This is a genomic window from Reichenbachiella carrageenanivorans, assembly GCF_025639805.1.
In the GTDB taxonomy this organism is placed as follows: domain Bacteria; phylum Bacteroidota; class Bacteroidia; order Cytophagales; family Cyclobacteriaceae; genus Reichenbachiella; species Reichenbachiella carrageenanivorans.
The window spans coordinates 2,195,551-2,310,893 of the sequence record NZ_CP106735.1; the positions used below are offsets into that span (position 1 = coordinate 2,195,551).

The following is a 115,343-nucleotide window of genomic DNA, read 5'->3' on the forward strand; positions in this document are numbered from 1 at the left end:
CGACGATCGAGCAGGTCTAAATGGGCAATGCCTATATCTTTGATTTCTGGATAGTTCAATTTTTCCTTTCGGAAAAACTGTCCTTTTCGATTGCTAATTCTCACGTAGAGGCACTGACTGTCTTCCGACAAAGCCATGAAGTCGTGGATAAACAGCAGCTCAGTGTCAGACAACAACGGCTTGTATTTATCCAAAACAAATTGGAGGACGTATTTGAAGTTGTCGAGATAATATTTTTCAGGTAATATGATTTTGTCCTGATCGGCCATTGGAGGCAAAAATAGAAGCAAGTAGTACCTTTTATTGTTATCCTTCGTTTTATTTGATACTCAAATCCATGAAATGATCAATTATTATCACATCTTGGGCGTATCGCCGAATGCTACGGCTGTCGAGATCAAATCGGCATATAAGTCGAAGGCGCTGAGTTTTCATCCAGACAAGCACAATGGTGATAAAAATATGGAAGAGCTTTTTAAGCAAGTCAACGAAGCTTATCAAATCCTCTCTAATCCATATAAAAGATCTAATCATGACATGATGCTTCGCTATGGAGAGCTACCTCCAAGTAGCCCTTCGCCAACCTATCAGCAGTATAATAGACCACGGCGACCACCTCAAGCCCGGAAGTTTTATCGTCCCCAAGTGAGCAATTTCAGAGCAACTGCCTATGCTTTTCTCATCGCTTTTAGCATTGCCTTGATCATGAAAACGGCTATGTATATTTCTAATGAATATCAGGCGAAGGAAAGAGCGGAGTTGCTGGCTGCTCGCCGCTTATTGTTTGACCAAGTGAAGGCTGCTCATGATCAAGGAAACTTAGGAAAGAGTCTTCATCTTTTGGGAGATATGGGCTATTTTTTAGCAGAAGAGGGCGAAATGCAAGCTTATAAAGAGTCGTTGATTGTAGAGATCAAGGATAAGGCAGATCAATTGTTTGAAGCAGGGGCGTATGAGCAAGCTATTGCTCACTATGATTTGTTAAAAGACTTTGCTGTGAGTAACTCTATTACGTATCTAAAGAAAATGGCAGCGGCCTATCAAGGTATGGGAGAAGTAGGAAAGGCTTTAGAAGTTTTTCAGTTGATGCACCTATACGGCTATCGAACGACGAGTTTTTATTTGGAAATGGGGCAGCTGTACGAAGACGGGATCAAAGACTTAGAGATGGCACTCAACTATTATAAAATAGGGGCAGAGATGGCCTCGTCTGAATATGAAGTGACTATCGGTAAGGCTTACCCCATCGTGATCAGTGCCAGCATGGTGCCAGCGGTACATTATCATATCTACATGAAAGTAGCACAAGCCCATCTCAATTTAGAACAATATCAGGAGGCTGTGGATGCCGTATCTTGGACCAAAGATATATGGCCAGATAGCTTGATCCAATTTCAAGTTGAAGCCTTGGCCTATCATGGACTAGGACAAAAAACGGAGATGAAGCAGGCAGTTGCTCGGGCAAAACAAATAGATCCCAACTTCTCTATCGACCGTTGATCAAAACAATTTTTAGGAATCATCATTAAAGTCTATTTTTGGTGAAAAACCATACCATATGCCCAAATTTCAATTCAGTCGCTTATTATTTCTTCTGTTTTTCGCCTGTTCTACACTTAGTTATGGTCAACGTCGGTCGGCTGAGCCATTCGATGTCCTTCATTATCAATTTGATGTGCAACTCAATGATACCACCAATGCGGTGGCTGTGACTGCTCAGCTTACTATCCTGTATTTAGACAGCATCCCAGCCCAAACTATTTTAGATCTGGCTAGCCCTACTGATGCAACGGGTATGCTCGTGGATAAACTAAAGTTTAATGAACAAACGATTAATTATACACATGATGCAGATCAATTGAAATTGGCTACGCCAGCAACGGTGCAGATAGGCGATACCGTACGTGTGAGTATTTCTTATTCAGGCATACCTGATATGGGGCTGGTGTTCGGGCAAACAGCACAAGGCGACCGTACCATCTTTGCAGAACATTGGCCAAATAGAGCGCATCGCTGGCTGCCTGTGATAGACCACCCGTCTGAGAAAGCAACTTGCGAGTTTGTTGTGACGGCTCCTGGCCAATATCAGGTGGTCTCTAATGGTGATTTGCAAAACGAGCAGATATTAGCAGATGGATTGAAACAGACACATTGGAAAATGAGCCAGCCTATTCCCGCCAAGGTGATGGTTATTGGCGTAGCCGAGTTTGTAAAACGCTCTTTGGATAATGAAAAAAATATAACGGCATGGACCTACAAAAATGCAGGTAGTGCTCCTCAAGAGGACTTGGCAGATGCCCCAGCTATTTACGGCGTGCTTAGAGATTTTCTTGGCGAGTATCCGTTTACCAAATGTGATCAAGTAGAATCTACTACCAGATTTGGAGGAATGGAAAATGCAGGTAATATTTTCTATCCAGAAAAAAACATGACAGGAGAGCACCGAATGAACCCAGTGATTGCTCACGAGATTGCACATCAGTGGTTTGGTAACTCCGTAAGTGAGTCAGATTGGACAGACGTATGGGTTAGCGAAGGGTTCGCTACTTTCTTGGAGTATTACTGGATAAATGAGGCCTTGGGAAAGGATAGTTTGCAGGCCAAGCTAGATATAGACGAAATTAAAATCAGAGACTATCAGCGCTTAAATCCTGATCAAATCGTAGTACAGATGAATATCGATAATCTGGAAGATATACTGAACGCATTGACTTATGAAAAAGCGGGTTGGGTACTGCGTATGCTCTATCAGAAGGTAGGAAAAGAAACCTTTAGACAAATTGTACTTACGTTTTATGAAAAATATAAATTCAAAAATGCGAGTACTCAGGATTTTATAAAAGTAGCGGAAGAAATTTCAATGTTGGATTTGAAGCCCTTTTTTCAGCAATGGTTTTATACACCAGACATGCCTCGTGTAAATTATAAATGGAAGTATAAGAAGGATCGCTTGGTCATAGACTTCGAGCAGCTGACGAGCAAGGTGTTTCTACTAGACTTGGATGTACAAGTGAAGTTTCAAAATATGAATTTCGAAATTAAAAGAGTAGTTCTCAACCAGCGAGCGCAGACCATAGAAATACCATGTGAAAATCCCGACGATGTTGTACTCGATCCTCTGAATATCGTACTAGGTTATTTTTATGAAAAGTGATCTGGGTGGATACTGTAGCTTTGAGTCGCTCCAGTACTTCGATACCGTTCGTATAATTTTGGCTCGTGTTTTTTTACTAATCATATATTTTGAAATAAAAGTTATATAATGAATTTGAAAGTCAGTTTGTTAGTTGTGCTCATGGGCTTGTCTGCCTCAATCTTTGCACAAGAAAAGTATGAAATTTCTGTAGATCTGAACCAAGTAGTAGGCGACAGGGTGCAAGTGACTTGTCTAGTGCCAACTGTAGCTGTAGACGAAATTGAATTTAGAATGCCGAAGATCGTACCAGGGACTTATTCTATCTCTGATTTTGGAAGGTTTATACTAGACTTCAAGGCTTACGATACCGATGGCGGAGAACTAGAAACGGAAGTACTGTCTGACAATCGGAGGTTGATCAAAAACAGCGGAAAACTGCATACTATATCTTATTGGGTAGATGATACTTTCGATTCAGATCAAGAGCAGGTTATTTTCGAACCAGCGGGTACCAACATTCAGGAGGGGAAAAACTTTGTGATCAATACCTTTGGTTTTTTTGGATATCTCGAAGGTATGAAAGACTATTCGTATGAGCTCAAGGTGGACTACCCAGCGGGTATGTATGGGGCATCGGCGTTGGACAAAGTGATGGTCAATGATTCTTCTGATGTGTTTATGGCAGCGAATTATTTCGACCTTGCAGATGGACCTATCATGTATGCAGTACCAGACACGGCTACTTTTATAGTAGGAGGTGCAGAGATACTTATATCGATCTACTCGCCCAACAAAGTACTAGATCCGATTTTTGTAAAAGAGCAAATCGAACCCACACTAGAGGCACAGAGTCAATACCTTGGAGAACTACCAGTTGATAAATATGCTTTTATTATTTATTTGTTTGATACAAACCCCATGTCGGGAAAAATGGGAGCTTTGGAGCATTCATACTCCTCGTTTTACAGTTTGCCCGAAGTGGATCCCTTTCGACTGGCACAGGTCATAAGAGATGTGGCAGCACATGAGTTTTTTCATATTCTTACACCACTCAATATTCATTCTGAAGAAATCGGAGATTTTGATTTTATCAACCCCAAAATGTCTAAACATTTGTGGATGTATGAAGGTACTACTGAATATGCTGCTGGTTTGGCCCAAGTGAAATATGGTGAAATGTCATTGCCGGATTACCTAGAGGTGATTAGTGGTAAAATACATGATTCAAAAACACAGTATGACGATACGTTGTCTTTCACAGAACTGAGCTTACACTGCCTAGATCAAACGGCTGCTCAGTATGGAAATGTATATCAGAAAGGAGCTTTGATAGGAATGGCATTGGATATTCAACTCAGAGAGCTGTCTGGTGGCCAGTATGGCTTGCAAGAGCTGATGCATGATTTGGCTAAAAAATATGGTAAAACAGCATCGTTCAAAGATGATACACTTTTTGATACGATTACGGCGTTGACCTATCCAGAAGTCAGATCTTTCTTTGCTTCCTATGTAGAAGGCACTACCCCGATACCGTATGATAAGTTTCTTGCCAAAGTGGGCGTGGCACACGTTGCTGCTACGACTAGAAAAGAACTGTCGCTTGGACATATCAGCTTTTCAGTCAATGATGAAGACAATCGGCTGGTTATCCAGTCTATCGATCAGATGAACACTTTCGGGCAGGAGATGGGCTATGAAGAGGGAGACATCATTTACCAATTCGATAAAGTAGATATTGATATTGAAAATTATGAAGAAGAGTTTATGGCATTTACAGATCGTCATGAAGCAGGTGATAAAATTAGTGCCGTAGTACTTCGTACAGATGAGAATGGAAAGACTAAAAAAATAAAATTGAAAGCAAAAGCGGTTGCAATTGATCGCAAAGTGCCTGCTACACTTGAGTTGATGGAAGAGCCTACTCAGGCTCAATTGGCTTTGCGCAAAGCTTGGGTAAATAAATAGAAAATCACCCGCCAGAACATGGGGAAATGCCGGGTTCTGGCGGGTCAAAAAATGGTAAACATTTCTTCATATTAAATCAGGGATATTCGATCCTTTCACTTGTAGATTAAAGTAAAATTTTCCATTTTACTAAAGAACTAATTCTACATTGATATGGCGAAGAAAGGTAGTGAGAAAAAAATATTTGTACTTGACACATCTGTAATCCTCTTTTCACATGACTCGATCATGAACTTTGCAGAGCACGACATTGGTATCCCTATCACCGTGTTAGAAGAGTTGGATAATTTTAAAAAAGGAAACGATACAATCAACTTCGAAGCACGTGAGTTTGCGAGATTGCTGGATGGCTTAGCCAAGGATCATATGCTTCAAGATTGGATTCCACTCAACGGAAAAACCAAAGGCAAATTCAAAGTGCTGATGCACTCAGATGTAGAACCAAAGTATGATGCTGAAAAGGTATTCGGAGATAGGAAAAACGATCATAAAATCTTAAACGCTACACTCCGTCTCAAAAAGGAGGAAGAAGGTCGTAAGGTGATCTTGGTGTCCAAGGACATTAATCTTAGACTTAAAGCCAAGTCATTGGATATACTGGCCGAAGATTACGAAACGGGCAAGATCAAAGATGCTTCTGAGTTGGTCACTGGCAAGTATGAAGTATCCAAAGTGCCAGCTGCAACCATCGACGCGTTGTACAAAACGGGATGGGTAGAGCCTAAGAAGATATCTAAGACTTACGAGTTTCAAAACAATGGCTACTATATACTAAAGAGTCCTAAAAACTCTGCGTTGAGCTATTATAGTCCCGTCACAGAGAAGATCGTACATGTAGAAAAAAAGACAGTATATAATATCAAACCGAGAAATGCTGAGCAAGCTTTTGCGATACATTGTATGATGAATCCAGACGTACGCCTAGCAGCCATCACGGGTATGGCAGGCACAGGCAAGACACTACTCGCTCTGGCGTGTGCATTGGAGCAAAAACGGGAGTACAAGCAGATCTATTTGGCGCGCCCTATCGTGCCCTTGAGCAACAAAGATATTGGCTACTTGCCAGGTGATATCAAGTCTAAGCTCAATCCTTATATGGAGCCACTGTGGGACAATTTGAAGTTTATTCAAAACCACTATAAAGAAACCGATAAGGAATATAAGCGACTCACCGATATGGTGAATCAAGAAAAGCTTTTGATTACACCGTTGGCTTACATAAGAGGGAGGAGTTTGTCTAATATCTATTTTATTGTAGATGAAGCACAAAACCTGACTCCTCATGAAGTGAAGACAATTATTACACGTGCAGGAGAAAACACCAAAATTGTATTTACTGGAGATATTCATCAAATCGATACGCCGTATTTAGATTCTCAAAGTAACGGCTTGTCTTATCTCGTGGATCGCCTACAGGGTCAAGAGCTTTTTGCCAATATTAACTTGGAAAAAGGGGAACGCTCAGAGCTGGCCAACTTGGCTAATGAGTTGCTGTAAGTAAGAAATATACAAACAAGAAAAGGCCAGTGTTTACACTGGCCTTTTCTTGTTTGTATATTTCTATATTTTAACTTTTTACAGTCTGAGGGTTTTTCTTAGGAAACTTCAGTAAATCCAAAAATGCCTTGCCATTTAATCCTGACCCCTCTTTGCTCACCTTCATTATTTTTTTGAGGAATTGTTCTAGAGGAAATACGCATAGAGCAATAGATACGTCGATGGCAAAATCGATCACAGGCGTGCTTTCTATACCCAAGGTTTCTCCAGCTACGGTTTGCAAAAATTCGATGACCATTACGATCGTGAGAATGGTTAGTCCTTCTGTTACGATCACATATTTTTGTTGAGCCTTGCGGTTCATAATGATAGAGCCCATCACTAGCCCTGTCATAAAAATGATTTGTAAGCCATAAAACCACGGCGTCTGCCAGTAGGGGAGCTTGATGATAAAATCTACGGTCTGCGCATCCTGTATTTGCCCAAAGGAATCTCTAGAACGGATGGATAGTTTGTAGTGACTAGGAGGCAAATAGTTGAAACTAATCTGATTGTTGGGAGACCATTCAGACCAACTTTCGTTGAGTCCACTGAGTTTGTACTGATACTCCACTTGAAGCAGTCCTCTGTAGTCTGGCCTGGCCAATTCGAAGTAGAATGAGTTTTCGTCATGTTCGAATGTCACAGGGCCATGAATATTTAAGTTGACGTCGCCTTTGTTACTCCTGGCTTCTCTGAAATACATGTGGTTTCTCCAGATCAACGAATCGTCTTGGCTAGGGTAGTACTTCAGTAGTTCGTGAGACTTATCGATTAGCCAAATATTGTTGTGATAGTTGGTGATAAAAGACATGTCGGGAAAAAGTCCAAAAATCTCCCTTTTGATTACTTTTTTGTCGCGATTGATCTGAAACCAATTTTCTCCATTATTTACCCATACACGACCACCATGCTCTTGTAGATGTTTGATGGGGCGCCCGATCTCGTTCATAAGCGTGGTGTCTTCTAGTATGGTGTCTTTGCCACCATCGAGATAGAAATAACCAATGGAATTGATCAAGTATAGTTCGTTGGCTATAGCCGCTATCCTTACTTCGTCGATAAACTGATTTTGATATTTATAGGTTTTGAAATCTTGGTAGGTCGATGATAGCGAATCGTAGCGGTAGAGGTGGCTAGGTGTGGCAAACCACGTAATGCCGTTGTATTGATGAAGGGCACTGAGTACCAATTCTCCATGAAAATCAATTTGATCTTCTTCTACCCAAATGTCGTCTTCTTGGGCGTATAGCTTAATCTCATTGTAATGATTGGCAATAACTAGTCGGCCTTCATGATTTTCAATAAAAGTAAAACGAATGGGTTCATGCACTACGAGCTCGGCTTCATGGACTTGCTTCTTTTCTACTTTGTCATACTCTTTTTTGATTTCATATAGGCCGTTGGATGAGGCTACCAGTAGTTTGTTTTCATATTCTATAAACTTTTCACATTTCGCATCGATGCCCTCTACTTTGGTAAACTCATAGCCAGAGTTGACGAGTTCTTTTTTGACTTTTCGAACATATTTTACCGTTTTGTCAGTTTTCCCTTCTCCAGAAGTAGGGCCTTTGGTGTGGCTGCCGAATAGACTAAAACTTTTTTTCTTCTTAGAGTGGTTGTTATTCGTTTGGTTAGATCCGCTTCCTTTTACTGGCACATAGTGTACTGTGTTTTTGTAATTGTCTCGTTTTTCGAGGTAGAACACTCCCTTGCTGGTGGATACATATAAGTGATTGCCAAACCAGAATATGTCTTTGAGGTTGCCTTCTAGGCCGTGGTAATTGGTGAAGCTCCTAAAGGGCACTCCGATTTCTAACCTTGACAAGCCAAATTCATGAGAGATCCAAAGCCCCCCTTCATGATCTCTGCCGATGGTATATATTTCATTATCGGGCAGACCCTTGTCATGGTTGATCACGTCCACGATTTTTGAATACCGGTTGCTATAGAGAATAATCCCATCCTCTAAAGTGCTGAGAGCAAAATGATCCTTGTCTACCCACACACCATTGTTCACAAATGATTCCTCAGCGGTCAAAAAATTAGACATCTTGCATTCGAAAAACCTCTTGTTTCGATAGATATAGACTTTATTGTCTGTGGTGCCAGCTACATATTGCTTTCTAGTCGGGTGCTTGTCGAAGAACAAAAATTGCGCATTTTCAGGCAATTGCCAATCATAATCAGAGAGTAGTTTGTCATTTTCGTAGCGATAGATGGTTTTATTGGTTTGCACCATGATTTGATCATCTACTTCGAATAGGTTAGTGAAATATTCGTCTCGGTCTTCGAGATAGGATAGGTATGATTTCTTTTGAGAGACGTGATGTCGAATGAGACTACTCTCACTAATGAAAAATACACTGCTATCTTTTACTATGGTTTTAAAATAAAGGCTTTCATCAGATTTGTTTGGGTTGAGAGAGATAAACTGGTACTTGCCGTCCAGAAATCCAAATTTCCCAAAGTTGCCCACACAACCTACGAATAAGCTGCCGAGCGAGTCAAAGTCGACCGACAAGGCAGCACTAGGAGTAGATTTAAAATCCCAGTTATTGCCTTCGTATAAGAGTACACCAGAACGGTTGGCTATACAGAGCTGACCATCGTCATTTACCTTGAGTTGGAAGTTGAGATTATCGAGCCCCTCTACATCTAGGGAGTAGTGAGAAAGCAAGAAATCCCCTTTTTGCGCTTGAGTGATCAGACATAGAATTAGTAATAAAAAAAAGAGAGCGTTTTTTATGATGGACTTAGCCATTGAGTGAGAGTTTAGTATAGTGTGGTAGTTTGCAGTCAAATATAACAAGGATCAAGAATATTAACCTTCTGATAATTTTTATAATAATATGGATAGTGAGCATAAATGGCTTTTAATGGCTCTCAGTGAATTCTAATCAAATTCTAATCTAAAGAGTGTTACCTATTTGGGTGGTATCCTATATTTACCTAACTTTTTAAAAAAGATTGAATTAGAACTTGAAAATGGCCAATCACAGAGAAAAACTCGGAGCATTTCTGGAGAGTACAAAATTTCAGCATTTTATCGTCTCATTGATTGTTCTCAATAGCATCACTATTGGTATGGAAACCTCCAAGTCATGGATGAATAGCTATGGGGCTATATTCGAGCAGGTAGATGAGATCATTTTGGGCATATTTGTATTGGAGGTAGTGTTGAAAATTTATGCTTTTGGATTCCGATTTTTTAAGAGTGCTTGGAATATTTTCGATTTCTTAATTGTAGCTATAGCGGCGATACCAGCTGCAGGTGCCTTTTCAGTATTTCGTACGATACGGATCTTACGTACCTTACGCTTGATCAAGAATGTTCCCAAGCTGCGAGTCATCATCGAAGCACTTATCAAGTCTATCCCGAGTATTGGATGGATCATGGTTTTGCTCGTTACGGTTTTTTATATTTTTGCTGTACTGGCTACCAATTTATACGGCAATGACTTTCCTCAATGGTTCGGTAGTATGGGAGCTTCCATGTTTACGCTGTTTCAGATTATGACTTTGGAGAGTTGGTCGTCGGGTATCGCTCGACCTATGATGAAAGTGATTCCACATGCGTATCTCTTTTTTATTCCATTTATTCTTATAGCGACTTATACCACGCTCAATATTTTTATTGCTATCGTAGTCAATACCATGAACGAACTACACATGCAGGACGTGAAGGATGAAGAAGAAATAAAAGCGGAAATTATATTGGCTGAACATCGAAAGTCTCAAGTACAGATCGAAGCCCTAAGTCGCAAAGTAGATGAGCTGATTAAAAAGCTGAATAAATAAAAAAGGCTTTGTCGCCTCCATGTAACGAGCCTGCTAAACAGGGTCTAAAGATGCATGAATGTGTAGACCTAGGGCAAAAGCAGTGAAGTATCCCCATAGCTCAAAAAACGATAACTATTGCTGAGTGCCTCTTCGTAAATGCTGCGCCATTTATCCCCCACAAATGCTGCCACTAGCAAAACGAGCGTAGAGGCTGGCATGTGAAAGTTGGTGAACAAACCTGTAGCTACTCTGAATTTATATCCTGGATAGATGAAAATCTCCGTTTCTCCTTTTAGCTCAGTTATGTTTTCTCGGTCCATTTTTTCAATAATGGCTTTCATGGAGTGTGATAAGGGTATCTCTTGGAATTCGGCCTTGTATGGGTCATCTTTTTCTACAAAAAAGGGAGCCGTGCTGTCTTTCGTCAACTTGACCCCATACCAGTACAAACTTTCTAAAGTACGAAGAGCAGTAGTGCCCACAGGAATGATCAAACCTTGAGCGCCAAGTATATTTTCGATATTTGTCCGGCTCACAATGATCCGTTCATTGTGCATGTCGTGTTTTTTGAAGTCTGCATCTTTGATCGGACGAAAAGTTCCAGCGCTAACATGCAAGGTTACTCTGTCTTGTTTTACACCTTTGGTATTCAGTTGGGTCAATATATCATCCGTGAAATGCAGTCCAGCTGTAGGTGCAGCTACGGCACCTTCTAGTTCTGAAAATACCGTTTGGTACCGGTCTTTGTCGTCGGCTTCTTCTTCTCTGTTGAGATATGGGGGCAAAGGTACGTGGCCTGCCGCTTCTATGACGTCTAAAAATGGCTGGTCTCCAGCCCAGGAAAACGTTACATGTAGCTTTTCTCGATCGACCAGCCGAGCTTCTATTTCTATTTCATCATTGAGTCGGAGCGAAAGCACATTTTCATCTTTCCATTTTTTTAGATTGCCAACCATGCACTTCCATGTGCAAGTATTTTTTGCTTTTAGTGCTTGCTGAAATTCGGTATGTGGTAATATAGGTTCTGTAAGGAAAATTTCGATCTGTGCTCCTGTAGCTTTTTGAAAAAATAGTCTGGCAGCAATAACTTTGGTGTTGTTAAGAAAAAGTAGAGAGTTGGCGGGCACAAGATCCACCACTTGTTTAAAGGATTCATGATGAATCTGTCCTCCTTGATAGAGCAGAAGTTTTGAGTCGTCTCTATTGGCCAGCGGGTGTTTGGCTATGCGGTCTTCGGGGAGTTCGTATAGATATTTTTCCAGCGATGCGGAGTCTGATGCCATGTGATCTGTATTTTTAAAATTCAAAATTCTAATATTATCAGCATAATGTGGAGCGAATGGCTAATTTTATTCTAGTTAAACTAGGGATATGGGATTGATTTTAGAATACACCAAACACGAATTGAATTTTAAATTTGATGCAGGCACTTCGCGTGGCGTACTCAAAACGAAGGAGGCTTGGATACTCAAGATACACCAGCAGGGCAAACCAAAGACTTTTGGGTTAGGAGAAGTGAGTACCATAGAGCGGTTGAGCTTTGATTACAGTGTGGATTTTGAATCAGAATTGGACGAGTTGAAAGGAACATTATTGGGAGTAGAGTTGCCAGTTACTGTGCCTGAAATATATAAGTTGGTGAATAAGCAAGTGTCCAAATATCGGCCAGCTATTCGGTTTGGTTTGGAAACAGCCCTTTTGGATTTATTTCATGGAGGTCAGTTTCAGTTATTCGATAATGATTTTTACTATGGGCGTAGTGGTATTCCCATCAATGGTTTGATCTGGATGGGAGAGAAGGCTTTTATGAAATCACAGATAGACGAAAAATTGAGATTGGGATTCAAATGTATCAAGCTAAAAATAGGAGCGATAGACTTTGATGCAGAGTGTGAATTGCTCGACTATATCCGATCTCAATATCCTGCCGATCAGCTTATCCTTAGAGTAGATGCCAATGGTGCTTTTATTACCCAAGAGGTACTGAAGAAATTAGAAAGGCTAGCGGTTTTCGATTTGCACTCGATAGAGCAACCCATCATGCCTAGGCAACCAGAAGCCATGAGTCTGGTGTGTGAAAAATCCCAAGTACCGATAGCATTAGATGAGGAGCTGATTGGGGTGTTTGATAAATATGAAAAAATAGCTCTAGTAGAGGATATCAAACCTGATTATGTCATTCTTAAACCTTCTTTGCTCGGAGGGTTTGCAGCTACTGCCGAATGGATAGAAATAGCAAAGGCGCACCAAATAGGTTGGTGGATTACTTCGGCTTTAGAGTCAAATATTGGTTTGAATGCCATTTGTCAGTTTACCGCAGCGTATGATTATGTAGGGCACCAAGGATTGGGTACAGGCCAGCTGTTCGACAACAATATCCATTCGCCACTAGCCATACAAGGAGAAGAAGTAGTGTACAACCAGACCCTGAGTTGGGATTTGGGAACACTCAAGTTTAATTGATCCTTTAATATCAGGTGTTGATCGAAATTATTTGAAATCGGATAGATTAATCATCAACTTATATATACGCAAAAGGTTCGTTTATTAAACACAACAATCATCTAAAGGAAGATTCGCATTTATATTAGGGATTTGCTGGATGCTGCTGCTTCGGTAGTCAAGCGTTCAGCATTTTCTTTGCCTAGGTACTTATCTATGATATGGTGCCCCACGTATAGTAGTGGAGTCAAAATTATAGCCACAAAAAATTTGTAAATATAGTTGATCGTGCCCACTGCCATTATTTGTGCGAGAGGCCATTGGGTGTTGGGTGGTGATAGTAGATAAAAGGCAATAAATAAGACTACATAGCTATCGATCAGTTGGGATACTAGTGTGGAGCCAGTAGCGCGCAACCAAATCATCTTAGAGCCAGTCCATTTTCTTAGTTTTTGAAAAATAAAAACATCGAGTAGCTGACCGATCAAAAAAGCAATCAACGAACCCAAAATAATACCGAGCCCTTGTTGGAAAATCGCTTTGAAAGCATAGTCGATATTGAATGGTTTTCCTGAGGGATCGATCCCGTTAACGTCTAGCCAAAAGTCTGCAGGAGGGAGGATAGTGATGAGGTAGATCGCAATAAAGGCGACCGATATCAAGGCTGCTGTCAGATAGCTGATTTTTTTTACTCCAGCCTTGCCAAAGTACTCATTGATGATATCTGAAGTAAGAAAAACTATAGGCCACAGGATCACACCAGCGGTCAGGTTGAAATCCAGTATGAAGTCTCCAAATAGATGGATTTGAGCGGGGGATATACCTAAAGCTTTTTCTGCTGAAAATATCTTGACACCGACCAGCTCAGCTACTATTGCACTGGCGATAAATATACCAGCAAGCACTAAAAATAAGTTTGTTTTTTTTGTTTGTAGATCGAGGGAGGGGCTATTCATTTTATTCAACTTTTGTAGCGCAATATAAAATCATTTGAATTTAAGTGGGTTGGGTTGTAATGCAATTGCGATCAGAAGTAACTATGAGTGTAACTACTCCACATTAAAAACTTCTCCTTCGATAGCCAATTTTGTATTTTCAAATACGCTTTTGGTTTCTTCTAACATAGGGGCGAGTTCTTTGTATCGTGTAGAAAAATGCCCGATGAGTAGCTGACCTACATTGGCTTTTTTTGCAATTTCACCGGCTTGTTTGGTAGTGGTATGGTGGGTAGCTTCGGCTCGGTCTTTCATGTCTTCCATAAAAGTAGCTTCATGATAGAGTAGATCTACTTTTTTGATGTAAGGTAGTATGGCTTCGCTATACTTAGTGTCTGAGCAAAAGGCATAGGAGAAAGATGGAGCAGGGTCTGTTGTGTATTTTATGTTTTCCATCAAGACCTCTCCGTTGTCATCTAGTACATCTTTGCCATCTTTGAGAGCTATGATTTTGAGTGGCGAGATGTCTTTACCAATTACTCCTTTTTTAATTCTACGCTTTTTAGGCTTTTCTCGAAACAGAAATCCTGAACATTCAATGCGGTGATCTAATGGAAACGAATACACGGTCAGGTTTGTGTTTTCAAAGAGTAATTCGCTTTGTTCCTGGCGTCCATTCGTTGAAGTTGATTTTGTAATTCAGCGTAGACTGAGAGTATTTCAGTTGAATGGCTATGATTTCTTTTAGACCAGGAGGGCCGTAGATGTTTAGTTCTCTGCGTCGGCCGTATAGATGCATCGATGAAATGAGCCCCATGAGTCCGTAGTAATGATCGCCATGCAAGTGGCTGATAAAGATGTGATCGATTCGCTGAGACTTGATTTTAAATTTCTTGAGTCTAAGCTGTGTGCCCTCGCCACAGTCGATCAAAAAAGGCACTTGCATCATGGTCAGCAATTGCGACGTTTGGTGTCTATGATGTGCCGCTATAGCGGCATTAGAGCCTAATATTTGTAGGGAAAATGACAATAAGCGAGGGTTTAGGTAAGTTGTGGCTAGGGCTTGATGTAGAAGGAGGTTAATCCTCCTCCTCTGCCAGGCCTTGCTCGAGCTCGTTCATAAACACGGCATCTACAGCTTCTTCTACTGTAGGCAAGATGTTTAGTACATTATCAAGCTGAGAGATTTTGATCAACTTCATCGCATGATCCGATACGCCAGCTAGTATAAACGAACCCTCTGCTTCAGAAAACACGCGGTTGCCCACTAAAATGGCACTGAGTCCAGAAGAATCAATGTATTTTACATCAGACAGATCTACAATAAGGTTTGTGATGCCTTGACCCTGAATAGTCAAAAATTCTGATTTGAGATCGGGGGAAATGGTAGAATCCAATTTTTCCTCATCTACTTTTAATGTATTGTATTTTTCTTCTCTATCTAGTGTAAACTTCATAGTCTCTATTTTAATCTCTTCTTCTACTGTAATTTAATCGATTTTTCGATGTTCTGTTTAATGCGTACTTCGATATTTTCGGTAGGCACTCTGTCGAACTTGTCTCCAGTAATCTTTTCAAAAAGCTCAATGTAGCGTTCTGAAATGGAGTTAATTTTCTCTTCAGTCATTGCTGGTACGGTTTGTCCGTCTTTGCCTTGAAATCCTTCTGAGATTAACCATTGACGAACAAACTCCTTTGAAAGTTGTCTTTGAGGTTCATTTTTGTTTTGCAGTTCTTGGTAAGTATCTGCATAAAAATACCTTGATGAGTCTGGCGTGTGGATTTCGTCGATTAAAATAATCTGACCATTGAACATCCCAAATTCATATTTGGTGTCCACCAAAATCAACCCGCGTTCGGCGGCCATTTCTGTGCCGCGCTGAAATAGCTTGCGGGTGTAATCTTCTAATTGCACATATAGGCTTTCTTCTACGATGCCTTGTGCCAATATTTCTTCTCTTGAGATGTCCTCGTCGTGTCCTTCGTGGGCCTTGGTAGTGGGGGTGATGATTGGCTCAGGGAGCTTGTCATTTTCTTTCAGGCCTTCTGGCAAGGCTACTCCGCAGAGGATGCGTTTGCCTGCTTTGTATTCCCTAGCAGCATGACCTGCGAGGTAGCCACGGATGACCATTTCTACAGCAAATGGCTGGCACCTTTTGCCTACGGTCACGTTGGGGTCTGGTACAGACTCTACCCAGTTGGGTACGATGTCTGCTGTAGCTTTGAGGAAGCCTGCGGCGATTTGATTCAGTACTTGTCCCTTGTATGGGATGGGTTCTGGTAGTACCACATCGAATGCTGATATTCTGTCCGAAGCCACCATGACGAGTTGATTTTCAAACTCATATACATCACGCACTTTGCCTGTGTATTTTTTGGTCTGTCCTTCGAATTTGTAATTGGTAGATTTAAGCCCTTTTGTCATACTACAAAAGTAAGTAATCGAACCTTTTCAAAAGTTTCAAATTTTAGAAAAGTTATGACGTTCTTATTTTAACAATCTCCCAAACTTATAAACTTCTTTTTTCTCTATTTCGCCTTTTTTATCGAAGTAGAGCCACTCTCCATTTTTTTCGTTACGGGTATATTGGCCTTGTATCTCGGGGTTTTGAGATTTGTAGTATTTGACGTAAGCGCCATCTAGGCGGTCAAATTTGTAGTTCGACTCTTCAGATTTTTTGCCATTGTTAAAGTATACGATGGACTCGCCATGCTTTTTACCTTTTTCGTAATTGGTCGTTTGTATGATATTTTCTTTGTCGTCGTACTCGGTACGTTTGCCTGTGAGCTTACCCGTTTCGTAGGTTTCTTTGATGGCTAATTTTCCTTTTTCGTTAAAATACTTCCATGTACCAGATTTGAATTGGTCTTTGTATTGCCGAGTGGCTATTAATACTCCTGCTTGATTGTATTCTTCTGCTGTCCAATTTTTTTCATCATTGGAGTAGTTGGCTTTTATTTTCAGTGTACCGTCAGGGTAATATGTAAGATTAGCCCCAGTCATGTGATCGTCTACAATGTGGAGCTTTTTTTCTAGACTTCCGTCTTCGTAGTATGAGGTAAAATCGCCGTTTCGCATGCCATGCATGTACTGGCCTTGTAATTTGAGTTGCCCATTCGCATAGTATTTTGTGTATTCCCCTTGTAGCGAATGATTGGACTGGTGTGCTTCGGTGTCTATTTGCCCATTGGGGTAGTAGCTGATCATGATGCCATCGATTACCCCATACGTGTAGTTGATTTTTGACTTGGGCGAGCCAGACTCGTAGTAGGTTGTATTCAAGCCATGCTGTTTACCTTTCGAATAGTTTACCTCTTCCTTGAGTACCCCTGTTGGGTAGTATTCTTTTACTACACCATCTGGTCTGTCTGCTTTGAACATGGAGGTGTTTTTCACAATGCCGCTAGGGTAGTAAGTGATTAGCTCTCCAGCCAAAGAATCGTTGACGAAAGTCCCTTGTTGTATGAGGCGTCCTTCCGAATCAAATACTTCGGTTTGGCCTTGGCGCAACCCAGTTTCATAATGTGTCTTGCGCTGGATTTGTCCGTTTTCGTAGAGATTCACAAATTCACCTACACGTTTGCCATCTTGGTATTGGCCTGTGATTATCACCTGGCCAGTTATGCTGTATTTTATGTAGGGACCTTCGAGTACGGCAGTGTCTTTTTGGACTACATAGTACTCCTCTTTCAATGAACCGAGTTCGTCCGAATAATAGGTTTGATTTTTCTCTTGAGCAATGGCCAGTGGTGACCAAGTTGCGAAGATTACAAAACTTACAATGTACTTCATATACCTTTCAAGCTGATTAAACAGGTGTAGTGTCATTTTCTAAAAAAAAAACATCACAAGGTTGGTGATATTTCAATTAAATGAATGTTTAGAGACTAGAGCAAATGATACGCCATAAATGAAAAAAGACTTTAGACTCGAGTTCCCCCAAATCTAAAGTCTCTTAGGTCGATTTACTTATTTTTATTATGCTTTTTCTATCACAATAGCTGAAGCACCACCACCGCCGTTGCAGATGCCTGCTACACCGATGTTTCCACCTTTCTGATGGAGTACAGCATTGAGCGTAGTGATGATCCGGGCACCAGAGCAACCCAGAGGATGGCCCAGTGCAACAGCTCCACCATTGACATTTACCGTTTCAGGGTCTAAGCTCAGTTCTTTAATGTTGGCCAAAGCCACAGCAGAAAAGGCTTCATTGATTTCGTAGAAGTCTACTTCAGATTTGTCCACGCCAGCATTTTTTAGCGCTTTGGGGATTGCCAGAGAAGGTGCTGTCGTAAACCAAAGTGGCTCTTGTGCAGCATCTGCAAATCCTCTGATTTTAGCCAGTGGTTTCAATCCGAGTTCTTCCATTTTGGCTTTGCTCACCAGTACGAGGGCAGAAGCACCATCGTTGATGGTAGAAGCATTGGCTGCGGTTACGGTACCGTCTTTGTTGAATACTGGTCGTAGCGATGGGATCTTGTCAAACTTCACATTTTTATACTCTTCGTCTTCTGTCAATAGAATAGGGTCTCCTTTTCTTTGCGGGATTTCTACGGGTATGATTTCGTTTTTGAATAGGCCCTTAGCTACTGAATTGGCAATTTTTTTGTAGGAATTGATGGCAAACTCATCTTGAGCCTCTCGTGAGATATTCATTTCCTTGGCCGTATTGTCGGCGCAACTTCCCATCGGAAACTGATGATAAGGTTCCCAGAGGCCGTCGTGCATCAGGCCGTCGAGTAGCTGGCCATGTCCATATCCATAGCCGTACCGGGCTTTTGGTACATAAAATGGAATGTTAGACATGCTTTCCATACCTCCTGCTACGATCACGTCGGCATGGCCGAGCATAATGCTTTGCGCACCGAGCATCACAGATTTCATGCCCGAAGCACATACTTTGTTTACTGTTGTGCAGGGTACGTTGTAGCTGATGCCTGCGCCTATAGCTGCTTGGCGAGCAGGTGCCTGACCTAGTCCTGCCGATACTACGTTGCCCATAAATACTTCATCTACTAGCTCGGTTTTTACACCTGCTTTTTCTAAGGCACCAGTGATGGCTATCGAGCCAAGTTTGGTGGCCGTGAGGCTAGAGAGGCTTCCGCCAAAACTTCCGATCGGCGTTCTTACTGCCGAGACTATATATACTTCTTGCATGTTCGTATTGGGTTAATATGATATACTGTAAAAATATAAAGGTCGACTGATTCTTAGGACATTAAGCCTTATTTTTTGGCTAGATAAGAATATGCTTCGTTTGAGTGCGTGCAACTTAAAATTTTCTTCTCGTGATAAGGAGTCAGCTGGGTGCTTTAATGAGTGAAGTCAATGAGCTTCAATAGAATGTTTTTTTGAATAGCAAATAGCTTCAAGTTTGCTCTGGCTAAAGCCAGGGTGAATTGACCGAGAAAAACAGAGCTTTCGTCGATAGAAGTGTCGGATAGTCAAAAGATCATTTATCTTGCCTTCAGGTTAGGTTGGTTAGCCTGTAAACGATGAGTACGCTTGCGGAAAGTTGTTTGCAGGCTTCTTTTTTTTCTAGTTTGAAGCCTTCTGTTCCTCATACTTATAACTCAATAACGAAAGCAAATCCCCAAAACGATCAACCATGGTCTGTTCTTCTGGTTCGATGATGCGTTCGGCTATTTTGAGGAGGAGAAAACCGTAGATGCCGTTGATGCAAATTTGAATCTCGTCGCGGATCGCTCCTTTGGCGTGGCTCATGTTATTTTCGATAAAGGGCAGTGCTTTTTGGTATATCGCGAAGTAGTCATCATCATCTATTTTGAGCTGGTCGTGCAGCCGGCTTAAGGTTTGTACGAGCTCATTCACTTCTTTTAAATGACCTTTTTCAGTAATCCCCTGATCCTTCATTTTTTGCATAAACTCCTCATAGTGATTTACTTCGGCCAATTTTTCTTTGTCTGAGATAGGGAAGAAATTGATCACTTGAGTACCAAATTTTTCCAAGTCAAAATGATACGCTCGCATCAGGTCTTCTTTGCGGTAGATGGAGATAATGTACTCAGAGATGTTATTTGTTTGCTCAGTCATGACTGCCTTTTGATTTCACTATAAATTTTAATTCAAAAACACATTTTGATCTTTGAACCAGAATGCAAATCTGAACTAAACTTTATCTATTTTTGCATTCGTTTTTGAAAAAAATGGAGAACATAAGAAATTTCTGCATCATTGCACACATTGATCACGGCAAGAGCACCTTGGCGGATCGTTTATTACAGCAAACCGGTACTGTGACTGGTCGAGATATGCAAGCGCAATTGCTCGACGACATGGATCTAGAACGCGAAAGGGGGATTACCATCAAGAGTCACGCCATTCAAATGGCCTATAATTTTGAGGCTAAAGACTATACGCTCAATTTGATAGATACCCCAGGTCACGTAGATTTCTCGTACGAGGTGTCTAGGTCCATTGCCGCCTGCGAAGGTGCCTTGCTCATTGTAGATGCCTCGCAGGGTATCGAAGCCCAAACCATTTCCAACCTTTATTTGGCGCTAGAGCATGACCTAGAGATCATTCCGGTTTTAAACAAAATTGACCTTCCAGGCGCCATGCCTGATGAAGTGGCAGATCAAATTATAGATTTGATAGGATGCGATCGCGAAGACATTATTCACGCCAGTGGAAAGACAGGAGTAGGGGTAGATGACATCCTTGCTGCAATTGTACACAGGGTGCCAGCTCCAAAAGGAAAGGCAGACGAACCATTACAGGCGATGATTTTCGACTCGGTTTTCAATTCTTTTAGAGGTATTGAGGTTATCTTTCGTGTGTTTAATGGCACGATCAAGAAAGGAGATAAAGTGAAGTTTGTGGCTACTGGAAAAACCTATGATGCTGATGAAATCGGTATTTTGGGTTTGCAGCAAAAACCACAAAAAGAAATATCAGCTGGTAATGTGGGCTACCTCATATCAGGAATCAAAGTAGCCAAAGAAGTAAAAGTAGGGGATACGATCACACATGTAGATCGTCCGACCCAGGAACTGATCAAGGGATTTGAAGACGTGAAACCAATGGTATTTGCGGGTATTTATCCTGTGGAAACTACCGACTACGAAGAACTTCGTGCCTCGATGGAAAAGCTACAGCTCAATGATGCTTCGTTGATATGGGAGCCAGAGACGTCTATGGCATTAGGTTTTGGATTCCGATGCGGATTCTTGGGAATGCTGCACATGGAGATCATTCAGGAGCGACTGGAGCGTGAATTTGATATGACTGTGATTACCACAGTTCCTTCGGTGCAATTCAAAGCGCTAATGACAGACGGTTCGGAAGCCTTCATCAATGCTCCTTCTGAAATGCCCGACCCAAGTAGAATCAAAGAGATACAAGAGCCCTACATCAAAGCTCAAATCATTAGTAAGGCGGATTATGTGGGGCCGATTATATCTCTATGTATGGATAAAAGGGGCACCATACAAAATCAAGTGTATCTCACTTCTGAACGTGTTGAATTAACCTTTGATATTCCGTTGTCTGAAATTGTATTTGACTTTTTTGACAAGTTGAAAACTATCTCGAGAGGTTATGCTTCTTTGGATTATGAGTTGACGGGTTTGCGCACTTCGAAATTGGTGAAACTGGATATCATGCTCAATGGAGAGCCTGTGGATGCATTGTCAGCTATTGTGCACAGAGATAAGGCCTATGAATGGGGAAAGCGACTTTGTGAAAAACTGAAGGAATTGATACCGAGGCAGATGTTCGAAATTCCTATCCAGGCTTCGATAGGGACTAAGATTATTTCTAGAGAGACGGTAAAAGCCATGCGTAAAAATGTATTGGCCAAGTGTTATGGTGGTGATATTTCGCGTAAGCGTAAATTGCTAGACAAGCAGAAGAAAGGTAAAAAGAGAATGCGTCAGGTAGGTAATGTGGAGATTCCTCAAGATGCATTTATGGCAGTGTTGAAACTGGATTAGCCCAGTTTCGCTCAGTCTACAAAAAAAACATATACCCAAAGACAGTAGGGTGCTTGTGTTTTGGAATGTGTAATTTGATATTTACTTCCAATATTGACCCAAATCAATAGGAAAACCAAATAAGTAATGGCTACAATTATAGACGGTCGAAAAATATCTTCGGATATCAAAGTTGAAATTAAGGCGGAAGTCGACGCACTTAAAAACAAAGGTAAAAGAGCGCCTCATTTGGCAATTATTATTGTGGGCGATGATGGAGCTAGCCATACCTATGTGGGGGGCAAAATCAAGGCTTGTGCTGCTGTAGGGTTTGAATATACGCTGATGCAGTTTGCCGAGAGTATCTCTGAGGAGAAGTTGCTTAAGCATGTGCACAACATGAATACTGATGAAGATATTGATGGTTTTATCGTTCAGTTGCCCTTGCCTGCACACATTTCTGTGGATAGAGTAACGGAGAGTATCTCGTCTGAAAAGGACGTGGATGGTTTTGCCAATGAAAATTTTGGAAGTATCACCTCTAATTATCCACTGCTCATGCCAGCCACTCCACTTGGCGTAATGGAGCTATTGAAGCGATACGAAATAGAGACCGAAGGTAAAAACTGTGTGATCGTGGGAGCTAGCCGATTGGTAGGTGCGCCATTGGCTTTGATGCTTTCGAAAGAAGGCAATGCGACAGTGACACTTTGCAACAAGCACACGGAGAATCTGGCTAGCCACACCAAGCAAGCTGATATATTGGTCTCTGCTGTAGGTCTTCCTGGACTCATTACCAAAGACATGGTAAAAGAAGGTGCCGTAGTGATTGACGTGGGTACTACTAGAGTGAAAGACGATACCAAGAAAACAGGCTTTAAATTGTCTGGAGATGTAGTCTATGATGATGTAGCACCATTGGCTAGTTTTATTACCCCTGTGCCAGGAGGAGTGGGGCCTATGACTATCGCATCGTTGATGATCAATACACTTCGAGCAGCACAGAAAAATTTACTTTAATATTGAGTTTTACTCCCAAAATATCGGACAAACTGCCTATCATGGAAATCTTCTACTCCATACAAGGAGAAGGTTTTTATTCGGGTAAGCCAGCGATTTTTGTACGATTGGGAGGGTGCGATGTAGGATGTGTGTGGTGTGATGTGAAGGAGTCTTGGAACGAGGCCGATCACCCGTTTTTCACCATCGAAGCAATTATAAAAGAACTGAGCCAGTATCCTTGCAAGACGCTGATCATCACGGGAGGCGAACCGCTCATGTATGACCTCACGGCACTTACTAGTGAGCTGAAGGCGGCAGGCTATCGACTACATATTGAGACTTCGGGTGCTTATCCTATGTCTGGCACTTGGGATTGGGTTTGTTTTTCTCCAAAGAAATTTAAAGCTCCACACGAATCAGTGTATGGCCAAGCGCACGAACTCAAGGCGATTGTTTTCAACAAGTCAGATTTCAAATTTGCCGAAGAGCACGCCGCACAAGTAGGCAAAGGATGTATGCTGTATCTCCAGCCGGAATGGGGAAAGGCTGATCAGATGACTGGAAAAATAATTGACTATGCAAAAGCGCATGCTCAATGGAATATTTCACTTCAAACCCACAAATACCTCAATATTCCATAATATCTTCGTTGTTGCATAAAACGAGTCTTATGAAAATTGCCATTACCACCTTACTTTTCTTTTCATTCTTTTCAGTTTTTGCTCAGTATACCAAGTATCATACGACCGACAAACGAGCAGAAAAATATTACGAAGAAGCACGCCAATACCTGAAACGATCCCAGTTTAGGGAAGCAATGGAGCCGCTGCAAGATGCGATCAACAAAGACCCTGAATTTATCGAAGTGTGGTTGGCCATGGGTAGCGCCAATTATCGCTTGGGACGAGACAGTCTCACATTGGTGGCTTTGCATCGTGCGCTGGAGATAGACCCTGATTATACCAAAAGTATCTATGCGTACTTTCTGATCGGAGAGATTTATTTCAAACAATCAAACTATAAAGAGTCGATCGCTTATCTGGGTCACTATTTGTCTAGAGACAATACTGATATTAAAAAAAGAGAAGAAGCTGAGGTGCTTGTGGACAATGCCCAGTACGCGCTAGCGGCCATAGAGGCCCCTTTTGATTATAACATCAAGATATTACCAGATCATGCTAATTCTTTCGAATTGCAATACTTTCCAGTGCTTTCGGTAGATCAGCAAAAGATCTATTTTACTAGACGAGAGGGATTGAACGTGCGCTACGATGAAGATATATTTTATTGTGAAAAGCAACCAGATGGGAGTTGGTCTGTACCCGCCTCTATATCGCCTAATATCAACTCGGAGTACAATGAAGGGGCAGCATCGCTATCGGCCGATGGACGTATGCTGGTCTTTACATCGTGTGATGGGCGCAGGGGGTATGGTAGCTGCGATATCTATGTATCATATAAGGTAGGCGACGACTGGTCTGAGCCAGAAAACATGGGTAATATGATTAACTCTGAAGCTTGGGAAGCACAGCCCTCGCTTTCAGCCGATGGGCGCACCATCTATTTTGTATCTAATCGTCAAGGTGGTATGGGACGCAAGGACATCTGGGCCGCGCGTAAAAATAAAAAAGGGAAGTGGGAGAAAGCAGTAAACCTCGGTAGGAAAATCAATACAAATAAAGACGAAATTTCTCCATTTATTCACGCAAATGGAGAGACGATTTATTATTCTTCTAATGGGAAAACAGGTCTTGGAGGGTTGGATATATACATGAGCGAGCTGGCGGACTCTACTTGGTCTGAGCCAGTCAACCTAGGCTACCCGCTCAACGATGCACATGATCAGGTGTCGTTATATATCTCATCAAAAGGAGATAAGGGGTACTATACTATAGAGAAAAAATATCGAGGGATGTTCGAAAGCAAATTGTATAGCTTCGACTTGCCAGATAGTTTTCAGGTATCCAATAAAAGCTCATACCTGAAAGGCACCGTGACCGATGCCGATACGGGCGCACCACTCCGAGCCAATATCAAAATGTACAAACTCGACAACGAAGAGTATTATTCTGAATTGACCTCAGACCAGAAGACTGGGGACTATACGATCGTGCTTTCCGAGTCCAATGAATACGGACTCTATATATCCTGTTCTGGGTATTTATTTCAGGATTTTTCATTTGCCTTTAATGATGTCAATGCCTTCGATTCTAATCTGCTCGATATCCAAATGGAACCAGTTAAGGTAGGAGCCATTACCGTGTTAGGAAATATTTTTTATGACTTCAATGAGTTTACGCTGCAGCGAAAATCGATTTCTGAGCTGAAAGAGGTATATGATTTTTTGAAGGAAAACCCAAACGTGAAAGTTGAGATATCTGGACACACGGATAACATCGGTTCGGCAGCATATAATATGGAATTGTCTACAAAAAGAGCCAAAGCTGTCTATGATTTTTTAATCTTTAAGCGGATTCGGTCAGAACAAATTTCATACAAGGGTTATGGGCAGGATGAACCAGTAGCTCCCAATGATAATTTGGAAAACCAGTCAAAAAACAGACGGATTGAGTTTAAAATTTCGGAAATATCCAATCCATAAAGATTTAAAATCCATAGATCTCTTTATTACCTAATAATCTCCTTTTCTTATTCAAATGTCCGCTAAATAACCTTTCATTTTTTTTGTCTTAGTACTGTAAGGGTAAAATAGACTCGTCCTTTTACATGGCAGTTAAACATATTTTATCATTAAAAACTAAGACAATGAAAAAACACTTACTTAGTATGATGTGTTCGCTGGTGATCCTCTATGGAGCGCAAGCACAAGAACGCACAATTTCTGGGAAGGTAACGTCCGCTGAAGATGACGGAACCTTGCCAGGTGTAACTGTGGTGCTGAAAGGAACCACGTCTGGTAGTACCACCGATTTGGATGGTAACTACAAAATATCCATTCCTGCTAGTGGTGGGATTCTCGTCTATTCGTTTGTAGGCTTGGCTTCTCAGGAAATAGAAGTAGGCAACCGCAGCGTGATAGATATCGTGATGCAACCCGATGCTCAGCAGCTTACAGAGGTGGTCGTCACGGCCTTGGGGATCTCTCGAGAAAAGCGGTCGTTGGGCTACGCTACGCAGGAAGTAGAAGGAGACGAGTTGAGTAAAGTACAATCCGACAACTTTGTGAATGCGCTCTCTGGCCGAGTGGCTGGAGTCAACATTAAGAGAACAACCAACTTTGGAGGGTCTACCAATGTGATAGTGAGAGGTAGCGCTTCGCTCAATGGAAATAATCAGGCCTTGTTTGTGATCGATGGGGTGCCGATTGCCAACAGAAATACCAACACTCGCGGGCAATCTCAGGATGGTGCAGGCTATGATTATGGTAACTCAGTATCTGATATCAATCCTAGCGATATAGAATCTGTAAACGTACTGAAAGGTGCAGCAGCTACAGCGCTCTATGGCTCCAGAGCAGCCAATGGCGTAGTGATGATCACAACCAAAAAAGGGAATCAAAGTAAAAAAGGATTTGGGGTGTCTTTGAACTCATCTGTGGCTGTTGGATCGATCATTAAAAGTACCTTTCCAGAATATCAGACCAACTATGGGGCAGGTTACGGAGGCGAGGGTTTTGGCTTGGCCGATGGAGACGGAGATGGTGTAGACGATGATCCAGTTGTAGGGTTGGGAGATGATGCGTCTTTTGGACCTAAATTTACTGGAGACCCAGTTTATCACTGGGATTCTATCGATCCAGATATGCCAGGCTTTCAGCAGGCTAGACCTTGGGTGAACTCGCCCAATGGTGCCATCACATATTTCGAAACGCCAGTCAATTGGAACAATACCGTGACCATAACCAACGGGGGAGATTATGGTTCTATACGTGTGAGCTATACCAATACGGATATGTCGGGCATCATGCCTAATAGTTCGCTCAAGCGGCATAATTTTTCTGTAGGTACGCAAATGGACGTATCTGAAAAACTGAAAGTGTCTTCATTTGCCAACTACATCAAAACAGATGCAGTAGGTAGAAATGCCACAGGCTACAATGCCAACATCATGACCAGTTATAGACAGTGGTGGCAGACCAACGTGGATGTCAAGCGTCAGAGAGATGCTTATTTTTCTACAGGTAGAAATGTGACCTGGAACCCCAATTCAGCGGCTTCTAATGGCAACCCTCCAGATCCATCACCAGCCTATTGGGACAATCCTTATTGGTACGCATACGAAAATTATCAAAGCGACAACAGAAGCAGGTTCATTGGCAACATGATGCTGACGTATCAGATCACGGATTGGCTGAGTGTAATGGGTAGAGTGGCCGCAGATACTTATAGCGAATTGCAAGAAGAGCGAAAAGCTGTAGGGAGCCATGCAGAAAATTTCGGTATCGGCGAGGGAGCTGATGGTAGTATCAATCAGTTGGCTGTTACATCTGGATACTTGAGAAGAGATATTACTTCTGGTGAATACAACATTGACTTTAGTCTGAATTTTGACAAAGACCTGACAGAGGATTTGAATCTCAAAGGTTTGCTCGGGTACAACCGTAGAAGAACTTCTTTCACCCGATTGATCAATGCAACGAATGGTGGACTGAGTGTGCCAGGTGTGTATTCATTGCAAAACAGTCAAGGGCCGTTGCCATTGTCTAAGGAGCTAGATTCTGAGATCGGAGTCAATGGGATGTTTGGTAGCCTTTCGTTTGGTTACAAAAACATGATTTTTCTTGATGCGACTTTGAGAAGAGATTATTCATCTACGTTGCCTACTACAGACAATGTGTACTGGTACCCTTCTTTGTCCACCAGTTTTGTGTTTTCCAATCTCTTGAATGTAGACGCTATTTCTTTTGGTAAAGTACGAGCCAACTATGCTCAGGTGGGCAACAGTGCGCCGTTTGATTATTTGCTAGACAGCTACGTGATCAATACGCCAGTAAATGATCCGAGCACGGCACTAAGCAATACGAAGAAAAACGCACAGCTTAAGCCCGAGACCACGACTAGTTATGAATTAGGGGTGGAAATGGAGTTCTTGGATGGTAGAGTAGGTTTCGATGCGGCCTATTATCAATCTAACTCTAAGGATCAAATTGTACCCGTGCGAGTGTCTGAGTCATCAGGCTACCTCTATAAGGTGATCAATGCTGGTGAAATTGAAAACAAAGGCGTGGAATTGGCCTTGTATGGTTCACCGATTCGCACCAGTGAATTCTCTTGGAATATTGGTGTAAACTTTACTCGAAATAGAAACAAAGTGTTGTCGCTCACTGATGGGTTGGAAAACTTACAGCTTGGATCTTATGGCGACGGTGTTACTATGAATGCACGTGTGGGAGAGCCATATGGTGTGCTGTTTGGTACAGACTATACTTATCTAAACCCAGACGATCCTAAAGACAGTGAGCGTTTGGTGGATGCCAGTGGCAATTATGTAGTTACCCCCACATCCGACAATTCTATAGGTAACGTAAACCCCAACTGGACAGCGGGTATTACCAATACCTTTAAATTCAAAGGATTGACATTGAGTGCTTTGATTGATATCCAAGATGGAGGTAGCATATTCTCACTAGATCAAGCGTATGGCTTAGCCACGGGTCTGTATGCAGAGACTGATTATATCAATGACTTGGGCAATCCTGTGAGAAATACCTTAGCCGATGGCGGCGGATACATCAATCAAGGTGTGCAGGCCGATGGTAGTGTCAATACAGTCAGACATCAAGGGGATCATTTTGGTGCCTTTGGGTATGTGAGTGGAGGACCGAACAGAGCTCATGTGTACGACGCAGGGTATATCAAGCTGAGAGAAGTATCACTGACATATGACCTGCCTTCTTCTTTGCTTAGCAATATCTTCATTCAATCGGCTACTGTAGGAGTGTTTGGTTCTAACCTGGCCATTCTCAAAAAACACTTGCCCCATGCCGATCCAGAATCAGGCCTAGGCTCTGGCAACCTGCAAGGGTATAGCATCGGTTCACTGCCTTCAGTGAGAGAGATTGGGTTCAATGTTAAGCTTACTTTTTAATCCATAAGACATGAAAAATATATTAGTAATATTAATAGCGATCTTTTTGGTTTCATGTTCAGAAAACCTAGATGAGCTGAATAAAAACACCAAAGATCCGCTGGAAGTGAGTGGAGAATCACTCTTTACCACAGCACAAAAAGAGGCGGTAGACCAAGTAGCTAAGCAGCATGTGAACTGGAACAATACCCGGCTTTGGGTCCAGTATGCCTGTGAGACACAGTATCGCGACGAGACCAATTATGATCTGGTGACCAGATCTATCCCTCAGGGGCATTGGAGTAGAATGTATAGATATACTTTGAAAAACCTCGAAGAGGCTAAAGCAATCATTACAGACACGACTTACCCGTCTACAGAAAACCCTGCTGTGAAGGAAAATAAACTTCAGATCATAGAGTTGATGCAGCTATATAGCTATAGCATATTAGTGGAGACGTTTGGAGACGTGCCATATGAAGAAGCTTTAGATATAGATGTGCTCAATCCTAAATATGACGATGCAGATGCCGTCTATCGAGATCTGCTTGATAGGTTAGATGCAGTCATTGCTACACTAGACCCTGCGCATGGATCCTTTAGTACAGGAGCAGACAATATGTACCAGGGAGACGTGGCTAGCTGGCTCAAATTTGCCAATTCATTGAAGTTGAGAATGGGTATGCTCTATGCAGATGTAGACAATACATTTGCCCAGACGGTAGTAGAAGAAGCAGTAGCCGATCCAGTAGGTTTGATTATGACTGCCGACGAGGATGCCAATTACTACTACCTCAGTTCTACGCCTAATACCAACCCAGATCATGTTACTTTGGTATTGAGCGGTCGCTCAGATTATGTAGCTACCAATACCATCATAGATATGATGGCAGGGCTAAACGACCCTCGTATGGACGATTACTTTACAGAAGCCTCTGGAGGAGGATATGTAGGTGGTGTGGTAGGTAATCAAAATACCCCAGCTCAAAACTGGAGTACGTTTGCGGCGTCTATTAAAACGCCAACCAAACCAGGTGTGATCTTCGATCATATCGAAACGGAATGGTTGCTTGCCGAAGGAGCCGAGAGAGGCTATAATGTAGGTGGTAGTACCGCAGAGAGTCACTACAATGCGGCCATCACAGCGTCTATTGTGCATTGGGGTGGCACGGCAGCTGAGGCTACCACTTATTTGGCTCAGCCAGCGGTAGCTTATACTACAGCCACTGGCACTTGGCAGGAGAAAATAGGCACGCAGCGATGGCTAGGTTTGTACAATAGGGGCTTTGATGCCTGGACTGCTTTGAGACGTTTGGATTACCCTACTTTGCCAGTGCCTACGGCGGCGCAGTCGGGCTTCCCTGTGAGATATACCTATCCCGTAGTAGAGCAGACACTCAATGCGGCAGGTTGGTCAGGAGCCAAATTTGGCGGAGCCAATGATTTGGTAACGAATAGACTTTGGTTTGATGTGGCAGATTATAGCCATTGATTAATTCTGGAACAGATTTTAAGGAAAGCGATGATCTTACAAGGTCATCGCTTTTTTAAAAATAGAAAAGAATAGACCTTTTATTTGAGATTGAATTTTTACTCCTTTTTGAGTTTTTTCTTCAAAGACTCAACTTCAGGCTGGTTTAATCTTCTTTATTGAAACAAAAGCCTCGTTCTTCGGCGGTTTCTAGAAAATCTACTTCAAGCCCCATTAGGTACATTACATGTTTTTTCTCTATGACTACAGGTACTTCTTCGTGTATATAGGTAATGTCAGAGTCATTGGGTTTGTCGAATCCTAGCATATAGCCCATCGCACCACAGCCCCCGCCTTTGATGCCTATTCGAAGGGCATAATCTTCAGGGATGCCTTTATTAGACATGATATTTTTGACCTCTTCTACAGCCTTTGGGGTAATGTTTACTGGTTCCAGACTCATTTTTCTATCTTCCATTATTCTATGGCAAAAATACTTATTTTTGGATTACACAAATTAAAAATTAAACCTTGGAGGCACTGATAGAATTCGGAAAAATCATTTTACCAGCAGGAGCAGTATTATACGCCATGTTCCTGACTACACGCATGTTCTTAAACAAAGAATATGAAAAACAATTGATTCAAATTAAAATCAAAAACAACGAAACCGTACTACCCGTCAGGCTCCAGGCCTATGAACGATTGTGTTTGTTTTTAGAGCGAATTTCGCCTAAAAACTTGATCGTTAGGCTCAATGTTGGGGAGATGACCGTGGGCGAATTTCAGCAGGTGCTATTGCACGAAATCCGCGAAGAGTTTGGTCACAATCTGTCTCAGCAGGTATATATGTCTGAGCAATCTTGGAACATGGTTAAAAATGCCATGGAAGAAATTGTGATGCTGATCAATGAATCTGCTGGCGATCTAAACCCTGAGGGCATGAGTATAGAGCTGGCACGAAAGGTGTTCGAAAAAGTGATAGAAAAACAAGAGTTGGGCACAGATGCTGCATTGTCGTTTATCAAAAACGAAATTCAGCAGGTATTCTAAATAGAGATTATGAGCAAAAAAGAAAAATTCAAGAAGTATCAAGAAAAGGCAGCCGAAGTACTCAAGGACAATGAGCGTGTACAATCTCTACTAGGCTCTACCAAAGAAAAGCTAGTAGAAGTGCTGTCGAGCAATGAACGATTAAAGGATTTTTCTGATAAAGTATATGTGATGGTACGAATGGTGAAGGCACATCTGGCTGGAGACTATCGGGAGTTTCCATGGCGCACGATATTGTTGATGGTGGGAGCACTGATCTATTTCATCACACCGATCGATATGATACCTGATGTTATTCCTGTTCTGGGGCTTACCGATGATATCTCTATCATTTTCTGGATTTATAGAAGTGTACAAGAAGACATCGAAAAATTTGAGGATTGGGAACGAACCATAGAGCTGTCATGAATATTAAAAAGCTGAATCGCTATGGAATCATAGGTGGCTTTGTTCTCATTTTTCTAGCCTCGTTGCATTTTGTACGTTCCTATGAAGCTGGCACACCCAAGTGGTTTTATCTTGTCATGGTATGCGGGATGGCTATTATTCTATACAACACTTTGTTTGGAAATCGCACCAACAGAAAACCTAAATCAAAACCGAAGTGAGTAGTCGTTTAAACACTCCATGTTGAATTGCAAATATTAAACGCATCAGCGTGCGTCATCCTCCCTTATTTTTATAATTTTACGGCTTGTTTTATCCAGACTAAAAAGCACGTAGTTTAATGAAGATTTCTCTGAATTGGTTGAAGGATTTTATCGCGTTTGAAGAAGATGCGACAGTTATCTCTAAAGTATTAACAGACACAGGGTTAGAAGTAGAAGGTTTAGAGAAATTCGAAGAAATCGAAGGAGGACTCGAAGGGTTGGTGATTGGAGAAGTATTGACTTGTGCTAAACACCCAGATGCCGACAAGCTCAGCGTGACCACGGTAGATATAGGAGCCGATGCTCCAGCACCTATTGTATGCGGAGCACCCAATGTAGCTCAGGGGCAGAAAGTAGTTGTGGCCACTGTAGGGACTACATTATATCCAGCTGGAGGAGAACCATTTAAAATCAAAAAAGCTAAAATACGAGGCGAAGTGTCCGAAGGTATGATATGTGCCGAAGATGAAATAGGCCTAGGCCAGTCGCACAATGGTATCATGGTACTCGATACCGATTTGCCAAACGGCACCCCAGCCAAAGACTATTTCAAGCCAGAAACTGATCAGGTCATAGAAATCGGCTTGACGCCAAACCGTGCAGACGGCGCTTCGCACTTCGGTGTGGCTCGCGACCTCAAAGCGGCATTTAGAAGGCCGACCATCTTTCCAGATCTTAGTACGTTCAAGGTCGACAATCAGTCGAATCCAGTAGAAATAAGTGTAGAAAATCAAGAGGCTTGCCCGAGATATTCAGGGTTGACCATTTCTAATGTGGAGGTAAAAGCCTCTCCAAAGTGGCTGGCCAATAGACTGAAAAGCATTGGCTTAGCGCCAATAAATAACATTGTAGATGTGACCAACTATGTGTTGCATGGATTGGGACAGCCATTACATGCCTTTGATTTGGCCGAGATCAGCGGAAAAAAAGTAGTAGTAAAAACGTTGGCGAGTGGAACCAAGTTTACCACTCTCGACGAAAAAGAAAGAGAGTTGACAGACAAAGATTTGATGATCTGTGACGACACTAAAGCCATGTGTATTGGCGGCGTGTTTGGAGGTATCAACTCTGGAGTGAAAGATAGCACGACCAGCATTTTCTTGGAATCAGCTTATTTTTCAGCCGACTGGGTGAGAAATACGGCCACAAGGCACAGCATCAAAACCGATGCTTCGTTTAGATTTGAAAGAGGCACTGATCCCAACATGACAGTAAATGCGCTCAAATATGCAGCCATGCTAATCAAAGAAGTAGCAGGCGGAGAGATTAGCTCTGAGGTTATAGACATCTACCCATCGCCCATCGCTGATTTTGAAATTGACGTGAAGTACAAAAATATCGATCGTCTGATTGGCAAAGAAATCCCTCACGACCGGATCAAAGAAATTTTAGGAGATCTTGATATTGTTTTATCTGACGAAACCGAAATGGGCTTTAAAGCCACAGTGCCTCCGTACCGTGTGGATGTGACCAGAGAGGCCGATATCGTAGAAGAGATTCTTCGCATCTATGGGTACAATAATATTGAATTAGAGGAAAACTATGGAGCTGATTATTTGGCTGCTTTTCCTACGCCAGACAAAGATAAAATTCAGTCTAAAACCACAGATTTTCTAGCAGCTTTAGGGTTCAACGAGATCATTAGCAACTCCTTGACCAACCCAGACTATGTAGCCAAAACGGAACTTTGGGACCCTGCGCTCAATGTGGAAGTACTCAACAAGTTGAGCGAAGAGCTTGGCGTGATGAGACAAACATTGGTATTTTCAGGGATGGAATCTTTGAAGTATAATATCAATAGGAAACAGACCAATCTCAAGTTTTTCGAATTTGGAAGAATTTATACCACATCAGATGGTGAATATCAGGAGAAAGAACAATTGGCTTTATTCCTGACTGGGGATCAGACAGATGAAAGCTGGAGTGTGGATAAAAAGTCGATTGATTTTTATAGCATATCATCTACGGTTCATAAAATTTTGGATAAATTTAGCATTACTGAATTCGATTCTGTACCAACCGACAATCCAGTTTTTGACTATGGTTTAGATATTTCTAAAGATGGACAACTGTTGGTGTCTTTGGGAAAAGTGAACCGTAAGGTGCAAAAGGTAGCAGAAGTATCCCAAGATGTATTCTATGCTGAGTTCAATTGGGCCAAAATGCTGAAAAAGTATGGTAAAAAAATACTATACAAAGCCGTACCTAAGTTTCCTGAAGTTCGTAGAGACTTGTCTCTAGTGCTAGACGAGCAGGTTAACTTCCAGCAGATCTTGGAGTTGGCCAAACGTGAGTCCAAGAAGTTGGTAAAGAGAATCAACGTATTCAGTGTCTATCAGGGAGATAGTATTGGAGAAGGGAAGAAGTCATATGCTTTGAGTTTCATCTTACAAGATGAGAACAAAACACTCAATGACAAAGCGATAGACAAAACGATGAACGGGCTGATAGCCAGTTTTGAAAAAGACCTAAACGCAATAATTAGAAAATAAGAATGTCAGACAATCCTTTACGCTCAGAACTCAGCCAATTAGAACGGAAACTTGTTTTGTTGATCAGTGATCACCAAAAAATGAGGGAGGAACTGAAGGTGCTGAAGAATGAAAATATTGAGTTGCGAGAGCAAATCAACAGGAAAGCAGAGGAAATCTCAGGCTTTCAAAAACAAGATAAAATTAGTAAAATTGTGAATGGCATGGTAGTGAACAGCAACCATAGTGCTGCAGATTTGAGTCACATGCTGAATGAATATATAATTGAAGTTGATAAGTGCATTGCTCAATTGAGCGAATAAATAAAGTCTCAATGACAGAGTTATCAATAAAAATAAAAATAGGCAACAGAGAATACCCAATGAAGGTGGCAGCTAGTGAAGAAGCAACCATCCGAGAAGCGGGTAAAAAAATAAATGAGAAGTTAAAGTCTTTTCAAAGTCAGTTTGGTATTGACGATAAACAAGACCTCTTAGCCATGGTGGCCATAGATAGTTTTGTGGAGAAGTTGAGGGCTATGGAGCTCCGGCAGACCACAGACGAGGTAGCCATGGATCAGATTTCAAAACTCAATCGATTAGTCTCTGCTGAACTATAATATTCATTCCTGCTAGCGTTCAATGCTCCCGTGCCATGATAAATATATAAATCATGGACAATACACTACTTATAGTAATATTTACCTTGGGCGGACTTGCTCTGGGTTTTGGCATCAGCAAGATGATGGTCAAAAGAGCAGAAGGCAAGCGATTGTCTGAAGCCAAAGGTCAAGCCGAAATGATCATCAAAGAGGCTACGATCAATGCTGAAAACATCAAAAAAGAAAAGGCCATAGAAGCCAAAGAGCATTTCTTGAAAAAGAAGTCAGAATACGAAGAAGAAGCAAATCGAAAGAAAAATCAGATCATCGCTAATGAAAATAAGGTCAAGCAAAGAGAAAGTCATGTATCTAAGCAGATCGAACAAAATAAGCGAATCGAAGCTGAGCTAGAGAGTCAGAAAGAGAATCTGGATGCCCAGATGGAAATCGTAAAACGCAGAAAAGAAGAACTAGAAAAAACCAAACAGGAGCAGACTTCTATTCTAGAAAAAATCTCAAACCTGTCGGCCAACGAGGCTATAGATCAGCTCAAAGAAACACTCAAAGACGAAGCCAGAACCAAGGCCTCATCACACATCAAAGACATCATAGAAGAGGCTAAGCTTACTGCCACGAAGGAAGCTAAGAAAATTGTGATTCAGACAATTCAGCGTACTGCTACTGAGCATGCCATTGAAAACTGTGTGTCTATTTTTAATATTGAAAGCGACGACATCAAGGGCAAGATCATAGGGAGAGAAGGACGAAACATCCGAGCACTTGAAGCCGCTACTGGGGTAGAGATTATCGTAGATGACACCCCAGAGGCGATCATTATTTCTGGATTCGACCCGGTGCGTAGAGAGGTAGCTAGACTATCGCTGCACCGTCTAGTGACTGATGGTAGGATTCACCCTGCTCGTATAGAGGAGATCGTGGCAAAGACTACGAAGAACATAGAAGAAGAAATTGTAGAAATTGGGGAACGTACAGTCATAGATCTAGGTATTCATGGGTTGCATCCAGAGCTAATCAAGATGGTAGGCCGTATGAGGTTCAGGTCGTCGTATGGACAAAATCTGCTGCAGCATTCACGCGAAGTGGCTAAGTTGTGCGCTACACTTGCATCTGAGCTAGGGCTCAATGCCAAACAAGCCAAACGGGCAGGATTGCTACACGATATCGGAAAAGTATGGCCAGAGGAGGCAGAACAGCCACATGCCATTGTAGGTATGGAATTGGCCAAAAAATACAAAGAACATCCCGATGTGTGCAACGCCATAGGCGCTCACCATGACGAGATCGAAATGACCACACTCATCTCTCCGATCGTACAAACTTGTGATGCCATATCAGGATCTAGGCCAGGTGCTCGAAGAGAAATTATGGAGTCGTATATCAAACGGTTGAAAGATTTAGAGGCTTTGGCACTTGGGTTTGATGGCGTACACAAGTGCTATGCGATACAGGCAGGAAGAGAGCTTCGGGTGCTAGTAGATGCAGATAAAGTGACAGATAAGTCTGCGGGTGATTTGGCTTTCGATATATCTTCAAAGATCGAAAACGACATGCAGTATCCTGGGCAAATCAAAGTGACAGTGATTCGTGAAATGAGATCGATCAGTTATGCCAAGTAATTTATCAGATGAAATATAGTATGAAAAACCAGCCTTTAGGCTGGTTCTTCTGTTTTTGACAGAAAAGGCTTATGGGGTGAAAAAATGCCTAGTCTCCGTTGTCGTTTGCACGACAAATACATGACTTAGTTCTGGCTTAATCTTTCTGTAACTAAAAGCTATAAACGTTGATTAAAGAAGTATGCTATTTTCTCCGTAAAAATGTAGTGGATGGTTTTTCTGATAAAAACGGATGAATTTTTATCAGAAAACATCTGATGAGTTTAGGATAAATCAGTGAAAAAAAAGGAATCATCTTTCTGATTTATCGAGAGTAGTTACGATTGTATGTATTTAAAATTCATTAGGAAAATCGAATAATTTGAAACTATATTTGGTCTACCAATCTAACGATAGACCAAAAACGAGTGACCAAAAACTACTTTCAACTAGGCCTTTTCTTGTCTACATACTTGAGCCTTATATGGCTACTGCCTAGTGTCGGTCAGGCGCAAGAGGTGTCCCTGGCTGGGTTAGACTTGTCACAAGAAGTACAAAGCTGGTACGATGGCCAAGCTGGTCAGGATAACAGTACTCTGCAGACGGGTATCATGATAGATGTCTCTCGAAAAACATCACTTTCTCATCCTTATTATAAGTCGGGCCAATGGAAGAATGGGGATCTGGTTTATCGAGATCAGTCGTTTTCCAATGTGTTAATGATTTACAACATAGAGCAAGATGCATTGATTATTAAAAGAGCGACGGATGGGGGAGTGCTGCTAGGGGATCCTATTCAGTTAATAAGTGCAGATGTGGATTCATTTCATTTCATGGAGGCGGATTTTGAATACATCGATCAAAAAGTGGATGTGTATAGTACCGGGTTTTTCGAAGTATTATACCAAGGGCAGGTTGTTTCTCTATTGGCCAAACGAAGCAAAATTTTTAAAATTAATGATGAGGCCAAGTTGACCTATGAAGAGTTTAATAGGTACTATTTGAGAGATGGTGACCAGATAGAGCGAGTAAAGAGTCTATCTGGAGTAAAGAAGCGCTACAAGGAGCACGCAAAAAAGCTTAAGATCTATGCCAAGCAGCATAAGATAAAAAAACTCAACCCTAAAAGAGAAAAGTCCTTTGCCACATTGATAGAATATTTTGATAACCAACTGATCCCATGAAAAGCAAAATGATATGGCTGTGTTTTGTTCTGTTGCCATTTGGATTGCTGGGGCAGGAAAACAAAAAGGTAAAAGCCACTTTCGACAATGAGCCTATAGTTGCCGTGCTTCAAACGATAGAGGATCAAACAGGATATGCTATTTATTACGAGGCTTCTTGGCTAGATAGTTTGACCTATTCAGGAGCATTTGATCAGACGTCAGTGGACTCGGTTTTGTTTTCAATATTAGAGTCTACAAGTTTAGAATATTATATGTCTGGTCATCGTATTTTTCTAACCAAAGGGGTCAAAATTATCGATCAACCAGCCATTAGTCAGGCGCTGCACCAACAAGGCAAAACCGTAACAGATGTTGAGCTAGACTTACTTTTCGCTCGTGAATATCTCAATATGGAAAATCAGGGTGAAATAGGCCAGTCTATAGTGGAGGTAGGAGATAGAAACAAATTGAAGCCCAGGGCTTCCTCTACTATAGCAGGGTATATCAAAGACAGTGAAACCAACGAGCCACTAGCAGGCGTAGTAGTGTATTCGAAAGATCCTTCTGTAGCATCTTCCTCAGATATGAATGGCTTTTTTAGCATCACACTTCCTAATGGCAAACGAGAACTGATCGTGCAGTATGTAGGCATGAAAACCACCAAGCAAAAAATCGTGCTCTATTCTGATGGCCAGCTTAATATCGATATGGTGGTAGATGTGATCGCACTGCAGGAAGTGATGATCGAGTCCGAAAGTGCTGCCAATGTGGAAGACGTACTGATCGGAGTGAGCAAGATAGATGTACAAGAGACTAAAAATGTGCCATTGGTGCTTGGTGAAAACGACATCATGAAGATCGCTGCTACTTTTGCAGGAGTGCAAACCATGGGAGAAGGCTCTTCAGGGTTCAATGTCCGAGGTGGTAAATCTGATCAAAACTTGGTGCTACTCAATGGGGCTACGATTTACAATGCCTCTCACTTTTTTGGCTTCTTTTCGGTTTTTAATTCTAATGCCATTCAGAGTATGGATGTATATAAAAGTGGGATACCTGCCGCATATGGTGGTAGACTGTCCTCGGTATTCGACGTAGAGTCTAAAAAAGCAGACGTAGACAAGTTCAAAGGAGAGGGAGGGATCTCACCTGTCACGGCCAAGCTCACGGTAGAAGTGCCAGTGATTAAAGGCAAGTCGGGGCTGATGCTAGGCGGACGAACCACCTATTCTAATTGGCTGTTGAAGAAAGTAGGCAATGCAGATTTTAGTGAAAATGAAGTATTTTTTGCTGATGGTATCTTGAGATACGATCACCAAATCAATGACAACAACGACATAGAAGTTAGTGGATACTACAGTAGTGACAACTTTAGAATTTCGTCTGATACGGTGTTCTCTTTTTCTAATTTTTCCTATAAGAATGGCAATGCTTCTGTGAAGTGGAATCACCGGTTTAGCAATCAAGTTGATGGCTCGCTTTCTGCCGTGTATAGTGCTTATGGCTATGATTTGTCTTACGACGAATCTCCTCCCAATAATTTTGTTCAGGATTTTGGAATCAATGAAGCCGCTGTTGTAGCTGATTTGGCTTATTATGCAGATGAGGTACATACCCTAAGAGGGGGCGCGCAGCTGAAAGGATATCAGATCAACCCAGGAACAAAATCCCCACAAACAAGTGAGTCACTAGTGGCAGAAGTATCTATTGATAAAGAACGCGCATTGGAAACCACTCTATTTTTGTCTGATGAGTATATTTTGTCCGATCGATTGACACTTTATGGTGGATATAGGTATTCATTTTTTACGAATTATGGACCCCAGACGGTAAAGAATTACCAGCCTGAGACTGTCAAAAACCCAGATACGGTCATTGGGGAGACGGTATATGATGATGGAGATCCTGTGCAGTTTTATCATGGGGGTGAGATTAGGGTCAATGCCCGTTATGCGCTAGATGATGAGTCTTCAGTCAAGGCCAGCTATAATCGGACCAGGCAGTATCTTCATACCCTGACTAATAGTGCCTCGTTGTCTCCTACAGATACATGGCGCTTATCGAGTACGTATATCAAGCCTCAGGTCGCGGATCAGTATACATTAGGTTATTATAGAAATTTCAAAAGCAATATGATCGAAACGTCTGTAGAGGTCTATTACAAAGACATGGACAACTTGATTGATTTTAAAGTAGGGTCGCAGTTTTTATTGAATCCTAACATAGAAATGGTGGCTTTGCAAGGGCCAGGGAGGTCGTATGGTGTTGAGTTTTCAGTAAGAAAATCTGGCAAACTCAACGGGTGGATCAATTACGCTTTTGCTCGGAGTTTTATACAATTGGATTCGTCACACCCAGAAGAGAGGATCAACAATGGTAACGAATATCCTGCAAATTTTGACATGCCACATACAGTGAATATGGTGGCTAATTACAAAATCACCAAGCGGTGGAGCTTCTCATGCAATTTTACTTATAATACGGGACGTCCTGTGACCTACCCAGTAGGTATATATGATTTCAAAGGCATGCAGGCTGTCCATTACTCTGGAAGAAATACATTTAGAATGCCCGATTATATTAGACTCGACATAGGCTTGAGCCTAGAGGCCAGTCATAAAATAGCTCAACTCGCACATTCTTATTGGTCATTTTCGATCTATAATGTTTTAGGTCGAGACAACCCGTATTCTATATTTTTTGATGTCAGAGATGGTCAGGTCAATGGCTACAAGCTGGTGGTATTCCCCACGCCTATTCCTACCATCACATATAACTTTAGATTTTGATGTATAGATTATACTCTTTGTTCTTTTTGATATTTGGCTGGGCGATAGTGGTCAGTTGTGTCAAGCCATACGATGCGGAGTCATTTGATTTTGAATCTGTCATCGTAGTGGATGGATTGATCACGGATGAATTAAAAACACATCAAATCAAACTGCATTATACCTATCCCATAGGCACTTCTGATGATCACCCTGTAGAAGGAGCTACTGTATGGGTGACACACGATGAGCAACAGATCGATTTTTCAGAACAAACCCCAGGGATTTATAAATCTGAAGTGCCTTTCTCGGCAAGTGAATCAGAACAATATCAATTGTTTTTCACTACGAAAGAGGGGGAAGAGTTTCTTTCTTCACCGTCATCACTTACCAAATCCCCACCGATTGATAGTATATATGATCGATATGCTGAATTAGCTTTAGATGGATCTACAAGTAACCTTGGTGGAATTCAGTTTTTTTTAGATACACATGATCCTTCTGGCAAGGCTAAATATTTCCGTTATGAGTGGGAGGATCAGTATAAAATAATAACGCCTGTTGTCTCCTATTACGACTACAATAGGTCTACAGCTACCTATTCGTGGCGAGAAAAACTGAATAACATTTGTTATGCAGGACACATTTCTCAATCATTACTGATTGGCAATACCGTAGGCAATAGTAGCGATCGGCTTCAAGAATTTCCGATTCGTTTTGTTGGTGGCAATACAGATGTGTTGAGGTCTCGGTATACGATTTTGGTAAGGCAATATGCGATTAGCGAAGCTGCTTATAGCTACTATAGAAAGTTGAAAGAAAAGCCAGGAGTCTGGTGGATCTTTGTTTGACATGCAGAAAGGATCGATCGTAGGCAATGTTGTTGCAAAAAACGATATAAACAAGACCGTATTAGGCTATTTCGAGGTGTCTGGAGTCAACTCACTCAGAACGTTCTTTTCCTTTTCTGATTTGGATGATCAGTTTTCTCTACCATATTTCCGATATGTTTGTAATGGGCAGCCATTGGTCAAGACTACCGAAGATAGTATTGCTATCTATATGAATTTAAATACATCTTTACAGATAATGGATGTAAACCTTGAATCCGATCCACAGGCCACTATGGGGACTGATTACTGTATGGATTGCAGCTCTTATGGTTCTCTTATAAAACCTGATTATTGGACAGACTAATGGAGGGAGCGCAAAAAAATATATTTCTAATGCTGCTGCTCTGGCTAGTGCTGATGTGGCCCACACAAGTGAAGAGCCAGCAGAATATAGAGGAACGTGTCTACGTACATCTCAATAATCAGACATTGATTACTGGTGAGACTTTAAACTTTTCCGTTTTTTGTCTTTCGGACAAAACACAAAAAATGTCCCCGCTTAGTAAGGTGCTGTATATAGAGATATTTGGAGCGGATGGAGTCGTACATCAGGATAAAATAAGCCTAACGGATGGCAGAGGTCATGGCGAGTTTTTCGTTGCCTCTCATCTGAGTACGGGAAAGTACCAACTGGTGGCCTATACTCGATGGATGAAGAATTTTGAGAAGTATTGCCAGTTGCCTCTTACGATTGTCAACCCCTTCAAGGAATATGAACAACCTGATGATACACTAGCCCAAGGGGGCACATTAATCAATTGGTACCCACAAGGGTTGACTTTGACCGCGGATGTGACTAATACAGTGCGTTTTAGATTGAAAAGTGCTCCTGAAAAACTGGAGGAGGGGTTTGAAATAAAAATATTAGGTGCTGCTGGGGAAATAGAACTGGAGACTAAACACGATAGTTTCGGTGTTGGACAATTTGAAATAACTCCGAAATTAGGGGAACATTACCGCGTCCTTTTAGAGGATAAGAGTGGGCAGTTTCAGTTTTATGAATTGCCAAAAGTGTTGGGTGCAGGTATGGTAAATACTTCGAACCCCAAGCGAGTATATGCCGAATGGAGCCTGCCTCATTTGAGTACATTGGATTTTCCTTTAGCTGAAAAATACCGACCTCGACAGCAAGTTCAGATTCAAACGGAGTTGGCTGCGGGTACCTATTCGGTCTCTGTGAATAAAAAAAGTGAATCCTTACCCTATCGTCATCACCGAGCGGTTTGGTCTAAATGGCATGCACCTAATTTGGAGTTTGTAGTAGATCCAGAAGAACTATGGGCTTCTCTACTTCCGCCTACAACACTGATGGTTTATCACGACGAACAAATAGATTCGATTTATGCGCAAGTGTCTTTGTTGCCCGAATATCGAGAAGAATTTTTGGATGGTCTCCTTACCAAAGACTCTGGTGCTCCTATGGGTGGGGTACTGGTGGCATTATCCATTCCAGGTGAAGTATCTCAGGTGCGTGTGGCGAAAACTAAAGCTGATGGAACCTTTAGCCTGCCCTTCGAAAGTACCATAATTAACGCAGAGGGATATTTATCGGTATTAGATGCTGATGCTAGTTATCAGTTGAAAGTGGCTGATCCTTTTTTAGCGACAGCGCCAGATTTTAATTACGAACAATTAAAATTAGACAGTATACAGATACAGGAGATTATAAGTCGAAGCATTCGAAATCAAATAGAAAATGCATACTATCAACCCTCTAGTGATACCCTGCTAAGGGTGAATGAGTGGCGCCCCCAAGTATCATACAATTATCATTATGTGTTGGATGAGTATGTTAGATTTAGAACCATAGAAGAAACTATCACCGAATTTGTGACTACAGTCAACGTGCGAAAAGGCCGAGATCCGAAAATCAAAGTGTTTCTTCCTCAGTATACCAATACGCAGGTGGAGTATCCTCGGCTGCTATTGCTCAATGGCATCCCTGTATCCGAAGATCAAGTATTGGATTTCAGCCCCTATAAGGTGGAAAGCATCAGTGTTTTGAATAATAGGTATTATTTGGGTCCGCTAGTCGCAGATGGAGTGGTAAGCTTCAAAACCAAAGAAGCAGGGTTAGGTGGATTTGTGTTGGATGAAAACTATGTGCGTACCGAAGTCAAACAATTGGCTATGCCAAAGCATTATAAATTTCCTATATATCAATCGGGAGTTGTTGAGAAAAGACCCGATCAACGAGACCAGTTGTATTGGGATCCCTTATTGCAGGTAGATGAAAAGCAGTCGATCAACATCCAATTTTATGCCTCGGATGTTATAGGTGATTTTCAAATACTCATTGAGGGATTTACTTCTGAAGGCAAAGCCGTGTCTATCAGCGATACCTTTGAGGTCAGCGAGGCTATACAGTCTTCTGCTGAGTAACTATTCGTCGAGACCTTTCTGACCAAAGTATTATAATTTTAGAGAAATCTTACGAAGGCCTTATCCTAATGAAAAGGATAAAACAAAGCCCATTATAAATCGCATAGTTTTATAGACCTTTGTGCGTGGTCTATACTAGGCTTTTGAGATGTCATTTATATGTACGAGACGGAAATATATTTAAAATCTATAACAGAAAACCTGCCTTCGGATGTTTGGGAGAGCTTCTTCGATACTCAGCAAAGTATTAAAAAAAGAAGCGTCTTGCATTGGACGGAGCATTGTACCGAATGCGCCATGCCCGCCTGTTTTACTACATGCGATCTTTATTCGCCTAGGATCGATGGTAAATGTCAGCGTTTCGTCAAGGGAATAGAACAAGTGAAGTCTGTCAATCCCAACGATACATCTCCCGTCCTGAAAGTACAATTTAAACAGTGGGGCGTTTTTGCTACTCAGGGCAATCATGAACTGCACGACCCTGAAGAGGTTGAAAAAAAGGAACATAAGGATCATAAAATTGCCCAGCTGATACAGCTAGCTCAACCAAAATTTCTTCGAAAGAAGTTGAGTCAAAAAAGGTATAGTGTCAAAAAAAATGAAATTATACAAACACAAAACCAAAGCTTAGAACTCCCAGATGCGTTTCTCTTGGATGTATACAACCCTTCTAGTGAGACGCTATATTTGGGGATAATTGTCAGAAATGATGACGAGAAGTATGGAAAGCTTCCCTTCCAATATCGGTTGGAATTAAAGCCAGGATACAATAAAGAAATTATTCCATTCAAAGAGATTGCTCGTAGCGTAAAAACAGAGCTGCCATTCAGAATCAATCTAATTCCTGAAAATATCAATAGCAAAATACCTCTGTATTTTGGCGTGATGGATTTTGTTCAGTTGAATAATTATGAACAAAACACTAAGGCTAGCAAACTCAAGTGTATCGTCTGGGACTTGGATCATACCATCTGGAATGGTACACTCGTGGAAGATGGCATAGAAAACCTCAAATTGAAAGAAGGGATCAAGGAAATTTTGGCCACGATAGAACAAAAAGGAATTATCAATTCGGTAGTTAGTAAAAACAATCCCGAACTGGGAATGGAAGCTTTGGCTCATTTTGGGTTGGTCGATTTCTTTTTATACCCTAAAATATCGTGGCTTCCTAAAAGTAAAGGAATCAGAGAAATAGCGATGGATCTGAATATCAACTTGAATACATTCATGTTTGTCGATGATTCTATTTTTGAGAGAAAGGAAGTCGAAAATGTCTTGCCGCAGGTTCGGCTGATGGATGCGGTAGATTATCGTGAAATATTAGACCTCGAAGCACTTCAAATTCCCATTACCTCAGAAAGCAAAAAGAGAAAAGAGTTTTATCTCAATGAGGTGAAGCGAAGCAAATTTTCAGATGATTATGAGGGCGAGTATATCGAGTTTCTAAAGTCTTGTCATATAGAATTAGAGATATTAGAGCTCCAGGCTGAGCATTTTGATAGGGTGTACGAACTCACCCAGCGAACCAACCAAATGAATTTTTCGGGCAATAGATATAAGCAAGAAGATATTGAAGCCATTCATAAGAATGCGGATCTGGCAGCCTATGTGCTCAAGTGTAAGGACCGGTTTGGTGATTATGGAATTATCGCATTTGGAGTTATTAAAAAAACAGAAAATCGATTGATCGATCTAATGTTTAGCTGTAGGGTGCAGAGCAAAAGGGTAGAACACGCCTTTCTCACCTATGTGCTCAAAAAGTATCTTGAAAAGGACGATTTTTGGGTAACCTATAACCACACAGAAAAGAATAAATTTTCAGCTCAGGTTTTTGAAGATTTTGGTTTTGAAACTATAAAAAAAGAAGGTTCTTTGCGAGAACTGAAATTTAGTCAGGACAAAGATATTCTTGATGATCACATCATATCAATTACAAACAAATAACTCATGCCCTTACATCCTTTTTTGATCAAGACCAACTTGTACAAGTTTATAGCAAGGGTGAGCAGACCTTTTCATCATGTCTATAAATACATGACCTATCTTGATTTTGCAAGTAAAAATAAAGGCAAGGGGCTCGTGAATGACTACTACTATGGGGCTGCGAAATACGAAAATAGATACCAGTTGCATGACAAGCTGTTGACAGATCTTAAGGATGAAGCTATTTATTACTACGAGTTTGGAGTGGCCAATGGAGACATGATCCGGCACTGGTCTTCGGTCAATCAAGTCGAAACTTCTCAGTTCGTAGGGTTTGATTCCTTTGAAGGATTGCCTGAAAGCTGGGAAGGTAAAGGCAAGGGGCATTTTGATCAAGCGGGCAATTTTCCAGACATCAAAGACGCCAGAGTCAGGTTTGTCAAAGGTTGGTTCCAACAGTCGGTATATAATGAATTGCTAAACTGTCAGTTTGATAAACGCTGTGTGTATCATCTAGATGCAGATTTGTTTTCATCGACACTCTACGTGCTCTTTCATCTGCATCCTAAATTGAAAACAGGGGATATACTGATATTTGATGAATTTTCGAGTCATGACCATGAATTTGAGGCCTTAGAGGTCTTCAAAAAATGTATCAATGAGCAATGGAATTTTAAGTTTGTTGGTGCAGTAAACAATTACAGGCAAGTAGCTTTTTCTTTAGAATGATTAAGTATTTCAACTATTTCAAAAAGAAAATAGCAGATGTTTCATTGCGACAAATGGTGGAGATCCCTTCTCTTCCTATGGCCGTCAGCTTTACCTTCGATGATGTGCCAAAAAGCGGTTTTGTCAATGCACAGAAGGTACTCGACGAGCATCAGATAAAAGGGACTTACTACCTTGCGCTTTCTTTTTTAGAGGGTAGATCAGAAAATTCGGACTTGTACAACATAGCAGATTTGCAGCATTGTGTTGACCAAGGGCATGAACTCGCCTGCCATACCTATAGTCATATTCATCTTTTTGAAACCAAAGAAAATAAGGTTATTGAACAAGATATAGCGATGAATAAGCAGGTGCTCGAAGCTTTACCTTTCGATTGTGAGTTCTTAAACTTTTCATACCCATATGGTGAGCAAACCTGGCAAGCCAAAAAAGTAATGTCTAAACATTTCCTTACCTGTAGGGGAATTGATCCTGGGATCAATAGCGGGCAAGTGGATACTTACAATTTAAAAGCCATTCGTTTGTACGAAAATTTCAATCCTTTGGAAACCATATTCTCTTGGCTCGAAGCGCATCAAAAAAATGGAGGCTGGTTGATTTTTTATACACATGATGTACAGGATGATTATTCCAAACATGGCTGCTCACCAGCATATTTTGAAACCGTGGTAAAAAAATGCATCGAATTGAAACTAATCACCAAGACAGTGGCTGAAGTAGCTAAAACACTGCACTTATCTAAAGGATAAGTCACCTGCCATTATTCATTTCTCAAAAACTCAAGGAGCGTCTCATACACCAAGTCCAATTCATCGTCTGTGATCACGTAGGGCGGTAGGAGGTAGATCACATTGCCTAGTGGTCGTATCAGCACGCCTCTTTCGAGGAAATAGGGGTAGATTTTCTTGCGGGCGTCACTGTCGTAGCCCGTCTCGCCAAAGCCCTTGAGATCGAAGGCCACTATAGTGCCTTGTAGTCTGATGTTTTCTACTTTGTCGAAGGTCTTGAGTTGCTCTACAAACTTGAGGTGTTTGTTGTGTACACGCTGGATGTTGTTTTTGCATTCGGGAGATTCGAAGATTTCAAAGCTGGCATTGGCCGCAGCACAGATCATGGGATTGCCCGTGTAGGAGTGTCCGTGGAGGAGGGCTTTCGAGAGCTCTTCACTCTGAAAGGCGGCCTCTATTTTACTGTTGCAAGCCGTGATGCCAAGTGGAAGTGCCCCACCCGTGATACCTTTGGAGATGCAAGTGATGTCAGGACTGGCTTCGATTTGATCGCAGGCAAAAGTAGTACCTGTACGTCCCCAGCCCGTCATCACTTCGTCGGCGATGCAGATCACACCGCGTGATTGGGCTAAGCTGATGAGTTGTTGTAGCATCTCTGGCGAATACATGCGCATGCCACCAGCGCCTTGCACCAATGGTTCGAAGATAAATGCCGCGCAGGCTTCGTCATTGGTCAGTTCATCGAAGTGCGCCAGTACCTTGTCAAAGTTTTCTTCTGTAGGAAAGTCTAGCGATTCTATGTCGAATAGAAAAGGAAAGAATGGGCGCGTAAAGCCACTTCGTTCACTCACAGACATAGACCCAAAAGTATCGCCATGGTAGGCGCCATCGAGTGCTATGATTTTGGTTTTGTGTTCTTTCCCTTGGTTGTACCAATATTGGAAGGCCATTTTTAAGGCCACTTCGATCGACGTGCTGCCATTGTCTGAAAAGAAGATCTTGGAATAATTGTCTGGTAGGATCGTCATTAGGTTTTTGGCCAGTCGCACGGCTGGCTCGTGTGTGAATCCTGCGAATATCACGTGCTCTAGCTCTAGCGCTTGCTTGTGGATGGCATCTGCGATCTGCTCGTTGGCATGGCCGTGGATATTCACCCACCAAGAAGACACTGCATCGATGATCGTTTGGCCTTCGTGTGTAAATAGCTTGGCTCCCTTGGCAGATTTGATAGGAATATGCCCAAAGGGGTTGACCAAAGGGGTAAATGGATGCCAGATTAGATCTTTGTCTGTTTGTGTGATTTCTGCGCTGTTCATAGAGATATGTTTTGTAGTTGAGATTGGATTGCCGACTTGTTCACTTCTGTTAATGGTTCTATACGGCCAAGACAGGGCAACTTAGAATAGTTGAGGATGAAGCTTTCTGTTGCAGGGTTTGGTGTGTCGTTGAAGATGATCCCTGCAATTTTAAAATTATTGGTTTGCAGATAGTTGATAGATAGCATGGTGTGGTTGATACTCCCGAGGTAGTTGCGTGAGACAAGGATTACTTCGGCGTCGAATGGCTTGGCTAGGTCTATTACAAACTCGCTGTCGTTGATTGGGACGAGCAACCCGCCTGCCCCTTCTATGATGAGTGTGTTGTTGGTTTCTGGGGTTTGAAATTGCGCAGCTTTGAGCTCTATGTTTTCCAATTGAGCCGCTGCGTGGGGCGACATAGGTGCGTCCAATACGATGCCCTCAGGGTGGATGATTTTGTCGTTACTGATTAGGCTTCGTACCGTATCAGAGTCGGTGGGTTGCCCTGCTTGGATGGGTTTCCAATAGTCTGCTTTTAGTTTTTCTACTAGTATGGCCGAGGCTACGGTCTTGCCGCTATCGGTGTCTATGCCGGTTACAAAATATTTTTTCATGCTAATAATGCGATTTGATTTACCAATTCGGCGATTTCTTGTTCGGTGTTGTGTGTATGAATAGAGATGCGCAGCCTTTCGGAGCCTTCTTTTACAGTAGGAGAAAGGATCGGTCGCACATCAAACCCATGCTTTTGTAAGGCCTGTGCCATGGTTTTAGCTCGGATATTGCCCGGCACAATGATGGGTTGTATTGGGGTGTTGCTTTCTAGTTTTTGAATGTCTGGGTTGTTACCAATTTTCTGCTTGAATAGAGAATTGAAGTAAAAAATCTTGTCTTTGCTCTCTGTCTGCAATGCCATGTTTTCCGAAAGGTAATCGAAGGCCGCATCGATCGAAAACAGGCTGTGCACGGGTAGCGCTGTGGTGTATATAAAAGGCCTTGCAAAATTGATCAAGTAATCGATCAGTGTCTGAGAGCCGCATACCACTGCACCATGTACACCCATGGCTTTCCCGAAGGTATGCACTCGTGCAAACAAATGTTCTTCTAGCCCTAATGCACAGAGTTTGCCAGCACCTTGTGCACCGTATAAGCCTGTGCTATGGGCTTCGTCTACGATGACCTTGGCGTTGTACTTTTCCGCCAAGGCGATCATGTCTCCGAATGGGGCCAGGCTCGCCATCCATAGAGTAGACCGACTCGATGATGACATATATATTGCCAGTGGCTTGTTTGAGTTTGGTTTCGAGGTCTTCGCAGTCGTTGTGCCGAAAGGCAAACCGATTGGCTTTGCTTAGAAATGCGCCCTCTTTGAGGCAGACATGCGACAGACTATCGTAGAGGATGGTGTCGCCACGCTGAGGCACCGACGAGATCAGTGCCATGTTGGCTACATAGCCAGAGTTGAAGAGGAGGGTGGCTTCGCTTTTGAAAATACCCGCCAGTTTTGTTTCTAGTTTTTGAGCTGTGGCAGAGTTACCAGCCAGTAGTCGCGAGCCCGTAGAACCGTTGAGATTGGTCTCTTGGCTGTAGTCATAGTTTTTGATTCGGTCAAATAGGTCTTGGGATCGGCTCAGTCCAAGGTAGTCGTTGGATACAAAATCGATCAGTCCTTCGGCGGTTGTTAGCTGCCGTTTGCTTCCTGCTTCTACTCTTTCCTCCAGCTTTTGTGAGATATGATCCGTCATCTTATGGTTTTGCAAATCTTTAATTTTCTCTCTTGTCAGCCAAGGGAAAATCAAGTTTCTTTTGGGGGAAGCACTTATATTAGCGGTCTTATCAAAAACATCTAATGAAAAACTTATGAAAAAAATTAGTTTATTACTCGTAGTGGCTGCCTTGTTTGTGGCGTCAGCTGCACAAGCTCAGTTATCTGTAGGCCTTAAGGGTGGTTTGAATTTCAACTCTGCTGATGTATCAGGAGGAGATGTAGATTCTAAGACTGGATACCATATTGGTGCATATGCGGTGATCAAAGCGGGTCCGATCGGAATACAACCAGAAGCCTATTTCTCAGTGCAAAACTTGAGTACGGATGCTGAAGATTATGATTTGTCATACATCCAAGTGCCAGTGTTGTTGAGATTGGGCATTTTGAAAGTATTGTATCTGAATGCTGGTCCTCAGTTTGGTTTCAATACCAAAGCTGAATATGGTGGAGTAGATTATAAAGACGAATTGAAGGGTATGGATACTTCTATCGCATTGGGTGCAGGTCTGGATTTGCCAATGGGGCTAGGTGCTCAGGTACGTTGGGTAAAAGGATTGAGCAATGCGGCTGAAGATGGTGGAGATTGGAAAAATTCTATCGTGCAGCTGTCTGTTACTTTTGCATTGATTGGTAAAAGCTAACCCGTAACCAACTCATGAAATAAACAAAGGCTACTTCGTATGAGGTAGCCTTTGTTGTTTAATTCGTTTGCATCAATGTAGTGGTCGCTTTTTGATCATACCACCTTTGGTGTCTTTGATCGGATACTGGATCACAAACGCAGAAGGGTCTATTTTTTCTACTTCTAACAGTACTTTCGATACTTCTAGTCTGGTGATTGCGCAGAATAGAATTTTACGATCAGGTAGGGTATTGCCTTTTTTGCCATAGCCACCGTCGGATAAAAATGCCGTAACTCCTCTTCCCAAATCATCTGCAATCATAGATTTTACGGATTCGGCTTGATCCGATATGATCATGACTCCAATGTATTCTTCGATACCATTGATAATGAAATCCACGGTTTTGGAAGCGGCCAAATAGGTCAACATAGAATACATAGCTGTTTCCAGACTCACCACAAGTGCGGCGAAGGCAAATAGCACGATATTGAACAAAGCGATGAAATCTCCTACTGTCAGACTGGATTTCCTGCTTACCGAGAGTGCGAGCACCTCAGTGCCATCAATCACGGCACCACCTCGGATAGAAAACCCGATGCCACTTCCCAAGAAAAATCCCCCGAAAACAGCAATGAGCAATTTGTCAGCAGTGAAGGGTGGAATCTCTATGATGTGAACCAGAGATGCTAATGCCACTATTGCAAGTGTGCTTTTGATTGCAAATTGTGGGGAGATTTGCTTATAACCCATGAGGACAAAAGGTGCATTCACAAGCAAAATGAGTAACGACAGATTGATTGGGGTTAGGATCTGAAATAGCAAGGACAGTCCCATGGCTCCACCATCTAAGAAGTGGTTGGGGAGTAGGAATCCTTTGAGTCCAATACTCGCCATACATACGCCGATGATGATAAAAAATACATCTTTTATATTTCTTCGAAGAATGATCTTCTTTTCAATTTCTGAGACTAACTCTTTCACTTGCTATAGCTTATCAGGTTATAATTAATTCAACTCCTAAAATACGGTTTTGTCGTACGAAAGGAGACAAATCTTTCCTGATAATATCTTATGTGTGCAATAAAAGAACAGGAAGTCGGACTCAGATACCTACCAAATCGAGGTGCATACCAGAAAGCTGAGCGATGTCCTCGCCATGTTCGAGAGCGTCTTCGTCTTCGATGTTGTAGTACCAGGTTACTACGATATTTTTACCAGTAGACTTGATTTCCTTGAGACAAATCATGGTATCGAGTAGACATTTGTAGGTAGAGGTATTGAAGTACTCTAGTTGGATGTTTACTTTTAGTTTGGGATAAATACTTTTTTTGAAATTGCCTAAGGCTGTATACAATTCGCTAAATACCTCACGGGCATTGATCAAGGTGGAATTGCCTTTCATTTCTAAGATCTCATTTTCTGGATTGAAATAGATGTAGGGAGTGGTGTGCGAAGGGGTAGATAGAAATTTTTCCATGGTTTATTTAATTCTAAAGCCCATGACCAACATGTCGTCTGTTTGTGGGGTGTCTTGCTTCCACTCATGTAGTTCCTTGTCCAGTAGGTTTTTCTGAATCATCATGGCTTTTTGCACGATCATACCCAAGTACATTCTAAATCTTTTGGGTAAATATTTCTTATGCTCTTTGCCTCCGATTTGGTCTTTGAATCCATCCGAGTAGAGGTAGAAGGTGTCATTGTTTGACAGGTTGAAAGTATGCTGTTCGATTTTCTGTTCTTCCAAACTATCGTTGCTGAAGTTTCTGCCTAGGAGCAATTTGTTACCTCTAGTCAGCGTCCATTCTTTGTCTTTGTAGAGTAAAAGTGGAATGCCAGCTCCCGCATATTTCATTACATTGTAGGTGAGGTCGATAGAGCAAATCGCCATTTCCATGCCTTCTTGTACAGCCTCATTTTGTGAAAATTCTTGACTTAGTGTGCTGATAATGTCATTGTTTACTTTAGCCAAAAGAGCCGAAGGGTTGTAGTCTGTGGTGTACTGAATGGCATTGTTGAGCGCATTGATTCCCAGCATGGAGAGAAAGGCACCGGGCACACCATGTCCAGAGCAGTCTGCACAGGCGATGATCAAGTGATTGCCTGTATTGTTTTGCACATGTTTGAACCAATAGAAGTCACCACTTACGATGTCTTTTGGTTTGTAATACACGAAGTAATCTTGGAAAAATTCAGCCAGTAGTTTTTCGTCTGGAAGGATGGCATTTTGGATTTTCTCCGCATAGTTCAAGCTAGAGTGTACCATCGTGTGTTGGGTTTTAATTTCCTTATAGGCTCGGTTAATGGCCTTGGCTTGTGTGATGATTTTGTTTTGATGCTGTTGGATCTCCTGATTTTTTTCCATCAGCTGTTGGGTGATTTTCTTTTCGTTGGTTTCTTTGGTCTTTAGTTTCTGAGAGGTCACGTTAAACTGCCGAATCAAGTAGCCTATTTCGTCTTTGTTGTTTCCCTCGATCATTACGTCGTAATTACCCTTAGAGATTTCGACTGCGGCAGATCTTAGTTTTTTCAATGGGTTCGAAATGACCCTTGCCATATAAACGGTGAGTCCAGACGAAATCAATAATATGACAATACCTACCATTAGGATGGTGCTACGCATTTCAGAAAGAGAAGCAAAAGCGTGATCTTTTGATGTGTTGATGATAAAAAGCCAGTCTTTGCCAGGAAAACTGAGGTAGCCTTCTTGTCTATGATAAAAATAGAGGTTGTCTTCTGTAGAGAAACGCCCTTCTTTTTTCTTTTGAATCAATATATCCTCAGGGATTACATCGGGGTATTTGGCGATTAGCACTTTTTCTGGTTCGTGGTTAGAGTATAGGATGTTGAGATTTCCATCCAAAAGATCCATTTTCACTTGTTGGTTAGATTCTACTCCTTGAGATTGATCACTGATTACGGCATATAGATTCTCGATCAGTACCCGACCTACAAAAACACCAATCGGCTGGTTGGCGTAGTTGCGTACCACAGAGGCAAAGTGAAGTACGACTCGACCTACGGATTCGGATTTCGAAATATCCATGATCGCTTCCGTGTTGTCATTGATATGTGTCCAGTAGAGACGAAGGCCGTGCTGCTTGCCCACAGATAAGCCTTTGCTATCTGCAAGGCGGTATCTGTCCATGTCGAAGTAGGAAAAACTATAATACAATTCATTGGCATGAGAAATTTCGCTCAACGTTCTGTTTACCTCACTGAGGTCGGTGGCTTCTTGTCTGAACACAGGTAGTTTGGCAAAATTCTTTACGTCGTTGAGGCGTTCGTAGATGAACCTGTCAATGTTGTTGATACTGATTTCGGCCTTTTGAGAATGTTCTGATAGAATACTTTCACTCAGGTTTTTTTCAACAGTATTATTTACAAAAAGGAAGATCGTAGCAGAGGTGAAAATCACCAGAGAAAGCCCTAGCAGGACGAATTTTAAATACAGGTTCATAGCTTAATCGTATAAGGAGCACAAAACTAGATAGAAGGGGTAGGTGGGAAAGGAAATTGCCTGTAAAGGAATTATTAATAAGGAATGAGAAGAGGAGTTAAATCATAACCTTTTGATAATCTTAAAGGCGGGTGTAATTGTCGGAAGTTAATGGCAGCCCTAGTGTGGGTAAACTAGATCTTTGCAATTGATCGGGGTTTTACGAATCTTAGTGGTCGTTAGATCATAAAAACCTAAAGCGATGAAAATAAACATATTAGTCATGATTTGCGGCTTGTTGTTCGTGCATACTGCCGCTAGTGCACAAGTAGAATTTGGACTAATGGGAGGAGTCAATTTCAATTCACCCAAGATAGATGCCATCAACACAGGAGGCCATCAGCTTTCCGATGTAGGAAGTAGCAATATAGGGTTTCACCTAGGGCTGTATGCGACTATAGATGCAGCACTATTTGCGATACAGCCAGAGATTTATTATTCTATGCAAGGGGGCATTTTCAAAATAAACAATACACAAGAGCATGAGTTGAATATGAGTTTCATTCAAATTCCAGTATTGGGTAGATACAATTTTCTCGAATACTTTCATGTATTACTAGGCCCACAGTTTGGTATACCTCTCAAGAGTGAAATAGCCTATGCGAGTGGTAGCCCTGTAGATATCAAAGCCCAAACTAAGGGGTTGGATATGTCTGGCGTAATCGGACTAGGGGTGACTATCCCTGAGTGCAATGTGAGCGGCTCGCTTCGTTGGTCCAAAGGCTTTTCTAATATGATAGATGGAGACCCTGCAGATGGTAGAGTGACAGCATTGAAAAACAGTATGATTCAAATTTCTGCATCTTTTGCCTTTGGCGATAAATAAAAAAGGCTGTTCAGATTTTTTATCTAAACAGCCTTCGCTAAATGTGTTGATCTAAATATTAGATACTTAGTATCTTCGTCAAACGAATCAATTCTTCGTTGAGAGGCTTTGATTTAGAAATGGCCAATTTCAAGTTGGTGTAAGTGATTTTGTTGTCGATCACGCCTACCATTACGTTCTTTTGCCCATTCATCAAGCCTTCTACAGCTGCCAGCCCTAGTCGAGATGCCAAGATCCTATCAAATGCTGTAGGTGCTCCACCTCTTTGGATATGTCCTAAACTGGTGACACGAATATCCATTTTTGGTGTTTCCACTTTCACGCGTTCGGCGATAGAGAGCGCACTGCCTTGCTCATCGCCTTCTGCTACTACCACAATCGAAGAAGTTTTCTTGTTGTCGCGGCCGTCTTTCAGTTTTTTGATGACGTCATCTATCGTAGTAGAGGTCTCAGGTACCATCACCATTTCGGCTCCACCTCCAATGCCCGATTGGATGGCAATATAGCCGCTATGTCTTCCCATCACTTCGATAAAGAATACCCGATCGTGAGACGCTGCCGTGTCTCTGATTTTATCGATTGCGTCTAGGGCGGTGTTTACCGCTGTGTCGAACCCGATGGTATAATCGGAACCATACAAATCGTTGTCGATGGTGCCTGGAGCGCCTACTACAGGGATGCCGAATTCGTCATAAAACAAATTGGCTCCTGTAAAAGTACCGTCTCCACCGATAGCCACTAGGCCTTCGATACCATGTTTCTTGAGGTTTTTGTATGCTTTTTCTCTTCCTTCTTTGGTGCGAAAGTCTTCACTTCTTGCTGATTTGAGAATTGTGCCACCCGTTTGCACAATGTTGCTCACCGAGTAAGATTCCATTTTTTGTATCTCACCACGGATCATTCCGTCGTAGCCATATTTGATCCCATATACCTCGAGATCAAGATAAATGGCACTTCTTACTACAGATCTAATGCAGGCATTCATGCCTGGTGCATCGCCCCCTGATGTAAATAATGCAATTTTTTTCATAAGGTATTTACTAAAATTTTTTGTTAACCTATGTACCGATTTAGTGTGTTATTAAGTTTTGGGCGTTCAAAGTAAGTCAGAAAAAACTAAAATTTCATCAATAATTTGCATCTATTCTGTGATTTCATATACTGAACCTGTCTATTCTTTTAAAATTTCATATTTTGGATATATACCATCCATTTTTGATTTTATTTAGCCGTCTGAGGAGATAAGATATGGAGCAAAAGAAAATTCTGGTAATCACATATTATTGGCCACCTAGTGGTGGTGGCGGGGTGCAGCGTTGGCTCAAATTTGTCAAATACCTGCCTGAGCAGGGGTGGGAGCCCATCGTCTTTACTCCAGAGAATCCCGAATTCGACCTTCAAGATGAGTCTTTACTCAAAGACGTAAATCCAGCAGTAGAGATCATCAAGTTTCCAATATGGGAACCGCTCAGCTTTTACAAGAAGATTTTCAAAAAGAAAGGTAAGTTGAAGCAGGGAATTGTGATCGAAAAGACCAAGATGTCTCTGGTCGACAAGCTGAGTGTATGGGTAAGAGCCAATTTGTTTATTCCCGATCCTCGACGGTTTTGGGTACGGCCATCGGTGGAGTTTTTACTGCCTTTGATAGAGCAGCACCAAATCGATGTGGTGGTGACTACTGGCCCGCCGCATAGTATGCACCTCATTGGCTTAGAATTAAAGAAAAAAAGCACTGTTCGGTGGGTGGCAGATTTCAGAGACCCATGGTCGGATTGGGATTTGCTGGACAAACTGGGTGTGGGGGGACTTGCTAGAAACCTGCACCTGCGGCAGGAATTGTCGGTATTGACTCAGGCGGATTTAGTCCTCACAGCCAGCCAGGGGATCAGCAAGTCGTTGGCAGAAAAATACCCCGCTTGTAATATTGAAGTGATTACAAATGGTTTTGATACAGATGATTTCAAAGAGGTAAAAACAGATGGAGTGCCTACAAAGTTTAGAATTACTCACCTAGGTTTACTCAACGAACTGAGAAATCCGCAGGTACTTTGGGATTGCTTAGAAGAAATCTGTCAAGAAGTACCTTCTTTTCAGGATGACCTGGAGCTGGTATTGTCGGGCATGGTGAGTCAGTCGGTACTGGATGGTATTTACGATTCACCACAATTGAAGGATGCACTTACGCATTTGGATTATATTTCGCATCAGGAGGTGTTGGAGTATTATCAGCAGTCTGCCGTGCTGTTACTTTTGTTGAATCAATCGGACGAGGCTCAATTGATTATTCCAGGAAAGCTCTTTGAATATCTGATGACTAAAAAAACTATTTTGGCCATTGGTAAAGAGAAAAGTGAAGTAAACGATATTCTCATGGATACAACCGCAGGCCGTGTGTATGAATCTACAGATCGTGCAGGGGTCAAAGCCTTGATATTGGACAATTATATGCAATTCAAAAAAGGAGAAATTTCACATTTTCCCAAAAGCATAGACCAATATACTCGAAAGGCGCTTACGCAAAGACTAGTAGAACAGCTGAATATCTTGGTAAGATGATGTTGAATAAAAAAATGAATGAATTGTAATTTTTAAAGATTCTATTATCTTGTCAATTGTTGCTGAAAGGCGCATCAATAGCTATGGGTTTATTTGTCAAATTTTCATTCTTTTTCTTTTTTGTATTCCTTGTTGGGCAGGCACATGCCCGTAAAAAAGCAGAACAAGACAGCAGCCGAGCTGATTATTTTTTGGATGAATCTTTCAAAACTAATCAGTCAGATTCCATTCATTTCTTATTAGACTTAGCTATTATATATGGGAAAAGAGAGGAGAATATTGACGCCTATGTAGAAGCACTTGTAGAAAAGGCGCTAGAATATGTTCGTAGCCAACAGGGCGATAGTAGCAATAAATACATGCAGCTAGCCCTTCAGGAGGCAAGGAGACTTGATCCATCAACAAAAATTTTAGCAAAAATCCATTCCCAATATGGATATCATATTGGGAATCAAAATCAATACTTAGCTTCGTTAAGCCACCTCGATACAGCTGCTAATCTTCATTTGTCTATTTCGGATTCATTATCGTATGCAGATGCTCTTACAAGGATAGGGGCTTTGTATGATAATAATGGAAATCAAGTAAAGGCATTAGAATATTATCTTCAAGCCTCTAAAATCTATGAAAAGAACCAAGATAGCACGGTGTATGCTGGTGTTATTAATAATGTAGCTGTTGTCTATAAGAAGCTTGGTGATTTGGAAGGAGCGTTGGCCTATTACGATAAGAGCTATAAACTCAATGTAGATATGGGGAATGAATTGGGTATTGCCATAAGTGAACTCAACAGAGGAATGCTTTATAAAGAAATGGGTAGGCATGATGAAGCTTTGTCTGGGGTGAAAAGCGCGTTAAATACCTTCCAACAGGTGAAAATGAGTTATGGTATTGCCGTCTCTTATCACAATTTGTCAGAAATTCATTTGGTACTCAATAATCTGGATTCGGTATTATACTACGTGGATCGATCTCAAGAAATAGCCTTAGATATGCAGTATTGGATGATTGTAGTGAGTAACCAGATTGTATTGGCGAAGGCGCTGAGAGATATGGGACGTCCAGATATATCTAACAAGTCAGCTTTGCGGGCATATGAGTTGGCCTCCAAACATGGTTTTTTAGAAAAACAGGAAGAACTAACGGCTTTGCTGGCCTCTAATTATGAGGAGGTGAAAGATTTCGCTACGGCGCTCATGTATTATAAAGAGTATGAGTCGATCAAAGATAGTATACTGAGTAATGAATCGCGGGAGCAAATCAATAGGTTGCGTATGGCTTATGATTTAGAACAGAAGGAAGCGGATATAGAAAATTTGGAGTTGATCAATTCCTATCAAGGGGCTATTTCTGAAAAGGAGGGCAAACTCAGGCATATTTTGATACTTGGTATAGTATTTTGTTTAGTGGTGATGACTTTGTTTTTTTATCTGTACAGAAGGCAAAGACGGTATGCCAAGGCGCTATCAGAACAAAAAGTCCAACTAACGGGGTTAAACAAAGAAAAAGATGATTTGATAGCCATGGTGGCACATGATCTGCGTAGCCCACTCAATAATATCAAAGGATTGCTGTCTCTGATCAAAGACTATGATGGAGAGGAGCAAGAAAAAATGATTCAGCTGGCCAATCAATCTACCGATGTACTCCGAACACGGATCAATCAGATACTAGATGTAGAGGCGATCAATGTAGGTAGGATCAACCTTAAACTTACAAAAGTAAAGGTGACCGATGTGCTGAATAAACTTGTCCATCATGTGTCGCCAGAGGCTGAGCGAAAACAAATTTCCTTCTTCACCAATACGATCAAGCAGCTGACTTGTAAAGCGGATGAAAACTACCTGTTGCAGGTACTAGAAAATCTTAGTATCAATGCGATTAAATTTTCTAATCAAAAATCAGAAATTTATGTAAAAGTAACAGACTGGGGTGAGGTGGTTAGATTTGAAGTGCAAGACCATGGACAAGGGATTCCTGAAGAAGAAATAGATCAGCTTTTTACTCGGTATGCCAAAATATCCACTTTGCCTACCGAAAACGAGCCTTCTACAGGATTGGGATTGCCTATTGTGAAAAAATATGTAGAAGCCATGGGGGGTAAAGTCTGGTGCGAAAGCGAAGTAGGAGAAGGTAGTACCTTCTGTATTGAGCTACCTAAATAAAAAAAACGGCCAATTCGAGGTGAATCTGGCCGTCTGTCATCGTAGTTTGCATACGATTATTCTTCTTTTTTATCTAGCATCAATAGTTCATTGAGATTGATCTCAGTGATGTACTTGGTTACACCGTCTTTTTCGTATTTGCGATTCACCAATTTGCCCTGCAGGGCTATTTCGCTTCCTTTTTTGAGATAACCATCTATGATCTCTGCTTTTTTGCCCCATGCTACTATATTGTGCCATTGCGTATCGGTCACTTTTTCTCCGCTGTTGTTGTAGTAGGTTTCATTAGTGGCCATAGAAAAGGAGGTCATCCTTTTTCCGCTGTCGAAGGTTCGCAATTCTGGATCGTTGCCTAATCTGCCAATTAATTGAACATTGTTTTTAAGAGTTGTCATGATAATAAAAGTTTAAGTTGTTATTGTCTTCACCTGATGGCAGATGAATTTGTCGTTTGACAGAGCAAAGATTAGAAGAGAGACAAATTCGATTCGGTTTTTAAATGTTTGTAGTCGTTTGTTGTTGGCTATCTGTCAGAAATTCAGTAGTTTAAATTTATGGATAACCTAACCAACCAACGCCAATGTCCCGAATGTGAGCGTCCGATATTTGGACGGGCAGATAAAAAGTTTTGCTCTGATGCTTGCCGCAATGCCTTTAATAATAGGATGAATTCGGATACGACTAATTTTGTTCGCAACGTGAATAATACCCTGCGTAAAAATCGCAGAATATTGCTAGACCTTCAGACCTTAGGCAAAGCAAAAATACATAGAGACAAGCTGCTCAAAGCAGGCTTCGATTTTGATTTCTTTACGAATACGTACGAAACCAAAATAGGAGAAATATATAAGTACTGTTATGATCAAGGTTATTTGATTTTAGACGATGGCTATCTTATGTTGACAGTGAAGCAGAATTTTCCAGAGTGAATAAAACTTGAAAGGTTTATTTGTAATAAGTCTAAATAAGGATTATTTTTGCTTCGTGAATCACACAATATACCATACGGCCAATGGCAAGTTGATCCAGAACGACACGGACAATTGCTTTTATCTACAGTTCAAAGGAGCTGAATATCGTATGGCTGTATGTGCACTGATTGCTTTCAAAAACAGGCTAGACCAGTTGAATATTGAGGAAATGCTCCTTAGCGATGCTTCCCTCAATGCAATCGAAATTATCCCACTTTGTAATAGAGAACACCTTTTGGTGCTTACATTGGATGAAATCATTGAAATGAAAGACCTGGTTCCAGGTACTTTGGTCATGCTCGAACTCAACAGTATCGTGCAGCAGCGTATCGTTCGCGCAGTAGTCTAAAAGCTCCCTTTTTCTTCTACTCTTAACTTAGACTAGTTCTAAATTCGGATTACTCCGAACTATTTCATCTTCAAATAGTATTCTATAGTATATATTTATATTCGAATGAAGGTAAGATCGTTGGGGTTTTGCCTTCATGAACATAAAAGTGAAAAGACATGAAAGATCTAATGAGACAAAAAGTAGCTATTCAAGACAATGTCTTGAGTATGCTCAATAAGCAAGTGAAGTTGGAAGCTCAATCGTCAGCAGCCTATTTGGCGATGGCAGCCTGGTGTGATCAGCACGGGTATGATCATAGTGCCACGTTTTTTTATGAGCAGAGTAACGAAGAACGTACCCATATGCTCAAGTTATTCCACTATATAAGTGACATGGGAGGTCAGCCTACCGTGGCTACAGTGGAGGCACCACAGAGTGATTTTAGTTCACTCAGGGAAGTATTCGAATTAGCCTTAGAGAGCGAAATCAACGTTACCGAATCTATCAACCAAATAGTGGCAGCATGTAGAAAATCTAATGATTTTGCTACAGAAAATTTCATGCAGTGGTTTGTTAAAGAACAAGTAGAAGAGGAGTTTGTCGCAAGGAGAGCACTAGAGTTTTTCGATATGCTAAACGATGATCCAGCTTCTTTGTTGATCATCGACGAACGTATTTTGAAAATCAAATACTCTGAAGAGTAAGAAAGTATTGCCCTTAATAAAGGTAAACCCAGCTTGATGATTCAGGCTGGGTTTTATTTTGAATAGACTGTAAAACAGTGAAAAAATGCTTTAGTGTTATTCAGTCTGTAGTACGTTGTAGTGCTCAAAGAGTCTAATCAAATCTGGTTTGTTTGTAAGATCTAGATGGTTGTCTTTGATGTAAGACAGCAGCTCTTTTTGATAGGGGGCACTGAGCTGTTTGATAAGTTCTTTTTTATCTGTGCTGAGTGAATACACCTGCCCATCTACCAAAAGGAAAAAGGGAGGGTATATAGACTCGTCGTAGGAGCTAAACTGTAAACCCTCTCTATAAAGTAATGTGGAACTAGTCCCCTCTGATAATATCTTAAATAAGTATTGCTTGTTATTCAGGCCAAACGAACCAGAAAAGTATAGCTCCATGTTGCCAGTAGCCTCATCGAATACGGCTACTTTTTCTAGCTGACTAGGAGGGTAGTGAGTGATGTCTTTGCCAGATCTAAGGATGGCATCGTCGTAATCTAGATTTACATCCGTATCTCCAAAGATCATCAGTCCGTTGCTGATTATGTATTCTGATTTTTCGTTGCCACTGACAATGTCCATATCTGGGTGTGCGCTGAGCAATAATGATAAGGTGCTGAAAAGGGAAGAAAGTAAAGCAGTTTTCATGAGCTAGTTGAATAGTTACACTCAAAAAGACATAAATATCCGTCCGCAATTGTACCGCAACCCTTAGTTTAATGATTTCATAAACGGATCGAAGCTTCTGGTTTCTTTGGGGTTACTTTGGATTAACCATTCGATAACTTTGACCTTCTCGAGGATTATTCCAATTGGCTCAAAGCCTTTTTTACTTCCTCTGTTGGTAATAGACAAGACTTGTTTTCGCAGACGTAGATCAGCGTTTTTCCAGTGGCTAATTTGCCTTTCAGTAGAGCCAACTCACCTTCTGTTTGACCACCTAACATGATTTTGTTAGGGATGTATTTTTGAGCTATGGCCATTTTTTTGGTGTGTGACTCAGTTCCCACTATTGCTATCTCGAAATGTTGCTGCCCCATCAAACCATAGAGTCTTGACCAGTTGCTGTAGTAGGCTGGGTTGGCTACAATATCCTTCTCCATATTGGCTACCATCTGAATAGCACGATCAAGGTCTTTTTGGTTGTAATAAAACTGACCTAGGAGGTAAAGGGCTTCTGTCATGGCTGAGTTAGACGCAGGAATCACATTGTCCGACAGTTCCATTTTTCTAGCGATCAATTTTTCATCTTCATCCGAAGTATAAAAGTACATTTTTGTTTTTTCGTCAGAAAAGTGTGCGTCTACATAAGTTTTGAGTTTGTAGGCTTCTGTTAGCCAGCTTTCGTCAAATGTAGCCTCATACAGTTTGGTGAAAGCCAAAATGGTAAAAGCGTAATCATCTAAAAAACCACTAATTGTAGACTGACCATTTTTATGATTTCGAAGCAATTGACCAGATGGTTGGATTTGCTTGTCTTTGATGAATTGGGCGGTTTCTAGCGCATCAGCAAGATAATTCTCGTCCTGTAGTGCAAAATAAGCATCTACCAGACCGATCATCATCAGCCCATTCCATGAGGTGAGAATTTTGTCGTCTAGCGCAGGTCGAATTCGCCTATCGCGCACTTTCATTAATTGCGTTTTACTGTCCTCTATTTGTTGCTTTACTTCTGTGTTTGACAAGTCGTATTTATTGGCCAGATCAGCTATAGATTCTTTGCGTTCGAGAATGTTGTGTCCTTCGAAGTTGCCATGTTTTGAAACTCCGTAGTGCTTCTTGAATAGCGCTGCTGCACCACCCAGAGTTTGGTCAATTTCTTCTTCTGACCAGACGTAAAACTTGCCTTCTTCACCTTCACTATCAGCATCCAAAGAGGAATAATATCCGCCCGACGGGTCAGATAGCTCGCGGTTACAAAACGTGATAGTTTCTCTGACAGCCTGTGCGTATTTGTCATCTCCATAGACCTGATAAGCATGGCTGTACAGACTGATGAGTTGCGCATTGTCGTAGAGCATTTTTTCAAAGTGAGGGACTGTCCAGGTCTCATCTACAGCGTATCGGGCAAATCCACCGCCCAAGTGATCGTAGATACCCCCATTGGCCATGCCATCGAGTGTTGTTTTAATGCCAGATGCTAGGTCTTCGTTAGGCAGGTAGTAATGTTGTGTCAGCAAAAAATCATAGATAGTAGGCATCGGAAACTTAGGAGCGCCTTGTCTGCCACCATATTGTTTGTCTATGGTTTCTATGATTTGGTTGCCTGCCGAGGCATACAACGCAGAGTCGAATGGTGCCCCAGTTTCATTGAGCTCAGGTACTTCGAGTTGGTTTATGCCTTCTGTGATTTTTTCTGCTTGCTCTAGCATTTTGCCAGGCTGCGTACGGTACATCTCTGCAAAATAGTCCACCACTTTGCCCCAGTTTTCTTTTGGAAAATAAGTGCCTGCAAAAACTGGTCTGCCGTCAGGCAAAGCGATCACATTGAGCGGCCAGCCACCTTGGCCAGTCATGAGCTGCGCGGCAGTCATATATATCTGGTCGATGTCTGGGCGCTCTTCTCTATCCACTTTGATGGACAAGAAGTTGGCGTTCATTTTGGCTGCGATAGTAGAGTCTTCAAACGATTCATGCTCCATGACATGACACCAGTGGCAAGCAGCATACCCGATGCTAATGATCATGAGCTTGTCTTCTCGTTGTGCTAGATCCAATGCTTCTGGTCCCCAAGGAAACCAGTCTACTGGATTGTGCGCATGCTGCAAAAGATAAGGACTTGTTTCAGATATTAAATGGTTAGTATGTGGGTGTTTTTTTTCCATGTTTTGCGTGCAAGCGTAAGTGGATAATACAATGATTAATACCGAAACAAGTCCTGTTCTCATATCAGTCTGCTACTGTGATAAGGAAGTAGTTTTTCTTGCCTTTTTGAGCCAATAGGTATTTGTCGTTGAGCAATTTGAAATCTACATTTTGATTCTCACTGTCAAGTTTTATCTTATTGATGCTCACACCGCCACCTTTGATCATTCGTCGTGCTTCGCCTTTAGATGGGAATACGATGCCATTGCTGTCTTCAGATAACAAGTCGGTCACATTTTGTGAATTGGCAAAAGTGCTTTTTGAAATCGTAGTCTGAGGCACCCCTTCGAATACAGACAAGAACGTATCTTCGTCTAGTGATTCTAGATCCTCTGTGGTAGACTTACCAAACAGAATGCCCGACGCTTTGATTGCCATGTTGTAGTCTTCTTCTGAGTGTACTCGGATGGTCACATCTCTACCGAGTTCTTGCTGGAGCTTACGCTCATGCGGCGCTTCGAGGTGTTCCGCAATGAGTGCGTCTATTTCTTCCTTGGTCTTCAATGTGAAAATTTTGATATAGTTGATCGCGTCCTCATCTGAGGCATTTAACCAATATTGGTAAAATTTATATGGCGAAGTCAATTTTTTATCGAGCCACACATTGCCTCCTTCGGTTTTGCCAAATTTGGTACCATCGGCTTTTTTGATGAGTGGTGTAGTGATCGCCCATGCTTCACCTTGACCTTTTCTTCGGATTAGTTCTGTACCCGTTACAATATTGCCCCACTGGTCAGAGCCCCCTAGTTGTACTTTACAATTTTTGTTGTTGTACAGCCAGTGGAAATCGTACCCTTGGATCATCTGGTAGCAAAATTCGGTGAAAGATAGTCCGAATTCCATGCGTTGTTTCACAGATTCTTTTGATAACATGTAGTTGACAGTGATGTGCTTGCCTACATCTCTGATGAAGTCCAAGAAATTAAAATCTTTGAACCAGTCGTAGTTGTTGACCATTTCAGCAGAATTTTCACCGCAGTCGAAGTCGAGAAACTTCTCCAGTTGCTTTTGGATACCAGCTACATTGTGGCTGAGTATATCTTCAGACAGGAGGTTTCGTTCGGCAGATTTGCCAGAGGGATCACCTACCATGCCTGTGGCCCCTCCTACGAGCGCATAAGGCTTGTGCCCAGATTTTTGAAAATGAACCAAGGTCATAATCTGAACCAAACTGCCAATATGAAGCGAGTCGGCCGTAGGATCAAATCCAATATATGCAGAGGTCATTTCTTTATTTAGCTGCTCTTGTACGCCGGGCATCATGTCGTGTATCATGCCCCTCCATTTCAATTCTTCAACAAAATCCTTAGTCATTGTAATCTGTGTATTTTTCAATAAGAGGGCAAAGATAGAGCGTTCAGCTTTTTTTGATGAGGCTTCTTATAATATTCCATAAAAATAAATTTACAACTCATTTTTTGTAAATTGACGAAAGGAATGATTCATTGCTTTCAAAACCAAAGAATCATTCCTGTTTTGGTTTTATCTGTTAGGAGAAGGTATGAGCTGGAACGATGATGAAGCAAATTTGAATGATTGACACTGCTACTATGAGAATGCAAAAGACACACCTATGGCTATGGATGTTTATTATTGCTTTTACTCACGAAGGTTTTTCTCAAAATCAAGATCTAAATGCCAGCCCGGCAGAACGAAGGCAGATCGCAGACGACTATTATAATAGAGGTAATCGTGCAGGTAAGCGAGGACAATTCTCTTTGGCTGTACTGTATTATGATAGTGCTATCAGACTTGTGGGAAGTTCTACAGAGTATTTTTTTGCACGAGGTCAGGCCAAGGAATTGGCTGGTAATGACATAGGCGCACTTACAGACTTTGAGGCCGCACTAAGAGTAAATTCGGAGAATTATACCGCCATGTTTAAACGGGCGCTTATCTACCACAAGCAAAAAAACTATAAACAAGCGGCACAGGATTTTACCTTTTTGATCAATAATGTAGATGTTTTTGAGACTAAAGCAATCGTATTTAAAGGTGCTTCTTTCGATGAAAAAGGGGAGGCTAGCTTTTCTGGAGTAGCTACGATCAGCGATATGAAAGCGGATGTGTATTTGGCTCGCGCACTGACCTACGAAGCTATGGGGTTTAATACACCCACCCGGTTGGATTTTGATAAGGCCATCGAATTGAATAATCATGATCCAAACTATTACGTACAGCGTGGTCTATTCAGGCTAAATAATGATGACAAAGCAGGAGCTGAGGCCGATTTTAGGAATGCTTTGGAGATAGATCAGTATCATCGGTTGGCATTATACAACCTGAGCTTTTTGGTAGATGCAGAAGAAAAGGATGAGATCGATAAAATCCTTTATGGCGTGGGTGATTTTGCTATGGCTTATTCTCGTCGCGCTTTCGAAAATTATCAAAAGGGAAAGTATGAAGCAGCATTGCTCGACTACGATTCAGCACTTATGATCAAAGGTGATAATGCCAATGATCTGATGAATCGTGGTATGGTAAAAGCTAAACTCGGCAGATACAAAGGAGCCATCAAGGATTTTGAAAGTTCGGTCTATGCCGACAATACGCTTACACGCAATTTCGTACTGATCGGAAACTCCTATCAAGAACTGTACAACTACTCGCAAGCAGTAATCTACTATCAGCGGTATCTTAGGTCTGAGTCAGGCGATGGAGTCGTATACTACAATATGGGGCTTGCCTATATGAAAGCAGCTAAGGACAATGAAGCATGTGGAGCTCTGCGAAAAGCCTATGAATTAGGTGAGGAGCGAGCTGAACCTGCTTTGGAAAAAGTCTGCTTTAGCTTGGAGTAGGAGTCAGTAGCCAATCTCACACTTGATGGTATGCAGAAAACGGAATGTTTATATTCGGTCGTTAGATTTATGTCCATCTTTGTGCGTCATTATCAGCCCATTTTAAAAAATTGTCTCATAATATCATTTGATAGTATTTATGTCCAAATCAAACGCTCATTTCTTACAACTTTTTGCAGCTATAGTCATTATGAGCTCGTCAGGTACATTAGCCAGATCATTGGTTATCTCTGCGGAGTTGGCCATTTGGGTGCGATGCGTGTTTGGAGCGGTGGTTTTGTTTGGAATTATTAAATGGTTGAAGTTGCCACTTGGAGTAGGAAAAGGTACGCCGCTAAAGATGGTTGTGATCAGTACCATTTTGATGACTATTCATTGGGTGACTTATTTTTATGCCCTTTATTTTTCTAGCGTAGCCGTAGGTATGTTGTCTTTATTTACCTATCCTGTCATGACTGCGCTGCTAGAGCCACTTATCGTAAAGTCTAAGTTCAATTTGGGAGATTTGATTTTGGCAATTATCGCATTTCTTGGTTTATACTTTTTGGTTCCTGAGTTTGATTTGGATAATCAAGTGACACAAGGCGTACTGCTTGGGCTGTTATCTGCCTTTACTTATTCGCTTCGCAATCTTATTTTGAAATTATATGTAAAAGACCATTCTGGTATTACTCTTATGTTTATGCAATTGTCGGGTGTGGCACTTTTGCTTAGCCCAGTTGTTTTCTTTCATGGGATAGCTCATAGCTTTGTGGGTATTGCAAACGACTGGATTCCATTAGTTCTTTTGGGAGTGGTCACCACTGCCTTGGGACATACGGTATTTGTTATGTCATTCAAGAATTTTTCCATTACTACAGTGAGTATTTTAAGTACACTTACTCCTCTGATTGGCATTGGACTAGGAATGTTGTTTTTGAATGAGTACCCTGAGGGTGAAATTTGGATTGGAGCAGGCTTAATTTCTGTTGCCGTTGTTGCAGAATCATTAAAATCCATGAGGAGTTCTGGGTAGATCATTTGGATGATTTTTTTGTTTTGACATTCTCTCCTTTATTTTATTAAACGTAAAAGTTACATTTAATAAAAAATCTGCTATCTTGCTCATTAGTCAAAAAGGGCAAGTGTAGAAAAACTGTTTTTTTGAGTTGGATTGTAGTTCATATTATCAAGCGGATTTTGAAATAAGCTTGTTTTTTGTGAGTTTAGCCATCCCCCCGAAATGATTGAAATAAATCTCCCCCCATTTTGAAATATATCTAATCCCATTGTCAGGGTGAATTGGCAAATATTGCGTAGTGTATAAAGTTCAAAGACATCAGATAGGTAGATTCGATGCGGTTAGGTTGGTTAATGAATTGACTCACGAATACTTGGAAATACTCACCAGTTTTGGTGCGGGTATCAACGATTTCGTTATTAAAAATGAAAAAGGACAATTAGTATCTGTGATCGAAGGATACCGTACGGAAAAAGAAGTAATTCATGATCATCATACGGCATTCAAAGGATCTAAACTGTCTCCATTTCCAAACCGTATTCCAGAAGGAAAATTCACCTTTGATGGCAAGAAATATCAGCTGCCAGTCAATGAAGTCGCGACGAACAATCAACTGCATGCCATGCTGCACTGTAGACCATTTGATATAGTCAGAGAAGTTGGCGACGAAAACGGGGCTGAGCTCGTTCTAACGTATGATTATAAAGGTACGGATCAGGGATACCCCTTTCCATACTTGCTAACGATCACTTATAAACTAGATGCGTCTGGTGTAAGCGTGACTACAGCTCTTGAAAATAAGGCAGATACCACTATGCCGATAGGTGATGGCTGGCACCCTTACTTTCGGTTTGAAAACCTAAACCTAGTCGAATTACAAATGGGAGCTGCAGAGCGACTTTCGTCGAATGTAGGCAATGCTTTGTCTGGAGAGCATGGCTACAAAGTGGCCAAAATAATAGGAGAGGAGTCTTTAGATGATTGTTTTGAGGTCAATCAAGAGGAAAAATTCAGCTTGCAACTGAAAGACTCATCCAATGGGATAGCCTTAGAAATTTGGCAAGAAAGCAAAGAGAATCAGTATAGATATTTACAAATATACACACCTCCTACCCGCCAATCTATTGCGGTGGAGCCGGTGTCGTGTGTACCCAATGCCTTCAATACAGGGCATGGACTTATTGTACTAAAACCAAACGAGAAGGTGTCGATGAGTTTTGGCATCAAAAACATACTACTAAATATATAATATGAATTTTTCGACCTTAGATTTTATCATTTTCGCAGCCTATTGTGCGGTTATCCTAGGCGTAGGCTTATTCGTGTCTCGAGACAAAGAGGGACATGAAAAAAATTCCGAAGATTACTTTTTGGCGGGAAAATCCCTTCCATGGTGGGCCATTGGCGCCTCTCTGATCGCAGCCAATATTTCTGCTGAGCAGTTTATCGGAATGTCGGGTTCGGGATTTGCCCTTGGTCTGGCCATTGCTTCATACGAATGGATGGCAGCTATTACGCTGATTATCGTTGGTAAGTATTTCTTGCCCATTTTCATCGAAAAGGGATTGTATACTATTCCTGAGTTTGTGGAAAAGCGATTCAGTACCAATCTGAAAACAATATTGGCTGTCTTTTGGATCGCCTTGTATGTATTTGTTAACCTTAGTTCAGTGTTGTACCTCGGTTCATTGGCTCTTGAAACAATCATGGGGATCCCGATGATGTATGGTGTCTTGGGTTTGAGTTTGTTTGCCGCAGCTTATTCGCTATATGGAGGTTTGTCAGCTGTAGCTTGGACAGACGTAATTCAGGTAGTGTTTCTAGTTTTAGGAGGACTGGTTACGACATATTTGGCGCTAGATGTAGTGTCGGATGGAGCCGGCATGATGGCAGGATTTAATCACCTAATTAAAGCAGCTCCAGATAGTTTTCACATGATTTTGGATAAATCGAATCCAGAGTATCAGAACTTGCCAGGAATTTGGGTATTGGTAGGAGGCCTGTGGGTAGCTAATATATACTACTGGGGTTTCAATCAGTACATTATCCAAAGAACACTTGCGGCAAAATCGCTCGAAGAGTCTCAAAAAGGAATTGTCCTTGCGGCAGGTTTGAAATTACTCATTCCATTTATTGTGGTAATACCGGGTATCGCAGCCTATGTAATGGTCAACGATCCGGAGATCATGGCGAGATTGGGAGAAGCAGGTCAGCTGCACATACCAGGAGCGGGGTCTTCAGATAAGGCATATCCTTGGTTGTTGCAATTGTTGCCTACAGGGTTGAAAGGTGTGGCATTTGCTGCTCTGACAGCGGCTGTAGTATCGTCATTGGCTTCTATGCTCAACTCTACCTCAACCATTTTTACAATGGATATATATAAGCAGTATATCAATAAAAATGCTACCGAAAAACAATTGGTATCCACAGGTAGGTTGACAGCAGCTGCTGCACTTGTGATCGCGTGTGTGATGGCGCCGTTGTTGGGTGGTATAGATCAGGCATTTCAGTTTATTCAAGAATATACAGGTATCGTGAGTCCAGGTATTTTGGCGGTGTTCTTATTGGGCTTGTTTTGGAAAAAGACAACCAACCAAGCGGCGATTTGGGGAGCCGTACTCTCTGTGCCGATTGCCATAGCCTTTAAGTTTGTGCCAGGCATGCCGTTTATGAATCAAATGGGATTGACTGCAGTAGCTACTATGGTTGTAATTGCAATTATTAGCCAGATTACTGGTGGAGGAGCCGATGATCCCAAAGGAATTGATTTGAATAGTGGAGTATTTAAAACTAGTCCTACGTTTAACATCTCAGCTTTTGCGATCTGCATCATTACTGCTGTACTGTATGCGTTGTTCTGGTAAGTAGGGATTATGAAAACATTTGAAAGGCCTCCTAGATTGAAATTTAGGAGGCTTTTTTTGTGTATGGCGATTAGTTTAAGTGTGTTATAGATGATAGGCCTATCCAAACGCTAGATAAGAGTATCTAATGCTTTTAGCCGCTTGATTCAGAGTAAGAAGAAATAAAAAAGGTCAACCCATATAGCGATGGATTGACCTTTATGAAGTTTATAATAAGAGGAGGCTTATTTCACCACTTCTTCTAGCTCTTCTACAGCGTCTTGTTCGATTTGATTTTTGAACCCAATCAATTCAAGTTTAATATTCTTGGATTTGGCATTGATTTTATAATCTTCAATAAGCTCTAATACATCCCAATGGATGTCCTTGGATCGAGTCGCATCGATGATTACATGAGAGTTTTCAGGAAGTAGACCAAAGGTTTTAATAAACCCAGCTTTGTTGAGGAAACTCACATCTTCAGACAATTCTATTCTGATAGGTTCTCCTTCTTTTACCTGATTTGGATCGAAGTGATATGGCGTTTTGAAGTTATTCCATAGGATAAATACAGCTGCTACAGCTAGTCCGAGACCGATACCCGTAAGCAGGTCTGAGAATACGATCGCTACGATAGTCACCATAAAGGAGTAAAACTGCGATGACCCGGTTTTATACATGGCCTTGAAGATAGAAGGTTTTACTAATTTGTATCCTACTACAAGCAGTACCGCAGCCAAACTTGCCAATGGAATGAGGTTGAGTACATGGGGGATCGCTATTACACAGAGCAAGAGCATTAAACCATGGAAAAATGCTGAAGCTCTGGTTTTACCTCCAGATTGTATGTTGGCAGATGTTCTTACGATCACCTGAGTGATAGGTAACCCACCGATCAAGCCAGAAACCGAGTTGCCAATACCTTGTGCAATAAGCTCTCGGTTGGTAGGTGTAATCCGACGTTCAGGATCCATTTTGTCAGCAGCTTCTACACTCAGCAGTGTTTCTATACTGGCTATGATGGCTATTGTGAATGCGACTACGTAAGTTTTATGCTCTGCAAGCATAGCAAAATTAGGAGTGGTGAATTGACCGAAAAACTCACCCATCGATTGAGTAACGGGGATATTCACTACATGATCTCCATGTAAAGAAAGAAATTCATTGCCTTCGAAGAGTACATTCAAACCAATGCCTGCTCCGACGGCTACGAGTGGACCATTGATGATTTTTGTGAAACTCAATTTTTTCATAAAAGGGAGATCCCAAATCAATATAAGTGCGAGCCCTACAATACTGATCACCATTGCGCCAGGGGTGATGTTTTCCCAAGCATAAAACAATTCTGAAAAAGTATTGTGTCCATCAGGTTGGAAAAAGTCCATATCACCTTCGTGATCTAAATCATAGCCAAAAGCATGGGGGATTTGTTTGAGGATAATGATCACACCGATACCAGAAAGCATACCTTTGATGACGGAAGAGGGGAGGTAATAGGCAAAGACACCAGTTTTGAATACTCCTAGAAGTACTTGAATAATGCCTGCGATGACTACTGCTGTAAGGAAATTTTCGAAACTGCCCATGTCGCCAATGGCTGTGAGTACAATGACTGCAAGTCCTGCAGCTGGCCCACTTACTCCGAGTTGGGATTGGCTGATCAGCGCGACGACAATACCACCTACAATACCGGCAATGATACCTGAAAACAAAGGCGCTCCCGACGCCAATGCAATTCCTAAACAAAGTGGAACGGCAACTAAAAAAACGACCAAACTGGCCGGCAGATCACTTCCTATGTGATCAAAAAATCCATTTTTTTCTGTATTCTTCATGATGCAAAAATGTAAAACTAGGCTTGACTGCCTATTTGATTCAAATGACTATTAAAGTATGTGGGGTACAAGGTGGCCGTTAGCTGGCTATAGTCATGTGATCTGGCGGGGGAGTAATTACGGGAAGGTAGCGTTGCTGAAAGAGGGGAATAAACCTCATCGTATTGCCAAGGTTTTTGAAGACAAAAGCTAAGTTGTCTGCCTGATATATGTCGTATTGGAGACTTTCTTTGTGCTCCTTGTTCTCTTTTTTTTCTTCACTAGATGATTGGCCGTCCATATCAGCTTCTTCCATATTGGCTTTTTGGCGGAGCGTATTATAGTCGGGGAGTACAGCAGAAATCACAAAACTGATCGTCATAAGAATGACCAGCGCATGGGTTGCAGCTTTTGTGAATTTCGTTTTGTTCATATTTTTTGTTGCCCAAGATCATATTGGCCTTCGGTAAATTTCAGTCTTTTTTACTGATATTCAAACAAAATAGTTGCGTTATGTTACTGTTATCTGATTGAGTGTATAGATGGGTTGTGAAAAGTTATCATGAAATGACAAATTTTTGCACTTGCTACACGTTCTGTTTCGTGAGAACCACAATAAATTCATGGCTCGTAAGGCAGGTTTAGCGAAAGCGATTACTTTTGAGGCTTTAATGAAATCTAACGAGATACAAATCAAATCAAACATGGGTTTATTACAAGGAAAAACTGCTTTGGTGACAGGTGCTTCTAAAGGTATCGGTCGAGCCATTGCGATGAAATATGCCGAACAAGGCGCTAATGTGGCATTCACTTACTTGTCTAGTGTAGAAAGAGGTGAGGCTTTAGTAAAAGAGCTTGAAGCCAAAGGCGTACAGGCCAAAGGATACCGTTCGGATGCCTCTGAGTATGCAGCAGCAGAGGAGTTGATCAATAACGTAGTAGCGGACTTTGGGAGCCTAGATATTTTAGTAAACAATGCTGGAATCACTAAGGATAACCTACTCATGAGAATGACGGAAGAAATGTGGGACGATGTGATCAACGTTAACCTAAAATCATGTTTTAATACAGTGAAATGCGCGACTCGTACGTTTATGAAACAGAAATCTGGGTCGATCATCAATATTACCTCTGTAGTGGGTGTGAAAGGCAATGCTGGTCAGGCCAATTATGCAGCTTCTAAGGCGGGTATTATTGGTTTTACTAAATCGGTGGCCTTGGAACTTGGATCTAGAAATATCAGATGTAATGCTGTAGCTCCAGGGTTTATCGAAACGGAAATGACCGAAGTACTCGATGAGAAAACAGTGCAAGGTTGGAGAGATGCTATTCCGATGAAGCGTGGCGGTCAACCAGATGAAGTGGCAGATTGCTGCGTATTCCTTGGATCGGATCAGTCTACTTATATATCGGGTCAGGTGATTCAGGTCGATGGAGCTATGTTGACCTAAATTCAAAATAAATCTAGTCGGATCGCTCGCTATTTGGTCGAGTGATCCGTTCTGGTAAGTGTGGTATTATCGGATATCCTGTCGTCTGAAATGAATTGCTTTGAAGCAAAAGATATAAAGATCACGCTCCTTTTCTTTTCCATGCCCAATCACTATCTTCATTTTTTCGTTATTACACTTTCATCATAAGTTGAAAAATTGCCAGATTTAATCATTGAACAATCAGTTTGGTATATCCCGCTTTGCTTGCTTCTGGCTGCAGGTATTTCCTATTTGGTTTACACCAAGAAAGCACCTTGGGGTCGTGTCACCAATGGTCTATTGGCTGGCTTAAGGTTCGTTTTAATTTTCCTGCTTGCTTTATTGTTGTTGAACCCACTACTCAATCAGTTGGTGCAAGAAGTAGAGCAACCCTCTTTTGTAATTGCAGTGGACAATTCGGAGTCTATGGTGCAAGGGGAAGATTCTTTAGCTATAAAGAATTTGATGACCTCTGTAGAACAATTACGAAGCAGATTAGCCTCTAGGCAGTTTGTCGTAGATATACATACGCTTAATGCCAAAGGTGTAGCGCCAAATGCTATCATATTTGATCAAAAGACAACCAATCTAGATCGTTGGTTGAGGGATATACAATCGGACTACGAAGGTAAGAACCTTGGAGGAGTCTATTTGATTTCTGATGGTAAATACAATCAAGGCACGTCACCCGCTTATTATCCTTATAATTACAAGGTTTTTGCTTTAGGTGCTGGAGATACTACGCAGCAGCAGGACTTAGTATTGCAAAATGTACTCTACAATAAAATTGCTTATCAAGGCAATAGATTTCCCGTAGTGGTAGAGATAGTCAATCACGGCTATGCTAATCAAAAGGCTCGATTGGAAATCCGAAGCAATGGAAAAGTGCTTGCCCAGAAAGAGGTGAAATTTAAAACCAAAGAAGGCTTGACAGCTGTTGAATTGGAAGTGGATGCAGGCGAAAAAGGTATGCAGCAGTTGGATTTGAGGTTGCAAGTGCTGGAAGATGAGGCCACTACTTCTAACAATTTCAGAAGGATATTTGTAGATGTAGTAGATGGTAAGCAGAAGATATTGTTAGTAGCACCCACACCGCACCCAGACATCAAGATGCTGGCAGCCGTAATCGAAAAAAACCAAAACTATGAATTGACGATTTATGTGCCAGGACTTACCGAACCCAAAACGGAGAAGTACGATCTCGTTATTGCTCATCAGGCCTATAGCCGATATGCTAAAGCTAATGATGCAGTAAAGGATCAACGAAAAAAAGGTGTCCCTGTGCTAATGATCTTTGGAGAACGATCTAATGTTTTGGTGGCGAGTCGAACAGAAGAATTATTTACATTAAAGCAAAAAGGGGCAAAGAGAGACTTGATTTTTGGAGCCGTCAATGATGACTTTTCTTTGTTCTCTATGTCAGATGATATACGGACCAATTTTAGAAACTATCCGCCAGTGAGTGTGCCATATGGCGATGTCCTATTGCCAGCCAACGCTGAAGTACTACTATATCAGCGAGTGGGGAGTATACAAACCGACAAGCCACTGATGTACCTGAACGAACAAAACGGAGTGAAGTCAGCCTTCTTATTAGCTGAAGGGTTTTGGAAGTGGCGAATGCAGGAAATTGCTACTACCGATGCGTCTGATTCGTTCGATGATCTGTTTCTTAAAACCATTCAATATTTGAGTACCAAAGTGGATAAGAGGAAATTCAAGTTCTACCCTTCTAGTAATACCTATTTTGAGAATGAAACGGTGAGTTTTCATGCTGAAATTTATAACCAAATTTATGAGCGAATATATGGGTTGCAGATAGGTGTGACTATTGCAGATGAAAGAGGAATGGTGAAAGAATACAATTTTACGCCAAGTTCTACCTATTCTAGGTTAGAGATATCCAGCCTGGTGCCAGGCCTTTATAGTTATAAAGCGAAGGTTGATTTGAATGGAAAGTCTGAGGTGGTTCGTGGTAAGTTTTCCATCAAAGAATTACAGCTGGAGACACTAGATCAAGTGGCCGATTTTGATTTGCTACGGCAATTGGCTCACCATACCGAAGGAAGGTTTTACACCAGTATGGATCAGCTTTTGGCTGACGTGGATCATGCCGAACTTAAGGGAGTCATTCATACTCAGGAGGATATTTTTCCTGTCATTCATCTCAAGTGGATATTATTTGTCTTACTTACTTTGGCAACTGTTGAATGGTTTATACGGAAGTATAATGGAGGGTATTGATCTCATTCTGAAAATGGTGTGGACACAAAAAAGGTCAGGATTTAAATCCTGACCTTTTTTGTGTCTATCAATGGAGGAAATTATTCCTCTTCTTTTTTCTCCTTTTTTGAGGATTTTTTCTTCTTTATCGAGATAGATAAGACTTCGTCCTTGTCTTTGTGATCCGCTATGAGGGTTTCCCCTTCGGTCAATTCACCTTTTAGGATCTCTTCAGCAACTGGATCTTCCAAGTACTTTTGAATTGCTCTGTTGAGTGGTCTCGCTCCATACTGAGCATCATAACCTTTTTCAGACAAGAAGTCCTTAGCGCTATCAGTCAATTCGATGTTGTATCCAAGGTCTATGATTCTACTCAATAGTTTATCCAAGATGATATCGATGATTTTGTGAATATGCTCTCTTTCTAAAGAGTTGAAAGTGATCACATCATCTAAACGATTCAAAAACTCAGGGCTAAATGTTTTCTTCAAAGCACTTTGGATGGTAGATTTCATCACCTCATCCAAATTGTCCTTCTTGTTTTTGTTCATAAAGCCGATACCCGCACCGAAGTCTTTCAAATCACGAACCCCAATGTTGGACGTCATGATAATAATCGTGTTGCGAAAATCTACTTTGCGCCCCAAACCATCAGTTAAGATACCATCGTCGAGTACTTGAAGCAGGATGTTGAATACATCAGGATGAGCTTTTTCTATTTCATCCAATAACACTACACTGTAAGGTTTTCTTCTAACCTTTTCGGTCAATTGTCCACCCTCTTCGTAACCTACGTATCCTGGAGGTGCTCCTACAAGTCTTGATACTGAAAATTTCTCCATATACTCACTCATGTCGATTCTTACAATGGAGTCCTCCTTGTCGAATAAGTATTGAGAAAGTACTTTGGCCAACTCTGTTTTACCTACACCAGTAGGGCCTAGGAATACGAATGAACCAATTGGCTTTTTAGGGTCTTTTAGTCCTACACGTGTTCTTTGAATGGCTCTTGCCAATTTGTCGATCACTTCGTCTTGTCCAATGATCTTTTTCTTTAGATCATCTTTCATTCCGAGTAGTTTATTACTCTCTTTTTGAGCCACTCGCTTGGCAGGTACTCCAGTCATCATGGCGATTACTTCTGCCACATTTTCCTCGTCTACCGTGTATCGTTGAGATTTGGTCTCTTCTTCCCATTTGGCTTTGGCCAATTCCAACTGCTCGATGAGTTTCTTTTCTTTGTCTCTTAGTTGTGCTGCTTCTTCGTACTTCTGGCTTTTTACCACCTGATTTTTTTGCACCTTGATGTCTTCGATAGATTCCTCTAAGCTTACAATTTCGTCAGGCACATAGATGTTGTTGATGTGCACTCTGGAGCCAGCTTCGTCCATTACATCTATGGCCTTGTCAGGCAAAAATCTATCACTAATGTAGCGGTCTGATAATTTCACACAAGCTTCGATAGCCTCTTCCGTATAGTTTACGTTGTGGTGACTCTCGTATTTATCTTTGATGTTATGTAGAATTTGTTTGGTTTCCTCTACTGTAGTGGCATCTACCATTACAATCTGGAATCTACGTGCGAGCGCACCATCTTTTTCTATATACTGTCTGTATTCATCTAATGTAGTGGCTCCGATGCATTGGATTTCTCCACGTGCAAGCGCTGGCTTAAACATGTTGGACGCATCGAGAGAGCCGGAAGCCCCTCCTGCACCTACAATCGTATGCAACTCATCAATGAATAGAATCACTTCTGGAGATTTTTCAATCTCATTCATCACAGCTTTCATGCGTTCTTCGAACTGGCCTCTGTATTTGGTGCCAGCTACTAATGAAGCTAAATCTAGCGTAACGACTCTTTTGCCAAAGAGTACACGCGATACTTTTTTCTGAATGATACGAAGAGCTAAGCCCTCTGCAATCGCAGTTTTACCTACGCCAGGTTCTCCAATGAGAATTGGGTTGTTTTTCTTTCTCCTGCTGAGTACTTGAGCTACACGTTCTATTTCTTTATCACGACCCACTATCGGATCTAGCGCATCGTCTTCTGCCATTTTAGTCAGGTCGCGACCAAAATTATCAAGCACAGGAGTTCTTGATTTATCGCCACCTTTAGCGGTTTCCTTACTTGACGAAGCTCCGCCTCCAGCACCACTGCCTGAACCAAAGAGTCTAGAAGAGTCTTCGTCTGGTTCGTCAGTATCTGACGAGCCCATGGGATGTTCTGTTTGGTATTCGAGTAGTTCTTTTACTACATCATAGGCTACGTCAAATTTGTCTAAAATTTGCGTACCGATATTGTCCTCATCCCTCAATATAGAAAGCAGCAAATGTTCAGTGCCAATTAAATGGCTTTTGAATATTTTAGCTTCTAGATATGTGATTTTTAAAACCTTTTCTGACTGTCGAGTCAAAGGTATATTAGCCAAATTTTTGACGTTATTGGTAGCCGACCCTTTTGTGGCCTTTTCTATCGAAGCTCTTAGTTCGTCCAAAGACACTCCTAATTTTTTCAATAAGCTTACCGCTACACCTTCTCCTTCGCGGATCATTCCTAAGATCAAATGCTCAGTCCCGATGTAATCATGACCCAGTCTCAATGCCTCTTCTCTACTGAGAGAAATGACTTCCTTTACCCTATTTGAAAACTTTGCTTCCATACGCTACTTTGTGTGTAGTAAAAATAAATTTTAATCTCCTAAAATCTAAACATAAAACATAAAACGAGAGAATTAATTCATTCGTTTTGAAACTTTAAATTTTACAAGTATTTGTCCGCATCCGGCCCAACACAGCTGAGCAAATCCAGTATGCTGAGGTTAGTAGCAAATTTACTACCAAACAATTGTTGATACGGGATTGGGGTGTGATACGCTCTGTAAATATAATCTGATTTGGGATGGATCACTGAACGAACGTCTTCCGTTTCGTTGAACGGGTCTTTTTCGTAGGTGGATGTGTATTTTATCTCGGTGTCAATATGGAGTATTTTGAGACAGAATGTCAGAATCTCATTATTAAGTACTAAAAGGGAGTCGTGTTTGGTGAAAAGGATTTTGTGTAAATAAGGTTCGTAATACTCAAAAAAAGGGGATTTGTTATACGCTGATATGATTGCTCTCCAATGATTGTTGAGCCATTTTTGACTGTAGTCAATTTTAATCTCATCCATTGGGATTTTTTTATTGCCACCTATCATAGGAATGGCTAAGGGTAGTATTCTATCCGAACCTAGTATATAGCAGCGATTGCGATAGGTTTGTTTAGTAAAATGCTCCTTGGTTTCTATCCAAACTTCATTTCGGTTTTTGAGCAGGCTGAAATATTCTAAGCAAGGAAAATACTGGCTTTCGATTAATGTCTTCATAGATAATCATCCAAATTACCAAGTCCTTCTCTAATGAGTTCGGGTTCGTCGCCAGTGCAGTCTACTACTGTACTGGCTGTTATTTCACCATATCCGCCATCAATCACAATATCTACTAGTCCGTTATATTTCTCGAAGATTAATTCTGGGTCGGTAGAATATTCGAGTACTTCGTCGTCATCATGGATAGATGTGGTGATGATTGGATTGCCTAGGCTTTTTACGATGTCTCGTGGAATATTATTGTTAGGCACTCTGATGCCGACCGTTTTTTTAGAGGCATTGAGCAATTTCGGAACCTTGTTGCTGGCATTGAGAATAAATGTAAATGGGCCAGGGAGTGCTTTTTTCATTAGTTTGAAAACTGGGTTGGGCAGCGAACGAGCATACTCTGCAATATGACTCAAATCGTAGCAGATAAAGGAAAAATTGGCCTTGCCCTTGATTTGCTTTATTCGCTTGATTTTATCAATGGCTTTGCCATTGATAATGCTACATCCTAATCCGTAGACGGTATCCGTAGGGTATATAATTACGCCACCATCTCGAAGTGTTTTCGCAATGGCGTCTATTTTTTGAGGGTCAGGGTTCTCTTCGTAGAGTTTGATGAATTGTGTATCCATGATTTGACATTAAAATTAAAACAATTGGCGGATAAAGGAGAGTAGAGAAGAGTAAGATTGAGTAAATCAAAGTTGGTCTGGGATTTTAGTTTTTATGCGTGCCAGTTATTAGTACTCGGAATGCTAAGAATGAGTAAGAATAAATTTAGCTCTTAGGGATCAAATGACGAGTTTCTATATTTTTGCCGCGATGGATAAAAAGAAAATAGTTTTAGGTTCGGTGATTGTGGCATTTTCTATGATGCTTTCTTCATTTGGTTTTTATTTCTGGCAGATGATTTATTCGCCTAATTTTTTGGTGGAACAAGAAGCCAAACCATTGTTGATTCATACAGGGTCTGTATTCAAGGATGTGCAGAATCAGATGTACGATGGACGGTATGTGAACGATTTGGTTTCGTTTAGTTTTTTGTCCAAGATGATGGACTATGATCAATTAGTGAAGCCAGGGTTGTACTTGATAGAACCAGGGATGACTAATGTACAGGTCATTAGACTGCTTAGGGCTGGTGCACAGACCGAAGTGAATGTAACGTTCAATAATGCCCGATTGCTTTCTGACTTACCAGAAAAGATCACTAGAAATTTAGAAATGACCGAAGAGCAGTTAGCAAGGTTGATCCTCAGCGATTCTGTGCAACAGGCCTACGGATTTGATAGTCTGTCTTTTATAGGAATGTTTGTCCCCAATACTTATAAGATGTTCTGGAACATTGCGCCTCAAGATTTGTTGGACAGGCTAAAGAGGGAATATGATCGATTTTGGTCGGCCGAAAGATTAGCGAAAGCAGCTGCCTTAGGTTTGTCGCCAAAGGAAGTCTCGTCGTTGGCTGCTATCGTACAAGCCGAAACCATCAAATCGGATGAGCGCCCAGTAGTAGCGGGGGTTTATCTCAATCGCCTCAAAAGAGGATACCCATTGCAGGCAGATCCTACATTAGTGTTTGCAGCGCAGGATTTTACGATCAAAAGAGTATTAAACAAGCATAAAAAATTGGATTCGCCTTACAATACTTATATGTATCAAGGGTTGCCGCCTGGGCCTATAAATATGCCGAGCATTACATCGATAGATGCGGTACTCAATTACAGCGAACACAAGTATTTGTATTTCTGTGCAAAGGAAGACTTTTCTGGTTATCACAATTTTGCAACGAATTTGATTGATCACAATAGGAATGCGGAAAAGTATCAGCGCGCCCTAAACAAGGCAGGATTATATAAGTAATGAAGGAGCACTCTTTCTTCAGTGATGTTTATGAGGTGGTCAAGCTGATTCCTGCTGGTCGAGTGACGAACTATGGTGCGATAGGCAAATACTTAGGCTCAGGTCTCAGTGCGCGTATGGTAGGGTGGGCTATGAATGCCGCTCATGGTCAATTTGATGTGCCTGCGCATCGGGTGGTGAACAGCCAGGGTTTACTGACTGGGAAAATGCACTTCGCCACGCCTACGGCTATGCAAGAAAAGCTGGAAGCAGAAGGTTTGACCGTTGTCAAAGACAAAATTCAAAATTTTAAAGAGCACTTTTGGGATCCCGCACTTGAACTAGAACTATGATTTTTTAATCAGTGCCGAGAGACCGATAAAGGTGAAAAGCCCATTGACCAAAAGGAGTTCGAATCCGAATTGATAACCTCCCAATAGCTGAACGGAATATTCATTGATCAGATAGGAGAGGATAGGTGCTGCTATACAGACAATTGGTACCCACTGGTCGTTTACTTGTCTTTTTGTGAATAATCCAAAGGCATAAAGCCCCAAGAGTGGGCCGTATGTGTAGCCTGCAACTTTGAATACAGCATTGATTACACTGTCGTCATTGATCGCTTCGAACAGGAGGATGACTAGAAATATGAGTGCTGAAAACCCAAAATGTACGAGCATTCTGCTCTTGCTGTCGCTTTTGCTTGGATCTTTGCTTAGAAAATCAATATAGAAAGAGGTTGTAAGAGCTGTGAGTGCAGAATCTGCGCTGGAATAGGCCGCAGCGGTGACGCCTAATAAAAAGACAATTCCGCCAAGGATACCAAAATGATTCATGGCCAAATAAGGATATAACCCATCGGTGGTTTGAGTCAGGTCTATTTGATTGATGTCTACAAAATGGTAGAGCAAAACACCTAAGGCAAGAAATAACAAATTGGCAAAAATAAGTACGATGCTAAACCAGAATACATTTTTTTGCGCATCGCCAAGAGACTTGCAGGTTAGATTTTTTTGCATCATATCTTGATCCAAACCAGTCATGACGATAGCAATGAAGGCACCCGCAAAAAACTGTTTAAAGAAATTTCTAGGTGCTTGCCAATCCCAAATGAAAGTGTCGGATAGCTCGCTCGATTGAATGACCCCAAGTAAATCCGAAAATGATAGGTTCATTTGTGAGCTAATAATGGATATACTAATGCCTACTGCGAGTAGCATAAACAAAGTTTGTAGTGTATCGGTCCATACGATGGTCTTGATACCGCCTTTGAAAGTATAGAGCCAGATGAGGGCGATAGTTACAAATACAGATACTGAAAACGGGATATTGAAGGCATCGAAAAAAGCAATTTGCAAAACGGTGGCAACTAGAAACAATCGAAATGATGCGCCGATGACTCTGGAAATGAGAAAGAAAAAAGCTCCTGTTTTATAGGCGTTTTTTCCAAACCTTGAATCCAGATATTGATAGATCGAGATCAGGTTCATTTTGTAATACAAAGGGAGTAGCACAGTGGCTATTACGAAATAGCCCAGTAGATAGCCCAGTACCATCTGAAAGTACGCCCAATGGCTATTCCCGACCTCCCCAGGTACGGAAATGAAAGTAACGCCTGAGAGCGAAGCTCCGATCATCCCAAAAGCTACTAGATACCAAGGTGACTGTCGATTGGCGGTAAAAAAAGACTCTGCGTCAGTGTTTTTAGAAGTGAAGTGTGCGATGGTCATGAGTAGGATGAAATACCCAGCAATGACAGAAAATACCAAAATAGGACTCATATGGTCGTTTGTCTTTTTATTGTGACAAACATACTGATTCTTGTCATAGGAACTTATTAGGTGCAAGAAGCAATCTTAGGTTTATTGGCTTTATATTGCGGGTTGGTTTCAGCGGAGGACTGGGCTGCACAAGTAATAACTAAGAATATGAGCGAAGTAGGGAATATTTATTTCAACAATGAGGACGCAAAATCCAAGGAATTTGCGAAGGTGTTGAATGGGCGAGTGAATGATTACTTTAAGGCCAAGGGCATTTCTAAATATGGCAATCTAGAAATGTATATCAAGACTGTTTTTATGCTTTGTTTGTTTTTCGTGCCTTTTGGCTGCTTAGTTTATTTTGAGCCAAGGGGTATTTTGGCTATAGCACTTTCGATCCTTATGGGGTTGGGAATGGCAGGTGTTGGGCTGGGAGTTATGCATGATGGTATACATGGTGCTTATTCTTCTAAACAATGGGTGAACAAATTATTGGGCTATACTTTGAACCTAGTAGGAGGACTGTCTATCAACTGGAAGATTCAGCACAACATCAAACACCATACCTATACCAATATAGAGGATCATGATGAAGACATTGAACCAAAAGCTATACTTCGATTTCACCCAGCCACTAAACTGAAGCCTGTACACAAGTATCAGTACATCTATGCTTGGGTATTTTATGCGTTAGGCACATTTTTTTGGGTGACTTTCAAGGACTTTGCCAAAATCACCAGATATACCAAAGAAGGCTTGTTGGCCAAAAATACTAATAGCGTGGCTAAAGAGTACGCAATATTGATTTTCACGAAAGTATTTTATTATAGCTATGTCATTGGTTTGCCAGTGATGTTTACTACTTACACAGGAGGAGAGATATTTTTAGGCTTTTTTGTGATGCATCTTGCAGCAGGTACTGCGCTTGGTTTTATATTCCAGCCAGCACATTTGCTCGAAGAAGTAGAGTACCCTCAGCCTGATGAAAATGGCAATGTACCTTATTCTAGGTTTGTACATCAGCTCTACACTTCAGTGAATTTTGCTAATAAAAACAAATGGGTGACTTGGTACGCTGGAGGGCTCAATTTTCAGGTAGAGCATCATTTGTATCCTCATATTTGCCATGTGCACTATCACGCCATTGCACCCATAGTGAAAGAAACTGCCGCAGAGTACAATATTCCTTATCACGCTAAGGAAGGTTTTTTCGAAACACTAAGAGAGCATACCAATATGCTCAAGTGGCTCGGTACAGCTGATAGTGAGTTGGTAAAAGCCTAATGAGTATGGGGTGTGCCACGCTTTAAACAAGGCACTTTTTCTGATTTAGTCATTACTTTGACCGCTCAAACGCCTGCTTTAGATCACTGATGATATCTTCAATATGTTCTAGTCCAGCTGATATTCTGATCAGATTTGGTGAAATGCCTGTAGCTGTTCTTTCGTCATCTGTCAGCCGGGCATGAGTAGTTGACGTTGGGTGAGTCACGATCGTACGAGTATCGCCCAAATTGGCTGTCAGACTACACATTTCCACACTGTTGAGGAATTTTTTACCTCTTTCTGCACCACCTTTGATGCCAAAGCAAACCATGCCACCACCACTTTTCATTTGCTTTTTAGCAATCTCATATTGTGGGTGTGAGGGGAGAAAAGGATAACGTACCCATTCCACATGCTCATTGGCCTCTAGCCATTCGGCTAATTTTAAAGCATTTTCTCCATGCTTGTCCATGCGGATGGCAAGTGTTTCTAAACTCTTAGATAAAATCCATGCATTGAATGGTGACAGTGCAGGGCCTGTGCTGCGACTAAATGTGTAAATTTCTTTGATTAAATCTGCCCTGCCTACTACGATACCCCCCATTACTCGACCTTGCCCATCCAGATATTTGGTGGCAGAATGGATGACCAAATCAGCGCCATATTCAATTGGTAATTGGAGATAGGGCGTCGCAAAGCAGTTGTCCACGATCAAAATCAAATTGTTCTTTTTGGCGAAAGCCCCAGCAAATTCCAAGTCGATCAGTTCTATGCCAGGGTTGGTTGGTGTTTCTAAAAATAGAAGTTTGGTGTTGGGTTTCACCTTGTCTTGCCAGCTGCTGGTATCATCGAGGTCTAGGTACGAACTTTCGATTTGATATTTTGGTAAAAATTTGGTGATTACCGAATGAGACGATCCGAAGATAGACCGACATGATAGCATATGGTCGCCCGCATTGAGCAGGGTTGCAAATGTGGAAAATACAGCTGCCATACCTGTGGCTGTGGCATACCCTGCTTCTGCTCCTTCGAGCGCACACATTTTGTCTATAAATTCTGTGGTGTTTGGGTTGGTGAATCGACTATAGGTATTGCGGTCTATCTCTTCGGCAAAAGTGGCACGCATTTCTTCGGCATCGTCAAACACAAAGCTAGACGTGAGATACATTGGCGACGCATGTTCCTTCTCATGAGTAGTCTTTATCTGCGTTCTAATGGCGTTGGTTTCGAAATGTCGGTACTTTTTCATAGAAAGGCCTTCAATAATATGGAACAATTTTTTGCAAATATGTAAAGTTCGCGTTGAAAATTGATCCGTAGGGTAAACTATTATGGTACATTTATTAGGTTTGCGCCTTCAAAATTTCAATGAGTCAAAAAGCCTTTACATACGAGCATAGCGAGCCCTTCCAATTAGAAAGGGGTGGAGTTCTTCCAAAACTCGAGATAGCGTACCATACTTTTGGTCAGCTCAATGCTGATAAAAGCAATGTTGTATGGGTTTTTCATGCACTCACGGCTAATTCTGACGCTTTGGATTGGTGGAAAGGTCTGTTTGATCAAAATTCAGCGATCAACCCTGAGAAGTATTTCATCGTCTGTGCCAATATTCTTGGTTCTCCCTATGGGACGAGCAGTCCGATGTCTACCGATCCAGTTACGGGCAAGCCTTATCATAGTACTTTTCCACTGATTACGATCCGAGACATGGTAGAAGCGCACAAGTTGCTTCGAGATCACTTAGGCATAGAGAAGATTGCTATTGGTCTAGGTGGTTCGATGGGTGGTTTTCAGACCTATGAATGGGCTGTCCAAGAATCAGCATTTTTTGAAAAGTTGATTTTGGTAGCTACAGCTCCTAAAGAGTCGCCGTGGAGAATCTCTGTGCATGCAGCGCAGCGATTAGCGATAGAAGCAGATCCTACTTGGAAAGATGATAGCAGAGAGGCTGGGGCAGCAGGTGTGGCGGCTTCTAGAGCCATTGGTATGCTCTCTTACCGAAATCATGAGATTTTCGAAAAGACACAAAGTGATGCAGAGTCTAAAGTGGATGATTTTAGAGCCGACTCTTACATTCGATATCAAGGGAATAAACTAGCCAATAGAGGTTTTAGCGGATTCTTGCTTTGGAACCTGACCAAAGCGCTAGATAGCCATGATCTCAGTCGAGACCGAGGTACTTTGAACGAAGTGCTAGAAGGAATTAGAATCCCTGTACTGCAGGTTGGTATCATATCCGATTTGCTATTCCCTATCGAGGAGCAGCGAAAAGTGGCAGACCACTTGGCCAATGTAACATACAAAGAGATAGAATCTCTATTTGGACATGATGGTTTTCTTACTGAAACAAAACAAATCAATCAATTGATCGCTGAGTTTTTGGCTTAACAAACAGCCTTAATTTTCTATTTTTTGTTTAGTAGCAAATCGTAGGATACTTGTATTGTGCTTAATACTTCTTCCTTATTTTTATCTTCGTGTGACTAATGTTACAAACTCACAATTGTGGCTGACGTACATTTGCAACAAGAAACCCAAAAGAATAGATCATGAAAATAGAGCAGATATACACAGGTTGTTTGGCCCAAGGTGCTTATTACATTCAAAGTGGAAATGAAGCCGTAATTATCGACCCGCTTCGAGAAGTGGATTCGTATGTGACTAAAGCCAAAGAAAATGATGCAACCATCAAATATATTTTTGAGACACACTTTCATGCTGATTTCGTGTCTGGCCATGTAGATCTAGCGAAAAAGACAGGAGCCCAGATTGTTTTTGGCCCAACAGCGACCACCGTATTTGATAGTCATATCGGTAAAGATGGAGAAATTTTTGAGGTAGGAGCTGTGAAAATCAAATTGCTACATACCCCTGGGCATACCATGGAGAGTAGTACGTTTTTATTGCTCGATGAAGAAGGAAAAGAAAAAGCCATCTTTTCTGGCGACACCTTGTTTATTGGGGATGTAGGCAGACCAGACTTGGCGGTGAAGTCGGATCTGACGGAGGAGGATTTGGCAGGCCATCTATACGAAAGTCTCCGTTATAAAATAATGACTTTGCCCGATGATGTAGTGGTGTACCCTGCGCACGGAGCAGGGTCTGCTTGTGGAAAAAACATGTCTTCCGAGACTTGGGATACGCTAGGCAATCAGAAAAAGACCAATTACGCACTTCGTGCCGATATGACGAAGGAAGAATTTGTAAAGGAAGTCACCGAAGGCATCCTGCCTCCACCACAGTATTTTGCCAAAAATGCAATGATGAATAAGTCGGGTTATGAAAGTATCGACAAGGTGATGAAAACTGGTACTGTGGCACTCGACGTTGAGATTTTCGAGGCGATGGCCAATCATGAAGGGGCTTTGGTGCTGGATACTAGACATCAGAGCGAATTTGTAAAAGCACATATTCCTAATTCGATATTTATAGGTATCGATGGTAGTTTTGCACCATGGGTAGGCGCTTTGATTACGGATTTGAAACAACCGATCATTTTCTTGGCTGATGCAGGTCGAGAAGAAGAGGTGGTAACTCGTTTGTCAAGAGTGGGGTATGATCATACGTTGGGATATTTGAAAGGTGGAATTGCTAGCTGGATAGCAGCGGGCAAAGAGACCGACAGTCTAGCTTCGATCACACCGCAGGAATTCGAATCGAGATTAAGCGAAAGCAAACTTCAAATTTTGGATGTACGAAAGCCAGGAGAATATGGGGCTGAGCATGTAGATCAGGCGGTTACTTTTCCGTTGGATTTTATCAATACCCATATGAGTGAGGTGAGTGCAGACAAACAGTACTATTTGTATTGTGCAGGGGGATATCGCTCGGTGATTGCGTCTTCGATATTGAAATCCAGAGGGATTCACGATTTGGTAAACGTAGAACTGGGTTTTAAAGGCATTAGCCAAACAGGAATAAAAACAACGGACTTTGTATGTCCATCGACAATAAAATAAGATAGAAATGTACGAGAATATTGATGAAATAGAATTCGCGGAGAAGTTTGAAGCAGATGATAATGCGGTGCTTTTGGATGTGAGAACCCAAGAAGAGTACGACGGAGGATTTATCGCAGGATGCGAATTGATGGATATTTTTCAGCCAGATTTTAAGAGCAAGCTGGAAGGACTGGATAAGTCTAAAAATTATTATGTGTATTGCCGTAGTGGCAACCGTAGTGGGCAGGCTTGTGGGCTGATGGCTCAGATGGGCTTCACGGGTCAGCTATACAACCTAGACGGTGGGATCTTGGGATGGACCCAAGATTTGGAATACTAGTTTTCACTAAATAAATAGGAAATAATGGAATTGGTTGAATGGATTAGGCAACCCTGGGAGTGGTATGTCGCAGGCCCAATGATCTCGGTAGTGATGTTTTTGTTGCTTTATTTTGGGAAAGAATTTGGCGTGTCGGGCAATCTGCGAACCATGTGCAGTATTGTGGGGGCAGGTAAAGTGAATGAGTTTTTTCGTTTCGACTGGAAAGGACAGGTTTGGAACTTGGTTTTTGTGTTAGGAGGTTTGATAGGCGGTTATATTGCTAAAACATACTTGACGGCCTCGGAGGCGGTTGGTATTTCAGAAGCTACTATTGAGCAGCTGAAATTACTAGGAATTGAGAACCCTGGGGCTACTTATCTGCCAGCTTCTATTTTTAGCTGGGAGTCTTTGGCTACTCCTAAATACGCTTTGATGTTGGTTGTTGGTGGTGCGTTGGTTGGGTTCGGGACACGCTATGCAGGTGGGTGTACCTCAGGTCACGCCATCAGTGGACTGAGCAATTTACAATGGCCTTCCATGGTTGCAGTGGTTGGCTTTTTTATCGGAGGTTTACTAATGACGCATTTTATTTTACCTTATCTACTGACTGTTTAAAGTACTTTATATGAAGTTCATGAAATTTTTAATGACCGGTATCCTGTTTGGAATCGTGTTGTCCAAGTCTGAAGTGATCTCATGGTACCGTATTTATGAGATGTTCAATTTTCAATCTTTCCATATGTTTGGTATTATAGGTTCTGCTGTGGTGCTGGGGGCGATCATTACGCAAAGCATAAAGAAATTTGACCTTAAGTCTATCGTAGGAGAGTCTATTCAGTTCAATCCCAAAGTCAAATCTTTTTGGCGCTATCTATTAGGGGGTACTTTTTTTGGATTAGGCTGGGCTATGACAGGAGCTTGTCCAGGGCCAATGTTTGTCTTGGTTGGACATGGGGCTTCGGTTTTTTTACTTGTGATTACTAGTGCTATGTTTGGGACATTCTTATATGGCGTTTTGAGGAAGTATTTGCCGCATTGAGATTGTGTTTGTTGAACTTTGACAAGATTAAAGCTGATAAGTTTTCGAGGGCAGTAATAAAAAAAGCCTGTTTCGATTCGAAACAGGCTTTTTTTATTAAAAGAGAGTGGAGGCATTACCCTGCTACTCTTAGTTTATTCAATTTAGATTTTTCGAACTTCTCTTCGGCGTAAGCTTTGGTGATGACCAATTTCTTTACCTCCGACTGAGAAGGGAGTTCAAACATGGCGTCGTTGATGATGGCTTCACATATCGAGCGAAGTCCACGAGCACCCAGTTTGAATTCTAGTGCTTTTTCTACGACATAGTCTAGCGCTCCTTTTTTGAATTCGATGTCGATGCCCTCCATGTCAAACAGCTTGGTGTATTGCTTTACCAGCGCATTTTTTGGCTCGGTTAGGATTTGGCGCAACGCCTCTCCGTCTAGTGGGTTCAAGTGCGTCAGTACTGGTAGACGACCGATCAATTCAGGAATCAAGCCAAAGCTCTTTAAGTCCATGGCAGTGATGTACTGAAGCAAGTTCTCCTTGTTTATCTCGCCATATGTATTTTGTTTCTTAGAGTTAAATCCAAGAGGTCTTGTGTTTAATCTATTGGCTATATTTCTGCTAATGCCATCAAATGCTCCTCCGCAAATGAATAAGATATTCTCTGTGTTTACAGAGATCATTTTTTGATCTGGATGCTTGCGACCTCCTTGAGGAGGTACATTTACGGAAGTTCCTTCCAGTAGTTTGAGCAAGGCCTGCTGTACGCCTTCGCCACTCACATCTCTAGTGATCGATGGGTTGTCAGACTTGCGAGATATTTTGTCGAGTTCATCGATGTATACGATGCCGCGTTCAGCAGCTTCTACATCGTAGTCAGCCGCTTGTAGTAGTCGTGTAAGGATGCTTTCCACATCTTCGCCTACATAGCCTGCTTCTGTGAGTACAGTTGCATCCGCGATGCAGAACGGCACTTGCAATATTTTGGCAAGTGATCGGGCGAGGTAGGTTTTGCCTGTTCCTGTTTCTCCCACCATCACGATGTTAGATTTTTCGATCGTTACATCGTCTTCGCTAGCGGGCTGCGATAGTCTTTTGTAGTGGTTGTATACAGCCACAGAGATCACGCGTTTGGCTTCGTCTTGACCAATCACAAATTGATCTAGATGCTCTTTCATCTCAACTGGTTTAATCAGGTTGAAATTTGGTGCATCAAGATTGCTCTTGGTGTTCGATTCTTCATTTAGTATTTGATTGGCTTGCGCGATACATTTGTCACAAATGTGAGCATGTATCCCTGAGATCATCAAATCAACATCTTTCTTATTCCTTCCGCAAAATGAACAGGTTACTTGAGCCATAATTTTTGTTTTTCAATGAATGAGCACTCCGCTTTTTTTGAAGTATGTATTTGCTGCCAGCAAAGGTCATTCAAAAGTTATTTGGTAATTAGTTATTAGCAACTATTCAAGTTTTGACTAATAACTAATTACGCTTACTTATTAACTGACAATTGATCTAGCGACCATTTGCCTTTAAAATTCTTCAAAGATAACGATTATTTGTCAGCTTTTCGCTCCAGTACTTCGTCGATCAAACCGTATTTTTTGGCTTCTGATGCTATCATCCAGTAATCTCGGTCAGAGTCTTTTTCAATCTGCTCGTATGTTTTGCCACTGTGCTTTGCTAGGATGTCGTACAAATCTTTCTTTACCGAAAGGGTTTGCTTGAGTGAGATTTCCATGTCAGAGGCTTGTCCTTGCATGCCTGCCATTGGCTGGTGAATCATGATTCTGGCGTGAGGCAGGGCAGCTCTTTTGCCTGCTGCACCGCCAGCTAGTAATACAGCACCCATAGAGGCTGCTAACCCAGTACAGATAGTGTTTACGTCAGGGTTTACATAGTTCATGGTGTCGTATATGCCGAGTCCTGCATATACAGATCCTCCTGGGCTGTTTACGTATAGCAGAATGTCCTTTTTTGCATCTACAGATTCTAAGAAAAGTAATTGAGCGGTGATGATGTTGGCAATGTTGTCGTCTACACCTGTGCCAAGGAAGATAATTCTATCCATGATGAGTCTCGAGAATACATCGATCTCACGGAAGTTGGTAGGGCGCTCTTCTATGACAGCACGAGTCATGTTTTCGATATGGCCAGTATACTGGTCAAAAGTGTTGCCGTTTATGTTTTGGCCTTTTACGGCGAAATCTCTGAATTCTTTTTTATCCATTACTATAGGTGTTATATACAGGTACAAAAAAACAAAAAAAGTCCTTAATACAAAGGGCTTTGCTTAAAGACGGAGCACGAAGGTAAAAGTTTATGAATTTAAACCGCTTATAAAAAGAAAAACCTGTCAAGCACAGTAATGTGACTAGACAGGTTTTCTTGAAACAAGTTGTCTTTTAGGCTTTCGCTTTGTACTCTTCGGCAGTTACTTCTTTGGCTTTGATCGAAATTGTTTCTTTGATGTAGGCCATTACTTTGTCGTTGAATACTTTTTCGTTCAATTTCATGTAGTTCTGACCTTCTTCACCTTTTAGGTAATTGTCAGCGAAAGCATCGATGTTTTCTTCCATTGCTTCAGACATGCCCATGGAGCCAAACTGTGCTCGGATCATATTTTTAGCTTCGTTTACTACGTCTTCGTGCTCTGTCTTGATCTCGCTATCTTTAGAGATTTTGTTTTTGATCAAAGACCATTTCAAATCGTTGGCATACAATGGGTAGTCCTTGTCGATTTGTTCTTTGGTGAGCTGATTTTTATTAGATAGTTCCAGCCATTTCTTCAAGAAAGTGTCTGGCAATTCCATCTTAGTTTTATCGATAAAAGCATCTCTGATTTTAAGCTCAGTATACCCTTCGGTCTCTCTATTGTAGTTGTCTGCAATTGTTGCCTTTACTTTTTCTTTGAATTCTTCTTCCGTTTTCACGGCGTCTTTTCCGAAAGTTTTGTCGAATAGTTCCTGATTCAATTCGGCAGGTACTGTTCTGTTTACATTCTTTACTTCGAATTTAATTTTGCCTTTCAGTTCTTGATTGGCTTCTCCGAGGAATGTTTTTCTGATGTCTTCGTCTTTGATGGCTTTGGCAGGATCGAATTCGATAACGTCGCCAGATTTTTTGCCAATAAAGTCTTTCTGCGCTTTTTTCTCTACATCGTTGATGTCGAGAAGTGCACCTGCGTTTTCTTCTTCTCCTTCAGTGAGAATATTGCCGAATAGGGCATCGCCAGCTTCAGACACTTTAGGATTGGTTGTTTCGCCAAACTGCTTTTTTAGGTTGTCTAGAGTCTCGTCTAGCAATTTGTCGTCGACTTTGATTGTGTAAGTATCGACCTTGATTTTTTTATCGACCTTCAAGTCAAATTCAGGAACGATCCCGATTTCATACTCAAATTCGAATTCTTTGCCATTCGCCCAGTCTAGTTGAGCTGCTTTTTCAGCGTTGGGTAGTGGATCTCCTAAGATTTGGATATCATTTTCCTTAATGTAGTCCATTACCTTGTGTGATACCATGTGATTGATCTCATCTACAAGAATGGAGTTGCCGTACATTTTCTTAACCAAGCTTTGAGGAACTTTGCCGGGTCTAAATCCTTTGACTTGCGCCTTTTTGCTGTACTCCTTTAGTTTTTCTTCAACTTTGGGTTGATAATCAGCCTCCTTTAAATTAATTTTAATAAGAGCCTCTACTTTTGAAATTTGATCTAATTGAATATCCAAAATTGTGATCTTTTAAGGTATGAATTCAAAAAATTAAAAACCCTCTAGCCTGAATATTTACAGGAAAGAGGGTGATTATTGTGCGGATGGAGGGACTCGAACCCCCATGCCTCGCGGCGCTAGATCCTAAGTCTAGTGCGTCTACCAATTTCGCCACATCCGCATGTGTGAAATTTTTGGAAGTGCAAAGTTAAGTAGATAATTCAATTTGACAATAGGTAAGGCTAAAATATTTTTGTTTTTTCTAGGCCTCTGAAATGAGACCGTTTGCATTTAGATTTGCTTGTAGATTATAGTACCATTTCAAAACCATATCATAAGATGGAGACACCCGTGCTGATTGACTTAGAAGAGGAGAAGAAAGAGATCATTCGCCGCTATAGAAAATTGCTCCGTCATGCAAAACCCTTCCTGAAAGACAATGATGCTAAGGAGATCAAGAAAGCTTTTTACATATCTGTAGAGGCGCACAAGGATATGCGCCGAAAGTCTGGCGAACCTTATATTTATCATCCACTCGAAGTTGCAGACATCTGTGTCAACGAAATTGGGCTGGGTACTACTTCTATAATATCCGCACTTTTACATGATGTAGTAGAAGATACTGATTGGGAGCTGGAGGATATCAAGCGTGAGTTTGGCCCTAAGATCATGCGGATTATAGACGGGCTGACTAAGATCTCTGGTGTACCCGGAGAGAGTGTGTCTGAACAAGCTGAAAACTTCCGGAAGATGTTGCTTACGCTGTCGAGCGATACTCGGGTGATTTTGATCAAGCTGGCCGACAGACTTCACAACATGAGAACCTTGGAAAGTATGCCAAGGCATAAACAGCTTAAAATCGCTTCGGAGACTTTCTATCTTTATGCACCATTGGCGCATAGGCTAGGCTTGTATGCCATCAAGACCGAGTTAGAGGATCTTTCGATGAAATATAGAGAGGCGGATGAGTATGAAGCTATTTCTAAGAAAATCGAGCAATCGAAAGATGATCGAAACAAGTTTATTCGAAATTTTGTACGGCCGATTCAGAAGTCAATCAATGATCAGGGCTATACCGTAGAAGTAAAAGGAAGAACCAAATCCATTTATTCGATAGCCCAAAAGATGAAAAAACAAGACATTCCTTTCGAGGAAGTATTTGACTTGTTTGCTATCCGAATCATTATAGAGACTGATCTTGAAAAAGAGAAGGCAGCATGCTGGCACATTTATTCTATAGTCACCGATTTTTATCAGCCGAACCCAGATAGACTCCGCGACTGGGTGAGTATCCCGAAAGCCAATGGCTACGAGTCGTTGCATACGACAGTAATGACTAAGAGAGGTCAGTGGGTGGAGGTGCAGATCAGAACCCGACGAATGGACGACATCGCAGAGAAGGGCTATGCAGCGCATTGGAAATACAAAGATGGTTCGGTCAAGGAAAATGAGTCTGCACTGGATATGTGGATCAATCGTGTACGTGAGTCGCTGGAACAAAATGATATTTCTGCCATAGAGTTTGTAGATGACTTTAGATCCAATTTGTTTTTGGAAGAAGTCTATGCGTTTACCCCAATGGGTAAATTGATCACGTTGCCTAATGGCTCCACTGCGCTGGATTTTGCCTTCGATGTACATTCGGAAATAGGAGCGACCTGCATAGGTGCCAAGATCAATCACAAACTGGTGCCGATCAATACCAAACTCAAAAATGGTGATCAGGTGGAAATTCTCACTTCATCGAAGCAAAAGCCCAAAGAGGATTGGTTGCGTTTTGTGGTGAGCTCAAAGGCCAAATCTGGTATTAAGGATTTCCTCAAAGAAGAAAAGAAAAAGGCTGCATTTGAAGGTAAGGAAATCGTGATAAGAAAGCTGAAGCAAATCAAGCTGACGCTAAATAATGATACGATTAACCGGTTGGTTGCTTACTTTGGCTCTAAAAGCCCATTAGACTTCTTCTTTGAAGTGGGTAGTGGAAAGATTGATTCGAAAGACATCAAGAAGATTAGCGAAATCAAAAAGGAAATCCCTAACAAACCGAAACGAAATTTCGAAAGTCAGGAAGAAGTCAAAAGAACGATCAAGAAAGTGCACAATACGGGCACGGCAGACATGCTGCTGATTGGCGAAGACATGGATGTGGTGGATTATAAGTTTGCTAATTGCTGTAAACCTATTCCTGGCGACGACGTTTTTGGTTTTGTGACTGTGAGTGAAGGAATCAAAATACATCGGACCTCTTGTCCCAATGCCACTGAACTGATGTCCAATTATGGCTACCGTATCATTAAAGCCAAGTGGACTTCTCAGCAGCAGATTGCTTTTTTAGCGGGAGTCAAACTGATAGGAACAGACAGGCTAGGTATCGTCAACGACATTACAACGATTATTTCCATGGATCTCAAAGTGAATATGCGGTCGCTGACGATCCATACTGATCATGGTATATTTGAGGGTACTATTTCCGTATATGTGGATGATACGAGCCACCTCAATACCATGCTAGAAAAGTTGAAAAATGTGGAAGGAATAGAAAGTGTGAGTCGCTTTGACTTATATGATAAATAATATCTTTAATAGGCTATATTTGCCCGCGGAAAAACAACCGTGCTTTATAAAAGTTCGATAATTGAGCGAAATCAAACACCATATTGATCCTAAGACCAAAATTTATGAAGAGGTAAAAAACATCTTCACTAAGTTTTTGGAATCTAAGTCTTTGCGTAAGACCCCAGAAAGATATGCCATTCTGGAGGAAATATATAGTAAGTCGGGACACTTCGATGTGGAGACTTTATACATCAGTATGAAGAACAAAAACTATCGTGTGAGTCGAGCGACGGTATATAATTCACTAGACCTATTGGTAGAGTGCGATTTGGTGACGAGACATCAATTTGGGCAGAACTTGGCGCAGTACGAAAAGTCTTATGGCTTCAAGCAGCACGACCATATCTTGATGGAAGGCAGTGGCAAAGTACTGGAGTTTTGTGATCCACGAATTCAGAATATCAAACACACCTTGGAAGAGATGTTTGATATTGACATTACTCATCACTCGTTGTATTTCTTTGCAAAAGAAAAAACGAACAAACAGTAAACAATACTCACCCTATGAATTATAAAATTAATCACGAAGGTGACCTAGTGCTCATTACTTTTGAAGGCGACCTCATTGGAGAAGAAAATGGCCCCGAAATTATTGAAGCAGTAAATGATACATTAAGCAACGACATCATCAAGTGCGCAGTAGATATAACTGATGTGAGGTATATCAACAGTAGTGGCATTGGTGTACTCATCACTATCCTTACCAAATTTAGAAATAAAGGCGGCGAGGTTATATTAGTGAACCCATCTGATCATGTTAAAAAACTATTGGCTATTACCAAACTCAACGCCATTTTCACGGTAGTTGATAGCATAGCTGATGCTAAAAAAGAACTAAATAAATAATAACCACATGTCTGTAGATGTATTGCTTGGACTTCAATGGGGAGATGAAGGAAAAGGTAAAATTGTAGATTTTCTCACACCAAAGTATGACGTAATCGCAAGATTCCAAGGAGGCCCTAATGCGGGACATACCTTGAAGTTTGGCGACACCAAACACGTTTTGCACCAAATACCCTCTGGGATTTTTCATAAAGGCGCTGAAAATGTGATCGGTAATGGCGTAGTGCTAGATCCAGCCATATTTAAGAAAGAAATTTTAGCTTTAGAGAAATTCGAAAACTACAATAAAAATAGTTTGTTGATTTCAAAAAAAGTACAGCTCATCTTGCCTACCCATAGAGTTTTGGATGGTGCCTATGAGCAAGCCAAGGGCGACAAAAAAATCGGATCCACTCTCAAGGGAATAGGGCCTACATACGAAGATAAAATATCAAGAGTAGGACTAAGAGCAGGAGACATCCTAAGCCCTGATTTTGCAGATAAGTATGAAGCCCTGAAGCAACGGCATTTAGGTATTCTTTCTAGATACGATTTCGAATTTGATCTTACAGAATTGGAAACAGCCTTCTTAGAAGGTGTTGAATTTCTAAAAACTTTCCAGTTGATTGATAGCGAATATCACTTGAATCAAAAACTATCTGATGGCAAGTCCATCTTGGCCGAAGGCGCACAAGGTTCTTTGCTCGATATCGATTTTGGTAGTTATCCGTTTGTGACTAGCTCTAACACAACTACTGCCGCAGCCTGTACAGGTCTAGGTGTAGCGGTTAATAAAATCGGTGAGATATTCGGCGTATTTAAAGCATACTGCACAAGAGTGGGGAGTGGGCCGTTTCCAACCGAGCTCAACGATGAGACTGGAGAATTGCTAAGAAAGAACGGAGGCGAATTTGGAGCGACTACTGGCCGTCCTCGTAGATGTGGGTGGTTGGATTTACCAGCGTTGAAATATGCCATCATGGTGAATGGTGCGACTCGTCTGTATATGATGAAGGCTGACGTGCTTTCTGGATTTGAGACGATTCAGGTTTGTACTTCTTACAAAGATGCTGATGGTAATCTGACAGATCAATTGCCTTATGATCTCAACGATGGGACAGTGACTCCTGTGTATCAATCTTTCGAAGGCTGGTCAGAGGATCTGACAGAAGTGTCTTCTTACGATGCGCTTCCTGCTTCTTTGAAAGCTTATGTAGAGTTTATTGAGCAGCACGTAGGCTTGCCAATCGACATTGTGTCTGTTGGTCCAGATAGAAAACAAACTTTGCTGAAATAAGTCTCTTATTTTTCAGAATAAACAAAAAAACCAGATGAGGAAACTCATCTGGTTTTTTTGTTATAGGGCGTTCCCCCCCCAATCTCATCATTCAATATACCTATCGCTAGGTATATGTTCTAGGTGTTTTATTCGTGTTTTTTGCTTTGATAGTTCAAAGACTTGTTGTCCCTAGGGTACTTGTATGGACTATCGATTTCATCGAAAATAGATTAGAGACGAATAAAAAACACAATCATGAAAACGGATAAATCAATATTGGTGCTAATGCTTATGGTAGTTTTTGCAATTTCTGGAGCTACAGCACAAGACAAAAAAGAACTCCAAAAGGAGCTTAAAGATAAGGCGATCAAAGAGGCCAGAAAAGAAGCCAAACAAATAGAAAAAGCAGGTTGGTATACCCAGCCAGGGACCTTGCCACTCGAAAAGCAAATAGAGAAAGCTTGGATGCAAGAAGTAGAGACCGACGACGAAGGGTATCCTAAGTTTTATGTAGGGGCAGGGAGCTCGTTGGCAGGTACGCAGTCAGCTGCTAAGTTGCAAGCCACTACCATAGCTAAACAGGATCTGGCAGGCAAAATAAGTTCTAGCATTGCTTCTATTATAGAGACCAATATAGCTACAGAACAGCTGACAGCTGAAGATGCGGCTACCATCCAACAAACAGTATCAGCCTCTACAGAAGTCATAGCACAAAAACTGGCAAGAGTGATCACTCTCACCGAGCTATACAAAAAGACAGGCAAAAACATCGAATGTCAAATGCGTATCGCATACAGTCAGGAGTTGGCCAATAACGCAGCCAAAGAGGTAATCAAGAAGAATCTTGAAGAGAAAACCGATGTAACTAGAGAGAAACTGGACAAGTTGATGAATTTTTAAACTTATCGCCGACCCAATACATGCAATTTTCAGGGAAGTGATTCTGCTTCCCTTTACCTTTCAGTCAATTTTACACTGCTATGAAAAACTTGTTTGCAATTCTATTGCTCTTATTGGGTTATTGTGGAATGGCTCAAACCCCTCGGTGGACAGAATACACGTCACGCACTTCTGCCTACCCAGCAGCCCAATACCTTACCGGATATTTAGCAGAAAACAATTTTAGTGAGGAGCCCGAAGCAGACTTGCTTCTGCGTCTCAGCGGATATGCCAAGGATCAACTTGTGGAAAATATACTGGTTGATATCCAAAGCATCAGTACTCTCAACATCCTGAATGTGAACGCAGAGACGCAAGAGGTCTTTCGGAAAAACAGTACGGCGGTCAGCACAGCCACCATTGCAGGGCTAAACACCGAGACCTACTACGACAAGAAAAAGAAAATAGGCTATGCTTTCGCTTATGCTAAAAAAAGTGATGTCATTGATCACTATGCCAATGACATTGCCCAATACTTGGATCAAATCAATACCAACTTTACAATTGTAAAAAATCAAAAAGCAGCTGGCGACAATCAAAAGGCCTTGAAAGTGCTATTTCTTATACAGACTCATCTCAAAAATGTAGAGCAAGGGCAAGCCATGTTGGTGACCCTTACGGGTAATTTTAATGACAGTAGGATCAAAAGGCCCGAAACCAATGTCTACAAGGTTAAACTTGAACAAGAACTCAATGCTGTGAAGAATACCGATCAGTTTAGTATAGACGATGCGGCTTTTTTCATCGCCAATGCCATACAGGTGCAACTAGGTAAACCTGATCAGGCCATACAGGTCAATAATTTTACCTATCAGGATACCCCAATGGGAAGCCCGTTTTCTAGAAAACTTCAAGCTAGTATATCACAAAAATTAGTACAAAGTGGTTTTTCTGTAGTTACACAAAGTCAGACAGGGCAAATTTTGGTGCTCAACGGGTCCTATTGGGACGAAGCCGATCATATCAAAATAGCTGCTTTGTTGAGAGATCAAAGTAGCGCTGCGGCTTTGGCTAGCTCGGATTGTAATATCCCTAAACCTGCATTAGTCGCCAATGGTGTGGTATTTACTCCTGAGAACTACAAGCAAGCCATGATTACCATGCGTGAGTTTGCCGAAGGAGAGGTGAAAGGAGGCAATCTCAATCTAGACGTGTATACCAACAAGGGGAAAGATAATCTTATCTTTACTGAAGGCGAGTTGCTCAAACTCTTCGTACGAGCCAATCGAGAATGTTATTTGAGATTTGTCTATCATCTGGCTGATGGTAGCAAGGTCTTGCTCTTGGATAATTATTATATCAATCGAGATCATGTAAATCAGGTGTACGAACTGCCCTACGAATTTGAATGTGCGGAACCCTTCGGGATAGAAACTTTACAACTCAATGCCCAGGGACAGCCTTTTAGTCCACTCAATACCCAATCTCAGTATGGTTACGAATTTATATTGGACGATACCAAATCTATCATTACCAAAAGCAGAGGGTTCAAAAAAGTGAAAGCAGGCGAAGAGTTAAAAGCTGAAAAACGCCTTGTATTTACCACCATGAATAGGTGATTTTATAATGTTCATAGACTTTATCATTCGATGAAAAAAGGCCTGTCATTTTGAGCAAAGCACAGGTATTACACACTGTTGAGGCTTCTGTCAGGTTTATAAAAAAAACATCTTTTTTTATTCAAAATCAGTAATGCTAGGTATATGGAGCACCTGAAAATCTTGGTTTATTTGGATAAAAAAATATTCGAATGAAATCTCTAACAACTAGCTTATTGCTAATATTTTCTCTGGTTTTTTCTAAACAAGTATTTGCTCAGGAATGTATTAATGCTCCAGACTGTTTTTTGCTCGCCACACAATATGGCAATACAGCAGAGGCCGTTGCTTGGTATGATCGAGCTTTGGGCTACTGGACAGCGGGTAATAATGATACGACGCTGCTCTACGATATCTACTCAGGCAGAGGCAATGCTCACCAATCGTTAAAGGATTACACCAAAGCCTTACAGGATTTTAATAAGCTCATTCAGCTACGTCCCAAAGACAAACGCATTTTGTCCGTAGCCTATACCAGTAGAGGCAATGTGATGGATGCCACAGGCAACGAAAAAGGAGCCGTGGCCTCCTATACTAAAAGTATTGAAATCTATCCTCCCAATATGATTGCCCTAGGCAATCGGGCATATACCAACTACCGCTTGGGAGAGAAAGATCAAGCCATTGCAGATTTCAAACTCTGGGCAGAGCTAGGCTCTACCCGTGCTTTGAGCATACTTTATCAGGAATTTCAAATCGATTGGCTAGAAGCCCACAAAGCAGCCTTAGCTAAAGACGAACAATGGCAAAAATTTAATGCTGAACGCGAACGTGCCAAAGCGCTGGTGGTCGAAGAAAAATATCAAGAGGCCTATGAATTGTATATCAAAGTATTTGACCTTTTTGGGGAAAGAAAAGATGCAGAAGCCCAATGCGAAATCAATACAGAACAGGCTTATATCCAAAACCAACTCAAGGATTACCGAAGAGCCATCACTTGGGGCTCGCGTGCGGTGTATAGTTCCTATGCTACTAGTTTGGCTTATACTGAGCTAGCTACAGCCCACTATATGGATGGAAATAAAGTAAAAGCGGTAGAACTCTGCCAAGAGGGCGCTGAAAAGTTTCCCAATGGATATGAGATCCAAGGGTTGGGCAATTGGATTTTTAAAAAAGAAGCCTACGACAGCTATATAGCTAAAGACTATGAACGCTCATACGACTACTACTACACTGCCTATGAGTACAATAACAAAGATATTGAAGCCATCAAATATGCAGGTCATTCTGCTTACAATGCAAAAGCCTACAAGGCGGCATTGGATTGCTACAATATAGCTGTGAATATAAACCCTGCGGCAAGAGGGGAGCTACAGCAATATATCGACTACTGTAGCTCGATGAGCAATTAATTTTTGACTTGTCTTAAACGCATACCAATGCTATGAAAATACCGCTGATTTATTTGGTGCTGGCTAGCCTGGTGTTCACCAGTGCACTGGCGCAGGACGGTACAGACATGCCCATGGTACTCAAGCCTAAAGGCCACAAAGGGCTGATAAGAGATTTAGACCTTTCGCCTGACGGCAAACAAATAGTGACTGCTGGGCAAGACAAGACTATTCGCGTGTGGGATGTAGATACCTATGAGCAGCGTGGAGAGTTTATGGGGTATATCGGAAGTGAAAAATTCGGAGCAGTATTAACCACGCAAATCTCTCCTGATGGACGGTATTTGGCTGCTTCAGGTGTTTTTGGTGACAGAGATCATCGTCAGTCAGTCGCCGATATTCGACTCTACGATTATCATACGCAGAAGATTGTACATGTATTTACAGGACACCATATGGCTTCCAATACCCTGCAATGGAGTAGCGATAGTCGTTATCTTATTTCTGCTTGTAATGACCATACAATTGGTGTCTGGGATGTGCAGCAGCTACAACCCAAAGCCATGCTAAAGGGGCATGGAGATGCGGTATGGGCTGCAGATATCTATGAAAACAAAATAGTGAGTGCCTCAGAAGATAACTTGGTTATGCTCTGGGATATACCATCTGGGCAAACCCTCGCGACCTCATACGATCATGTGGGAGCCGTGACACGAGTAGCTTTTCACCCATCGGGTCAGTATATTTTGAGTGGAGCCAACGACAACCAAATCAATGTGTACGATGCCGATTTAAGTTTTTTAGATGCCCTATACCTAGATAAGCCAGTTTCAGCCATGGCATTTGATGCTAAGGGGGAGTTGGCTCTTTTTGGATTTGGAGACGGCAGCATCAGGGTATATCACTTTAGTGCGGGTGAGCTAGAAGAGCAGACTTATTACAAACCACATCAGGGGGCTTATGTGGCAGGTTTGGCGATTACACCAGATCAGCGAATTTTTAGTGCGGGTGGTGCAGATAGCAACATTGCTGTGTATCAGCTCACCGCTCATGGTGCAGATAGCCTGACCAATCTGTCGGGGAGTACCCAGAAAGTATGGGGAGCTGGACTCAATGGGGAATTGTTGGCGTTTTCTACTGGCACCAAACCTTGGGGACATATCACGGGACTTAGAGATGTGGATTTTTCTCATGGTTTTCAAATGGTGAGTCGTGAATACCGAGCGATGGACGAAAGCAAAAATAATGTGTATAAAGCCACGTTGGGAGGGTCGTTTACAGAACGCACGGCTTACTTCAAAGGCAAAAAATACGACTACAAAGTACCCATTACCACATTAGGCGGATTACACGCCTATAAAAATGGAGCAACAGTGACAGTAGAGTATACGCCAGACCCGTCGCTTACTAATCAACTAAACACCAAAGGAAAATATCAAAACTTTCAGTTTGGTGAGGTGCCAGTTACCCTTTCGACTGGAGGGGAAAAATATACCATAGCTTTTACGCCAGATTCATTGCTGATGGTAGGAGGTACAGGCGGGTATCTTAGGGCTTTCAATCTGGACGGGCAGGAGGTGACTCGCTTCGATGGTCACGAGGATGTGGTATTCACCGTCAATATGTCTACCGACGATCGTTGGGTAATTTCAGGGTCGCATGATCAAAGTATCCGTTTGTGGGATGCCCGACAAGTGGGGAGTCAAGCGGTGCTCAGACCCACAGCTACTTGTTTTTTTAGTCAAGATGGGGAGTGGATAGTTGCTTTGGAGGAGAGTTATTATATGTCTTCTACTGCAGGAGGTAAGTACATTGGTTTTCACCAAAACCAGGGTTATCGCAAAGAAGCCAAATTTTACCCATTCGAAAATTTCGACTTGAAATACAACCGTCCAGACCTCGTGCTAGCCAAACTAGAGATGGGAACGCCTGAGTTGCATGACTTACTCTATAAGGCTTATCAAAAACGGTTGAAAAAAATGAAAATTGATGAACAGGCATTAAGTGGGCAAGTCCATATGCCAGAGGTGGTCATCAATACTGCCAGTCAGACGGTGGATAGCAAAGTGTATCAATTAGCCCTAAAGGCTACTGATAGTGAGGGGCTAGATCGAATCCATGTCTATGTCAACGATATCCCTATTTTCGGCTCGTTGGGTATTTCTATCAAGAATGAAAAAGACAATAAACAAATTGAGAAAAAAATCCCAGTAGAACTGAGCGCGGGTAAAAACAAAATACAAGTAGCTGTAATGAATAACGGCGGAGTAGAATCTCTCAAAGAAACGGTGCATGTGTACTACGATGGGTCCAAAGTTAAGCCTGATTTGCATGTTGTAGCGATCGGCGTATCCAACTACCTAGACAGTAATTATAATTTGACTTATGCTAGCAAGGATGCGACAGACGTTACCAATTTGTTTTTTGGCCATCATGAGCGCTACGCTAAAATCCATATTCACAAATTCACTGATGCACTGGCCAAGCGAGAATTGATTCTTGCTGTGAAGGACAAACTTATGCAAACTAAAATAGAAGATGAAGTAATCATATTTGCCGCAGGACACGGTCTGTTAGACAGCCAGCTCGATTATTACTTTGCCACTCAGGACATCGATTTCAATAACCCTGCTGGTAGGGGATTGAAATATGAATCACTTGAAGGATTGCTCGATGGTATTCCCGCACGCAACAAGCTGATGCTGATCGACGCTTGTCACTCTGGCGAAGTAGATAAAGACGATGTACGATTGGTCGATAGTGGCGTTGCGGGATTGAATAGTGGAAGTGTATCCGCTCGTGGTTTTACCAAAAAACCACAACCTGTCGGGATGGACAATATTTTTGAATTGATGCAGACGTTGTTTGCCGACCTGCGTCGTGGCACAGGGGCCATGGTGATCTCTTCGTCGTCTGGGGTAGAGTTTTCGCTCGAATCAGACACTTGGAAGAATGGCGTGTTTACCTATGCCATACTCGAAGGGCTGAAATCTGGTAAGGCCGATAAGAGCCAAGACGGCGCTGTTCAAACTTCTGAGTTGAAAGAATATGTTGCAAAACGGGTATCTGAGCTAACTAACGGTCAGCAGCACCCTACGAGTAGACGTGAGAATTTGGAGTTCGATTTTGTCGTTTGGTGATATTTAGCGAAAGCCAATCATAAAGCAAAGAAAACATGAAATGGGGAGGTATATTATTCATGGTCATTGGTGTGTTTATTGGGATCAATCAGGTAAAAAAAGCCTATCAAGATTTGCAATATCGGTGGAATACTGTGGTAGCTACTGGCACTATTGTCAAAGTGGATAGTAACCTCGGCGAGGATATAAGCTGGAAAGCGCGCAAGGTGGTACTCTATGTTCAATTTCAATATAGCTCAGATAGCGTGGCGGTAGTTTCAGAGGCATGCCTCTCTGGTCATCAAGCTGGATTCAACGATTACAGTTGTGGTGAAGTGGGAGCGCAGCGGATGGTTCGATATATCCCAAGTGAAAATTTGAGTTCACTCAACGAATCAGGCTTTTATCAAATTACGGATCATGGGGACTACTACTCCAATTCATTTTCTTGGTTTGGGTTAATGATTCCGTTGATTATGAGTTTGCTCGGGTTTGTGTTTTATAAAGTGAGTGATTTTGTCAAATCCAACAAAGAAGACGAGTTGAATGGTTGAAATATCAGTATAGCTAGGTATATGAACAGGTAAGTAACTCAGATAGTTTTACACTCATGCATAGGAAAATAGATAGCATCAAGCGTGCATAAATACAGTCTTTTTAAAGAAAGTATAAATATTAAAAACAAGAAAATTCTACTATCATGGTAACGGGAGTCATTTTAATTGCCTTTGTATTATTTGTATTATTTATCGTCGGTATGGTCAAGCCCTCGGTGGTATTGCCTGGCAGACAGGCCAAGCGTGGGAAGGTGTTTTTGGTCTACTTTGGCTCTGCCTTCGTTCTTTTTTTGGTAGCAGGATTTTTAGGAAATAAAGAAAACAATTACAAATGGGAAAATCCAGAGGGCGTCACCAAATTGAATATTGATAGAATGAAATTCGATGCGATGCCTGAGCGGTTGCTCGAGTTCGAGGGATTGGAAGAATTGAGCCTGAGTGAGAATAACATCGAAGTACTGGATCAGAAGCTGATTCAAGCCATGCCAGCACTACATACTTTGAACCTATCTGGCAATCCTATCAAAGAAATTCCGGATTGGCTTGCCGAAACCAGTATTCAAACCCTTGTGCTGGATGATACACAAGTCGAAAATTTGTCTATCGATATACTCCACACGATTCCAAATCTGTCATACGAAAATACGCCTCTAGCCAAAAGAGAAGCAGAGTTAAGAGAAGTAGCCAAGGCCAATGGAGAACCGAGCAGTGAGAGTTTGAGTGATTATGCTTTGAGACAATTGATGGGCAAAGACTATGGTTATGAGAAGCAGTTTAAGAAAGGAACACTGTACTACACCAAGGGGGTAGATGAGACCAAGGTAGACTCACTGGGTGACTTTATGATTGAAAATGGTTATTTCATAGACGAGCGTGAAATATCTATGCAACTGACGTACAAAGATGTAGGAGTAAATGCCTACGAGCTGAGGGCTGTATATAGCGGCGATGCGAATGAAGAGTTGCCTCAGGAATATCATGATATTTTTACGCAGCTGGCTTATATGGTGTCTCATCAAGTGTTTGAAGGAAAACCTGTACATTTTCACTTGACAGATGAAGAATTTGAAGAGAGCCTGTTTGTATTGAAGTCAACCGACTATAGCTTGTGATCATTGGATAGCAGTCACTAAGGAAACTACCCAAAACCTGAATCCCAATTGCCATGTATTTAGGTTGTCTGCTTTCGTTATCACCCACTAATAATCTCCAAAACCAATTCCTTAGTCAGTGGCTGGCCGTTGGCTTTGGTTTTGATATCGGCAAAGGGAAAACGAAAATTGCAACCAGCCTTCCATTGGCTACAGCCATAGGCGGCTTGGTCTTTTACTAAAGTGCCTTTGCCACATTTGGGACAGGTCGGCATTTCCGAACTGGCCGTTTTGGGTTTGGATACTTGGGTGGGCTGCCATTCAATAGCGAAGGAGTCTGTTAGTTTCAGTATTCCCTCTACTTTTTCTCCCTCTAGTACAAACCCTTTGATTTTTGTGGTGGCTTTTTTCTCAATGAGTCGTTTGACCTGAGTCTCTGTTAAGTTTTTTTCCATAAACCGAATCGGCAGGCGGATGTCGCACCCTTTTTTCCATTGGCTACAGCCAAAACTGGACTTGCCTTTCATGATGATACCTTTTTTGCATTTGGGGCATGTTGTACTTTTAGCTGCTTTTTTTGCAGGTTTGGCTTTGGTTGGTACTGGTTTTTCTTCTACGATGGAGAGATTGCCCTGCCCAGAAATGGAGCGCACCTCGTAGACTAATTCGTCTACCATTTTCATCATGTTGAAAATGAACTGCTTGGCGCTGTATTTACCTTCTTCTATCTCTTTGAGTTGTTTTTCCCACTGGCCAGTGAGCTCGGCAGATTTGAGTAGCTCGTTTTGTATGGTGTCGATCAATCGAATGCCCATTTCGGTAGGCAGTACTTGTTTTTTACGCCTTTCGGCATATTTCCTTTTAAACAAGGTCTCGATGATGTTGGCTCGGGTAGAAGGTCGGCCGATGCCGTTAGCCTTCATTAGTTCGCGTAGCTCGTCGTCTTCCACCTGCTTGCCTGCAGTCTCCATGGCACGTAGTAGGGAAGCTTCGGAGTAAAATTTCGGCGCTTTGGTGCTTTTTTCTATGAAAGAGGGTTCGTGAGGCCCGTTTTCTCCAAGTTCGAAAGTAGGCAATAGGCTGTTGTCTTCCTCGTCTTCTTTGTTGTCATCTTCGTCACTGTTTTTACTTTCATTGGCAAACAGCACACGCCAGCCTTCGTCTAGTATTTCTTTGCCTCGGGCAATGAATTGTACTTTTTCTACCTCGGCATTCACTTGTGTTTTGGCCACCAGACAGTCGGGATAAAAGACCGCAATAAATCGGCGAACGATAATATCATACACCTGCAGGTCTGCTGCAGATAGGTTGACCTGCTCTCCTGTAGGGATAATGGCGTGGTGATCTGTGACTTTGTTGTCGTTGAATACTTTGGCGGATTTCCGAATTTTATGGCCTAGTACGGCTTGTGTGTATTCCGCATAGTTGTTCAGACCTTGGAGTATGCCAGGCACTTTGGGGTACATGTCGTTGGGAAGGAAGGTGGTGTCTACTCTGGGGTAGGTCACTACTTTCATTTCGTAGAGTCGCTGCACGGTTTTCAAGGTATCTTCTGCAGTTAGCCCAAATTTGTTGTTGGAGTAAACCTGAAGGCTCGTTAGGTCAAACAACTTAGGTGCGTACTCTTTGCCATCTTTTCGTTCTATGTCGTTGACAACCAGATCTTTGCCTTCGATGGCTTGTAGCAATTTTTCGCCATCTTCTTTTTTGAAGAATTTGCCTTCTGTGTTTTTGAACCGAGTCTCTCTGTAGAGTGTCTGCAGTTCCCAATAGGGCTGAGGAACGAAATTGGTGATTTCATGGTGTCGTTGCACGAGCATGGCCAGGGTAGGCGTCTGTACTCGGCCGATGGAAAGCACCTGTTTGTTGCCGCCATATTTTAGTGTGTATAGCCGTGTTGCATTCATGCCCAGCAGCCAATCGCCAATGGCTCTGGAGCTGCCTGCATAGTAGAGGTTGTCGAATTCGCCACCAGATTTGAGTTGATCAAAGCCCGTTTTAATGGCTTCAGTAGTCAGTGACGAGATCCATAGCCGTTGGACTTCGCCTTCGTAGCCTGCCTGCTTGATTACCCAGCGTTGGATTAGTTCTCCTTCTTGGCCTGCATCACCGCAGTTGATCACTACAGTAGCTTGGTCAAATAGTTTTTTGATTATCCCAAATTGCTTTTTTACCCCGCCATCATCCATGATTTTGGTCTCGAATCTTTCGGGTAGCATGGGGAGGGTGTTCAGATCCCAGCGTTTCCAGTGGGGTTTGTAGTCTTCGGGTGGATAGAGCGTACAAAAGTGGCCAAACGTCCAAGTGACCTGATAGCCATTGCCTTCGAAGTAGCCGTCATGACGGGTCTTCGCCCCAATCACATGGGCGATTTCTTTAGCTACACTTGGTTTTTCGGCTATACAAACTTTCATCAAACGGGTGGAATGAACTTGAAGTCAAAGTTGGTCAATCGAACGAATTATGCACAACACTTTTTGTATTTCTTTCCACTGCCGCAGGGACATGGACCATTGCGTGATATCTTAGGCTCTGGTACCGTGTACTGTGGAAATATCCTGCCATCTACATAGTACCACTTTCCCTTTTCTTTGGAGAAATTACTGCGTTCATGATGGATTTGGTGCGAGCCATGTTTGTCTTTGAAGTGCGCCTTGAATTCGACTGTTCCATTCTCATCAGCGGCTTGTCCACGTGTAGTGTCGAGTATTTCTAATTGGATCCAATCATTCTCAGAAGACCAAGTTTCCAAATCCGAAAGTTTGTTTTGTTGGCGAGTACGTTCATGTGTAGTGTCCTGCAGGTAGCCTGCCAGTCCCCGATGAAAAGCAGTATACCGAGAGCGCATCAAGGCCAAAGCAGTAGGAGCTGATTGGTTTTTGAGGATCGGTTCGCAACATTCGATGAATGGCTTTTCAGAACAGCAGGGGCATGTAGACATGGCTATGGTTTTTAAAAGATTTGGAATCAAAGATAGTGTGCGGGATTTTGTTGGTAAAATAGGCAGAACTTTTTGAAGAACCGTATGGGGGTAAAGCTGTTAGTAGACAGCCTTTATAAAAGTCAACTAAAATAAATCCAAATAGCTACTAGTATTCCGACAAGAAGACCAGACAAAATGAGGTCTTTTTTGGTGCCAGCAAGTGAGAGTTTGTTGAAGGTCACTCCGTCGATTTTGGCATAGTCTGGTCGAGCGCTAAGTAGGCTCACCAAAATGAGTACGGCCACACAAATCACAAATAAGAATATGGCAAAGTGCAAAAAGTTGATGTCGCAAAAGTAGAACAGGGCACCCGTGAGGTCTACTTTGTTTACTTCACCGATCAATCGTGCAATACCCAATACAAACCCAGTGACCATAGAGGCCATGGCTCCTTTGGAATTGAGCCGTTTGAAAAAGATGCCCAGCAAAAAGACAGCCGCTATGGGAGGAGAAATATAGGCTTGCACACTCTGGATGTAGGTGAATAATTGATCGGAAATATTGTCGATAAACTGTACCCAGAGTAGGCCGAAGACTACCAAGCCTACTGTAGCCAATCTGCCTACCAGTACCAAGTGTTTTTCAGAAGATGCTGGTTTTATTTTTTTGTAGATGTCTAAAGTGAATATGGTAGAGCAGGAATTGAATACTGAAGACAACGAACTCATCAAAGCGGCGAGTAAACCCGCCAAGACTAACCCTTTGAGTCCAGAGGGGAGCAGTACTTTCACAAGCATAGGCAAAGCATCGTCGGAGTTTTGGAGTGTTAATTCACCGTTTTGGCTCATGGCCAAAGCAATGATGCCTGGGATTACGAAGATAAACAAAGGCAGCATTTTGAGATACCCTCCAAAAATGGATCCTCTGCGAGCTTGCTTAATGTTGCTAGCAGCCAAAACCCGCTGTACAATAAATTGATCAGTACACCAGTACCACACACCCAAAATAGGTGCGCCAAATATGATGCCTGTCCAAGGAAAATCTGGGTGGCTAATGGGTTTCCAGAGGCTCAGGTAGCTGGTGTCTACACTGGTCATGAGTGCAGACCATCCGCCTAGGTGGTAGATCCCCAGGATGGTAACCACCAGAGACCCTGCAATCAGTACAAACATCTGAATCATATCTGTGTAAATGACCGCTTTGAGTCCGCCTATGGTGGTGTATATGCCAGTAATCACTACGATGATCACGGCTCCTGCCCAAAAATCTATACCCATAGCCTGAAAGATGATACCGCCTGCGGCTATAGTCACAGATATTTTAGTAAGGATATAGGCGACAATAGAAATGACAGAGAGATAGGCTCTGGTGTTTTTAGAATAGCGCAATTCTAGAAACTCAGGCATGGTAAAAACACCACTTCGGAGGTAAAATGGGACAAATACCCAACCGAGTAGTAAGAGGATGATGCCTGCCAGTAGCTCAAACTGCGCTACGGCTACACCGCTGTTGGCAGCAGTACCTGCGAGCCCTATCAGATGCTCAGACCCGATGTTGGAAGCGAAGAGCGAAGCACCGATTACAAACCAGCCCATCTCTTTTCCGCCAAGGAAGTAGGTCGTCGAATTTTGTTCTTTTTTACTTTTTTTAGATACAACGATAGCCACCAAGAATATGCACAAAAAGTATACGCATATTACGGTTATATCTATGTATTGTAAATTAAGCATTTTCGATTATGCGGTAAAATAGGTGCCGCTCCATGCGGAACGACACCGTGAACGGTATTAAGGTCTTATTTCTGATAAAAGAAATTTTCCTTTTGATCTCCTATCATCACAGTGAACTCGCCTTCTTCGGTTATCCTTTGGCTATTCTGATTGATGAAAGACAGATCATTTTTAGCTAGTTGAAATTCCACTTGTGTATGATTTCCTTGTTTGATCTCTACTTTCTTAAATCTTTTCAATCTCTTTTCACTTGGAGTCACCGAGGCGTATAGATCACTCACATATAGCTCTACTGCTACTAGGCCGTCACGATCGCCTGTGTTACTCACGTTTACAGATATATGGATTGAGTCTTCTCCAGCCAGTGTGGTTTTGTCTAGTTTCAGATCGCTATAGGCGAAGGTGGTGTAGCTGAGCCCGTGACCAAACGACCACTGGGGTGAAAACCCACCCAAACCATAGGTGTCGGGTTCTGATTCTTTGAAATTCTCCGAATTTTTACGGTCGTATAAGATGACGTCACCTGTGTTTTTAGGATAGGTGAAGGGCAGCTTGCCGTTGGGATTATAGTCTCCGAAGAGAATTTCCATTGTAGCCTTGGCACCTTGGCTGGCAGGTCTGTACAGGTGCATAATACCCTTCACACCAGGTTCGACAGAGGAGATCACCCGAGGTCTGCCTTGGGCGAGCAAAAGGACTACAGGTTTGCCCGTAGCTATGGCTGCTTCTACCAAGGCTAGCTGATCAGAAGCCAAAGTTAGGTCGTCGATGCCTCCGGGCGACTCTGCATAGGCTTTTTCCCCTATGGCGAGCACGATGACGTCTACCTTATTGGCATTGTTTCTCACAAAGGCTGTATTTGTATTTTCGGCGTCAAGGTAGTTGGCTGTTGCATTACTGATGACTTGATCCTCACCTATTTTGGCAACCATAGCATCTTTTAGTGTAAGCGTGCTGGTATGATAAGCGGCTTCGTTGTCGCCCTGCCAAGTGTATGACCACGAGCCATGTAGTGCACCTATATTGTGAGCACCAGGACCCGTGAGTAGTATTTTGGTGTCTTTGCCTAGAGGCAAAATTTGATTTTCATTTTTCAATAAAGTGATAGATTCTAATGCGGCATTCAAAGCCACTTCTGCGTAGTCGGGTTTGCCAAAATTGGCTGTTGCTGCAGGTTCAGGGTAGGCATTGTCGAATAGACCCAAGTCAAATTTCAGTTTGAGTATTCTATATACAGCTTCGTCTATTCTGGTTTGACTTACTTCGCCTTCGTTCACTAATTCGATTAGGTAATCGTAGAAGGAATAATCCATAGGTACCATGCTCATGTCGATACCTGCATTCACTGCTATTTTTACTGCTTCTTTAGGTGTAGCCGCTATTTGATGTCTGATATGCAGTCTGATGATGTCTTCCCAGTCGGAAACGGCCAAGCCTTCGAAACCCAATTCGCCTCGCAAGATGTCTTGTAGGTAGTATTTGCTAGCATGTACAGGAATACCGTTTACTTCACCCGAGTTGATCATGACGGTAGAGGTGCCATTGGCAACAGCTGCTTCGAATGGAGGAAGGAAATACTCTCTCATCTGAATATCTGGAATATAAGCAGGTGTACGATCCTTGCCGCTCAGTGGTACTGAATAGCCAATAAAATGTTTCATGCAGCTAGCGACAGCTGTTATGTTTTTTAGTCCGTCTTCTTCATAGGCATTGATTGCCCTGCCGCCCATCAGGGAGGTGAGGTATACATCTTCTCCGAAGGTCTCTTCGAATCGAGACCATAGCGGCTGGCGACCTATACCGAGTGTGGGGTCAAAATTCCAACGGATACCTGACGCTCTCACTTCCATGGCTGTGATTTTGGTACTAGCCGATACCAGATCCGTATTGCGAGTAGCGCCCATACCTATATTGTGGGGAAACAAGGTAGATCCTTGTGTATAAGATGTGCCATGGATGGCATCTATTCCGTAGAGGATGGGGATCTGCAACGGTGTTTCTTTGGTAGCTATGTCCTGAATGGTGGTGAGCAGCTCGTGCCATTGAGCTACAGATAGCGGACTGCCATTGGTATTTAGTATGGAGCCTACATTTTTTTCAATGATTGCATGGCGCAGGGCTTTGGTATCTAGCTTTCCATTTTCATGGAATTTACCCAAGGTAATTTGCGTCATTTGCCCTACCTTTTGTTCTAAAGTCATTTGTCTCATCAGATCAAGTACTTGCTGATCTTTAGAGGATGAAGAGTCCGGCATTGGTGTACAGGCATAGCAAATGCCTATGGCAAGTATTGAAAAGAGATGTTTTTTTATAAATGGCTTCATTGACCCTAAGTGTTTAAAATTTAATAGATGAGTGACGATACAAAACTCATTTATTTATTTCCTACATCGCTAGGCATATCTCTCAATGAACAGGGGTAATTGTTTCAAGGGTGGGTTGATGTAAAATTTTAGTGAAATATTTACATCAAGTAAAAAGTGAACGGTATGAGAAAATATGGGATACTAGTCTGGGTGCTCGTCTGGCACACTTGCGTTGGTTTTGCTCAAAGTCAGAGCAGTAAATTTATTTCGATCAAGGCGGAGCTCTCGCAAAATACAGTGGCATCTATCGTGCAGGATCACAATGGTTTTTTGTGGATAGGTACGAGAAATGGTTTGAATCGGTATGACGGAGTAAATATGACCAGCTATGAGTACGATGAATCCGACTCTACCAGCTTGAGCAACGACTATATTCGTACGGTTTATGAAGACTCAGACAATAGACTATGGGTGGGTACTATGGGTGGAGGTATTTGCTTGTACAACGAAGACTTAGATGCCTTCGAAAGATTCAAAGTGGAGGGAATGCCCGACTATTTGAAGGAGACCAGTGTCAAGGCCTTTTGGGAAGACGAACACAAAAACATCTGGTTTGGAACGGAAAAGTTTGGTTTGCATTATTACAATAGAACCACGGGTGAAATCAAAACCTATCAGAAAAACTTAGACGACCCTTTTAGTATTTCTTCCAATCATATCACGGGTATTGTACTTGACAGGATGAATAATCTCTGGATATCCACATGGGGAGGAGGGATCAATTTATTCGACCCCAATAGTCAGCGGTTTATTGTATA

General features: G+C 41.7%; 96 protein-coding genes and 1 tRNA gene (2 of these 97 only partly in view). 58 read left to right on the forward strand and 39 right to left on the reverse strand.

Annotation, left to right across the window (positions count from 1 at the left end; translation table 11 throughout):
* Window positions 1-290, reverse strand: partial view of a VRR-NUC domain-containing protein gene (locus N7E81_RS08770; protein WP_263052912.1) — the beginning only. 1,393 nt of this gene lie to the left of the window's left edge; only the first 290 of its 1,683 coding nucleotides appear in the window; the start codon lies at window positions 288-290; its stop codon lies beyond the left edge, outside the window.
* Between the two features lie 52 nt (window positions 291-342).
* Here N7E81_RS08770 and N7E81_RS08775 point away from each other — a divergent pair, with 52 nt between their 5' ends.
* From N7E81_RS08775 to N7E81_RS08790, 4 genes are all read left to right on the forward strand, one after another.
* On the forward strand, window positions 343-1,500 hold the full coding sequence (locus tag N7E81_RS08775) for a J domain-containing protein (protein WP_263052913.1): 1,158 nt from the start codon (window positions 343-345) through the stop codon (window positions 1,498-1,500).
* Between the two features lie 58 nt (window positions 1,501-1,558).
* Window positions 1,559-3,154 carry a M1 family metallopeptidase gene (locus N7E81_RS08780; protein ID WP_263052914.1) on the forward strand — a complete coding sequence of 532 codons (1,596 nt, stop codon included), beginning with the start codon at window positions 1,559-1,561 and terminating at the stop codon, window positions 3,152-3,154.
* A gap of 108 nt (window positions 3,155-3,262) precedes the next feature.
* Entirely contained in the window at window positions 3,263-5,101 is a 1,839-nt protein-coding gene (locus N7E81_RS08785) for a M61 family metallopeptidase (protein ID WP_263052915.1), read from the forward strand.
* Between the two features lie 147 nt (window positions 5,102-5,248).
* Window positions 5,249-6,598 (forward strand): PhoH family protein, encoded by a 1,350-nt coding sequence (locus N7E81_RS08790; RefSeq protein WP_407692713.1) that lies wholly within the window; start codon window positions 5,249-5,251, stop codon window positions 6,596-6,598.
* 70 nt (window positions 6,599-6,668) lie between these two features.
* On the opposite strand, the gene N7E81_RS08795 is transcribed toward N7E81_RS08790, so the two are convergent.
* Complete coding sequence (locus tag N7E81_RS08795; protein WP_263052917.1) at window positions 6,669-9,401, reverse strand: triple tyrosine motif-containing protein; 2,733 nt, start codon at window positions 9,399-9,401, stop codon at window positions 6,669-6,671.
* A 224-nt stretch (window positions 9,402-9,625) separates the two neighbouring features.
* Between N7E81_RS08795 and N7E81_RS08800 the strand changes: the two genes are divergently transcribed.
* A complete protein-coding gene (locus N7E81_RS08800) occupies window positions 9,626-10,438 on the forward strand; it encodes an ion transporter (protein ID WP_263052918.1) in 813 nt (270 codons plus the stop codon).
* A 68-nt stretch (window positions 10,439-10,506) separates the two neighbouring features.
* Here N7E81_RS08800 and N7E81_RS08805 read toward each other — a convergent pair whose 3' ends face one another.
* Window positions 10,507-11,703: an S-adenosylmethionine:tRNA ribosyltransferase-isomerase gene (locus N7E81_RS08805; protein WP_263052919.1), complete on the reverse strand. Its 1,197-nt coding sequence runs from the start codon at window positions 11,701-11,703 to the stop codon at window positions 10,507-10,509.
* A gap of 88 nt (window positions 11,704-11,791) precedes the next feature.
* On the opposite strand from N7E81_RS08805, the gene N7E81_RS08810 reads away from it, so the two are divergent.
* Entirely contained in the window at window positions 11,792-12,883 is a 1,092-nt protein-coding gene (locus tag N7E81_RS08810) for an o-succinylbenzoate synthase (RefSeq protein WP_263052920.1), read from the forward strand.
* Window positions 12,884-13,002: 119 nt separating this feature from the next.
* On the opposite strand, the gene N7E81_RS08815 is transcribed toward N7E81_RS08810, so the two are convergent.
* From N7E81_RS08815 to N7E81_RS08845, 8 genes are all read right to left on the reverse strand, one after another.
* Window positions 13,003-13,818, reverse strand: a complete 816-nt coding sequence (locus N7E81_RS08815; RefSeq protein ID WP_263052921.1) for a queuosine precursor transporter — start codon at window positions 13,816-13,818, stop codon at window positions 13,003-13,005.
* A 93-nt stretch (window positions 13,819-13,911) separates the two neighbouring features.
* Window positions 13,912-14,424 (reverse strand): MBL fold metallo-hydrolase, encoded by a 513-nt coding sequence (locus tag N7E81_RS19295; protein WP_317624073.1) that lies wholly within the window; start codon window positions 14,422-14,424, stop codon window positions 13,912-13,914.
* A 16-nt stretch (window positions 14,425-14,440) separates the two neighbouring features.
* Entirely contained in the window at window positions 14,441-14,827 is a 387-nt protein-coding gene (locus N7E81_RS19300; protein ID WP_317624074.1) for an MBL fold metallo-hydrolase, read from the reverse strand.
* Window positions 14,828-14,876: 49 nt separating this feature from the next.
* Window positions 14,877-15,254, reverse strand: a complete 378-nt coding sequence (locus N7E81_RS08825; RefSeq protein ID WP_263052922.1) for an STAS domain-containing protein — start codon at window positions 15,252-15,254, stop codon at window positions 14,877-14,879.
* A gap of 23 nt (window positions 15,255-15,277) precedes the next feature.
* Window positions 15,278-16,222, reverse strand: coding sequence for a phosphoribosylaminoimidazolesuccinocarboxamide synthase (locus tag N7E81_RS08830; protein WP_263052923.1), 945 nt, complete (start codon window positions 16,220-16,222; stop codon window positions 15,278-15,280).
* A 63-nt stretch (window positions 16,223-16,285) separates the two neighbouring features.
* On the reverse strand, window positions 16,286-17,590 hold the full coding sequence (locus N7E81_RS08835; RefSeq protein WP_263052924.1) for a toxin-antitoxin system YwqK family antitoxin: 1,305 nt from the start codon (window positions 17,588-17,590) through the stop codon (window positions 16,286-16,288).
* A 186-nt stretch (window positions 17,591-17,776) separates the two neighbouring features.
* A complete protein-coding gene (locus N7E81_RS08840) occupies window positions 17,777-18,955 on the reverse strand; it encodes an acetyl-CoA C-acyltransferase (RefSeq protein WP_263052925.1) in 1,179 nt (392 codons plus the stop codon).
* A 381-nt stretch (window positions 18,956-19,336) separates the two neighbouring features.
* The gene (locus N7E81_RS08845) at window positions 19,337-19,852 is read right to left on the reverse strand and encodes a DUF4924 family protein (RefSeq protein WP_263052926.1); all 516 of its coding nucleotides are present in this window, start codon (window positions 19,850-19,852) and stop codon (window positions 19,337-19,339) included.
* 113 nt (window positions 19,853-19,965) lie between these two features.
* Between N7E81_RS08845 and lepA the strand changes: the two genes are divergently transcribed.
* The 6 genes from lepA (at window position 19,966) to N7E81_RS08875 (ending at window position 30,253) form a co-directional block, all read left to right on the forward strand.
* A complete protein-coding gene (gene lepA, locus N7E81_RS08850) occupies window positions 19,966-21,753 on the forward strand; it encodes a translation elongation factor 4 (protein WP_263052927.1) in 1,788 nt (595 codons plus the stop codon).
* A 126-nt stretch (window positions 21,754-21,879) separates the two neighbouring features.
* Complete coding sequence (locus N7E81_RS08855) at window positions 21,880-22,752, forward strand: bifunctional 5,10-methylenetetrahydrofolate dehydrogenase/5,10-methenyltetrahydrofolate cyclohydrolase (protein WP_263052928.1); 873 nt, start codon at window positions 21,880-21,882, stop codon at window positions 22,750-22,752.
* Between the two features lie 41 nt (window positions 22,753-22,793).
* Window positions 22,794-23,375, forward strand: coding sequence for a 7-carboxy-7-deazaguanine synthase QueE (locus tag N7E81_RS08860; protein WP_263053069.1), 582 nt, complete (start codon window positions 22,794-22,796; stop codon window positions 23,373-23,375).
* A gap of 29 nt (window positions 23,376-23,404) precedes the next feature.
* On the forward strand, window positions 23,405-25,336 hold the full coding sequence (locus tag N7E81_RS08865; protein ID WP_263052929.1) for an OmpA family protein: 1,932 nt from the start codon (window positions 23,405-23,407) through the stop codon (window positions 25,334-25,336).
* A gap of 164 nt (window positions 25,337-25,500) precedes the next feature.
* The gene (locus tag N7E81_RS08870; protein ID WP_263052930.1) at window positions 25,501-28,782 is read left to right on the forward strand and encodes a SusC/RagA family TonB-linked outer membrane protein; all 3,282 of its coding nucleotides are present in this window, start codon (window positions 25,501-25,503) and stop codon (window positions 28,780-28,782) included.
* A 10-nt stretch (window positions 28,783-28,792) separates the two neighbouring features.
* Entirely contained in the window at window positions 28,793-30,253 is a 1,461-nt protein-coding gene (locus tag N7E81_RS08875) for a SusD/RagB family nutrient-binding outer membrane lipoprotein (RefSeq protein ID WP_263052931.1), read from the forward strand.
* A gap of 145 nt (window positions 30,254-30,398) precedes the next feature.
* Here N7E81_RS08875 and N7E81_RS08880 read toward each other — a convergent pair whose 3' ends face one another.
* Window positions 30,399-30,710 carry a HesB/IscA family protein gene (locus tag N7E81_RS08880; RefSeq protein WP_263052932.1) on the reverse strand — a complete coding sequence of 104 codons (312 nt, stop codon included), beginning with the start codon at window positions 30,708-30,710 and terminating at the stop codon, window positions 30,399-30,401.
* A 53-nt stretch (window positions 30,711-30,763) separates the two neighbouring features.
* Between N7E81_RS08880 and N7E81_RS08885 the strand changes: the two genes are divergently transcribed.
* The 14 genes from N7E81_RS08885 to N7E81_RS08950 all read left to right on the forward strand — a co-directional run bounded on the left by N7E81_RS08885 (window position 30,764) and on the right by N7E81_RS08950 (window position 47,230).
* A complete protein-coding gene (locus N7E81_RS08885) occupies window positions 30,764-31,285 on the forward strand; it encodes a DUF7935 family protein (RefSeq protein WP_263052933.1) in 522 nt (173 codons plus the stop codon).
* 9 nt (window positions 31,286-31,294) lie between these two features.
* On the forward strand, window positions 31,295-31,693 hold the full coding sequence (locus tag N7E81_RS08890) for a YkvA family protein (protein WP_263052934.1): 399 nt from the start codon (window positions 31,295-31,297) through the stop codon (window positions 31,691-31,693).
* Window positions 31,694-32,012: 319 nt separating this feature from the next.
* On the forward strand, window positions 32,013-34,427 hold the full coding sequence (gene pheT, locus N7E81_RS08895) for a phenylalanine--tRNA ligase subunit beta (protein ID WP_263052935.1): 2,415 nt from the start codon (window positions 32,013-32,015) through the stop codon (window positions 34,425-34,427).
* 2 nt (window positions 34,428-34,429) lie between these two features.
* Window positions 34,430-34,729 carry a hypothetical protein gene (locus N7E81_RS08900; RefSeq protein WP_263052936.1) on the forward strand — a complete coding sequence of 100 codons (300 nt, stop codon included), beginning with the start codon at window positions 34,430-34,432 and terminating at the stop codon, window positions 34,727-34,729.
* Window positions 34,730-34,740: 11 nt separating this feature from the next.
* Window positions 34,741-35,025 (forward strand): cell division protein ZapA, encoded by a 285-nt coding sequence (locus N7E81_RS08905; RefSeq protein WP_263052937.1) that lies wholly within the window; start codon window positions 34,741-34,743, stop codon window positions 35,023-35,025.
* Window positions 35,026-35,078: 53 nt separating this feature from the next.
* Window positions 35,079-36,644, forward strand: coding sequence for a ribonuclease Y (gene rny / locus N7E81_RS08910; RefSeq protein ID WP_263052938.1), 1,566 nt, complete (start codon window positions 35,079-35,081; stop codon window positions 36,642-36,644).
* Window positions 36,645-37,051: 407 nt separating this feature from the next.
* Complete coding sequence (locus N7E81_RS08915) at window positions 37,052-37,807, forward strand: hypothetical protein (protein WP_263052939.1); 756 nt, start codon at window positions 37,052-37,054, stop codon at window positions 37,805-37,807.
* Window positions 37,804-40,575 (forward strand): carboxypeptidase-like regulatory domain-containing protein, encoded by a 2,772-nt coding sequence (locus N7E81_RS08920; protein ID WP_263052940.1) that lies wholly within the window; start codon window positions 37,804-37,806, stop codon window positions 40,573-40,575. The genes N7E81_RS08915 and N7E81_RS08920 overlap by 4 nt, the downstream gene beginning before the upstream one ends.
* Entirely contained in the window at window positions 40,575-41,405 is an 831-nt protein-coding gene (locus tag N7E81_RS08925) for a DUF4249 domain-containing protein (protein WP_263052941.1), read from the forward strand. Before N7E81_RS08920 ends, N7E81_RS08925 begins: the two co-directional genes overlap by 1 nt.
* Window position 41,406: 1 nt before the next feature.
* Window positions 41,407-41,751 (forward strand): hypothetical protein, encoded by a 345-nt coding sequence (locus N7E81_RS08930; RefSeq protein ID WP_263052942.1) that lies wholly within the window; start codon window positions 41,407-41,409, stop codon window positions 41,749-41,751.
* Window positions 41,739-43,829 (forward strand): hypothetical protein, encoded by a 2,091-nt coding sequence (locus N7E81_RS08935; protein ID WP_263052943.1) that lies wholly within the window; start codon window positions 41,739-41,741, stop codon window positions 43,827-43,829. The genes N7E81_RS08930 and N7E81_RS08935 overlap by 13 nt, the downstream gene beginning before the upstream one ends.
* Window positions 43,830-43,988: 159 nt before the next feature.
* On the forward strand, window positions 43,989-45,773 hold the full coding sequence (locus N7E81_RS08940) for an HAD-IIIC family phosphatase (protein ID WP_263052944.1): 1,785 nt from the start codon (window positions 43,989-43,991) through the stop codon (window positions 45,771-45,773).
* Between the two features lie 3 nt (window positions 45,774-45,776).
* The gene (locus tag N7E81_RS08945) at window positions 45,777-46,481 is read left to right on the forward strand and encodes a TylF/MycF family methyltransferase (protein ID WP_263052945.1); all 705 of its coding nucleotides are present in this window, start codon (window positions 45,777-45,779) and stop codon (window positions 46,479-46,481) included.
* Window positions 46,478-47,230 (forward strand): polysaccharide deacetylase family protein, encoded by a 753-nt coding sequence (locus tag N7E81_RS08950; RefSeq protein ID WP_263052946.1) that lies wholly within the window; start codon window positions 46,478-46,480, stop codon window positions 47,228-47,230. Before N7E81_RS08945 ends, N7E81_RS08950 begins: the two co-directional genes overlap by 4 nt.
* An 11-nt stretch (window positions 47,231-47,241) precedes the next feature.
* Here the strand turns inward: N7E81_RS08950 and N7E81_RS08955 are convergent, their stop codons facing one another.
* Genes N7E81_RS08955 through N7E81_RS08970 form a run of 4 tightly spaced genes read right to left on the reverse strand, consistent with a single transcriptional unit; the run spans window position 47,242 to window position 50,252 of the window.
* Window positions 47,242-48,525: an adenosylmethionine--8-amino-7-oxononanoate transaminase gene (locus N7E81_RS08955; RefSeq protein WP_263052947.1), complete on the reverse strand. Its 1,284-nt coding sequence runs from the start codon at window positions 48,523-48,525 to the stop codon at window positions 47,242-47,244.
* Window positions 48,522-49,121, reverse strand: coding sequence for a dethiobiotin synthase (bioD, locus tag N7E81_RS08960; protein WP_263052948.1), 600 nt, complete (start codon window positions 49,119-49,121; stop codon window positions 48,522-48,524). Before bioD ends, N7E81_RS08955 begins: the two co-directional genes overlap by 4 nt.
* Window positions 49,118-49,777, reverse strand: coding sequence for an aminotransferase class I/II-fold pyridoxal phosphate-dependent enzyme (locus tag N7E81_RS08965; protein WP_263052949.1), 660 nt, complete (start codon window positions 49,775-49,777; stop codon window positions 49,118-49,120). The genes bioD and N7E81_RS08965 overlap by 4 nt, the downstream gene beginning before the upstream one ends.
* On the reverse strand, window positions 49,665-50,252 hold the full coding sequence (locus tag N7E81_RS08970; protein ID WP_263052950.1) for an aminotransferase class I/II-fold pyridoxal phosphate-dependent enzyme: 588 nt from the start codon (window positions 50,250-50,252) through the stop codon (window positions 49,665-49,667). Before N7E81_RS08970 ends, N7E81_RS08965 begins: the two co-directional genes overlap by 113 nt.
* A gap of 115 nt (window positions 50,253-50,367) precedes the next feature.
* On the opposite strand from N7E81_RS08970, the gene N7E81_RS08975 reads away from it, so the two are divergent.
* Window positions 50,368-50,916, forward strand: a complete 549-nt coding sequence (locus N7E81_RS08975) for a porin family protein (RefSeq protein WP_263052951.1) — start codon at window positions 50,368-50,370, stop codon at window positions 50,914-50,916.
* A gap of 72 nt (window positions 50,917-50,988) precedes the next feature.
* On the opposite strand, the gene N7E81_RS08980 is transcribed toward N7E81_RS08975, so the two are convergent.
* The 3 genes from N7E81_RS08980 to N7E81_RS08990 all read right to left on the reverse strand — a co-directional run bounded on the left by N7E81_RS08980 (window position 50,989) and on the right by N7E81_RS08990 (window position 54,355).
* A complete protein-coding gene (locus tag N7E81_RS08980; RefSeq protein ID WP_263052952.1) occupies window positions 50,989-51,879 on the reverse strand; it encodes a YitT family protein in 891 nt (296 codons plus the stop codon).
* Between the two features lie 121 nt (window positions 51,880-52,000).
* Window positions 52,001-52,375, reverse strand: coding sequence for a DUF1987 domain-containing protein (locus N7E81_RS08985; RefSeq protein ID WP_263052953.1), 375 nt, complete (start codon window positions 52,373-52,375; stop codon window positions 52,001-52,003).
* A gap of 3 nt (window positions 52,376-52,378) precedes the next feature.
* Window positions 52,379-54,355, reverse strand: coding sequence for a SpoIIE family protein phosphatase (locus N7E81_RS08990; RefSeq protein WP_263052954.1), 1,977 nt, complete (start codon window positions 54,353-54,355; stop codon window positions 52,379-52,381).
* Between the two features lie 241 nt (window positions 54,356-54,596).
* On the opposite strand from N7E81_RS08990, the gene N7E81_RS08995 reads away from it, so the two are divergent.
* Window positions 54,597-55,220: a porin family protein gene (locus tag N7E81_RS08995; RefSeq protein ID WP_263052955.1), complete on the forward strand. Its 624-nt coding sequence runs from the start codon at window positions 54,597-54,599 to the stop codon at window positions 55,218-55,220.
* A 58-nt stretch (window positions 55,221-55,278) separates the two neighbouring features.
* On the opposite strand, the gene pfkA is transcribed toward N7E81_RS08995, so the two are convergent.
* Window positions 55,279-56,250 carry a 6-phosphofructokinase gene (gene pfkA / locus N7E81_RS09000; protein WP_263052956.1) on the reverse strand — a complete coding sequence of 324 codons (972 nt, stop codon included), beginning with the start codon at window positions 56,248-56,250 and terminating at the stop codon, window positions 55,279-55,281.
* 218 nt (window positions 56,251-56,468) lie between these two features.
* Between pfkA and N7E81_RS09005 the strand changes: the two genes are divergently transcribed.
* Together N7E81_RS09005 and N7E81_RS09010 are read left to right on the forward strand one after the other, a co-directional pair.
* Complete coding sequence (locus N7E81_RS09005; RefSeq protein ID WP_263052957.1) at window positions 56,469-57,776, forward strand: glycosyltransferase family 4 protein; 1,308 nt, start codon at window positions 56,469-56,471, stop codon at window positions 57,774-57,776.
* 83 nt (window positions 57,777-57,859) lie between these two features.
* Window positions 57,860-59,941, forward strand: a complete 2,082-nt coding sequence (locus N7E81_RS09010) for an ATP-binding protein (protein WP_263052958.1) — start codon at window positions 57,860-57,862, stop codon at window positions 59,939-59,941.
* A gap of 56 nt (window positions 59,942-59,997) precedes the next feature.
* Here the strand turns inward: N7E81_RS09010 and N7E81_RS09015 are convergent, their stop codons facing one another.
* On the reverse strand, window positions 59,998-60,336 hold the full coding sequence (locus N7E81_RS09015; RefSeq protein WP_263052959.1) for a single-stranded DNA-binding protein: 339 nt from the start codon (window positions 60,334-60,336) through the stop codon (window positions 59,998-60,000).
* 159 nt (window positions 60,337-60,495) lie between these two features.
* Between N7E81_RS09015 and N7E81_RS09020 the strand changes: the two genes are divergently transcribed.
* The 3 genes from N7E81_RS09020 to N7E81_RS09030 all read left to right on the forward strand — a co-directional run bounded on the left by N7E81_RS09020 (window position 60,496) and on the right by N7E81_RS09030 (window position 61,947).
* The gene (locus N7E81_RS09020) at window positions 60,496-60,870 is read left to right on the forward strand and encodes a hypothetical protein (RefSeq protein ID WP_263052960.1); all 375 of its coding nucleotides are present in this window, start codon (window positions 60,496-60,498) and stop codon (window positions 60,868-60,870) included.
* Between the two features lie 55 nt (window positions 60,871-60,925).
* Window positions 60,926-61,261 carry a hypothetical protein gene (locus N7E81_RS09025; protein WP_263052961.1) on the forward strand — a complete coding sequence of 112 codons (336 nt, stop codon included), beginning with the start codon at window positions 60,926-60,928 and terminating at the stop codon, window positions 61,259-61,261.
* Between the two features lie 158 nt (window positions 61,262-61,419).
* On the forward strand, window positions 61,420-61,947 hold the full coding sequence (locus tag N7E81_RS09030; RefSeq protein ID WP_263052962.1) for a ferritin: 528 nt from the start codon (window positions 61,420-61,422) through the stop codon (window positions 61,945-61,947).
* Window positions 61,948-62,043: 96 nt separating this feature from the next.
* Here the strand turns inward: N7E81_RS09030 and N7E81_RS09035 are convergent, their stop codons facing one another.
* The 3 genes from N7E81_RS09035 to tyrS form a co-directional block, all read right to left on the reverse strand.
* A complete protein-coding gene (locus tag N7E81_RS09035) occupies window positions 62,044-62,619 on the reverse strand; it encodes a hypothetical protein (RefSeq protein WP_263052963.1) in 576 nt (191 codons plus the stop codon).
* A 155-nt stretch (window positions 62,620-62,774) separates the two neighbouring features.
* Window positions 62,775-64,859 carry a thioredoxin domain-containing protein gene (locus tag N7E81_RS09040; RefSeq protein ID WP_263052964.1) on the reverse strand — a complete coding sequence of 695 codons (2,085 nt, stop codon included), beginning with the start codon at window positions 64,857-64,859 and terminating at the stop codon, window positions 62,775-62,777.
* Window position 64,860: 1 nt separating this feature from the next.
* Window positions 64,861-66,150: a tyrosine--tRNA ligase gene (gene tyrS, locus N7E81_RS09045; RefSeq protein WP_263052965.1), complete on the reverse strand. Its 1,290-nt coding sequence runs from the start codon at window positions 66,148-66,150 to the stop codon at window positions 64,861-64,863.
* Between the two features lie 236 nt (window positions 66,151-66,386).
* Between tyrS and N7E81_RS09050 the strand changes: the two genes are divergently transcribed.
* The 4 genes from N7E81_RS09050 to N7E81_RS09065 all read left to right on the forward strand — a co-directional run bounded on the left by N7E81_RS09050 (window position 66,387) and on the right by N7E81_RS09065 (window position 71,501).
* Window positions 66,387-67,637 carry a tetratricopeptide repeat protein gene (locus tag N7E81_RS09050; RefSeq protein WP_263052966.1) on the forward strand — a complete coding sequence of 417 codons (1,251 nt, stop codon included), beginning with the start codon at window positions 66,387-66,389 and terminating at the stop codon, window positions 67,635-67,637.
* Between the two features lie 139 nt (window positions 67,638-67,776).
* The gene (locus tag N7E81_RS09055) at window positions 67,777-68,652 is read left to right on the forward strand and encodes a DMT family transporter (RefSeq protein WP_263052967.1); all 876 of its coding nucleotides are present in this window, start codon (window positions 67,777-67,779) and stop codon (window positions 68,650-68,652) included.
* 283 nt (window positions 68,653-68,935) lie between these two features.
* Window positions 68,936-69,886 carry an aldose 1-epimerase gene (locus N7E81_RS09060; protein ID WP_263052968.1) on the forward strand — a complete coding sequence of 317 codons (951 nt, stop codon included), beginning with the start codon at window positions 68,936-68,938 and terminating at the stop codon, window positions 69,884-69,886.
* A 1-nt stretch (window position 69,887) separates the two neighbouring features.
* Entirely contained in the window at window positions 69,888-71,501 is a 1,614-nt protein-coding gene (locus N7E81_RS09065) for a sodium/sugar symporter (RefSeq protein ID WP_263052969.1), read from the forward strand.
* A gap of 224 nt (window positions 71,502-71,725) precedes the next feature.
* Here N7E81_RS09065 and N7E81_RS09070 read toward each other — a convergent pair whose 3' ends face one another.
* Together N7E81_RS09070 and N7E81_RS09075 are read right to left on the reverse strand one after the other, a co-directional pair.
* Window positions 71,726-73,315 carry a SulP family inorganic anion transporter gene (locus tag N7E81_RS09070; RefSeq protein ID WP_263052970.1) on the reverse strand — a complete coding sequence of 530 codons (1,590 nt, stop codon included), beginning with the start codon at window positions 73,313-73,315 and terminating at the stop codon, window positions 71,726-71,728.
* 79 nt (window positions 73,316-73,394) lie between these two features.
* On the reverse strand, window positions 73,395-73,727 hold the full coding sequence (locus N7E81_RS09075; protein ID WP_263052971.1) for a hypothetical protein: 333 nt from the start codon (window positions 73,725-73,727) through the stop codon (window positions 73,395-73,397).
* A gap of 271 nt (window positions 73,728-73,998) precedes the next feature.
* Here N7E81_RS09075 and fabG point away from each other — a divergent pair, with 271 nt between their 5' ends.
* Together fabG and N7E81_RS09085 are read left to right on the forward strand one after the other, a co-directional pair.
* On the forward strand, window positions 73,999-74,745 hold the full coding sequence (gene fabG, locus N7E81_RS09080) for a 3-oxoacyl-[acyl-carrier-protein] reductase (RefSeq protein ID WP_263053070.1): 747 nt from the start codon (window positions 73,999-74,001) through the stop codon (window positions 74,743-74,745).
* A gap of 198 nt (window positions 74,746-74,943) precedes the next feature.
* Window positions 74,944-77,010 carry a VWA domain-containing protein gene (locus N7E81_RS09085; RefSeq protein WP_263052972.1) on the forward strand — a complete coding sequence of 689 codons (2,067 nt, stop codon included), beginning with the start codon at window positions 74,944-74,946 and terminating at the stop codon, window positions 77,008-77,010.
* Window positions 77,011-77,090: 80 nt separating this feature from the next.
* Here N7E81_RS09085 and N7E81_RS09090 read toward each other — a convergent pair whose 3' ends face one another.
* The 3 genes from N7E81_RS09090 to N7E81_RS09100 form a co-directional block, all read right to left on the reverse strand.
* Window positions 77,091-79,652: an ATP-dependent Clp protease ATP-binding subunit gene (locus tag N7E81_RS09090; protein ID WP_263052973.1), complete on the reverse strand. Its 2,562-nt coding sequence runs from the start codon at window positions 79,650-79,652 to the stop codon at window positions 77,091-77,093.
* Window positions 79,653-79,753: 101 nt separating this feature from the next.
* Window positions 79,754-80,359 carry a WbqC family protein gene (locus N7E81_RS09095; RefSeq protein ID WP_263052974.1) on the reverse strand — a complete coding sequence of 202 codons (606 nt, stop codon included), beginning with the start codon at window positions 80,357-80,359 and terminating at the stop codon, window positions 79,754-79,756.
* Entirely contained in the window at window positions 80,356-80,982 is a 627-nt protein-coding gene (locus N7E81_RS09100; protein ID WP_263052975.1) for an L-threonylcarbamoyladenylate synthase, read from the reverse strand. Before N7E81_RS09100 ends, N7E81_RS09095 begins: the two co-directional genes overlap by 4 nt.
* 190 nt (window positions 80,983-81,172) lie before the next feature.
* Here N7E81_RS09100 and mltG point away from each other — a divergent pair, with 190 nt between their 5' ends.
* Window positions 81,173-82,210, forward strand: coding sequence for an endolytic transglycosylase MltG (gene mltG / locus N7E81_RS09105; protein ID WP_263052976.1), 1,038 nt, complete (start codon window positions 81,173-81,175; stop codon window positions 82,208-82,210).
* Window positions 82,210-82,542, forward strand: coding sequence for an MGMT family protein (locus N7E81_RS09110; RefSeq protein ID WP_263052977.1), 333 nt, complete (start codon window positions 82,210-82,212; stop codon window positions 82,540-82,542). The genes mltG and N7E81_RS09110 overlap by 1 nt, the downstream gene beginning before the upstream one ends.
* Here the strand turns inward: N7E81_RS09110 and N7E81_RS09115 are convergent.
* Window positions 82,537-83,970, reverse strand: coding sequence for a sodium:solute symporter (locus N7E81_RS09115; RefSeq protein WP_263052978.1), 1,434 nt, complete (start codon window positions 83,968-83,970; stop codon window positions 82,537-82,539). The genes N7E81_RS09110 and N7E81_RS09115 overlap by 6 nt on opposite strands.
* A 147-nt stretch (window positions 83,971-84,117) precedes the next feature.
* On the opposite strand from N7E81_RS09115, the gene N7E81_RS09120 reads away from it, so the two are divergent.
* Complete coding sequence (locus N7E81_RS09120) at window positions 84,118-85,233, forward strand: fatty acid desaturase family protein (protein ID WP_263052979.1); 1,116 nt, start codon at window positions 84,118-84,120, stop codon at window positions 85,231-85,233.
* Window positions 85,234-85,285: 52 nt separating this feature from the next.
* Here N7E81_RS09120 and N7E81_RS09125 read toward each other — a convergent pair whose 3' ends face one another.
* Entirely contained in the window at window positions 85,286-86,464 is a 1,179-nt protein-coding gene (locus N7E81_RS09125) for a trans-sulfuration enzyme family protein (protein WP_263052980.1), read from the reverse strand.
* Window positions 86,465-86,583: 119 nt separating this feature from the next.
* Here N7E81_RS09125 and N7E81_RS09130 point away from each other — a divergent pair, with 119 nt between their 5' ends.
* From N7E81_RS09130 to N7E81_RS09150, 5 genes are all read left to right on the forward strand, one after another.
* On the forward strand, window positions 86,584-87,603 hold the full coding sequence (locus N7E81_RS09130; RefSeq protein WP_263052981.1) for a homoserine O-acetyltransferase family protein: 1,020 nt from the start codon (window positions 86,584-86,586) through the stop codon (window positions 87,601-87,603).
* Between the two features lie 161 nt (window positions 87,604-87,764).
* The gene (locus N7E81_RS09135; RefSeq protein WP_263052982.1) at window positions 87,765-89,174 is read left to right on the forward strand and encodes an MBL fold metallo-hydrolase; all 1,410 of its coding nucleotides are present in this window, start codon (window positions 87,765-87,767) and stop codon (window positions 89,172-89,174) included.
* 7 nt (window positions 89,175-89,181) lie between these two features.
* Window positions 89,182-89,496, forward strand: coding sequence for a rhodanese-like domain-containing protein (locus N7E81_RS09140; RefSeq protein ID WP_263052983.1), 315 nt, complete (start codon window positions 89,182-89,184; stop codon window positions 89,494-89,496).
* A 24-nt stretch (window positions 89,497-89,520) separates the two neighbouring features.
* Entirely contained in the window at window positions 89,521-90,093 is a 573-nt protein-coding gene (locus tag N7E81_RS09145; RefSeq protein ID WP_263052984.1) for a YeeE/YedE family protein, read from the forward strand.
* Window positions 90,094-90,103: 10 nt separating this feature from the next.
* Window positions 90,104-90,517 (forward strand): YeeE/YedE family protein, encoded by a 414-nt coding sequence (locus N7E81_RS09150; protein WP_263052985.1) that lies wholly within the window; start codon window positions 90,104-90,106, stop codon window positions 90,515-90,517.
* A 115-nt stretch (window positions 90,518-90,632) separates the two neighbouring features.
* Here N7E81_RS09150 and clpX read toward each other — a convergent pair whose 3' ends face one another.
* The 4 genes from clpX to N7E81_RS09170 all read right to left on the reverse strand — a co-directional run bounded on the left by clpX (window position 90,633) and on the right by N7E81_RS09170 (window position 94,395).
* The gene (clpX, locus tag N7E81_RS09155; RefSeq protein WP_263052986.1) at window positions 90,633-91,865 is read right to left on the reverse strand and encodes an ATP-dependent Clp protease ATP-binding subunit ClpX; all 1,233 of its coding nucleotides are present in this window, start codon (window positions 91,863-91,865) and stop codon (window positions 90,633-90,635) included.
* A gap of 197 nt (window positions 91,866-92,062) precedes the next feature.
* Complete coding sequence (locus tag N7E81_RS09160; protein ID WP_263052987.1) at window positions 92,063-92,737, reverse strand: ClpP family protease; 675 nt, start codon at window positions 92,735-92,737, stop codon at window positions 92,063-92,065.
* 175 nt (window positions 92,738-92,912) lie between these two features.
* Complete coding sequence (gene tig, locus N7E81_RS09165; protein WP_263052988.1) at window positions 92,913-94,232, reverse strand: trigger factor; 1,320 nt, start codon at window positions 94,230-94,232, stop codon at window positions 92,913-92,915.
* Between the two features lie 81 nt (window positions 94,233-94,313).
* Window positions 94,314-94,395: transfer RNA gene (locus N7E81_RS09170), tRNA-Leu, on the reverse strand.
* A 158-nt stretch (window positions 94,396-94,553) separates the two neighbouring features.
* On the opposite strand from N7E81_RS09170, the gene N7E81_RS09175 reads away from it, so the two are divergent.
* The 10 genes from N7E81_RS09175 (at window position 94,554) to N7E81_RS09220 (ending at window position 107,587) form a co-directional block, all read left to right on the forward strand.
* A complete protein-coding gene (locus tag N7E81_RS09175) occupies window positions 94,554-96,785 on the forward strand; it encodes a RelA/SpoT family protein (RefSeq protein WP_263052989.1) in 2,232 nt (743 codons plus the stop codon).
* 61 nt (window positions 96,786-96,846) lie between these two features.
* Window positions 96,847-97,317, forward strand: coding sequence for a Fur family transcriptional regulator (locus N7E81_RS09180; protein WP_263052990.1), 471 nt, complete (start codon window positions 96,847-96,849; stop codon window positions 97,315-97,317).
* 14 nt (window positions 97,318-97,331) lie between these two features.
* Window positions 97,332-97,673: an STAS domain-containing protein gene (locus N7E81_RS09185; protein WP_263052991.1), complete on the forward strand. Its 342-nt coding sequence runs from the start codon at window positions 97,332-97,334 to the stop codon at window positions 97,671-97,673.
* Between the two features lie 7 nt (window positions 97,674-97,680).
* Window positions 97,681-98,949 (forward strand): adenylosuccinate synthase, encoded by a 1,269-nt coding sequence (locus N7E81_RS09190; protein ID WP_263052992.1) that lies wholly within the window; start codon window positions 97,681-97,683, stop codon window positions 98,947-98,949.
* A 237-nt stretch (window positions 98,950-99,186) separates the two neighbouring features.
* The gene (locus N7E81_RS09195) at window positions 99,187-99,831 is read left to right on the forward strand and encodes a hypothetical protein (protein WP_263052993.1); all 645 of its coding nucleotides are present in this window, start codon (window positions 99,187-99,189) and stop codon (window positions 99,829-99,831) included.
* 80 nt (window positions 99,832-99,911) lie between these two features.
* Window positions 99,912-101,429, forward strand: coding sequence for a DUF4384 domain-containing protein (locus N7E81_RS09200; RefSeq protein ID WP_263052994.1), 1,518 nt, complete (start codon window positions 99,912-99,914; stop codon window positions 101,427-101,429).
* A 191-nt stretch (window positions 101,430-101,620) separates the two neighbouring features.
* A complete protein-coding gene (locus tag N7E81_RS09205) occupies window positions 101,621-102,820 on the forward strand; it encodes a tetratricopeptide repeat protein (RefSeq protein WP_263052995.1) in 1,200 nt (399 codons plus the stop codon).
* Between the two features lie 32 nt (window positions 102,821-102,852).
* Window positions 102,853-105,939: a caspase family protein gene (locus N7E81_RS09210; RefSeq protein WP_263052996.1), complete on the forward strand. Its 3,087-nt coding sequence runs from the start codon at window positions 102,853-102,855 to the stop codon at window positions 105,937-105,939.
* Window positions 105,940-105,974: 35 nt separating this feature from the next.
* Window positions 105,975-106,472, forward strand: coding sequence for a hypothetical protein (locus N7E81_RS09215; RefSeq protein ID WP_263052997.1), 498 nt, complete (start codon window positions 105,975-105,977; stop codon window positions 106,470-106,472).
* A gap of 203 nt (window positions 106,473-106,675) precedes the next feature.
* Window positions 106,676-107,587 (forward strand): leucine-rich repeat domain-containing protein, encoded by a 912-nt coding sequence (locus N7E81_RS09220; RefSeq protein WP_263052998.1) that lies wholly within the window; start codon window positions 106,676-106,678, stop codon window positions 107,585-107,587.
* Between the two features lie 80 nt (window positions 107,588-107,667).
* Here the strand turns inward: N7E81_RS09220 and N7E81_RS09225 are convergent, their stop codons facing one another.
* The 4 genes from N7E81_RS09225 to N7E81_RS09240 all read right to left on the reverse strand — a co-directional run bounded on the left by N7E81_RS09225 (window position 107,668) and on the right by N7E81_RS09240 (window position 114,543).
* Window positions 107,668-109,980, reverse strand: coding sequence for a type IA DNA topoisomerase (locus tag N7E81_RS09225; protein ID WP_263052999.1), 2,313 nt, complete (start codon window positions 109,978-109,980; stop codon window positions 107,668-107,670).
* A 47-nt stretch (window positions 109,981-110,027) separates the two neighbouring features.
* Window positions 110,028-110,507: a YchJ family protein gene (locus N7E81_RS09230; RefSeq protein WP_263053000.1), complete on the reverse strand. Its 480-nt coding sequence runs from the start codon at window positions 110,505-110,507 to the stop codon at window positions 110,028-110,030.
* Window positions 110,508-110,629: 122 nt separating this feature from the next.
* Window positions 110,630-112,219, reverse strand: coding sequence for a sodium:solute symporter (locus N7E81_RS09235; protein WP_263053001.1), 1,590 nt, complete (start codon window positions 112,217-112,219; stop codon window positions 110,630-110,632).
* A 65-nt stretch (window positions 112,220-112,284) separates the two neighbouring features.
* Window positions 112,285-114,543, reverse strand: coding sequence for a glycoside hydrolase family 3 N-terminal domain-containing protein (locus N7E81_RS09240; RefSeq protein WP_263053002.1), 2,259 nt, complete (start codon window positions 114,541-114,543; stop codon window positions 112,285-112,287).
* 165 nt (window positions 114,544-114,708) lie between these two features.
* Here N7E81_RS09240 and N7E81_RS09245 point away from each other — a divergent pair, with 165 nt between their 5' ends.
* A protein-coding gene (locus N7E81_RS09245; protein WP_263053003.1) for a two-component regulator propeller domain-containing protein crosses the window boundary here: on the forward strand, window positions 114,709-115,343 show its 5' end (the start). Its footprint extends 3,505 nt past the window's final position; the window shows 635 of its 4,140 coding nt (coding positions 1-635); it begins with the start codon at window positions 114,709-114,711; the stop codon falls past the right edge of the window.

Coding starts and splice junctions, on each gene's coding strand:
- N7E81_RS08775 (WP_263052913.1), top strand. CDS start 343: ATGATCAATTATTATCACATCTTGGGCGTATCGCCGAATGCTACGGCT.
- N7E81_RS08780 (WP_263052914.1), top strand. CDS start 1,559: ATGCCCAAATTTCAATTCAGTCGCTTATTATTTCTTCTGTTTTTCGCC.
- N7E81_RS08785 (WP_263052915.1), top strand. CDS start 3,263: ATGAATTTGAAAGTCAGTTTGTTAGTTGTGCTCATGGGCTTGTCTGCC.
- N7E81_RS08795 (WP_263052917.1), bottom strand. CDS start 9,401: ATGGCTAAGTCCATCATAAAAAACGCTCTCTTTTTTTTATTACTAATT.
- N7E81_RS08800 (WP_263052918.1), top strand. CDS start 9,626: ATGGCCAATCACAGAGAAAAACTCGGAGCATTTCTGGAGAGTACAAAA.
- N7E81_RS08805 (WP_263052919.1), bottom strand. CDS start 11,703: ATGGCATCAGACTCCGCATCGCTGGAAAAATATCTATACGAACTCCCC.
- N7E81_RS08810 (WP_263052920.1), top strand. CDS start 11,792: ATGGGATTGATTTTAGAATACACCAAACACGAATTGAATTTTAAATTT.
- N7E81_RS08815 (WP_263052921.1), bottom strand. CDS start 13,818: ATGAATAGCCCCTCCCTCGATCTACAAACAAAAAAAACAAACTTATTT.
- N7E81_RS08825 (WP_263052922.1), bottom strand. CDS start 15,254: ATGAAGTTTACACTAGATAGAGAAGAAAAATACAATACATTAAAAGTA.
- N7E81_RS08830 (WP_263052923.1), bottom strand. CDS start 16,222: ATGACAAAAGGGCTTAAATCTACCAATTACAAATTCGAAGGACAGACC.
- N7E81_RS08835 (WP_263052924.1), bottom strand. CDS start 17,590: ATGAAGTACATTGTAAGTTTTGTAATCTTCGCAACTTGGTCACCACTG.
- N7E81_RS08840 (WP_263052925.1), bottom strand. CDS start 18,955: ATGCAAGAAGTATATATAGTCTCGGCAGTAAGAACGCCGATCGGAAGT.
- N7E81_RS08845 (WP_263052926.1), bottom strand. CDS start 19,852: ATGACTGAGCAAACAAATAACATCTCTGAGTACATTATCTCCATCTAC.
- lepA (WP_263052927.1), top strand. CDS start 19,966: ATGGAGAACATAAGAAATTTCTGCATCATTGCACACATTGATCACGGC.
- N7E81_RS08855 (WP_263052928.1), top strand. CDS start 21,880: ATGGCTACAATTATAGACGGTCGAAAAATATCTTCGGATATCAAAGTT.
- N7E81_RS08860 (WP_263053069.1), top strand. CDS start 22,794: ATGGAAATCTTCTACTCCATACAAGGAGAAGGTTTTTATTCGGGTAAG.
- N7E81_RS08865 (WP_263052929.1), top strand. CDS start 23,405: ATGAAAATTGCCATTACCACCTTACTTTTCTTTTCATTCTTTTCAGTT.
- N7E81_RS08870 (WP_263052930.1), top strand. CDS start 25,501: ATGAAAAAACACTTACTTAGTATGATGTGTTCGCTGGTGATCCTCTAT.
- N7E81_RS08875 (WP_263052931.1), top strand. CDS start 28,793: ATGAAAAATATATTAGTAATATTAATAGCGATCTTTTTGGTTTCATGT.
- N7E81_RS08880 (WP_263052932.1), bottom strand. CDS start 30,710: ATGGAAGATAGAAAAATGAGTCTGGAACCAGTAAACATTACCCCAAAG.
- N7E81_RS08890 (WP_263052934.1), top strand. CDS start 31,295: ATGAGCAAAAAAGAAAAATTCAAGAAGTATCAAGAAAAGGCAGCCGAA.
- pheT (WP_263052935.1), top strand. CDS start 32,013: ATGAAGATTTCTCTGAATTGGTTGAAGGATTTTATCGCGTTTGAAGAA.
- N7E81_RS08900 (WP_263052936.1), top strand. CDS start 34,430: ATGTCAGACAATCCTTTACGCTCAGAACTCAGCCAATTAGAACGGAAA.
- N7E81_RS08905 (WP_263052937.1), top strand. CDS start 34,741: ATGACAGAGTTATCAATAAAAATAAAAATAGGCAACAGAGAATACCCA.
- rny (WP_263052938.1), top strand. CDS start 35,079: ATGGACAATACACTACTTATAGTAATATTTACCTTGGGCGGACTTGCT.
- N7E81_RS08920 (WP_263052940.1), top strand. CDS start 37,804: ATGAAAAGCAAAATGATATGGCTGTGTTTTGTTCTGTTGCCATTTGGA.
- N7E81_RS08925 (WP_263052941.1), top strand. CDS start 40,575: ATGTATAGATTATACTCTTTGTTCTTTTTGATATTTGGCTGGGCGATA.
- N7E81_RS08930 (WP_263052942.1), top strand. CDS start 41,407: ATGCAGAAAGGATCGATCGTAGGCAATGTTGTTGCAAAAAACGATATA.
- N7E81_RS08940 (WP_263052944.1), top strand. CDS start 43,989: ATGTACGAGACGGAAATATATTTAAAATCTATAACAGAAAACCTGCCT.
- N7E81_RS08945 (WP_263052945.1), top strand. CDS start 45,777: ATGCCCTTACATCCTTTTTTGATCAAGACCAACTTGTACAAGTTTATA.
- N7E81_RS08950 (WP_263052946.1), top strand. CDS start 46,478: ATGATTAAGTATTTCAACTATTTCAAAAAGAAAATAGCAGATGTTTCA.
- N7E81_RS08955 (WP_263052947.1), bottom strand. CDS start 48,525: ATGAACAGCGCAGAAATCACACAAACAGACAAAGATCTAATCTGGCAT.
- bioD (WP_263052948.1), bottom strand. CDS start 49,121: ATGAAAAAATATTTTGTAACCGGCATAGACACCGATAGCGGCAAGACC.
- N7E81_RS08965 (WP_263052949.1), bottom strand. CDS start 49,777: ATGTCATCATCGAGTCGGTCTACTCTATGGATGGCGAGCCTGGCCCCA.
- N7E81_RS08970 (WP_263052950.1), bottom strand. CDS start 50,252: ATGACGGATCATATCTCACAAAAGCTGGAGGAAAGAGTAGAAGCAGGA.
- N7E81_RS08975 (WP_263052951.1), top strand. CDS start 50,368: ATGAAAAAAATTAGTTTATTACTCGTAGTGGCTGCCTTGTTTGTGGCG.
- N7E81_RS08985 (WP_263052953.1), bottom strand. CDS start 52,375: ATGGAAAAATTTCTATCTACCCCTTCGCACACCACTCCCTACATCTAT.
- N7E81_RS08990 (WP_263052954.1), bottom strand. CDS start 54,355: ATGAACCTGTATTTAAAATTCGTCCTGCTAGGGCTTTCTCTGGTGATT.
- N7E81_RS08995 (WP_263052955.1), top strand. CDS start 54,597: ATGAAAATAAACATATTAGTCATGATTTGCGGCTTGTTGTTCGTGCAT.
- pfkA (WP_263052956.1), bottom strand. CDS start 56,250: ATGAAAAAAATTGCATTATTTACATCAGGGGGCGATGCACCAGGCATG.
- N7E81_RS09005 (WP_263052957.1), top strand. CDS start 56,469: ATGGAGCAAAAGAAAATTCTGGTAATCACATATTATTGGCCACCTAGT.
- N7E81_RS09010 (WP_263052958.1), top strand. CDS start 57,860: ATGGGTTTATTTGTCAAATTTTCATTCTTTTTCTTTTTTGTATTCCTT.
- N7E81_RS09015 (WP_263052959.1), bottom strand. CDS start 60,336: ATGACAACTCTTAAAAACAATGTTCAATTAATTGGCAGATTAGGCAAC.
- N7E81_RS09020 (WP_263052960.1), top strand. CDS start 60,496: ATGGATAACCTAACCAACCAACGCCAATGTCCCGAATGTGAGCGTCCG.
- N7E81_RS09030 (WP_263052962.1), top strand. CDS start 61,420: ATGAAAGATCTAATGAGACAAAAAGTAGCTATTCAAGACAATGTCTTG.
- N7E81_RS09035 (WP_263052963.1), bottom strand. CDS start 62,619: ATGAAAACTGCTTTACTTTCTTCCCTTTTCAGCACCTTATCATTATTG.
- N7E81_RS09040 (WP_263052964.1), bottom strand. CDS start 64,859: ATGAGAACAGGACTTGTTTCGGTATTAATCATTGTATTATCCACTTAC.
- tyrS (WP_263052965.1), bottom strand. CDS start 66,150: ATGACTAAGGATTTTGTTGAAGAATTGAAATGGAGGGGCATGATACAC.
- N7E81_RS09050 (WP_263052966.1), top strand. CDS start 66,387: ATGAGAATGCAAAAGACACACCTATGGCTATGGATGTTTATTATTGCT.
- N7E81_RS09055 (WP_263052967.1), top strand. CDS start 67,777: ATGTCCAAATCAAACGCTCATTTCTTACAACTTTTTGCAGCTATAGTC.
- N7E81_RS09065 (WP_263052969.1), top strand. CDS start 69,888: ATGAATTTTTCGACCTTAGATTTTATCATTTTCGCAGCCTATTGTGCG.
- N7E81_RS09070 (WP_263052970.1), bottom strand. CDS start 73,315: ATGAAGAATACAGAAAAAAATGGATTTTTTGATCACATAGGAAGTGAT.
- N7E81_RS09075 (WP_263052971.1), bottom strand. CDS start 73,727: ATGAACAAAACGAAATTCACAAAAGCTGCAACCCATGCGCTGGTCATT.
- fabG (WP_263053070.1), top strand. CDS start 73,999: ATGGGTTTATTACAAGGAAAAACTGCTTTGGTGACAGGTGCTTCTAAA.
- N7E81_RS09090 (WP_263052973.1), bottom strand. CDS start 79,652: ATGGAAGCAAAGTTTTCAAATAGGGTAAAGGAAGTCATTTCTCTCAGT.
- N7E81_RS09095 (WP_263052974.1), bottom strand. CDS start 80,359: ATGAAGACATTAATCGAAAGCCAGTATTTTCCTTGCTTAGAATATTTC.
- N7E81_RS09100 (WP_263052975.1), bottom strand. CDS start 80,982: ATGGATACACAATTCATCAAACTCTACGAAGAGAACCCTGACCCTCAA.
- mltG (WP_263052976.1), top strand. CDS start 81,173: ATGGATAAAAAGAAAATAGTTTTAGGTTCGGTGATTGTGGCATTTTCT.
- N7E81_RS09110 (WP_263052977.1), top strand. CDS start 82,210: ATGAAGGAGCACTCTTTCTTCAGTGATGTTTATGAGGTGGTCAAGCTG.
- N7E81_RS09115 (WP_263052978.1), bottom strand. CDS start 83,970: ATGAGTCCTATTTTGGTATTTTCTGTCATTGCTGGGTATTTCATCCTA.
- N7E81_RS09120 (WP_263052979.1), top strand. CDS start 84,118: ATGAGCGAAGTAGGGAATATTTATTTCAACAATGAGGACGCAAAATCC.
- N7E81_RS09125 (WP_263052980.1), bottom strand. CDS start 86,464: ATGAAAAAGTACCGACATTTCGAAACCAACGCCATTAGAACGCAGATA.
- N7E81_RS09130 (WP_263052981.1), top strand. CDS start 86,584: ATGAGTCAAAAAGCCTTTACATACGAGCATAGCGAGCCCTTCCAATTA.
- N7E81_RS09135 (WP_263052982.1), top strand. CDS start 87,765: ATGAAAATAGAGCAGATATACACAGGTTGTTTGGCCCAAGGTGCTTAT.
- N7E81_RS09140 (WP_263052983.1), top strand. CDS start 89,182: ATGTACGAGAATATTGATGAAATAGAATTCGCGGAGAAGTTTGAAGCA.
- N7E81_RS09145 (WP_263052984.1), top strand. CDS start 89,521: ATGGAATTGGTTGAATGGATTAGGCAACCCTGGGAGTGGTATGTCGCA.
- N7E81_RS09150 (WP_263052985.1), top strand. CDS start 90,104: ATGAAGTTCATGAAATTTTTAATGACCGGTATCCTGTTTGGAATCGTG.
- clpX (WP_263052986.1), bottom strand. CDS start 91,865: ATGGCTCAAGTAACCTGTTCATTTTGCGGAAGGAATAAGAAAGATGTT.
- N7E81_RS09160 (WP_263052987.1), bottom strand. CDS start 92,737: ATGGATAAAAAAGAATTCAGAGATTTCGCCGTAAAAGGCCAAAACATA.
- N7E81_RS09175 (WP_263052989.1), top strand. CDS start 94,554: ATGGAGACACCCGTGCTGATTGACTTAGAAGAGGAGAAGAAAGAGATC.
- N7E81_RS09185 (WP_263052991.1), top strand. CDS start 97,332: ATGAATTATAAAATTAATCACGAAGGTGACCTAGTGCTCATTACTTTT.
- N7E81_RS09190 (WP_263052992.1), top strand. CDS start 97,681: ATGTCTGTAGATGTATTGCTTGGACTTCAATGGGGAGATGAAGGAAAA.
- N7E81_RS09195 (WP_263052993.1), top strand. CDS start 99,187: ATGAAAACGGATAAATCAATATTGGTGCTAATGCTTATGGTAGTTTTT.
- N7E81_RS09200 (WP_263052994.1), top strand. CDS start 99,912: ATGAAAAACTTGTTTGCAATTCTATTGCTCTTATTGGGTTATTGTGGA.
- N7E81_RS09205 (WP_263052995.1), top strand. CDS start 101,621: ATGAAATCTCTAACAACTAGCTTATTGCTAATATTTTCTCTGGTTTTT.
- N7E81_RS09210 (WP_263052996.1), top strand. CDS start 102,853: ATGAAAATACCGCTGATTTATTTGGTGCTGGCTAGCCTGGTGTTCACC.
- N7E81_RS09215 (WP_263052997.1), top strand. CDS start 105,975: ATGAAATGGGGAGGTATATTATTCATGGTCATTGGTGTGTTTATTGGG.
- N7E81_RS09220 (WP_263052998.1), top strand. CDS start 106,676: ATGGTCAAGCCCTCGGTGGTATTGCCTGGCAGACAGGCCAAGCGTGGG.
- N7E81_RS09225 (WP_263052999.1), bottom strand. CDS start 109,980: ATGAAAGTTTGTATAGCCGAAAAACCAAGTGTAGCTAAAGAAATCGCC.
- N7E81_RS09230 (WP_263053000.1), bottom strand. CDS start 110,507: ATGTCTACATGCCCCTGCTGTTCTGAAAAGCCATTCATCGAATGTTGC.
- N7E81_RS09235 (WP_263053001.1), bottom strand. CDS start 112,219: ATGCTTAATTTACAATACATAGATATAACCGTAATATGCGTATACTTT.
- N7E81_RS09240 (WP_263053002.1), bottom strand. CDS start 114,543: ATGAAGCCATTTATAAAAAAACATCTCTTTTCAATACTTGCCATAGGC.